Source organism: Algoriphagus oliviformis (assembly GCF_017254915.1).
GTDB classification, from domain to species: domain Bacteria; phylum Bacteroidota; class Bacteroidia; order Cytophagales; family Cyclobacteriaceae; genus Algoriphagus; species Algoriphagus oliviformis.
This window is the reverse complement of record NZ_JAFKCT010000003.1, coordinates 339,409-453,969: the sequence shown is the minus strand read 5'-3', so window position 1 is coordinate 453,969 and position 114,561 is coordinate 339,409. Positions and strand designations below refer to the sequence as shown.

Below are 114,561 nucleotides of genomic sequence, written 5' to 3'. Positions count from 1 at the left end.
GTAAAAAAGAGCTTTCGAAGCACTTAGAATAAAAATGCCAAGGCGATCAGAGCAAAAAGGGAGCAAAACACCTGGAAATAGGGCTTCCGATACTTGAGGCTTGCGGTGAGCAAAAGGAAGGCAAACAGGCTGGGTAAAAGAATCTGCACAGGCTGCGTCTGCTCAGGAGCATCCATCGACCACCGATCCAGCGCATAGACCAAAAAGATCCCGAAGAAGGAAAGAAATGCCAAGTTGAGGGGCAGGAGGTAGTGTTCCGTCGCTTTCTTAGCCGTTTTCATGGAGGAGTTGTTTGGGGGATTTTTCCCTCCTCCAGTAGCGGAAGAGCTGATAGGAAAGATAGACCAGCAGGAAAAGGTACACCGCTGGAGTCATCAGCATGGTGGCGTAGGCATATCCCACCAGTACCACGATCAGACCTAGCAGGATAATAAAAAGAACCGTGGAGATGCAATAGACGAAAATGGTCTGTTTGACTCGGCTTTTTTCTTCCGCCGTTTTTTTGGTGCGGATGAGGTAGATGAAAAAGCCGGTGATGGAAAGCACGCCCGTGGTGAGTCCCAGCAGGGCATAGGCGGTCTTGAGCAGAATGCCTCCAAAGCGGCCAAAGTGGAGTCCTTCCTGGAGATAATAGAATTTGTCGGCCAATGCCTGCTTACGGATGTCATAGCGGTCGAGTACTTCCAGCGAAGTCTTGTCCAGCACTACCTTGGAGATGTGGGGTTCGAAGGGAAGATGTCCCGCGTCGCCTTTGATCTCCAGTGTATTGCTTCCATCCTTGGACGGAATGACCTGGGTGGGGGTGAAGCCCGGGATCTGGTCTTTGGCGACAGCCACAGCCTGCCAATAGTCATAGGGCTGCGAGACATCCTCCGCTGGATTCGAGATTTTGTCGGCCCTTTTGTAGGCATTCGGGGCTTTGATGTCGAGCCACTTTATCAGTACCGGCTGTAGCCCCAGCCATGCTCCGGTGATCCCGATCATCAGGTTGAAAAGCAAGGCCGCCACACCGACCATCTTGTGCCAGTCTGCCATGAGGATGCGGAGGTTCTTTTTTCGGATGGCTCCGAAAACCTGGTTTTTCATAAACTGCCCGTAGATCAGCAATCCGGTCACGCAGAGTACGACAAGGCCGATCCCGGCCAGGCCTACGATCTGTCGGCCCCACCAGGCGTCCATCAGGCGCACGTGGACCTGGCGGAGGTAGTTGCTGAGGCTGTTGAGGTGGTCTTTGGTGCCGAGGATTTCGGCGGTGTAGGGATTGACAAAAACCTGGTATCGCTCCGAGTCGTAGGGAGCGTCTTCCTTGTAGATGTCCACGATCAGCGGATGAAGTTCCGAAAGTGGCGGCTGCACGCCCAAAATCTGGAATTTTGGATAGCTGCTCTGGATCTCCGACACGATGCCGCTCACGGGCTGAAGTGTTTCACCGGAATCTGCGAGCAGGTACTTACGCTCCAGCAGTGCGTCGATCTCGGGGATAAAAACCGCCACAGCGCCAGTCAAACTGAGCGCTGCGATGACGATCCCCACGTAGAGGCCGATCCACTGATGGACTTTCCAAAGAAGATTTTTGGGTTTTTGTGTTGCCACTTTGAGAGATTAGAAAGAGAAGGTGACCGTGCCGAGGATGTTTCTAGGCGCGCCGGGGAAAAGCCTCAGGTAGTCATAGCCACCCACCCAGTGGGTTTTGTCGGTCAGGTTGTTCACATTGAGCTGGAGGCGGATATTACCCGTGGTGTAGTAGAATGCTGCATTCATCACGGTGTATCCGGGAATGGTCTGCGTGGCGCTCAGCGACAGATTGCGCTCGGTCACGAAGTTGGCTCCAAAGCCTACGCCCAGTCCGGTCAAGGCCCCTTGGTCAAACTCATACTTTGTCCAGAGATTTCCCTGATGCTTGGGGGCATTTGGCTTCTGTCTGTCCAGGTCGCTTTCGTTGGGGCTTTCGGTGATTTCGGCTACGTTGTAGGCGTAGGAGGCCATCACGCTCCAGTTCATCAGGATTCGTCCGGTCAGGTCCAGCTCCACACCTTTGGCATCCTCTTCACCGATCTGTTCCAAAAGGTCTGTTTCTCCAGCCACCGGGTAGAGGGTGTTTTTCTGGTTGATATGATATACCCCAGTGGTCAGCTCGAGGCGCTTGTTGAACCAGTCGGACTTCATCCCAAACTCCACCATAGCGCTTTCCAGCGGGTCAAACGGGCCTCCCGCATTGGGGTTGGCGATGACGGATGCAGTCTGCGGATTGTAGCCTTGGACATAGGTGCCGTAGAAGTTGACGTGGTCGTTGGCTTTGTACACGAGGCCGAGTCGAGGGAGAAGGGCCGTCTGGTTCACCTTTTGCTCCCCTTCTTTCTTGTAGTTTTCGAAGTCAGAATAGATCTCATAGCGCAAGCCCACCATGGCTTCCAGCCTGCCCAGGGTGATTTGGTCTTGGGCATAAAACCCGTTGAGGTAGTACAGCGTGGGGTCGTAGCCGACCTTCGCATAGAAGTACTTGCTCATGTCCTGCATCGCTTGGGATGGGATAGGGTTTTCCAGATCAAAGTGGGGCACGTTTGGCACGGGGTTTCCTGCCGCGTCGAGCAGGTAGTTTTGGGGCTTCGAGGGATCAAAGCGGGCGATGGACCCCGTATTGGCGGCGTTTCGGTAGCCGTTTGCGGTCAGCTGCGAGCCGCCGGCCGCCAAAGTTTCGCGGGCGTAGTCATAGCCCACCACCAACTTGTGGGACAGGGCCCCGGTGGTGGTGTTGATGTTGAGGTAAGAGGACAGGTTGTCCACAAAGCGCTGTCTTTTTCGGATAAATACCTGGCGTCCTACCAGTGTACCGATGGTGTTGCCTTGGCCGTCTACCGCATAGCTGTTGGAAGAGCGGTGCTCCTGGAGGTCCTCGCTGTAGCCGGTTTTCATGTAGGAGGCGTTCAGGCTGATCGACTTGCCGATCTGATGGTTGAGGGAGGTAGTGATCGTATAGGTCTGCTCCTTCAGGTGGTCATTGGCGGTATTGAGGGATCGGGAGATCGGGGTGGAGTAGAGGTCGTTTTCAAAAGTGGACTGTCCCCGGTCCAGTCGGCTGCTGGAATTGTTGAATACCAGATCCAGGTTGACCCTCGTCTTTTCAGAAGCGATGAAGGATAGGGAGGGGGCTACGACGATGTTTTTGTCAAACTGCAAGTCGCGAAAGTTTTGGGCGTCCTCGTATCCGAGGTTGAGGCGGTAGAGCAGGGTTTTCGATTCGTTGGCAGGACCGGTGAAGTCTGCCAGCGCGCGGAAGTTGTTGAAGCTGCCAAGCGAGAAGTTTAGGCTGTTTCGGTTGATGTCCAGGGGTTTTTTGGTGACCCTGTTTACCACGCCACCGGGGCTGGCATTGCCAAAAAGCGCAGAGGATGGGCCTTTGAGCACTTCTACTCGCTCCAGGTAGTTGATCAGTGGCTGCTTCCAAAATCCCGACGTGGTGCGCATGCCGTTGACCAGCTGGGTGTTGCTGCCTCCGTTGATCCGAAAGCCCCGGATGGTAATATCATCGTAAAAGGTGAATTGGCTGACGCCGGAAAAGTTCTTTACCGTCTCCCCCACACGCATCAGGCCCTGGTCAAGGATCAATTCTTTGGTGGCATAGGATACAGACTGGGGGAGGTCTTTGATGTTGGTTTGGGTCTTGCTGCCGATGAAGGTGGAGGTGTTTTTATAGCCTTCCTCTTTTCTGCCTACGATCTCTACTTCCTGGAGTCCGGAGATCTCTTCCTCCAGTTGGAAATTTCTGGTGAGGGATGTCTTGGAGATCGAGATTTTTTCGGTGACGGATACAAAGCCGATGAAAGAAAGCTTCAGGTTGTAGTCCCCAGGCTTGTCAAAGGCCAGGGTGTACCTGCCGTTTACGTCAGTGACTGTGCCAAAAGAAGTCCCGCTTACCTGTATACTGGCCCCGATCAGGGGCTGTCCGCCGATGTCGGAGATTGAGCCCCGGAGTTCGTAGTTGGATTGGCCGAATGCCACTGCGGCAGACAAGATTAAAATACAAAAGGTAAAAATTCCCTTCATGCTTATTTAGATTGATTATAGACGGCGCAAAAGTAGGGAAGGGCATCAAAAAACCATGAGATTATTTAGATTTGTTTTAAATAAATTTAACATAGTCAGTCCGGATTCGCCGGATACCTGTGACATAGGCGATTTTCCGTTCGGAAAGCCAAGGATTGTGGGTTTGTACTCCGATTGCTATATTCCGTCAACCATTGCGAGGCTTTACCGTTAAGCCTTTGTCCGTCCCAAGACTCCCATATCCCCTATGACAATTTTATCAGTAGCAAACCTGAGCAAGGTGTACCAAAGCGGCAGCAGGAAACTGACCGTTTTGGACGAAGTCAACTTTGACATACAGTCCGGAGAGATCATCTCCATCGTCGGGCCCTCGGGCAGCGGCAAAACTACCCTCCTCGGCCTATGTGCAGGACTCGACTCCGGCTCTTCTGGCAGTGTAATCCTCAACGGGCAGGCTTTGGAAAAACTCAACGAAGACCAGCGCGCTGCCGTCCGTAACAAGGACGTGGGATTTATTTTTCAGAATTTCCAGCTTCTTCCCACGCTTACCGCCTTGGAGAATGTCATGGTGCCTTTGGAGTTGAAAAAGCGGAAAGATGCCAGGGAAAAAGCCTTGGAGCTTTTGACGAAAGTAGGACTTGGGGATCGGGCGACGCACTATCCGACCCAGCTTTCCGGCGGGGAGCAGCAGCGGGTATCCATCGCAAGGGCTTTTGCCAATGAGCCTAAGATCCTTTTCGCAGACGAACCAACCGGTAATTTGGATACCGAAACCGGAGAGATGATCGAGAAATTGATTTTTGACTTGAATACCGAAAAAGGAACCACCTTGGTTTTGGTCACCCATGACTTGGATCTGGCGGCCAAAACCCAGCGAATCATTCATATCAAAGGAGGAAAAATCCAGGAGGACTCCCATGCCTGATTTCAACTGGATTTTCAAAATGGCGCTCCGGGATTTCCGGAAAAACCTCTCGCGCCTTCTTCTCTTCGTTTCCTCCATCGTGGTCGGCATTGCAGCGTTGGTGGCCATCAGCAGCTTTGGGGAAAACCTGGTGAAAGACATCGACAACCAGGCCAAGGAGCTTTTGGGGGCTGATTTGGTCTTGGAAAACAACAAGCCACTGGGTGAGCAAAAGGTAGATTCCACGGCAATCCAAATCGCTTCGGAGGTCAATTTTGCCTCTATGGTCGCTTTTCCCCAAACCGGAGCCAGCCGACTGACCCAGGTCAGGGCGCTGGAGGGTGATTTTCCTTTCTATGGAAAACTGGAAACCATCCCGGCTTCAGGAGACTCGGACTTCAGAAGTGGAGGGCAAAAGGCCTTGGTCGAAAAGACCCTGATGGCGCAGTTCAATGCCGAGGTGGGTGATTCCATCAAAGTTGGAGCTTTGAGCTTTGTGATTGCAGGAGAGCTGCAAAAAGTGCCCGGACAAACTGGGATTACCGCAACCGTGGCCCCAGCGGTTTACATCCCCTTGGCCTATCTGGAGGAAACCGGCTTGGTACAATACGGAAGCCGGGTGGAGTACAATCGGTATCTGCAGTTTGCACCGGAAACGGATGTAGAAGCACTGATCAAACCCTACGAGGATCAGTGGGAAATTGACCGCGTGGATGCCGACACGGTGGAGGATCGAAAGCGATCCACGGGCCGATCTTTCGGCAATCTTTCCAACTTCCTAAGCTTGGTGGCTTTTATTGCCTTGCTCTTGGGCTGTGTGGGTGTGGCTTCAGCGGTGAATGTTTTTGTGAAGGAAAAACTGGCCTCTGTCGCGGTATTGCGCTGCCTGGGTGTTGGCTCCAGAGATGTGCTTTTGATTTATTTGACCGAGATCATGGTCATGGGTTTGGTGGGTGCGATGTTGGGTTCTTTTCTTGGAACTGTCCTACAATTCATCCTTCCGGCCGTCTTTTCGGATTTCTTACCGGTGGAAGTGACTGTAGGGATTTCCTGGAAGTCGGTTGGCTTTGGAATAGTCACGGGGCTTTTTGTCTCGGTGCTTTTCGCATTGCTGCCACTTTTGAAAGTGAGAAATGTATCCCCCATGGCCACCTTGCGGCCGGAGACCGCAGATTCGACTTTGATCAAAGATCCCGTTCGCTGGTTGGTGATCTTGGGGATTTTGCTTTTTATTTTCGGATTCAGTTGGTACTTGCTCAAGCAAGTCACTTGGGCGCTTGGGTTTACGGGTTTTGTCTTGGTGGCATTTGGAGCACTTTGGGGAGTGGGAAACCTGATCATGTGGGCCGTTCGGAAGTTTTTGCCGATTTCCCTCAGCTACCCTTGGCGTCAGGCATTGGCCAATTTGTACCGTCCCAACAACCAGACGATTTCTTTGATCGCGACCATTGGTTTGGGTACGGCGATGATCAGCACCTTGTTTTTTCTCCAAAACCAACTCCTCGAAGAAGCGAGATTTGCGGATAAGGAAGACCAGCCCAATATGCTGATGTTTGATATCCAGAGTCCTCAATTGGATGATGTAAAAGGAAGAGTGACCGGACGAAATATGCGGATTATACAGGAGGTGCCGATCGTGACTATGAACCTGAATGAGATCAATGGGATCGACAAGCAGGAAAATGAGGAATTGCCAGATGAGGAGAACTACAGCCGATGGCTGTACAATCGCGAATTTCGGGTGACCTATCGAGATACGTTGATTTCTTCAGAGACTTTGACCTCCGGGGAATTGATCCCGGTGGGAGCCAGAGGAGACAGTATTTTTGTCTCTTTGGAAAAAGGATTTGGGGAAGGCAATGGGCTGAAGATCGGCGACGAATTGGAATTCAATGTCCAAGGCCGTCCGATCAAAACCTATATCGGCAGCTTTCGGGATGTGAAGTTCAACCAAGTCTCTACCAACTTCCTGGTGCTTTTCCCGAATGGCGTGCTGGAGCAAGCTCCCAAATTCCATGTGATCATCACCAAGACCAAAAACGACCGGGAAGCTGCCGATGTGCAGTCAGAGATCGTGCGGGAGTTTCCTAATATTTCCATCATCAATCTGGGTACCATAGTGGAGACCCTGGAAGATATCTTGGGCAAAATCAGCTTTGTGATCCAGTTTATGGCCTTTTTCTCCATAGCTACCGGACTTTTGGTGCTGATCAGTTCACTGATCATCAGTAAGTACCAAAGGATGCGGGAAAGTATCCTGCTTCGGACGCTTGGGGCAAGTTCAGGGATCGTCCGTTTGATCAATACGCTTGAATATTTCTTCTTAGGCTCTCTTGCCTCGCTTTCCGGGATTCTGTTGTCCTTCATGGCTACCTTCCTTTTAGGGGAGTTTGTCTTCAACATGGACTTTAGCTTGGCCTGGAAAGAAGGTTTGGTGATCTATCTGGCATTGACAGGGCTTACGATCGTGTTGGGTTGGCTCAATGGCCGTAGAATCATCAACCAACCTCCCATGGAGATTTTGAGGGGGAATGCTTGATTTGAGATTTGCGGTTTGAGATTTGAAATTCGAGGGCCAGGCCAATAACATGAGGCCTAGCCCTCTCTTTTGATGATCCTATCCCGGAAGATCGGGTTTTCGGCGATGGCCTGGATAAACTCCGGCTCAAAGCTCTCGACGGTCAGAAACTCAAAGTTGGTCCAGAAGAAGTGCTTGAGGCCGTTGCTTTGGAGGATCTTTTCCCTGGAGCCCTCCGGCAAGTAGTCCAGTACGAGGGTGTCGGGGACTTTTCGAGCAAACTGATAAATCCCCAACTGATAGACCGGCAGCTCCAGAATCTGCTTGATACCCTCGATATCCGTTTGCAGATCGAATTGCATGGAGCGAACCTGGGCATTGCGGAGAAGGAGTCCGCTGCTGGTCTTCACATCCGCGTCAAACCACCGGATCGCAGGACTGGGGTCAAACCTGTGGACGAAAAAATGCGGAACCGTCGGGTCAAAAATACCCAGGATGTCGTTGTTTGATTCGGTTTCGAGGGTGATGGAGTGCATTTTTTTGGGAGTGGAGTTAATTCTTGGCTAAGACCTCAATGGCTTTCTCCAGTGTGCTGACAAAGTTGAGCTGCCGACCCCGGTTGCTTTCCCGGATGAAATCCCGGACGCTCTTGCTGTCGTACTTTTCGAAATCACCGACGATAGCCAGTCGAATCCGGTAGTTGGAAAACTTTTGGAGGATGTCCCCCGCGATGCCGTTTTTCAGGTCAAAGAAGTCCGCGGACAGGTGTTTCTCATGAAGGATTACCCGGTCTAGGCCTTGATAGTAAAGGTTGCCCAGGAGATCGACCGCATCCTGCGCGGAGGCAATCAGCAGAGGCTCTCCGCTGAGTTCCGCGATGGTAATTGGTCCGAGGGAGTGGGTGAGGAGTTGCATGGGGAGAATAGGTCAAGCGGCACTTTCTTCAGCAGGTTTAATGCTTTCCAGCTCCTTTCCTTTTAATGTCTGTTCTTCCTCCAAGTCAAAGTCATTCTGTAGTCCCAACCAAAACTTGGCGCTGTTGCCAAAAAACTTGGCGAACCGCAAAGCGGTGTCGGCGGTGATTCGACGATTGCCCTTGATGATTTCCGAGATCCGGGTTTGGGGGATGAATGTCTCTTTTGCCAGACGATAGGCAGAGATGCCCATTGGGGCCAAAAACTCCTCTTGCAGTATTTCTCCTGGATGGATGTTTCTTAGCGTTTCCATAGTGTGTTTTTAATGGTAATCTACGATTCGGACTTCATGGGCGTCGTTGTTGCTCCATTGGAAAATGATTCTCCACTGGTTGTTGATCCGAATGCTGTAAAATTCTTTCAGGCTCCCTTTCAGTCTTTCGAGGCGGTTGGCCGGAGGTGTCCTCAGATCGTGGATGTCCTGTGAGTTGTGTAGCATTCTCAATTTTCTTCGGGCAATATCCTGAATTTCATTGGGCAGTTTTTTGGATCTGAGGCCATTCCAGATTTTTTCGGTTTCCTTATCTCCAAAACTTTTTATCATTACTGATGAGCCACGATACTAACGTTGAATGTAAGTGTTTGGTTGGTGTATTGCAAATTCCCGATGCGAGCGAAGTTCACCTAAAATCCCTCGAAGGAAACAGCTCTCCCTGGCTGGCTTTGGCCTGTTTTTTTGCCCCTTCTTCCAGCATCTTTTTGGAAACCTTGGGCTGTACCGTGCCCAGGTCTCTCGCCTCGGCCTTGAGGTCCATCAGCGAGGTCAGGTTGCGGCAGGTATGCGCCACCACATGGATGACCTCGCCTTCGATCTGTACCTTGCCAGTGACCATGAAGAGCCGAGACTGGACAATGACCTTGCGGTATTTTTCAAAAGTTTTGGCCCAGATCACCAGGTTCGCGAATCCGGTCTCGTCCTCTATGGTGACAAAGAGCACACCCTTGGCTGTGCCGGGACGCTGGCGCACGGTGATCAGCCCGCAGACTTTGACGGGCATGCCGTTTTTCAGCTCCTTCAGCCTTGCGGCAGGCAGGACGCCGAGCTGCTCGAGCTGGGGACGGACGAAGCTGACCGGATGGGCTTTGAGGGAAAGTGTGGTCGAGGAGTAGTCCCGCATGACGTGCTCCATAGCCGAAATTCCCGGCAAGACGATGGCCGAATCGGAGGGACTTTCCACAGCTTCCTCGCGGAAAATGCCAGGGAAACGGCTTTGCAGGGCTGAGATCTCCCAAAGCGCCTGCCTCCGATCCAGTCCGATGGAGCGAAAGGCATCCGCGTCGGCCAGCCTTTCCAAGGCCGCTTGGGAAACACCCGCGTTGGCAAGGTCGATGATACGGGTGAAAGGCTGGGTGCGCCCGGAGCTCAGGCGCAGGGCTTCTTCCTCGGGAAATCCCTTGATCTGTCGGAAGCCTAGCCGGAGCGCATGCCACTTGCCAGCGGTTTTCTCCAGGGTGTTATCCCAAAAGGAATGGTTGATGTCGATGGGACGGACGTCCACGTCGTGCTTGCGGGCATCGATCACGATCTGGGCGGGTTGGTAGAAGCCCATAGGCTGGCTGTTGAGCAGGGAGGCGGCGAAGATGTCGGGGTAGTAGCACTTGATCCAGGAGGAAATGTACACCAGTAGGGCAAAGCTGGCGGCGTGGCTTTCCGGAAAGCCGTAACTGCCAAAGCCTTCCAGCTGTCGAAACACCCGCTTGGCAAATTCCTCCGTGTAGCCCTTGGCCACCATGCCGTCGACCAGTTTTTCCTCCCATTGACTCACGAGTCCTTTGGCTTTGAACGTAGCCATGCTGCGGCGAAGGCCGTCGGCTTCCGCTGGCGTGAATCCCGCCGCCACGATGGCGATTTCCATGGCCTGTTCTTGGAAAAGGGGCACGCCCAGCGTCCTGCCTAGGATTTCCTCCAGCTCTTTCGAAGGGTATTCGATTGGTTCTTCTCCATTTCTCCTTTTAAGGTAAGGATGAACCATGTCGCCTTGGATAGGGCCGGGACGAACGATAGCCACTTCAATGACAAGATCATAGAAGTTGTCTGGGCGGAGCCGTGGCAGCATGGACATCTGCGCCCGGCTCTCGATCTGGAATACGCCCAGCGTATCCGCATGGCAGATCATCTCATATACCTGTTTGTCGTCTTGGGGGATGTTGGCTAGAGTCCATTCCAGGCCGTAGTGCTGTCGGGCGAGGTCAAATCCCTTGCGGATGCAGGTGAGCATGCCGAGAGCCAAGACGTCCACTTTCAGGAAGCCCAGCGCGTCCACGTCGTCCTTGTTCCACTCGATGCAGGTACGGTTTTCCATCCGGGCATTGAGGATGGGACAGAGATCCGAGAGCTTATTTTGGGTGATGACAAAGCCTCCGGTATGCTGCCCCAGCTGTCGGGGAAAGCCGATATATTGCCCTGTCAGTTCCAGTACCTTTAGCAAGTGCATGTCCCGAGGGTCAAAGCCTTCGAGCGAAGGAACCTCATTTTGGTACCAGCCATCGGTCAGCTCGTGGCTGGACTTGGAGAGTCGGTCGATCATGTCCACGGAGAGCCCCATGGCTTTGCCCACATCCCGAATCGCGCCTTTCCAGTGTACCTGCGTCACGGTGGCGACGATGCCTGCGCGGTCACGGCCGTATTTTGCATAGATATACTGCATCACTTCCTCCCGGCGCTCGTGCTCGAAGTCCACGTCTATATCCGGCGGCTCGTCCCGGGCATCGGACATGAAGCGTGCAAAGAGCAGCTTAAACTTGGACGGATCGACGGAAGTGATGCCAAGGCAAAAGCAAACTACCGAGTTGGCGGCGGAGCCTCGGCCCTGGCAGAGGATCTCCCTTTCCCTCGCAAAACGCACGAAATCATGCACGGTGAGAAAGTAGGAGGCGTAGTTTTTACGCTCCATGAAGTCCAGCTCGTAGCGGATCGTTTCGTTGATTTTCTCCGGGATATTTTCTCCGAAATGGGCTTTGGCTGCCTCCCAAGTCAGGCGAACCAGCTCCTCTTGCGGGGTTTTTCCCTCGGGGACGATTTCCTGCGGATAGACGTATTTCAGTTGGTCTAGGGAAAACCGGCAGGCCTCGGCAATCTCCTGGGTGCGGGCGATGGCATCGGGATAGTCTCGGAAGAGACGCAGCATCTCCTCCTTGGGCTTGAGGTAGCGCTCGGCGTTGGAGTGGAGACGAAAGCCCGCCGAGTGGATGGTGCATTTCTCCCGAATGCAGGTGAGCACGTCCTGCAGCTCCCGTCGCTCGGGAGCATGGTAGTGCACGTCGTTGGTGGCGACCAGGGGCGTGTGGAGTCTTTTGGAGAGCTGCGAAAGCTGAAACAGCCGCTTGTGGTCGTCCCCCGAGTAGGAAAAGCTGGCTCCGAGGTAGAGGTTTTCTCCCAAGGCTTCGCAGTATTCCTCGAGGCTTGCGATGAAGTTTTTGGGAAAAGAGAAATCCTCTTGGAGAAGGCCTGGAGCCAGGGCGATGAATTTTATCCCTTCGGCAAGCTCGTACAGGTCCTTTCTGTAGAGATGGCATTCGCCCTTTTCGGCGCGGAGGTTTCCGGTGGTGAGCAAGCTGGAAAGACGGCTGTAGGCGGCTTGGTCAGTTGGGTAGGCGAGGAGGCTGGGGCCGTCCAAGAGATCCAGGCGGCAGGCGGGGATAAATCGGATAGTTTTGCCCCGCGCGGCCGCATGCGCGCGAACGATTCCTGCCAAAGTATTCCGGTCGGTAATGGCGAGGCTTTGGTAGCCGAGCTCAAGGGCCTGGTCGACCAGCTCCTCGGGATGGGATCCGCCCCGGAGAAAGGTGAAGTTGGAGGTGACTTGTAGCTCGGTGTAGTCCATGTTGCTTTTTACTGCTATTTTTTTTACCACAGAGGGCGGGAGAAAAGGGAGGGCGTTTCCGCTGTTATTTCGGTTGTCCTGCTTCTCCGGCGGCTGGACTTTCCTCTTTTGTTTTTAAAATCTCCCGCAGACCTGCCGGCCGCAGGCAGGTTTTCACAGATAAAGTCACAGATTACCACAGCATGGAGATCGTGTTTTTCGATGCCTTTCCGCTGTCCTGCTTCTCCAGAAGCTGGACACTTTTCTGATTCTTTGCATCTTCCTGTCTCTCGAGGGCTTTTTTCTCGCGGAGGCACTAAGACGCGAAGCTTTTCTCCCATTTCTCGGTGCACTCTGTGGTGAAAGGATTCTCCGTCAAGCCAAGCCAAAACCACTTGGGGCGGCTGTTTTTTGCACTTCGCGCATGATTCACCGCTAAGACGCTGAGCACGCAAAGGTTTCGCAGAGTGGTTCTTCTCCTTTTCGCTGTCCTTCTTCTCCAGAAGCTGGACGTTTTTTTATTCTTTGCGACTTTCCGTCTTTGCGAGAAAATAATTCTAGCGGAGGCGCTAAGACGCGAAGCTTTTCTCCCATTTCTCGGTGCACTCTGTGGTGAAAGCTTTTTCCGTCAAGCCAAGCCAAAACCACTTGGGGCGGCTGTTTTTTGCGCTTCGCGCATGATTCACCGCAAAGACGCTGAGCACGCAAAGGTTTCGCAGAGTGTTTTTTTTCTCTCCAATTCCTCCGGCTCTCTGTGGTAAATTTTTCACTAAGCAAAGAAGCCATGGATAAACCACTTGGGATCTTCTTTGCCGTAAATTCCCAGCCGAAAGAGCCAGTAGCGCTTGCCGTTTTCATCCTCGATCACATAGTAGTCCCGGGGCGGACCGGATTGCAACCACCACTCCTGCTCGATGCGCTCGGGGCCGTCGGCTTTGGCCACGCGCAGGATTTCCCCGCGGTAGCGAAAGTGCAAAGGCGGATAATCCGGCAAAGGCACCATCACGTCGATCCGCTCCGGGGAAGCAAGGAGGTGGAGCGGCCGGGGGCGCTGGCTGTCCCAGTCCGTGCTTGGTTTATCCTCCAGGGAGACTGCTTCCCGGATCGAATGCTCCGGCCAGTGCTGCTCTTGCGGCAGGTAGCGGTGGATGGTCTGGGCTCCCATCTTGCCGGCCATTTTGTCCAAGAGCTCAGCCAAGGCCGTGACATCGTCCCCGGCGCTGTGCCAGAGCGACTCCTGCGTTTCGCTGATTTTTTCCACCAGCAAGGCTTCCAACTCAAAGAGCTCGATGCCCAGATCCGGTTCGATCAAGGGGATTTTGAGCTCAAAAAGCCGAAGCAAGTGCTCGGGATGATGCGAGGGCATGTGTGTGCCGATGGAGACCTCCTCGACTTTGCCGTCCAGGCGATGTCCCCGGAAGATGCCTTTTCGCATGCCTTTCTTCTCCTTGGTAAGCCTTTGGCAAATGGTTTTCAGTAGCTCTTCCAGCGCGATTTTGATCCCCGGAGCCGTACGAACAGGCTCCAGACAGGGCAGTCGCTCCAGATAGGGCTCCTTGGGAAGGATGGGGTCAAGCGTTTCGTGTGCGCTGCCCAGAGCCTGTCCCAGCCTCTGGAGGGTAGCTTCGCCAAAGCGCCTGCGGAGCGTAGGGGTGGGAATGTCGATAAATTGCCCGATCTGGGTAAAGCCCAATTTCTCCATCCGGTCCAGCGTCTGCGATTCCAGACGGAGCGAAGCAGGGGGTAGGGAAAGGAGGGCTTCCCGCTGCTGCGCGGGAGGAATGATGCTTTGTCCTCCATAGCGCGCCATCGCCCAGGCCGAGGCGATGGTGTCGGCTATCGCGGCCTTGCCCTGATATCCCTTGGCTTGAAGGGTGGAAATGAGGCTTTCGAGGTAGGGTTTTTCCCCTCCCCAAAGATGGGGACAGCCCGAGATCTCCAGCACGAGCCCATCGGGAGCGTCGATTACCACGACTGGGGTGTAGCAAAGACACCAGTCTGCGAGGCCTTGGAGGAGTTTTTCTTCCCGTCCGGGTTTGTAGGGCAAGACCAAAAGCTCCGGCTGCAAAGCCCTCGCGTCGGCCACGGCCATCCCCGGACGTATGTCAAGAGACACCGCGGGAATGCTCGCGGCAGAGATGGTCATCCTACCTCGCTGCTTGTCGGCAAAGACAAAGGCCCGATCCCGAAGCTCGGGCTGTCGGATGACCTGCCGATCCGTGAGCAGGTAGGGGAGCCAAAGGGAAAGAAAACGCCTAGGCATAGTGTTGCTCTCGGGATAAGTGAACTTGCTTGCGGGATTCTCGAGGGGCAAAAGGCTGGAAGCGGCCTTCTTTCCATTCCATTTTCCATTCCCCAGGCCGGCCGTTTCTGACTTTTAGCAGGGAGACTTGCCAAGTGGGAAAGCCCACCCCCGGCATTCCCTCCGGCAAGTGGCTGCCCAGGGAGACGATCTTCCAGCGCGTGGTACAGGCCAGGGCATGCTGGTATTTGGGATGATGGCGGTGGAGGAGTCCGGTGACCTTGCTTTGCTCCACAGCCAGCTGTAGACGTTGGGACTCGGTGAAGCTGAGTTCCTGCAGTTCGCCGACCACAGCGGAGAGACTGCTGCACTTTAGGCCCAGTTCCATGGCCCAGAGCACGTCTTTTTCCTTTTTGAGATCGATGAAGATGACCCGCTCGGGGGCTATGCCGAAGCGCTTCAAGCCAGGGGGGAAAATGCTGCGCCGATTGCTGACCCAGAGGCAAAAACCGCCTTGGCGTACCAAGGAGGCCAAGAGGCCGGAGATAAATCCGTTGGTGGAGGCGGCATCGGCCGGATGGAGGCTGATAAACTCGTGCACCGTGCCCAGAGGAAAGCTGCCGCCGGGGAAGGCCGATTCAAAAGCGCCTAAGCCAAGGGAGTCCGCAGGAAGCTTGGGAGAAGAGCTGAAGCCTTCCAGTTCCATGATTTTTGCCTTGAGCTGGCGGATTGCCTCATTTTTGTCCGCTAATGTTTTCATACTATCCCTCCTTCCTTTATATTTGACACTAATCATGTCAAATTATTGACTCTAATAATATCAATAACACATGGCAAAGTCAACCATTTTCTTTGCGGAGAACCTGAGGTTTCTCCGGGAGCGACGCAAGCTGACACAGCAGGACTTGGCCGAGAGGCTGGGTGCGACCCGCTCCAAAGTCAACGCGCTGGAGTCAGGACAGACCAAGTCGCCGGTGATGGACGACCTCATTGGGGTGTCGGAGCTGTTTGGGATCAGTCTGGACAGCCTGGTCCGAGTGGAACTATCCAAGCTGGGCGAGCTGAAACTGCGGGAGCTGGAGGCGGGGAACGACGTCTATATCCGTGGCGGCAACCTGCGCGTGCTGGCTATCAGCGTGGATCGAAATAACAACGAGAATGTGGAGTACGTACCCGTCAAGGCTAAGGCCGGCTACCGCACGGGTTATAACGATCCGGAGTTTATCGCAGCCCTGCCGAAGTATTCATTGCCCAATCTGCCGGCTGGCGGGACGTTTCGGATTTTTCCCACCACGGGCGATTCCATGGAGCCTATCCCCGAGGGGAGCGACGTGGTGGCGCAGTTTGTCGCGGACTGGGCCTCGCTCAAGCCGGACACGCCCTGCATCGTGATCTTGAGGGAAAGCCAGGATTTTGTCTTCAAGCTGGTGACTTTGGGACAGGATGGGAAGGTGCTGCTCAAGTCGCTCAATCCACTTTTTGAACCCTACTTAGTACCGGTGGAGGAAGTGCTGGAGATTTGGGCTTTTTATGCCTACACCAGCCGGGAGATACCCGAGCAGGAAGGCGATATGCGGCAGCTCATGCGGATGATGGCCAAGATGCAGGCGGAGATTTCGACCTTACGAACGCAGTGAAATAATCTTAATGTGAAGGGGTGGGCTTTGGTCTGGAGGTTTTTTTTTGTCCCTGAGCGCAGCCGAAGAGTCCTCGACTCCGCTCGGACTGACACATGTTCCGTGTTTTTTGTGGAACTACGGAGAAAAGAAGGGCGGGTGAAGCAAAAACTCAGTAATGGTGCCTGCACTGGGCGATCTCCAGCGCACCGTCCTTCACCCGGTACACGAGTCGATGCTCCCGGTCTATCCTTCGCGACCACCAGCCTGACAGTTCGTTTTTCAACGGTTCAGGTTTTCCCGTTCCATGAAAAGGAGTCCGTTGGCATTCTTTGATGAGCTTGTTGATTTTTTTGAGAAACTTCACGTCTGTCTCAATCCAATACTGGTAATCCTCCCATCCTGTAGATAAAAAAATAATGTACATGGCAGGAGGCTCAGAGTTCGATAAGGTCTCTTTTCACGCCAAGACCTCTGTTTGCTTCGTCAATTGCCCGAAGTAGCCTCTCCGCATTTTTTGGGCTGCTCATCAGGTAGTAGGTCTCCTGCAGGCCTTCGTAGTCGGACTTGGATAGGACGACCACGTCTTCGCCATTGGCTCGGGTGACGTAGAGCGGGCGCTGGTCGTTGACGACATTGTCCAGGTAGGACTTCATGTTTTCGCGGAATTTGGAGTAGGTCGTGACTTCCATGATTTTCAGGGTTTTTACAAATGTAGCAACTTGTACGAAATGCTGTACAAGTTGTTTCTGCTTTTAGGAAAGCATTTTCATGAAATCAGCCAAGTTTTTTCAGTCCTGCTTTTTATGTAATCAGAAAGTCGTCGCCGTTTTACAGGTGAAAAACCATAGGCTATTTTGTGTTTCACTCTCCGATAGCTTGTTTGTGTTTCAATGGCTTGCAGATAAGCGCTTTTTGTTTCTATATTCCCCTTCGATCAATAAACCCATGAAATCTAGCAGGATGTAAACACCGCAACGTGATGTTTACAATCCATGCGAGATTCCATATGGCCATAAAAACAACGCATGATCATATGAAAACCAAGCTCCCTCAATCTGAAATCGCTCCCCTCCAATCCATCGAGGACTGGGAGGACGACCTGCTCACCCGATATCCCGAGCCCAAAGACAAGCAAGCCAAGGCCAAGGACGACTATCGCAACTACCACGACTCCGAGCGGGTGGATACGGTGCGCGAATTCTACAAGCTCAACCATACCTACCAGACCTACGATTTTGTGGTAGAAAAGGAAAGGGAGTTTTTGAAGTTTGAAAAGAAGGAAATGCCCTTTTGGGATGCGGTCAGCTTCCTCAATACCCTGGTGGATGATTCCGATCCCGATACCAACCTTGACCAGCTGCAGCACTTGCTCCAGACTTCCGAGGCGATCCGTGCGGATGGACATCCGGATTGGTTTGTGCTGACGGGCTTTATCCATGACTTGGGAAAAGTGCTGTGTCTCTTTGGAGAGCCGCAGTGGGCGGTGGTGGGAGACACCTTTCCTGTGGGATGTGCACACTCGGACAGGATCGTGTATCCGGAGTTTTTTGACAGAAATCCGGACTCTACCGACGGGCGCTACAATACCAAGTACGGGGTTTACAGCCACCACTGCGGGCTGGACCAAGTGAAGATGTCCTGGGGACACGACGAGTACCTGTATCAAATGGTCAAGGATTATATGCCTGAACCGGCGCTTTATATGATCCGCTACCATTCTTTCTATGCCCAGCATCGGGAAAATGCCTACGATCATCTGCTCAGCGACCATGACCGGGAAATGTTTATATGGGTGGACAAGTTCAACCCCTACGATCTCTACTCCAAAGTGCCTGTGCCGCCGGATGCCAAGGCGCTGAAGCCCTACTATGAGGATTTGGTAGCCAAGTACCTGCCGGCGACATTGAGGTTTTAAGAGCCACCGACCCGAAGAGGCTGTCTCATATCTGATGTTTGTCACATTGAGCGAAGTCGAAATGCGATTCACTGAAAATGGCCTTCGACTCCGCTCAGGCTGACACAATCAGGCCTGTTGAGAAGCCTCTTTTTCTTTTTTTATCGAGTACTAACCCAAAATACAATTCATGCTTACCCTTATTTCCTTCGTGGGATTCACGCTTTTTGTGGCTTTGTTTTCCTGGTACAAGTTGAGAAAAGAAAACCTCCGGTCCCGCGACGGGTACTTTCTCGGAGGAAGAAGCCTGACCGGCGGAGTGATCGCCGGATCCATGCTGCTGACCAATATCTCCACGGAGCATCTGATCGGCATGAACGGATCGGCCTACAAAAACGGCATGATCATCATCGCCTGGGAGGTGACCTCGGCGATTGCCCTGGTGATTGCGGCGCTGTATTTTTTGCCCATCTACCTCCGGCTGGGGCTGGCCACGATCCCCCAGTACCTGGCCATCCGCTACGATGAGACGACCAAAACCATCGTCTCCCTGCTCCTGATGCTTTCCTTTGTCTTCACGCTGCTGCCCATCGTGCTCTACACCGGCGCGATCAACTTGGAGAGCATCTTTGATGTTTCAGCGGTTTTTCAGATCACGAAGACCGAGGGGATCTGGCTGACGGTGATCACGATCGGTGTCATTGGCTCGGTCTATGCGATCTTGGGAGGGCTGAAAGCCGTTGCCTATTCGGACATGATCAATGCCGTCGGGCTGATGATCGGCGGCTTGCTGGTTCCGGTTTTTGCGCTTTGGGATATAGGTGCGGGAAGCGTCGCGGATGGCTTGGGCAAAGTCTATGAGGCCATACCGGAGAAGTTTGACGTGATCGGAGCGGAGGATTCGGTCTTGCCTTTCAGCACGCTTTTCACCGGATTGATGATCAACCAGCTGTACTTCTGGGGCATGAACCAGACCATCGTCCAGCGGGCTTTGGGAGCCAAAAACATGGCCGAGGCGCAGAAAGGCCTGCTCTACACGGGGATTTTCAAAATCCTCATTCCCCTCATCATCGTGCTGCCAGGCGTGATTGCTTACTATTACTACGGGGATCAATACTATGCGGACCAGGATTTTATCTATCCGGTTTTGGTCAAAAAAGTCCTGCCCCTGAGCCTCATCGGCTTTTTTGCAGCCGTGGTTTTGGGAGCGGTATTGAGTACCTTCAATTCGGTGCTCAATTCCGCCTCGACGATTTTCAGCCTCGATATTTACAAAAAGTTGATCCAGCCCAGCGCCTCGGACAGCAAGCTGGTGAAAGTCGGAAAGCTAAGTTCGCTGATCCTGGCCGTGGTGTCCATCCTGATCGCCCCGATGGTGGCCAATGCGCCCGAGGGCCTTTATCAGCTCATGCAGCAGCTCAACGGGATCTTTTTCATCCCAATCGCTTCGGTGTTGCTGGCGGGGTTTTTCATTCCCAAAGTGTCTGCGGCGGGAGCCAAGGCGGGCTTGCTTGTAGGCTTTGCGTTTTATCTGGTGACTACTTTTTGGATTGCGGTAGACATCCATTTTATCCATATCTGGGGGGTAGAGTTTCTGCTCAACCTGGCCGTGATGTACCTCGTGAGCCTGAGGTATCCGTCCACAGCTCCGGCCATGGCTTCCCGGAGCCCGCTCAACCTACAGGAGTGGAAGTATGCCAAGCCCCTGTCTTTGGCGCTTTGCCTGGTGACGGTGCTGATCTATTGGTGGCTGGGGAGGTAGGGATTTCTTTTGGTAGAAGCAAGACGTTGAGGTGGGCTAAGTCCTCTGCTTCGGGGCGGCCTGCATGAGAGGGATCGCTTTCAATTGCCGGATGGTCATCTGCTTCAGCTTTAGGGTAGGTTTCTCTACCAGGTACCAGCTCGCTATCGCAAAAATCAATACCAGCGGCAGGACGATCACAAAGAAAGTAAGTGGGGTCAGGTACTGTCCCCAATAAAGCATGGTCAGCTGTTGCAAGGGCCAGCCATAGAGATAAATCCCGTAGGAGAAGTCTCCGTACTTGGCAAAATTGGGAAAGAGCGCTTTTGGATGATAAGCGAAATAAAACAACAGGTAGGTGCCTGCGATAGGCCAGGCCAAGTCCATCAGTTGGAGCTTTAGCGCCAGTACAAAAACGGCCAGAGACAGTGCCAGGAAGAATGGGTGCCTCGGAATATGGTGTCTGTAGGCATAGACGAGGCTGCCGGCGAAGAAATAGGTGAAAAACCGGGGGTAAAAATAGGGATTGGCGAGAATGTATCCGTTCAGACTTGCGTCATGCTGAAATACGAAGCCGAAATTCTGCAAGGATAGCAGTGCATAGCAGCCAGTAAGCGCAATTGCCAAACCCGCTTTGTGTCTGAGACATCCCAGCCACACCAGTATCGGAACCGACAAGTAGCAGATAAATTCGTACTGGATGGTCCACATCGAGTTGTTGAGGCCGGTTTGCGGCAGATGGTTGAAGTAGTAGCCTTCCACGGGGGATTGCAGGCTGAGCATGTTTGCCAATTCCAGTTTTAGCGGGACATAGTCTAGAAACTCTCCATAGGACTTGATCCAGCTATGGCTGATGTGGCCGATAGGGCCAAATACCAGAAGGCAGAGGACAAAAGCGGCAATGAACCCGGGATAGATCCGGAGTACCCGCTTCTTCAGAAAATCCCAGAAATTGGAAGACCGCTCGAAGCTGCGCAGGATCAAAAAGCCGCTGATGACAAAGAAAAAATTCACGGCGGCGCTGCCGATACTTATTTTTCCACCACTCCACTTCATGAATGGCTCGTTTGCCGCAAAGAGCTCCCAGCCGTAAAAGATCGCGTAGCAATGGCAAAAGATGACGGCTGAGGCCAAAAGAAAGCGCAGCAAATCGAAATTGTTCAGGTTGAGCGTTTCCGGAATCAGGAGCTGTTTCTTCATGGGAAATGTCTTGGCGGCCGTGTGAAAAAACTAATATAAACTTTTGGAAGCGCTAAACCAGTCCGTGGTTCCAATGCTTCCCTACGCCATCCTGAATTCCTTATGATTGGGCCACGTGGAGATTTTCCCGGCTATCGGGGTGATTTGGAAAGCTAAAGTCGGAAAGCTTCTGTAGTGATTAGAAATTCGGAAAAAGTGCTTTGAGACGTATTTCAGGATCAAGGTGAAATTTGGCTTATAAACTCGATGCCTTTTATTTTTCCGTTTTTGAGAACGTCCAAAACAATCGTGCCTTCCTCTTCATGCTCCAAGACGATGGATTCTTCAATTTTGACCTCAGAACCTGCTAAGGTGTCATTGGATGCCAGATGGAGGTAGCTACGCCGTAAGAATTTTTGCCGCTCGGAATTCCTTAATTGCTCCACTAAGGTCTGTCCGCTCGGGCTCGTGCTGTAGGAGTAAGTCGATTATGATATTGATGTCGAAGTAAGGATTTTTCATTTTTTCACCTACTGCCACTATGCCTTCCTCCTCAGCTCCAGCACCGTAATCTCCGGCCAGATGCCTACCCGGCCCGGAAAGGCCAAAAATCCAAAGCCCCGGTTCACATGCAGGTAGCGGCCCAGCTCCTCATACAGTCCGGCCCATTTGGGATAGCGGAGGGAGGCCGGGCTCCACTTGATCCACCCGGGGATCTCTATCCCAAACTGCATCCCGTGGGTGTGTCCGCTCAGCGTGAGGTGGATAAACTGGCTGAATTTTTTCACTTCCTCGTCAAAATGCGAGGGGTCGTGGCTCATCAGGATCTTAAAGCCTTTCTCGCTTAGGTTTCGGGTTGCTTTCGCGAGATCCCCATGCTGGGCAAAACCCTTTCCCCAGTTTTCCACCCCGATCAGGTCGATGCTGGCTTCGCTCCCTCCGGCTCCGCTGAGGGCAGGCTTTCGGAGCTGGACGTTTTCGTTGCGCAGGAGCTTGAATCCCAGCTCCTCCTGGATTTGGTACAGGCGCTGCATATTGGCGGCTTTGGCCTCTTGGCTAGGCCAGGACATGTAGTCGCCATAGTCATGGTTGCCGAGGATGGAGTATTTGCCCATCGGGGCTTTCAGCTTTTTGAAGGTCTCCACCCAGGGTTCCATTTCCCCCGCATGGTTGTTGACCAAGTCGCCGGTGAAAAGGATGACATCCGAGCCTTGCTGGTTGATCAGGTCCACGCCGTACTCCAGCTTTTCCTTGTTGTCAAAGCTTCCCGAGTGGATGTCCGAGATTTGGGTGATGGTAAAGCCGTCAAACTCCTGTGGCAGGTCGTCAAACTCCAGCGTATGGCGGACGACGCGGTAGCGGTACTTGCCGATCAGTACCCCGTGCAGGATGCCCAAGAATGGGATAGCGGCGAGCGCCAAGGCCGTCTGGCTGACGAATTTCCTCCGATCTGGGAGGAAATCCCCCTCTCGACTTCCGGACACGGACTGGAAAATCCCAGTGAAAAAGCGGATGATATCTTCTCCAAACAGGAAGGCCAGGACAATCAGCTTGGGAATCAGCGACAGCACTAGGAGGGAGGCCATTCTCCCGAAATTGGGGCTGATCGCTCCTCGGTCGAAGGTCATAAAGCTGTAAGCGACGAATAGGTAAATGGCAATGGAAAAGGCCCAGAAACCGGCTCGGATCCAAACCTGCGAGGGAAATAGGGTTTTGAATGCTTGATAGGCGTACCAGTCGATCAGGCCGACAAATATCAGGAAGAGGAGAATTCGAATCACTTTCTTGGGGGTGTTGGTAGGGAGGGGGTTGGGGGAATCTGTGTTTTAAAATACCTGAACGGGAAGGAGAAAAGCAAGTTTGGATCAGGGCTGAAATCTGAAGTAGGAAAGCTGAAGTCAGAAATCTGAAAGCCTAAGGGCCAAGAGTGGAACTTGGGTTTGATCCTATGGGCGATATCCGAAATTGGGGCAGGACGCAGGTTTGCCTTTCTCAATAGGACAAAATGGACATGCCTGTCGCGGTCGTCCGCCAAGTTGAAGGCTAAGAGGAATAGCGTTGCATTCTGGTGCATTGATGGGTGTTTCGTCCGAAACGTTCTTTCATTTTTCGAGGGAAGTAGGTCGCTTTCCTTTTGCTTTTTCCTTTCTTTGCAGCGGAATTTTTTCCAAACCTATTGACCTATGAGACAGCTACTCCTTAGACCCGGTGCTGAAGAACTGAACTATGAAATCCGCGGGATTGTAAAAAAAGCCCGGCAAATCGAAGCCCTGGGCTATGCCATGACCTGGGAAAACATCGGTGATCCCATCCAGAAAAGCAACCAAGTGCCCGAATGGATGAAGGCCATCATCGCCGACCTGCTCAAGGAAGACAAAACCTACGGCTACGCGGACTCCAAGGGCGTGCTGGAAACCCGGAAGTTTCTCGCCCAGCTCAACAACGACAAGGGCGGAACGCAGATCACGGCCGAGGATATCCTCTTTTTCAACGGGCTGGGTGATGCCATTGCCAAGCTGTACCAATTTCTGATTCCCACAGCCCGCATCATCGGGCCGTCGCCGGCCTATTCTACCCACTCCTCCGCGGAGGCGGCCCACGCGAATACCGCCCCGATCACTTACAAGCTCGATCCGGACAACCAATGGCTGCCCGATATGGAAGACTTATACCTGAAGGTCAAGTACAATCCCTCCATCGTCGGCATCCTGATCATCAACCCGGACAACCCGACGGGGATGGTGTACCCCAAGGAGGTTTTGGAGGATTTTGTCAGGATCGCCGAGGAGTTTAATCTGCTGCTGATCACGGACGAGATCTACCAAAACATCACCTACAACGGCATTCAGGCCGTGGCCCTTTCCGAGGTGATCGGAGATAGGCCTGCGATTTCATTGAAGGGTATTTCCAAAGAATTTCCCTGGCCGGGTGCCCGCTGCGGCTGGATGGAGTTTTACAACCGGGAAGCTTCCAAAGAATTTTCCAAGCTCTGCCAAACGCTGGAAAATGCCAAAATGATCGAGGTTTGCTCTACGATATTGCCCCAGCTGGCCATCCCAAAGATCATGAGCCATCCCGAGTACCATGCCTACCGCGAGCTGGCAAACGAACAGATCGGCAAGCGCTCCGACTGGATGCGCGAGATACTCGGGGACATTCCCGGCATCAAGTTCAATCCCACCCAAGGGGCTTTTTACAACACCATCGTGTTTGACGAAAGTCTCCTGACTCCAACCCAATCCTTGCCTGTCGACGATCCCAAGCTGCAGGCGCTATTGGACTCTTGGCTTTCCGACGCGGAGATGCCTCTGGACAAGCGATTTGTGTATTATTTGTTGGTAGCCGAACGTATCTGCGTGGTGCCGATTTCTTCTTTCTGCTCTGACCTGAGAGGCTTCCGCGTCACTCTCCTGGAGGAAAATGAGGAGGTGTTCAAGGATACTTTCAGAAGGCTGGGGCGGGCGATAGGACAGTATTTGAAGTCAGAAAGCTAAAATGAGAAAGTTGAAGTTCGAATTCTAAAAAGCTGAAATAAGAAGGCTGAAATTTATATCCAGAAGGTTGATGTCTGGGTAATAAATGAGGGGGGTGAAAGAAGCTCTCTAGGAGTTTTTTTTCGCGTTGATGACCATGGTGGTAAAGATGGCCGTCAATTCATCGGCTTCTTCTTGAACAACTGATAGTTTCGAGATAAACTCAGCTCTAGAGCGTCCTCTTTGGGATGAGCGATAGTTAGCTCCGATTGAGGTTCCGGATCTCAATACCTGTTTGCCAAGTTCAAATCCAACGGTAGTTTTCGGGAGTGCCGATACAAATTTGATGATTGCCAAGGCAAATGTTTTGGTTCTTCCTTTCAGATCTCTATCCATGAGTATGGTTTATTGATTTGATATTCATACTTCAGCTTTCATACTTCAGCCTTCTGACTTTCAGTGTTCTCTCACCTTGAGCTCGGGATTTGCTTTTTGCTCTGGTTCTTCTTCCGGGATTCCTGCCAGCTGGCTTAGGTCCGGCTGTCCGGCATTGATCCACGCGGTGTACCAGAAGTCGGCGATCATCTTGATGGACTTGCGCATCTGCCGCTCGATCTGCCGGTCAATGGCAATGGAAAATGCCTCGGTAAATTCCCTGGAGTACACCCGCACGGTCAGCCCGTTTCGCTCTTCGTAGCTGTATTTTTGGTCATCCGGAAATTCCCCGCTGAGTCGCTTTTCGAAACGGAGTACGCTGTCCACTTGCGCGTGCGCGCTTTGCACCGCATCCCAGATAGCCAGCTGTGGCTTCTCCACATATTCGGCTTTCCCAACCCACAGCGCGTAGTCCTTGGCAAGCAGCTCAGGAGCTCTGCTTTCCCAAAACCCATGAATCCCTTCCTGTCCGGTAAGCTGCCCGTTGTAGTTTTTGGTGGTGTGGAGCGGGACATTCAGGTCACCGAGGTAGTGGCCCAAGTCCGCCGACAGCCGGAGGATCGCCGCGGCATTCTTCTGCTCCAGCGCCTTGGTAAGGCTGAGCAGGGTCAGGTAGGCGCTCCAGGGGCCGATTCCGTGTTTGCGGAGGCTGTCCTCCGGAAACTTTTCGATGGCTTCGGGCCAGTACTTGGGCAATATGGCCAAGGCGCTGTCTCCATACACGTCTAGGTCGATGTAGTGCTTTTCGGCTTCGCCGACTACCGCGTAGCGTCTTTTGTCAGGGTTGACGGCGTTTTCGGCGAGGAAGTCTATATGTGCTTTGTAAAAGCCCATCATTTCCGGGGGAAGTGAAAAAACCGCCTGCCGATTGATCATGGAGTGGGCAAAAAATCCCCAGTCTTCCAGGCTCTTGGGTAAAAAAAGAAGGAGCGAAGCCCATATTATAAAAATCAGCATTCCTGAAAATAGTCAAAACAAATGTCTTTTTGACCTGGGAAAAGCCTATATTTGCAGCCTGTTTCGGGTCTTTGGCCAAATATCCTGATTTGGAAAAAGGCGGAACGGAAAGGAATGTTTTAAATTCCTTTGGCAGAATTAATTATTTACAATAACTTTGCACTCCAATTCGGAATAGGGGAACGTAAAGAATTTAAGTTAAAAACGAGATATGGCAAATCACAAATCAGCTCTTAAGAGAATTCGTGCCAACGAAGCGAAGCGTTTGAGAAACAGATATCAAGCCAAAACCACTAGAACTTTCATCAAGAAGTTGAAGGCTGCTACGGACAAAGTAGAGGCTATGGAGCTTTACAAGAAAGTATCTTCTATGCTGGACAAATTGGCGAAGAAGAATGTCATCCACAAAAACAACGCTAGTAACAAGAAATCAAGATTGGCCAAGTTCGTCAGCGCACTGGCTTAATTTCGACAAGACTTTGTTAAATGGACCCCGCAGGATTTGCGGGGTTTTTTTATTCTTGTTTTATAGGTAGTTTTAGTTGGACTTTTTTTTAAAAACTGCCTATGAATCCGGTCACTTCGATCAAGATCTCCGAGCTGGCGGAGGAGGATCGCCCCAGGGAAAAACTTTTGCTCAAAGGGAAAACCGTCCTCTCCGACGCGGAGCTGATCGCTATCCTGATCGGCTCGGGAACTCCGACCATGAGCGCAGTAGACCTTTCCCGGCTGATTTTGCGTGAGGTGGGGCATGACCTGGCCCGGCTGGCCAAGATGTCGGTCAAAGATCTCATGCGGTTCAAGGGGATCGGCGAAGCCAAGGCGATTTCCATCGTGGCGGCACTGGAGCTCGGGCGCAGGAGAAAAGAGCAGGAGCCTCAGGCGCGGTTTCGGATTCGCAGCTCCCTGGACATCTACGAGCTGATGAAGCCGGAGCTCTATGACGAGATCGTGGAGCATTTTTACCTGATTCTGCTCACCCGATCCAACTATGTGCTCAAAAAACAACTCGTCAGTCTTGGAGGTACGAGTACTACCGTGGTCGATGCCAAAATTGTCTTCAAGATCGCCATAGAGCATCTCGCCCAGTCTATCATCCTGGTGCACAACCATCCCAGTGGCGACACCACTCCCTCGGACCAGGACCGGAAACTGACCAAATCCCTGGTGAAAATCGGCCTGGAGCTGGATTTGCCGGTGCTGGATCATGTGATTTTTTCGGATCATAGCTATTTTAGCTTCGCCGATGAAGGCATACTCTAGTACATGAAGGCAAACCAAATCATTTTAATCGTCGTCGGGCTCGTGGTGCTGGCAGCGGTAGGCTACATGTTTACCGCCGGCGAGACTCCGGAAGACTACATCGAAAAGATCGAAAAGGAGCGCGAGCGCCAGTTTAAGTTTATCCGGTTCAACATCGATTCCCCGCTTACCGAAGAGCAAAAAGCCAAGTTTACCTCGTTGACATTTTATGACATTGATCCTGCCTATAGGGTGAAGGCGAGGCTGTTGCCCATCGAGGAAAAGAAGGTTCGCGAGGTGCCGCTGACCGACGGCTCGGTGCAGCGCTACATCGAGCATTCCTACGCCGAGTTTGAGTTGGGTGGCAAGACCAACCGGCTCCTGTTGCTCCAGGCCATGGACGAGGTGGACAAGCGCAATTTCTTTCTGGCCTTTGCGGACGAGACCAGCGCCCGGGAGACCTACGGCGGCGGTCGCTACCTCAATGTGCGTCAGGATGGTAAAAACAGCATCACGCTCGACTTTAACCTGGCCTACAATCCCTACTGCGCCTACAACCCCGACTACGCCTGCCCCATTCCCCCGAAGGAAAACCTGCTGGAAATCGCCCTGCCTGTGGGAGAGAAAAATTACAAGTAATAGACTAGGCCTCCTGCAATTCTTTTAAATTTGCCAGACTGATTTTGAAAAGGTGCCGACGCACCTTTTTTGTTAAAAGCCGGGCTCAAATGCCCGATAAAACCAACCTGATGAAAATCTCGATCAATAGACTCAAAAATTATATTCCGCTCACCGAAAGTCCCGACGAAATCGCCGCTTTGCTCACCCGCTCCGGCCTCGAGGTCGAGGGCGTGGAGGAATTCGTGTCGATCGCGGGCGGCTTGGAAGGGATCGTCATCGGCGAAGTCCTGACTTGCGAAAAGCATCCCGGCGCGGACAAGCTCAGTCTGACCACGGTGGATATCGGCACTGGGGTCGTGCCCATCGTCTGCGGCGCGCCCAATGTAGCCCAAGGCCAAAAAGTCGTGGTGGCGACCGTGGGAGCAAAACTTTACCCTTCCGAAGGTGAGCCTTTTGAAATCAAAAAGGCCAAGATCCGAGGCCAAGTCTCCGAAGGGATGATCTGTGCCGAGGACGAGATCGGGCTGGGTGCCTCCCATGCCGGGATCATGGTCTTGGATACCGATCTGCCAAACGGGACTCCTGCGTCAGAATACTTTGAGGTCTCCCGCGACCATATCCTGGAGATCGGCTTGACGCCCAACCGTGCCGATGCGGCTTCGCATCTGGGGGTAGCGCGTGACTTGCAGGCCTTGTTGGGGAAAAAGATAGAACTGGCCGGCGAGACAGCTTTGCCGGTGGAAAAAGCGGGGCCTACAATCAGTGTAGAGGTGCAAAACGCCGCTGACTGCCCGAGGTATGCCGGAGTGGTGCTGACCGACCTCAAGGTAGCTCCCTCTCCCCAGTGGCTGCAAAACTTCCTCCGGTCCCTGGATCTCGAACCGATCAACAATGTAGTCGACCTTACCAACTTTATCCTTCACGACCTTGGCCAACCGCTTCACGCGTTCGATGCGGACAAGATTGCCGATGGAAAAGTCATCGTAGGCAAGCTTCCGAAAGGAACGTCCTTTGTGACTTTGGACGGCAAGGAGCGCAAGCTTACCGGCGATGAACTGATGATCAACGATGCCCAAGGCGGCATGTGCATCGCTGGGGTATTCGGAGGCGAGCATTCGGGCGTGAGTGATGCGACGACTTCCATCTTCCTGGAGTCGGCGTACTTTTCTCCAGACGTGATCCGAAAAGGCTCCCAAGTGCATGGCTTGAAGACTGATGCCTCTTTCCGGTTCGAGCGCGGTACAGATCCCAATATGCCAGTCTATGCCCTGAAGAAAGCCGTGGCCTTGCTTCAAGAGATCGCTGGCGCGAAAGTCGCTTCCGAGATCGTGGATCTTTACCCAGAGCCGGTTCAGGATTTTGTGGTGGAGGTGGCCTATGGCCATGTCAACCGCCTTATCGGAAAGAAAATCCAGGCTTCTGAGGTGAAGTCTATTTTGGAAAGCTTGGATATCCAGGTCGTCAATGAGACAGAAGCCGGTTTTACGGCCATAGTGAAGCCTTACCGCGTCGATGTGACGCGCGAGGCGGATATTATCGAAGAGGTTTTGAGAATCCATGGGTTTCATCAGGTCGAGCTGTCCGAAAATCTCCGCACCGACTACCTCGCCGAGCATCCCGGCAAGGATCTGAACAAGCTTCAGTACCGCATGACCGAGATGCTTGCTGGACAGGGCTACTTTGAGCTCATCACCAACAGCCTCACCAAGCCTTCCTATGCCGAGAAATCCGGCTACCTCGATCCCACAGCCAATGTGGAAATCTACAACAAGCTCAGCGAAGACCTCGGCGTGATGCGGCAGACCCTGCTCTTCAGCGGGCTGGAAGTCTTGGCCCACAACATCAACCGCCGCCAGACTGACCTCAAATGTTTTGAGTTTGGCACGGTCTACCAAAAAACCGCAGAAGGCTACAAAGAGGGCAGACGACTGGCAATTTTCCACTCGGGCAACCGTTCTTCTGAGAGCTGGATTGAGCCGGAGCGCGCTTTTGGCTTTGCGGACATCTATGCCACGGTCGAGCGGATCCTGGAGCGGCTCAATATCGAAGTGGGACAGGTGGCCATGAAGGAGTCGGCTCCCTTTACCTACGGCTTGACATTGAAGCTGGGGGAAAAAGAGCTTGGCTCGATTGGTCTGGTGGACGAAAAGATCCTAAAGCTGGCCGAGGTGCGCCAGGAGGTATGGTTTGCGGAGCTGGATTGGGACCTGTTGACGAAGAAAGCTTCCGGCCTGAAAAAGTACGGGGAGATCTCCAAGTTTCCGGAGGTGCGTCGCGACCTCTCGCTGGTGATCGACAAGGCCGTGACCTATGACCAGGTAAAGTCCGTGGCCGAAAAAGCCGGAGGAAAGCTGGTAAAGCGGATTGGGGTCTTTGACGTGTATCAAGGGGACAAGATCGATGCAGGCAAAAAAGCCTACGCCCTGAGCTTCCACTTGCAGGATCAGGAAAATACTCTTACCGACAAGGTAATTGACAAAACAATGGGTAAATTGATTCAGGCCTTCCAGGATCAGGTGGGCGCTATCATCAGAAGCTGAAAATGATTCACGAGGAACTGCAAAAATTGGAGAAGCTTGCCGTGCAGGCGGGCAAAAAAATCGAGTCCATCAGTGCTGAAAATGAGCAGTTAAAGGCTCGATTGGCGCAGCTTGAGCAAGAAATCCAGGGAAAAGAGCAGGAAATCTATCATTTTAAAAATAAGATTAAAATTAGTAACATTGTGGACAACCGACCGGTGAATCCAGAGGATGCCACCGAAATGAGTGACTTAATCAATAATTATATACAAGAAATCGATCATTTGATCACTTACCTTTCCGAATGATATGGAGACGCTGGCTATCAGAGTGAAGATCGGAGAAAGGGAATACCCCATGCGCGTGAGGCCCGAAGACGAGGGCAAAATCCGCCATGCGGGGAAACTGATTAATGAAAAATTGAGGAAGTATAAAGCCGAATTTGGTCTGGACGACGTGCAGGACTTGCTGGCCATGGTCGCTTTTGACTGTATGGTGGAGTCCCTGGAGACCAACGAGGTCAATGCCGAAGATAGCGAACATATCCGCAAGAGCATTTCCCATATCTCAGCCCTGCTCACCAAGGCTGTGTGATTATTGATATCCACTTGTTTCTGGGATTTTCGGAGCCGGTAGGTCTATAACTATATACATACCTATGGCAGACGTACTATTTATCATCCTTGCAGCCCTGGCGGGGCTTGGCGGGGGTGCCGCTTTGGCGGGATTTTTCATCAAAAATAAACATGCAAAGCTGGAAGAGGAGACCAAGGAAAAGGTCAAATCCATGCTGAGAGAGGCGGAGCTCAACGCCGAGTCCATCAAGAAAGACCGAATCTTGGAAGCCAAAGAGAAGTTTCTCAAGATGAAGAGCGAGTTTGATGAGGAGATGGGCAACAAGAAAAACATCATCATCACCAACGAAAACAAGGTCAAGCAGCTCCAGCAGCAGGTAGCCAAAGAGCAGGAAGTACTCAAGCGCAAAGAGGCCGAACTGGACAGCAAAAAGGAAAACCTCAACGCGCAGCTCCACTCCGTACAGGTGAAGAAAGAAGAGCTCGACCGGGTCACCAACCAGCGAATCGCCGACCTTGAGAAAGTAGCCGGGCTGACCCGCGAGGAGGCCAGAGACCAGATCGTGACCATGCTCACCGAGGAGGCGCAGACCAAGGCTTCTTCCCAAATCAAGGACATCCTCGACGAGGCCAAGCTGACCGCGACCAAGCAGGCAAAAAAGATCGTCTTGGACACCATCCAGCGCACCGCGACAGAGCATGCCGTGGAAAACTGCGTGTCGGTATTCAACATCGAAAGCGACGACATCAAAGGCAAGATCATCGGCCGTGAAGGGCGAAACATCCGTGCTCTCGAGGCTGCCACCGGCGTGGAGATCGTAGTGGACGATACGCCTGAAGCGATCATCATCTCCGGCTTTGATCCCGTGAGAAGGGAGATCGCCCGCCTGTCTCTTCACCGACTGGTGCAGGATGGCAGAATCCACCCCGCCCGTATCGAGGAGGTCGTGGCCAAGACAGAGAAAAACATCGAAGAGGAAATCGTGGAGATCGGGGAAAGAACCTGTATCGACCTCGGTATCCATGGCCTGCACCCCGAGCTGATCAAGATGGTCGGCCGGATGAGATTCCGTTCTTCCTACGGACAAAACCTGCTCCAGCACTCCCGTGAAGTGGCTAAGCTGGCTTCTACCATGGCGGCGGAGATGGGCTTGAACGCCAAGCTTGCCAAGCGCGCGGGCCTCCTGCACGATATCGGAAAGGTTTGGCCGGAAGAGCAGGAGTTGCCACACGCGATCCTGGGTATGGAGCTGGCTAAGCGCTACAAAGAGCATCCGGAAATCTGCAACGCCATCGGTGCGCACCATGACGAGATCGAGATGACGTCGATGATTTCACCGATCGTCCAGGCGTCGGATGCCATTTCCGGTTCCAGACCTGGGGCCCGCCGCGAGATCATGGACAGCTATGTGAAGCGGTTGAAAGAGCTGGAGGAACTCGCGCTTGGGTTTGACGGGGTAAACAAATGCTTTGCCATGCAGGCGGGTCGTGAGCTCCGCATCTTGGTGGACTCCGACAATGTAGACGACCAAAAGGCGAGCAAGCTTTCCTTCGACATCTCACAGAAGATCGAAAAGGAAATGCAGTATCCCGGACAGATCAAGATCACGGTCATTCGAGAGATGCGCGCAGTGAACTATGCGAGATAAAAACTTGGACTGATCCCCAAAAGAAAATGGCAACCTCCTGTTGGGGTTGCCATTTTTGTTTTCCAGAGGCTCTAGACTTATTTGGAAGAGTCCCGGATGATCAGTTCAGGTTTGAGAATGGTCTTTTTGGAGATAGGCTCGGTCTCCTTGCTGTTGAGGATTTCAAAGAAGGTCTCAGCGGTGATCTTGCCCATTGCGATGCTTTTTTGATCCACTGTGGTGATGGTAGGATCGGTGAAGGAAGTGAAGGGTTCGTTGCCGAACCCGACTAGCTTGACTTTGCCGGGTACGTCAATACCGTGGCTCTTGAGCACCTGTAGCGCCCCCATGACCGCATAGTCCGCGGAGGAAAAGATGCCATCAAAATCCACCCCCTTTTCGATCAGCTCTTCGGTCAGTCTTCTTCCATCTTCCAGCTGCATGCTGCCATAGACGATGAGCTCGGGATCCACCTCGATGCCGTTGGCTTTCAGCGCATCCTCGTAGCCGCGCTTTCGCTCGGTGTAGATGTTGATCCGCTGGATGTTGGTGAAGTGGACGATCCGGCGGCATCCGCTTTTGATCAGGTGCTCCACCGCCTGATAGGCTCCCAGGTAGTCGTCGAGGATCACGTGGCTGACGTTGAGTACGTCTGCGGTCCGGTCAAAGAGCACCAGCGGGATGCCTTTTTCTATCACCTTGAGAAAGTGGTCAAAGTTGTCGGTCATCTTGCCAAAGGAGGCGATGATCCCATCCACCCGCGCGTTGAGCAGTGCCTCGATGTTTTGTACCTCCTTGTCGTACTCGTCGTAGGACTGGGAGATGATGATCTTGTAGTTGAGGTTGTTGGCCAGGTCCTCTATGCCCCGGATCACCGAGGAGAAAAAGTTTCGGTTGGCAGTGGGGACGATGACTCCGATGAGGCGGCTTTTGCCGCTGCGGAGCGCCGAGGCGATGTGGTTGGGCTGGTAGTTGATCTGCTTGGCTACCTTGAGTACTTTCTTTTTGGTTTCTTCCGAAATCCTGGGATTGTTGTTCAGTGCCCTGGAGACCGTGCTCGCCGTGATGTTCAGCTTTGCGGCGATCTCATGGATGGTGGCCTTGGTGTTTTTCATTAGGATAGATATGGGCAATTGTTGATGGAGCGTGCAGTGCGGCTACTGTTCCCCTGCGGGTTTTCCTATGGTAGCCAGTATGCCTCCGTCCACGTAGAGGATCTGTCCGTTGACAAAGTCGCTGGCAGAGCTTGCGAGAAATACGGCGGCGCCTCCCAGGTCCTCGGGGTTTCCCCATCGGGCTGCGGGAGTGCGGTTGATGATGAATTCATTGAAGGGGTGTCCGTCCACACGGATGGGGGCCGTCTGCTCGGTGGCAAAGTAGCCCGGCCCGATTCCGTTGACCTGAATATTGTACTTTGCCCATTCCGTTGCAAGGTTTCTGGTCAACATTTTCAGACCTCCCTTGGCTGCGGCATAAGCGCTGACCGTATTTCTTCCCAATTCGCTCATCATGGAGCAGATGTTGATGATTTTTCCGCCAGTTTGGCGATTGATCATCGACTGTGCAACCCGCTGTGACACGATGAAGGGTGAGACCAGGTCTACGTCCAATATCTTGCGAAAGTCTCCCGGGTCCATTTCCAGCGCCGGCGTACGTTGGATCATTCCGGCGTTGTTGACCAGGATGTCTACCGGCCCCACTTCCTGCTCGATTTTGCTGATGGCCTGGTTTACGGTCAGCGCGTCGGTGACGTTGAAAAGGTAGGGGTGGGCTGAGATGCCTGCCTTTTGGTATTCTGCCAAGGCCACTTCCATTTTGGACGGGGTGTGGCCGTTTATCACCAAGGTGGCTCCGTGGCTGGCCAACGCTTTGGCCATGGCCATTCCAAGTCCGTGCGTCGCGCCTGTTACCAGGGCGACTTTTCCGCTGAGGTCAAAATTAGGCTTCATGTTTATCTTAGTTCAGTTGGCTTCACGGCATCCATGTCTCCGTAGTCCATGTTTTCCCCGGCCATTCCCCAGATGAAGGTATAGTTGGAGGTGCCTGCCCCGCTGTGGATAGACCAGGGAGGGGAGATAATGGCCTGGTGGTTTTTCATCCATACCACGCGAGTTTCATCCGGCTGTCCCATGAAGTGTGCCACGGCGTTGTTTTCGCTGATGTCGAAGTAGAAATAGGCTTCCATTCGGCGGTCATGGGTATGGCTTGGCATGGTGTTCCAGACGGAGCCGGGCTTGAGTTCGGTCATGCCCATCTGCAGCTGGCAGGTCTCCAGGACAGAGGCGACGAGAAGCTTGTTGATGGTGCGGTGGTTGGAGTTTTCCAATGAACCCAAAGTGACGACTTCCGCTTCTGCGGTCGTGATTTTTTTGGTTGGGCAGCTTTTGTGCGCCGGTGCCGAATTATAGTAAAGATAGGTCGCCCCGGAGCTGCTCGGATGGAAGACCACCTCCTTGTTTCCTTTGCCTATGTATAGGGCTTCCTTGTGCCCCAAGTCAAAAATCTCCCCCTCCACACTTATCTGGGTGGGAGCGCCTACGTTGATGATGCCTATTTCCCGTCTTTCCAGGAAGTACTCTGCCTTGTTTTGTTCCACGGCAACTAAGGTGACAGGATGGTCCACCGGATGGATTCCTCCCACGATCAGACGGTCTTCCATGGTGTACACCCCGGTCAGCTCGTTGGCTTTGAAAAGATCCTCGATAAGGAATTTCTCTCTGATTTCGGGGGTGGTGTAGCGTTTGAAGTCCTCCGGGTGGGAGGAGTATCGGGTAGAAACAGGGTTTGTCATCTTGAGTTTGATGTAATCGTTTGCGCAATATAGTATTTTATTGGAAAACACCTCTATTTGAAATATTTCATTTTCAGTGCAATGGGCAATACGATATTGTATGGAAGTCTGAAATTCAATAGGAATCAGCGATCTTAAAAAGTATTGCCTTGGGATTGTTTTTTTATTGGCTAATAATCTCTAATATGCAATCGATTGCCTAAAATGTTCAAAAATCAGGGAAAAGCCAGTTGGGCTATCCCCGTTTTTGGATTGTAATAGCCTAAAATTAAGTGATTTAATGAGATCCTTGCCCAAAATTGCCCGAAACCTTGCTCCCGTGCTAGTTTGTTGCACAGTACTTTTTGCACAGGCTGCCAGCGGAGCCTTCGCCCAAAAAGCCCCCAAACCGAAGGCTCTTTCCCTTGCCGTAGAAAACACGCTTTCGCAGCCTCGCGCCAATTCCCTGGTGCATCTTTCCGTGGAGGAGCTGTCCCGGCATTTTTCCGTTGAGCAGCGAGCGTCCCTGGTCGTTACGGCCGGGAAAAAGGAAATCCCTTCCCAGTGGAATGCCAAAGGACCCGACCAGGGTTTGGTCTTTGTCCTGCCCGAAATCGGCGCGGATGAGACGCTTTCCCTTCAGGTCTTTCCTGCCAAAGGCAAGAAAAAAGCCTATCCCAAACTCACCCAAGCGGAAATCTCGCACAAGGTGGACGGTCACTTCGAAGACCGCGAGTATATAGGCGGACGCTTCGTGAATGTGGATTCCCTGCACGTGCCTGCTGAGCATACGGACCATTCTTGGTTTATACGCTACGAGGGGCCAGGCTGGGAGTCTGACTTGGTGGGCTACCGTTTTTACTTGGACTGGAGAAATGGCATCGATGTTTTTGGCAAAAAAGTCCACACGCCCGTGCTGCAGGATGTCGGACAGGACGGTTTTGACTCCTATCACGAGCCTGCCGACTGGGGTATGGACGTGCTGAAAGTGGGCAAAACGCTTGGCTTGGGCAGCATTGCGACTTGGGAAAAAGGCGCTGCACGCCGAGTCGACGTTACCGACCATCTCTTTGCGGAGATCACTTCCAATGGGCCGGTGTATTCCTCTGTATTTACCAAATACTCCGGCTGGGATCTGGCCGGCGGCAAGACCGATATCCTGGCCTCCATCTCCATCCACTCCGGTACTCGGATGTCTCGGATGGATCTTGTTTCCAGTAATGCGATTGACAATTTCGCCACTGGCCTGATCAAAGATCCCAAGGCGGAATTGATCCAAAGCGGAAAAGACCAGGCTTTTGCCTACCTCGCGACCTATGGCAAGCAAAGTCTCAATGATGATAATCTCGGAATCGCGGTCATCTATCCCACTGCTCAGCTGAGGGAGGTCACTCAGGACGAGCTTTCCCATGTGGTCGTATTTGACGGTGGGGAGAAAAAACTGAGCTACTATTTCCTGGCGGCCTGGGAGCTGGAGCCGGGCGGGATCACCACCAAGCAGGAATTTGTAAAGTCCTTGGACAAGGCGATCCTTGAGCTTTCCAACCCGCTAAAAGTCACGTTTAAATGAAAAGATTGGACACAAGCGACTTCGCCGGTAACAACCTAAGACTAGTATTTGGAGCGAGAAACCATGTCGAAAACGCTACATCGGTCTTCGCCTGCCCGACGGGTCGGGGTCATCGGTCTTCCAGCCTGCCTGAGCAGACAGGCCCAATTGTCAATGAAAATTCGGTGACTGGCAGAAAAGCGCCTATCCAAAATATAAAATCCACCATACAATTTACCCAACAGTAAACCCCATGTTGAAGCTGATCAAACCCAGTCTAGCCGCCCTGATGCTAGCTGCGAGCCTGGCAGGATGCACAGGCAAATCTACCGAACAGGCCGAATCCGCCGATGCGGCGGTCGAAGCCAAGCCTTATTCCATCCGCATGGCCGACTCTGAGATTGCCCGCAATCCCGAAGGCTGGACCATAGATTTTAATCCAAAGCCCAAGTGGGAATACACCCACGGACTGATCATGAGCTCGATGCAGGCTGTGAGCAAGCAGTACGGCGAGGCGCGCTTTTTCGACTACACCAAAAAGTTTGCGGACTTCATGGTCGACTCGGCGGGAAATATCCTGACCTATAAGAAGACCGATTACAACATCGACCGCGTCAACGGCGGGAAATTCCTGATCAACCTCTACAACGAGACCAAGGAAGAAAAATACAAACTAGCGGTCGACGAGCTCCGCGACCAGATGCGGGAGCATCCGCGGAACTCAGAGGGGGGCTTTTGGCACAAGAAAGTCTATCCCCACCAGATGTGGCTCGACGGGCTCTACATGGGTTCGCCCTTTCTGGCGCAATACGGAGCGACCTTCGACGAGCCAGCGCTCTTCGACGATGTGGCCAATCAAATCCTGACCATGGACAAGTATGGCTACAGCGAGGAGACTGGGCTCTACCACCATGCCTACGACGAGAGCAAAACCCAAAAATGGGCTGATCCCGCTACGGGTCTTTCGACCAATTACTGGGGTAGAAGCATAGGCTGGTATGCGATGGCGCTGGTGGACGTGCTGGACTTCCTGCCTGCCGACCATCCCAAGCGTGCCGACATCATCGCCGTGGCGCAGAAGCTCGCCAAAGGCATCGCCCGCTACCAGACTCCCGAGGGCGTGTGGTATCAGGTTGTCGACCAGGGCACCCGCGAGGGCAATTACCTGGAGGCTTCGGCTTCGTCCATGTTTACCTACTTTCTGCTGAAAGGCCACGCCAAAGGCTACCTGGATGCGGAAGACCTGAAAAACGGCCAAAAAGCCTACGAAGGATTGCTTAAGGAATTCATCGTGGAAGATCCTGACGGCAGCATCACCATCACCAAAGTCTGTGGTGTCGCTGGTCTGGGTGGCACTCCCTACCGTGACGGCAGCTATGAGTACTATGTGGGCGAGGTGATCCGCGAAAATGACCCCAAGGGCGTAGGCCCCTTCATCCTGGCTTCCTTGCAATACGAGGCATTAAGCAAATAAACCCATAGGGAAATTTCGCCAGTTGCGTTTAGGCTGGGGTCAATGGCTGAGGTTCGAATAGCGTGATTCCCCCTTTTCCAAAGGGGGCAAGGGGGATTTTTCAAAGCAGGAATCGGGTCTTTTTCTGGTTCTTGCGGAAAGTAACACTGAATAAAAATAAATGAGAAGGTTAGCAATTACCCTTGTCTTGTGCCTGTCTTCTTGGCTGGCACAAAGTCAGGATTTTGATTTTACGGTGGCGGCGGATGGATCGGGAGATTTCGTGACCATCCAAGAGGCCTTTGACGCGGTGCCGGACTTTCGCAAAAACGAAACCCGAATCCAGCTCAAGCCGGGCGTTTATAAGGAAAAGCTCGTCTTGGCCAATTCCAAAACCAACGTCGTTCTGATCGGGGAAGACCCGAAGACGACGCTGGTGACCTTCGATGACTTTGCGCAGCGCAAAAACAAGTTTGGCGAGGAGATGGGTACCACGGGCTCTTCCAGCTTCTTTGTCTTTGGAGATGGTTTTTTTGCAAAAAACATCACCTTCGAAAACTCCGCCGGGCCAGTGGGCCAGGCCGTCGCCGTCCGTGTGACTGGGGACAAGGTGGTCTTCGAAAACTGCCGCTTCCTGGGCTTTCAGGATACGCTCTATCCACAAGGCGACCGTAGCCGACAGTATTACAAAGACTGCTACATCGAGGGTACGGTGGACTTCATCTTCGGCTGGTCTACCGCCGTTTTTGAAAATTGCGAGATCTTTTCCAAAGCGCCCAGCGGCTATGTCACTGCCGCCTCGACCAACCAGGGCACCGCCTTCGGTTTTGTCTTTTTGGACTGCAAGCTGACGGGTGACTCACCGGAAAACAGCGTCTACCTCGGCCGCCCTTGGCGAGACTATGCGCAGACGGTCTTCATCCGCACCGAGATGGGCAAGCACATCAAGCCCGAGGGCTGGCACAACTGGAACAAGGCTAATGCGGAAAAAACGGCCTTCTACGCCGAGTTTGAGTCTAGAGGGTCGGGCGCTTCTCCAGCTACCCGGGTAGCCTGGTCGCATCAGCTTTCTGCGGAGGAAGCGGAAAAATACACGGTAAAGAATGTTTTGGCCGGTGAGGATCTCTGGGATCCCATGGCAATCGTCGAAAAATACAAGAAGTAAACAGTGAAGTTCAGTACCCTCAAACCTATCGCGCTGCTCGCTTTGGCGGTGGCTTTCGCCCCCCAGGCTTTTGCGCAGCAAAACCAAAACCTATCACAGGTCTGGGTCGCCGACCAAGGCGACGGCACTTACATTAATCCCATCCTCCATGCCGACTACTCCGATCCGGACGTGGTGCGCGTAGGGGAGGATTTCTACATGTCGGCTTCCAGCTTCAATGCCACGCCCGGCCTGCCCATCCTGCATTCCAAGGATCTGGTCAACTGGACGCTGGTGAACTATGCCCTGCCGAGGCAGGTGCCGCTGGATCACTTCGCCAAGCCTCAGCACGGCAATGGCGTGTGGGCGCCGGCCATCCGCTATCACGCCGGTGAATACTACATCTATTGGGGCGATCCGGACTTTGGGATTTATATGGTGAAAACCAAAGATCCGCTGGGTGCATGGGACGAACCTGTACTCGTGGAGGCTGGCAAAGGCCTGATCGATCCCTGCCCGCTTTGGGACGAGGATGGCAAGGCCTACCTGTCCCATGCCTTTGCAGGCAGTCGTGCAGGCATCAAAAGCGTGCTCGTGGTGAAGCCCATGAACTGGGAAGGCACGAAGACGACGGGCGCGGGCAAACTAGTCTTTGACGGCCATGACGCGCATCCAACGGTGGAGGGGACGAAGTTTTATAAACGCAATGGCTACTACTACATTTTTGCGCCGGCGGGTGGAGTCGCTACCGGCTGGCAGCTGATCTTGCGGTCAAAAAATCCCTATGGCCCCTACGAGGAGCACATTTCTCTAGCCCAGGGCGACACGCCGATCAATGGTCCGCACCAAGGTGCCTGGATCGATACCGACCAAGGAGAGGATTGGTTTGTGCACTTCCAGGACGTGGAGGCCTATGGGCGGATCACGCACTTGCAGCCTATGGCTTGGAAAAACGACTGGCCGACCATGGGCGAGGATCCCGACGGGGACGGCACGGGTCAACCGGTATTGAAGTACAAAAAGCCGAAAGTGGGAGCGAAAACTGAAATAGCTACGCCAGCGGAATCGGATGAGTTTAGCGGGGCTGATATCGGATTGCAGTGGCAGTGGCAGGCCAACCCCGAGGCGACTTGGGCGTTTGCCAATCCTGCGGACGGAAAGCTGAGGCTTTTCACCGCGAAGCTTCCTGATGATGCCAAAAATCTCTGGGATGCTCCAAATCTTCTCCTGCAGAAGTTTCCGGCGGCGGAGTTTGTGACGACCACTTCTTTGAAGTTTACCCCCAACCCGAAGCTGAAGGGCGAGCAGGTTGGCCTGGTCGTGATGGGCATGAGTTATGCTTATTTGGCTTTGGAGAGCGGGGAGGAAGGGATTTATCTCAACTACGTCTCCTGTCTGGATGCCGAGCATGGCAAGCCTGAGTCCAAAAAGCAGCTCGCGAAACTGGGCGGCAATGAAGTCCAGTTGCGCGTAAAGGTGGAAAAGGGCGGCATTTGCAGCTTTTCCTATTCCGAAAATGGAAAGGAATTTACTGAAGCAGGCGAGACCTTCACAGCCGTTCCGGGCAAGTGGATTGGAGCCAAGGTTGGCCTTTTCGCCACGCGTACCACACATACCAACGACAGTGGCTTCGCCGATGTGGATTGGTTTAGGGTGGGGAAGGAGTAGGACTTGAAGTATCAAGTATCTAGTATCAAGACGCTAGAGCCAAGAGGATTTTGCCATGCAAACAAAAAGTAAGTGGTGAGAAGTAAGTGGTGAGGTTCGATGTTCGAGTTTCATTATTCAATACCGAACACAGAACGATGAATAACGAATGAAGAAGCGTGCGGCCGATACGACTTCGGTCTTCCGTCTCCGGTCTTCCATCCCACCCTTAAACGTGAACTTTACAAATCATAGGGCAGAGGAAAATTAGATTGAAACAACACAATTAAGCATCCCCAAAATATGAGACTACACAATTTGAAAATGGTTTTTGCGCTGCTGCTGGCGGTGATGACCGTACCGGCTTTTGCGCAGCTGAGCCTGGAGCAGGTGTATGAAGGCATCGAGTTTGACATGCCCAAGGTCAAGGAGACCAGCTTTCCCGATTTCTCCAAAAGCATCGCCGACTACGGCGCTGTCGGGGACGGACTGACCAAAAGCACCGCGGCTTTCAAGGCCGCTATCGAGGAGGTCAACCAAAAAGGTGGAGGAAAAGTCATCGTGCCGCGAGGTATTTGGCTCACCGGACCCATCACTTTGCTCAGCAACGTCAACCTGCACCTGGAGGACGGCTCGCTGATCATTTTTTCCCGGGACAAAGACGAATACCCGCTAGTCGAGACCAGCTTCGAGGGCTTGAATACCATTCGTTGCCAGTCTCCCATCAATGCCTACCAAGTCGAAAACATCGCCATCACCGGCAAGGGCACCATCGACGGCAGCGGCGACGCCTGGCGTTCGGTGAAAAAAGGCAAGATGACCGAAGATCAGTGGAAAAAGCTCGTCAAGTCCGGCGGCATCGTCGAGGGTTCCAACTGGTACCCGTCCCAGTCTTTCCTGGACGGCTACAAGGCCAGCTCCTCCTTCAATGTGCCCGATACCAAAGACCGCGCACAGCTGGAAAAGATGAAAGACTTCCTTCGTCCCGTGATGGTGAGCATCCGCGAGAGCAAAAGAGTCCTGCTCGATGGGCCGACTTTCCAAAATTCCCCCGCCTGGAACATCCACCCGCTGATGTCCGAGGACGTGATCATCCGCAACCTGAATGTGAGAAACCCATGGTATTCCCAAAACGGCGACGGCCTCGACCTGGAGTCCTGCAAAAACGCGCTGATCTACAACAATACTTTTGACGTGGGCGACGACGCGATCTGCATCAAGTCCGGCAAGGACAAAGACGGACGCGACCGCGCCATCCCGACCGAAAACGTGATCATCAAAAACAACGTGGTCTATCATGGCCACGGCGGCGTGACTGTCGGTAGCGAGATGTCCAGCGGCGTGCGCAACATGCACGTGTCGGCCTGTACCTTCATCGGTACCGACATCGGCCTGCGCTTCAAAAGCACCCGCGGTCGCGGCGGCATCGTCGAAAACATCTGGATCTCCGACATCGACATGATCAACATCCCGACCGAAGCTATCGGATTCAACATGTTCTACACCGGCAACAGCCCCGTGATCGAGGAAGACCAAAGCGCAGAAGACGAAGCCCGCCAGGAAAACCTGGTGCCGGTGACGGAGGAGACCCCGATTTTCCGCAACATCTGGATGAAAAACATCACCGTGACCGATTCCGAGATTTCCGCTTCCTTTATGGGCTTGCCGGAGATGAAGCTGGAAAATGTGGTGCTGGAAAATGCCGTCCTCCAAGCCAAAAAAGGCATCACCGCCATCGATGCGGACGGTTTGAAGCTGATCAACGTGACCGTCATTTCCGAAGATACCCCGCTCACGATCTACAACAGCCAGAATGTGAGCGTGGAGAAATTTGCTTTTGGGGAAAATGAAAATCCTGCGGTGAAAGTACTCGGCAAGTCCGCCAATGTGCAGCTGGACAAGAAGGACTATGCCGATCCGGCGAAGGTTTCCATCGCAAAAGGTCTCGACAGCGAGGTAAAACTGAAATAAAATGAAGGTCTTTTTGCTGAGTTTGCTGGCATCTGCGATGCTGCTGTTTTGGAAGTCTACGGGCGAGGAGATTACCGTTTTCCTTGTTGGCGACTCCACCATGGCCGACAAGCCCTACACGGGCAGCAATCCCGAGAAAGGCTGGGGGCAGGTGTTTCCGCTCTATTTCTCGGAAGGTATCCGCTTCGAAAACCACGCGATGAACGGGCGCAGCACCAAGAGTTTCCGCGCCGAAGGTCGCTGGGACACAGTGATGGATCGCCTGAAGGCCGGTGACTACGTCATCATTGAGTTTGGGCACAATGACCAAAAGATCAACTCCGAAGACCGCTATGCCTTTGCCGACTCCACTTATCGGGACAACCTCACGCGCTTTGTGCAAGAGGTGCGCGCCAAGGGTGGCAAGCCCGTCTTGGCCACGCCGATTTCCCGGAGGAGTTTTGACGAAAACGGAGTCTTGACCGACACGCATGGGCGCTACTCCGAGGTCGTGCGGGAAGTGGCCGCACAGCTGGAGGTGCCGCTTTTTGACCTTCATGCCAAGACCGTGGAAGTGATCGAGCAGTTTGGGGTGGAAAAGTCCAAGGAGCTCTTTCTCCACTTCAAGCCGGGAGACTACGACAAGTTTCCCAAAGGTGTCGAGGACAACACGCACCTGAGCCCGACTGGCGCTTTCAAAGTCGCCGACTTGGCCGTGGAGGAGCTCCGCCGCGAGCTGCCGGAGCTGATTCCTTTTCTCAAACCCTAGTGTCAGGTCGAGCACTGGAGCTACGAGAGTAGCGCATATCGAGACCCTTTTCATACGACAAATAACACTAAACATAACACTAGTTACCAGGGCCATGAAACTATCCCGAAATACCTTTCTTTCACTTTTGGTTTTCGCCCTGCTCAGCGCGGGGCTGATGTCTTTTGCCCTGCGGGAAAAAGTCACGAAAATCTACCTCGTCGGCGACTCGACGATGGCGGACTACTCCAAGTACGAAGGCGAGGACTATATGAACAAGCGCTATCCGGTGATGGGTTGGGGGCAGGTGTTTCAGGAGCTTTTTGACGAAAAATCCATTGCCTCGCTGGGGCATCTCATCCAGACCGACTCGGTTTTCGTGGATGATCGGGCGAGGGGTGGACGCAGCACGCGGACGTTTTTCGAAGAAGGGAGATGGTCTGCCGTCTACCGCGAGCTTCAGCCGGGTGATCTGGTGTTGATGCAGTTTGGTCACAACGATGCCGCCAAGGAGAAGACCGAGCGCTATGTGGCGACCGAGGGATACAAGGAATACATCCGGCTTTTTGTGACCCAAACCCGCGAGAAGGGCGGCATTCCCATCGTGCTCACACCGGTGAACCGCAACTATCCCTGGAAGGACGGCAAGCTGGAAAATGTGCATGGGGAATATTATACGGCGGCGGTGGAAGTGGCGGCGGAGCTGGACGTGCAGCTGATCGACCTCACCCAGCGCTCCATGGATGCCTTCACGGCGAAGGGCCAAGACTACGTCACGGCGCACTATTTCATGAATTTCGAGCCGGGAGTCTATCCCAACTATCCCGAAGGGAGCAAGGACAACACTCATTTCCTGCCCGAGGGAGCCAAGGCCGTGGCAGAGCTGGTGCTGGAGGGGATGATGGAGTTGGAATAGCCTAGTCGACAGTCAACAGTCAACAGTCCGCAGCAGTGACGTGGATGTATTGTAATTTGTTGTAGCGAAATTGATGGTGTTAGTTGTGGGCCGGATGCTTCGGCTTGGTTCGACAGGCTCACCGGCCGACGCTCAGTCCGAGAGTTTTGTCGAAGCTGAAATCCAGCTCGCTTGCGAACTTTCTATAAATTGATAGCGATGAAAATTACCCTGAAAAACCTCCTGACTTTTGCTGCCGTGTTGCTGCTGGCGACAGGGCTGATGTCTTTTGCCCTGCGGGAAAATGTCACCAAAATCTACCTCATCGGCGACTCTACGATGATGGACTATGACAAGTACCGGGAGGATTACCTGACCTCCATGTACCCGCTTTCGGGCTGGGGACAGTTTTTTCAGGAGCTGTTTGATACCGAGACCATCGCTTCGCTCGGGAGGTTGATCCACACGGATTCCGTCTTGGTGGACAACCGCGCCATAGGCGGTAGGAGCACGCGATCCTTTTTCGAGGAAGGAAGATGGGCCAAAGTGTACCAAGACCTGCGGCCTGGGGATCTGGTGATGATCCAGTTTGGGCACAACGATGCCACGCTGGAGCGCCCCCTGCGCTATGTGACACCGGCCGCGTACAAGGAGTTCATCCGGCTCTATGTGAGCCAAAGCCGGGAAAAAGGCGCGATTCCCATCGTGGTCACGCCGGTATCCCGAAATTTCCCCTGGAAAGACGGCAAGCTGGAAAATGCCCATGGGGACTACTACACGGCTGCGGTGGAGGTTTCCGAGGAGCTTGAAGTCCGCATGATAGACCTCACCATGAGCTCGATGGCGCTCTTTCAGGAGAAAGGAGAGGAGTTTTCCGCCAAAAACTACTTTATGAACTTGGAGCCTGGGCAGTATCCCAACTATCCCGAGGGCAAGGAGGACAACACGCACTTTGTCACCGAGGGGGCCAGGGAAGTCGCCAAGCTGGTGCTGGAGGGAATGAGGGGGCTGGAATAGTCAACAGTCCACAGTCGACAGTCCGCAGCTGTGCGGTAAAAATCTTGTGATTCGTTTAGTTGAGTTTGATTGGGCGCACGTGCGCTGGAAGGTGGGAGAACGCTAAAGCGGATGTTGGGGCCGACTCCCCCTTTTTCAAAAGGGGGCAGGGGGATTTGTTCCAAAAAGTGTTCTGACCCTTTTACTCGCTGTCTTAATTTCATTTTGATAAAACCTATGAAATCCATTTTCCTCCATTTGCTGATTCTTTTGGCTTTTTCTACTTCGGTCTCTTTTGCGCAACAAAAGCCCATCGAGGCATTGGATGCCGAAAAACTGAAAGGGAAAGTCGAGCACGACTTGGTCGTCGCCCAGGATGGCAGCGGGCATTTTCGCACGATCTCCGAGGCGGTCAAGGCCATCCGAGTTTACCTTCCCAAGCCGATTACCGTCCATATTAGGGCGGGAGTCTATCAGGAGAAAATTAGGATAGACGGTACGTTGACCCAGGTGACTTTCCTCGGGGAGAGTCCCGAGACCACGGTGATCAGCTACGGGGACTACGCCGCCAAAGACAACATGGGCACCTTTGAGACCTACACGGTGCAAGTGCTGGGAAGCGACCTGACCTTCAAAAACCTCACCATCCAAAACACCGCCGGGCCGGTAGGGCAGGCCGTGGCACTCCATGCCGAAGGGGATCGCTTGGTCTTCGAAAACTGCCGATTTTTGGGCAATCAGGATACCATGTTTGCCTCGGGCGAAGGATCACGGCAGCTTTATAAAAGCTGCTACATCGAGGGCACGACGGATTTTATCTTCGGTTCGGCGACGGCCTTCTTCGAAAACTGCCGCATCCATTCCAAGGCCGATTCCTACATCACCGCGGCCTCGACTCCCGCCTGGGCGGAGCATGGCTACGTCTTCATGAACTGCAAGCTTACCGCGGACGAAGGAGTCTCGAAAGTGTACCTCGGCCGTCCTTGGAGGGACTTTGCGCGGACAGTGTTTGTCAATACGGAGATGGGCGCGCACATCCTTCCTGTAGGCTGGCATGACTGGGGGAGAGCGGCGGCGAGGGAGACGGTCTTCTATGCGGAGCTGCAAAGCCGGGGTGCCGGAGCGGGGGACGCGAGCCGGGCGGACTGGGCTCATGTCCTCGACCCAAAAGACTTGGAGCGGTATCAAAAGCCAGCCGTCCTCTCCGGGCACGGCCGCGATGCGGACTTCTACGGCAACCGCTGGTTTGGCGACGAAAGGGACTCTTCCTTCAATCTGGAAGCTTCTTTCCAGAAGGACAAGAAGAGCTTTCCCCAGATCAAACCCGTGCTGCTGAGTGCTGGGCCAGAGCTGGAAGTGTTTGAAAACCAGGTGTACAAAAGCCTCGGAAGCCGAAGCTTGCAGCTGGACGTGTTCAAGCCAAAAGTTTCTGAAAATCCGCTGCCCGTTGTCCTGTTGGTACATGGGGGCGGATGGAGGTCAGGGGACAAAATCCTCCAGCGCTCGCTGGCGATCCGCTTGGCGGAGCTGGGATATGTTGCGGTACCGGTGGAGTACAGGCTTTCGCCGGAGGCGCAATATCCCGCGGCCGTGCAGGACGTGAAGGAGGCGATCCGCTGGATCAAAACCCATGCGGCCGACTTCGGCGTGGACAGCAGCCGGGTGGCGATCTCCGGGAGTTCTGCCGGAGCACAGCTGGCTTCGCTGGTGGGACTGTCCGATCTTCCAGTCCATGAGGGGAAAAGTGATTTGGTCGCCAGTTCCCAAGTGCAGGCCATCATCAATATGGATGGGGTTTTGGCTTTTCACCATCCCGAGTCTGCCGAGGGTAAAGTCGCTGCCGAGTGGCTGGGCGGGTCCTACGAGCAAGTCCCCGAGATCTGGGACGAAGCGTCGCCTTCTTATCTGAAGAATCCGACTTTGGTACCGATGCTTTTCATCAACAGCCAGTATCCCCGCTTCCATGCAGGACGGGATGAGCTGCTGGAAAAGCTGGAGAAGGCAGGGGTGTTTTCCCAAGTACATACCTTTCCAGATAGCCCCCATCCCTTCTGGCTATACGATCCGTGGATGGAGCCGACAGAACAATTGATTGCACATTTTTTGGACGCAATTTTTTGAGATTTAAACCGGCTTGGTGTAATCGATTGTGCAACAGTTTTTTGATAAGCGGCGGAAAGACCTCTTGATATTGTGGTGTTTGTAGGTTTTCAAAACGCGTCATCCCTGAATTGACCGTGCGGAGTGATTTTTTTGCAAATAATCGAAAGATTTCTTGACCGTTTGGCAAGTTGTAACTATTATGCAATCGATTGCCTAAATCAATGTCCATTTTGCAAGAAATGGATACTCATTAAACCCAAAATCAAATGCCTATTTCCCTCCTCTGCCTATACGGTTGTGTGAATCCACCGTGACTCCAACAGGCCACTGTCCCCCTGCGGACTTTCTTCGGAAACCAATTTCAATAAACAATTATAACCCCTAAGTATTTGCAATGAATTTTACCAAACTCATGTTGAGCCTCCTGCTCCTGATGGGGATTTCGGTAGGCTGGGTGCAGGCCCAGCAGCTGAAAGTCTCTGGGGTAGTGAGTAGCGAAGAGGGCGAAGTATTGCCGGGTGCATACGTTTTGCTCAAAGGAACCACGGTCGGCACCGTGACCGACATCGACGGTTCCTACACGCTCACCATCAGCGACGCCAATGGCACGCTGGTTTTTTCCATGATAGGCATGGTCACCCAGGAGATCCCTGTGGAAGGAAAGACCAAGATCGACGTGGAACTGAAGCTGGACATCTCCCAGCTGGAGACGGTCGAGGTAGTGGACTTTGGCTACGGCACCGTGAAGCGCACCGACATGACTGGCTCGGTGGCATCCATGTCAGGCCGTGAGCTGGCAAAGATTCCCGTAGCCAGCGCCGCGCAGGCGATCACCGGCCGACTCCCCGGCGTCAACGTCTTGACCACGGACGGCTCTCCTGACGCGGAAGTCGTGATCCGCGTGCGTGGTGGGGGCTCCATCACCCAAGACAACGCCCCGCTGTATGTAGTGGACGGCTTCATCGTGAGCAGCATCCGGGATATCCCGCCAAGTGATATCGAGAGCATTTCGGTATTGAAAGATGCCGCAGCCACCGCGATCTACGGTGCGCAGGCTTCCAACGGCGTCATCGTCGTGACCACCAAAGCACCGGTCAGCGGTCGCGTCTCGGTATCCTACAACAATTTCTTCCAGTATAAGAGCCTTCCCAAAAACAGAAAGTACGAGGTCCTCGACTCCTATGAATACGTGATGGCCAACTACGAGTACGCCAAGCTGCGCTCCCAGTCTGATGTGGATCGTTTCGAAAAATACTTCGGTGTGTACGACGACCTGGAGCTGTACAAGCAAAAGCCGACCACAGACTGGCAGGACGAGCTTTTTGGAGATCCCAAGCTTTCGCAGTACCACAACCTCTCCGTATCTGGCGGCACCGACAAGACCAAGATCATGCTCAGCCTCACCAACAACACCGATGAGGGCCTGATGCTCAACTCCGGCTACCAGCGAAATGTGATCAACTTCAAGCTCAACCAGGAGCTGTCCAAAAAACTGAGCCTGGACGCAGGCGCGCGGATCACCAAGACGGTCGTGGACGGTGCCGGTACCTCAGGCAACGCCCAGATCAATATCAAAGACGCCGTGCAGACCCGTCCTACCAATGGTATCGCGGATGAACTCGATATCGACCTGACCCAGGTAAACTCGGAGGACGACTACCAGTCTTTCCTCCTGAGCATGGTGAGCCCGGTGGAGCTGGCCGAGCAGGACTGGAGAAAAAGATCGGACAACGACTATGTCTTCAACGTGGGACTAAACTGGAAAATCACCAAAGGCGTGGATTTCAAATCTACCTTCAACTCTTCCAAGACTTTCCGCGAGGACCTCAGATTCTACGGTCCGCTCACCGGCGAGTCCTTCAACAACGGGGGCAGCATGCCGCTGGGGGTGAAAACCAACCGCAATTCCGACTCCTATCGCTGGCTGAACAGTGTCAACTGGAAGGTAAACGGCCTGGGCAAAGACCATAGCCTGGATGTACTGGCAGGACAGGAAGTGTACTCAACTGGCGGCAACTACCAGATGGTCCGAGTAGAAGACTTTAGGCTTTCCATCACGCCGGAGGAGCTTTTTGCCAACATGACTTTTGGACGCGTGGATCGTTTTGAAACTTCGGACGACACCGATGTCAATCGATTCTCTTTGTTTGGCAGAGCCAACTACCAGTTCAAAGACCGATACCTGGTCACTGCGACGGTGCGATCGGATGCTTCTTCCCGTTTTTCCGAGGAAAACAGAGTCGGTATTTTCCCTGCCGTGGCAGTAGGATGGAAGATTTCCGAGGAGAATTTCATGAAAGGCTCCCGCGTGTTTGACGAGCTGAAGCTACGTGCGAGTATCGGTGAGACGGGCAACGACCGCATCGATGCCTCCGCTACCCAGTTCCTCTTCCAAGGCTCTACCAACCGTGGCCCTGGTTTTGGCAACGTGGACAACGCCTACTATACCCCAAGCAGCTCCGTGCTGTACAATCCTGACTTGGTGTGGGAGACTACCATCAACCGAAACATCGGTTTGGACTTTACACTGTGGAAGGCGAAAATCGCCGGTACCTTTGATGCTTACTACAATACCACCCGTGACCTGCTTTTGCAGTCTGCCATCCCGGCAAACACCGGCTTTAGCACCCAGTGGGACAACATCGGCAGTACCTCCAACAAAGGGGTGGAACTCGGTGTCCAGGCTTATCTGGTCGACAAGGGCGACTTCTCCCTCTCCATCAACTTCAACACCGGTATCAACATGGCCAAGATCGAGGAGCTGGACGGCACCAACGAGCGCTTCTTCCAGTCCAACTGGGCCAGCACCGACCTGAACAACATCAACGACTACTACCTGCGGGTAGGAGGCAAGTTGGGTGACATCTACGGCTACGTCTCTGATGGATTCTATACCGCGGATGATTTCCAGGGCTACAATGCCGCCACAGGACAATACCTGCTGAAGGAAGGCGTGCCAAATTCCGGTGCGGCCGTAGGCAATACCAATATCCGTCCAGGCTACTGGAAGCTGAAGGATATCAACGGTGACGGTGTCATCAATGCGGATGACAGAAAGGTGATCGGTAACGCATTGCCTAAAAACCAGGGTGGTTTTGGCCTGAATGCAAGATTCAAAGGCATCGATGCACAGGTCTTCTTCAACTACCAGTTTGGCAATGATGTGTACAACACCGGGAAAATCCAGTACAACCAGTTTAGAAGGGTGACCTATGGCAACCTGCTGACCATGATGGACTCTGACAGCCGCTACACCTACATCGACGTGGACGGATCCTACACCGGTACCCCAGGAGAGGTAGTCACCGACCTGCAGCAGCTGGACGAGATGAACGCAGGCAAGACCATGTGGTCGCACAACAGCTTTGGCATCGCCGGAGCGGTGATCTCCGACTGGGCCGTAGAGGACGGGTCTTTCATCCGATTGAACGTCCTGACTTTGGGATATTCCTTCCCTACCGACCTGATCTCCAAGATCGGCCTCTCCCAGCTGAGAATCTACGGCACGGGCAACAACCTGGCGATCTGGACCGACTACACCGGCTATGACCCAGAGGTAAGTACTTCCCGAAGCAGCTCCTATGCGTCCTTGACTCCTGGAGTGGATTACTCTTCTTTCCCAAGAAGCCGCTCTTATACCGTAGGATTAAACGTCACATTCTAAGGAACAAGAATCATGAAATCAAGCTCATATAAATCAATCATATTGGCTGCGGCTTCCTTCTTGGCAGTGTCCTGCAGCGACTTTCTGGAGCCGGAGTCTCTTTCTACTTTCGACGCGGCCTACATCTACTCCAATGTGGACGATGCCAGAAAGGGCGTCAACGCCGTGTACAGCCACTTCGGGCAGGATGCTTTTCGAAGCCGCCTTTCCAACAACTTTGCCGGAAATACCGACATCGAGCACCAGAGCGGATGGACCAGTACCGGTGACCGCTACCAGATCTGGGACCTGAATGCCCTGGAGAGCAACCGCGACCTGGAGATCGTCTGGACCTACGCCTACCGCGCCATCCGTGATGCGAACATTTCCATCGAGGGACTCCGCGCCAGCGGCAAGCTCAATTCGGAAGATCCGGTGGAAGCCCGTACCATGAACCATCTCTTGGGCGAAGCCGTCACCCTCAAGGCCTATTGGTTTAGCATCCTCACCTTCTACTGGGGCGATGTGCCTTTCGTGGACTTTGCGCCGGTAGCAGGCGGAGACTTTCTCCTGCCCAAGGCCGACCGTAACGTGATCCTCACCGAGGTCATCAACGACATGATCGAGGTGGAGGAAAACATGATGTGGGCGGACGAAACTCCGTTTGGCATCGAGCAGGTGACCAGGGAATATACCTTGGGTATGATCGCCCGCCTGGCGCTGCAGCGTGGAGGCTACTACCTCAAGGAAGACCTGAGCATGGAGCGGGCCTCCGACTACTTGGACTACTATAAAATAGCCCGGGACTATACCGCCAAGCTGATCGCACTGAAAGACCGTGAACTGCCAAGAGACTACCGTCAGGTATTCTTGAACCAGTCCAAGTTCATCTCTCCGGTCAACGCGGATGTCCTGTTTGAAGTGCCTTTTGCACTGGGCAACGGAGACGTGGCCTGGAACATCGGCATCACCGTGGAAGGTGGCCCTACCTCTTCACACGCTTTTGGGTCTGGCAACAACTACATGGCGATTCCGCCGACGTACTACTTCTCCTTCGATACCTTGGACGTGCGTCGCGACGTCACTTGCGCGCTGTATAAGATCAACACGAGCTTTACCAAGGAATTTGTAAACAACCGGACCAACATCGCCCAGGGCAAGTGGAGCCGCCACTTCCTGGAGAATCCCCAGGGTTCTTCCTCTGCCAAAGGCACCGGCATCAACTGGCCAATGCTCCGCTATGCGGACGTGTTGCTGATGTTTGCCGAAGCGGAAAACGAGCTGAACGGTCCCACGGCGGCAGCGCAGGAGCAGCTGAAGCGCGTGAGAAGGAGAGCCTTTGCCGAGGCGCAGTGGTCGCAAAAAGTGGACGCCTACGTGACTTCTGTGTCGGGTAGCAAGGACGCCTTTTTCGAGGCCATCGTGGATGAGCGCGCATGGGAATTTGGCGGTGAAATGATCCGCAAGTACGAGCTGATTCGCTGGGGCAACTATTCCCAGAAAATGGAAGAGACCGTGGAAGGGCTCAAGAAAATGGCAGACGATGCCTACAACGGAACCGGCAACCTCCCCGACTACATGTATTGGAAGGTGGATGCCCGGGGTGAGTTCGTCATCCTGAACCCCAACACTAAAGTGGTCGCTCCACCGGATGACAGTTGGAACCAGGTGCCTTTCCTGCTCAGCATGCACGACGAGACCTACACCTATTCGCAGTGGATCACCAAGGACTGGGCTAACTACATCGAAGGCCCCAAGCCTGGTGTGGTACGGTACATTTTCCCGATCCCAGCCAGCGCCGTGGCCAACAGCCAGGGTACGCTTGACAACTCCGGATATGGATTCTAACCCAAAAGCCAAAAAGCAACAAAGATGAACTTATCAAAAATCAATATTTCCAGACTCCTTATGCTGGTGGTGTTCGGGCTACTCGGCATCACCGCCTGCAAGGAGGACGAGACGATCTATGAGCAGACTCGGCTTTTCCGCCCGGTGCTCAACGAGGAGCTTTACTCCGAGGCCAATACCATCATCGTCAACATGGGCAACCTCAAGCAGGCCGTGTCCTACACGCTGGAGGTCAGCCGGGATACCTTCAAGACCGTCGACTACCTGATCGAGACAGACACCGCCTATGTGGTGGTGAATAAAGACCTCGTGGGCGAAGAGTTGTTTTGGAACACCCTGTACCAGGTGCGGGCGACCGCCCGAGCTTCCAACGCACAGTACGACAGCAAAATCTCCGATCTGGGCAACGTGCGTACGCAGCGCTTTCCATCCATCATCAATGAACCCGCTTCCTATGATGTGATCGACGTCGCTGCCCGTGTCAGCTGGGTCAAAGCCGGCGCTGCCGTGACCGGGACCAAGGTCTTTGCGGGAGATGACCTCAAGCTCACCAAGCCGCTGCTCCCTGAGCAGCCGGTAGAGGGCGATGTCAGCGAGACCATCGTCACCGGTCTCGAGCCTGCGACCAAATACCAGATTGCCATCTACAGCGGTGAGACGCTGAGAGGCTGGGTGCCCTACACGACCCTTCCGGCTGACATCGATCCGAATGCTCCGGGGGTGATTGACATCCGCGACAACACCAGCCTTTCGGCAGTGGAAGATGCCGTGGCAGGCGCTCCGGATGGAGCGACTATCCTGGTGAAAAGAGGCATGACCTACGATCTTCCTGCCAAGGACCTGAACAAATCCATCACTATCCGCGCAGCCTACGGGTTTGGGCCGGACAAGGCCAAGCTCTATACCACGGGCAACTGGAACATCGCTGCTGGCTCTAAGATCGACCACATCCGATTTGTGGACTTGGAGCTCCGAGGGGCGGACTATTCTGGAGACTATGTGTTCAACCCGAACGCAAGCGGGATCCGCGTTGGCGAACTCCTCTTCGAAAACTGCGAAATCGGCACCTTCCGAGGCATCATCAGGATTCGTGGCACCGTGGAGATCGACCAGTACATCATCCGCAATTCGGTGGTGGACAGCTTGGGTGGCTATGGCATCTTGACCACAGATACCGACCCCAAGCCAAGCGATCCTACCGCACGCGTGAACCACATGCTGTTCGAAAACTCGACTTTCAACAAGATCCAAGCTGGCATCACCTCCCGAAACAACTCTAGCTCCATCACCATCGAGTCCTGTACCTTCTCCAATTTCCCCAGCACAGGAGGTCTTCTCCTGCGCTACAGAGGGGGAAGCGGCAACAACAACGTGACCGGCGGAATCAAGATCCACAACAGCATCTTTGGTCCGGGATGGGATGAGGCTGCCTCCGGCAATACCTCCATCCGTGGCATGGAAGGCTTGGGAGAGACCGTGTTTGACATCGTGAATGTGTACAGCACGGCTGAGTTCTCCTTCGCGTCTGGACCTATACCGGGATTTCCGGTGGGCAACTACAGCAAAGGCCAAAATGACCTGTGGGTCAATCCTAACGTCAACAATTTCAACTTCAAAGACAGCGGCTTCTCCGGCAAGTACTCCACCGGGGATCCGAGATGGAGAGCTAAACTTTGATTCTTAAGCATGGGTTATTATTTGGAAAAAGGGTGGGGCTAGTGCCTCACCTTTTTTCTGAATGCCCATTCCGGTTGATTTATGAAAAAGACACTGTTATCCCTGCTTTGGGCAATTTTTCTGCTCTCCTGTTCCGAAGGAGATGCGGTGCAGACGCCTGATGTGCAGGAGGAAGAGAAGGAGGAAGTCGTTCCTCCCTACACTGGCCCAGTCTATGCCTTTCCCGGAGCGGAGGGTTTTGGCAGGGAGACCACTGGCGGACGTGGAGGCAAGGTCATCTATGTCTCCAGCCTGGAGGACGACGGCAGTGCAGGCACACTCCGCCATGCCCTCAGCCAGTCCGGCAAGCGCACGGTAGTTTTTGCCGTAGGCGGCACCATCCGGCTCAAGTCCCGGCTCAACATCATCCAAGGTGACCTCACCATCGCGGGCCAAAGTGCCCCGGGCGGAGGTATCACCATCCGCGACTATCCCGTAGTCATCAGTGCCAGCAACGTCATCATCCGCTACCTGCGTTTTCGCATGGGGGATGTGGGTGGACAGCAGGCCGATGCTTTGGAAGCCCGCTTTCAGAAAAACATCATCATCGACCACTGCTCCCTGAGCTGGTCTACCGACGAGACGGCGACCTTTTACGCCAACGAGAACTTCACCCTCCAGTGGAGCATCATCTCCGAGAGCCTCAAGACATCCGTCCACGAAAAGGGCTCCCATGGCTATGGGGGCATCTGGGGTGGGAAAAACGCCTCTTTCCACCACAACCTCCTCGCCCATCATGACAGCCGAAACCCCAGGCTCGGGGAGGAGGCCGGGAAGGCTTTTGCCCTCACCGACCTGGTCGATGTGCGAAACAACGTGATCTACAACTGGGCGAGCAACAGCACCTACGGCGGCGAGGCGATGAACGTGAACATCGTCAACAACTACTACAAGCCCGGACCGGCCACGCCCAGCGGAAGCAAGCGCAACCGTATCGTGTCCATCGACAAAAACAAGAATGTGGGCACCGAAGTCTACGATATCTGGGGCAAATTCTTCATCGACGGCAATGCCGTCGAGGGCAATCCCCAAGTCTTGGCCGACAACTGGGGCCAAGGCGTGCTCAATCAGTTTCACGGCAGCTACGGGCAGATTCCGCAGGCGGAGCTCAATGCCATGCGGCTCAGTGGGCCCCATGACATCAAGCAAAACGTCACCACGCACAGCGCTGCGGAGGCTTTGGATCTAGTATTGGCACATGCAGGACAGTCCATGCGACGGGATGCGGTGGATCTCCGTATCTTGGCCAATGTGAAGTCCAATACCTTTGACTTTCCCGGTTCGCTGGGCAGCAAAAACGGGATCATCGATTCCCAAGCCGACGTCGGCGGCTGGCCTGAGCTGGAGCGGGGCCAAAGTCCCGTGGATACCGACAAAGACGGGATGCCGGATGCCTGGGAGACCGAAAACAAACTCGACCCAAAAGACGCCAGTGACGGAGCCAAGGTCAAGCCCGGCACGCCCTACACCTATCTGGAAATCTATCTAAACAGTCTGCCAGTGGGCTTTCCGCTGAACTGACAAACCAATACTTACGATGAAATTTGAACATTTTGCGCTCAACGTGCCCAATCCCAAGGCCATGTCCCACTGGTATGAAAAGCATTTGGGGCTCCGGGTGAAAAAGAAAATGGCGGAGGCTCCCTACATGACTTTCTTGGCTGACGACAGTGGCACGGTCATGCTGGAGCTTTATTCCAATCCCAAGGGCGAGACGCTGGAGTTTTCCAAACTGCATCCACTGGCCGTGCACTTGGCATTGGTCTCCGGAGATCCGACTGCCGACAAGCTTCGCCTGATCAAGGCCGGAGCGGAGGAGCTCAGCGATGATATCCTGCCGGATGGCTCCCATCTGGTCATGCTGCGCGATCCTTGGGGTGTTTGCCTGCAGCTTTGCAAAAGGGCGGTTTCGATGTTGGAAACTGTGGGTTAAGGGGCGATGAGACTTTTTGCCTACTGCATTTTCCTGGTTTGTTTTCTCTTTTCGCCTGCGGCAAAAGCCCAAGAAAGTCCCGAAGCCTTGGCCTTTCCGGGGGCAGAGGGATTTGGGAAGTTTACCTCCGGGGGACGGGGAGGCAAAGTTTACGTGGTCACCAGCCTGGCCGACAAAGGGCCTGGGACTTTGCGCGAAGCGATACAGAAGAAGGAACCGCGCATCATCACCTTCGCCGTGTCCGGCACCATAGCGCTGGAGTCCTCCCTGGATATCAAGTATGGCGACCTGACCATCGCGGGGCAGTCCGCTCCGGGGGAGGGGATTACGCTAAAGAACTTTCCCCTGAAGATCAAAGCCGACAATGTCATCATCCGCTACATCCGCAGCCGCATGGGTGACGAGCGCCAGGTACAGGATGATGCGATGAGTGCGATTCGGGTCAAAGATGTGATCATCGACCACTGCTCCCTGAGCTGGGCGACCGACGAATGCGGCTCTTTCTATGACAATGAAAACTTTACCCTGCAGCACAGCATACTTTCCGAAAGCCTCAACCAATCCGTCCACGAAAAGGGAGCCCATGGCTACGGAGGCATCTGGGGCGGAATGAAAGCTTCTTTTCTCTACAATCTCCTCTCGGACCACAACAGCCGCAATCCCCGATTCAACGGCTCGCGCTACCACAAAATGCCCGAAAAAGAACTGGCGGACTTCCGCAACAATGTCATCTACAACTGGATGGGCAACAGCTCCTACGCCGGAGAGCAGGGCAACTACAACATGGTAGCGAACTACTACAAGCCTGGCCCAGCGACACCGGTGAAGAATGTCCGCATTCTGGAGCCTTATCAGCCTTACGGCAATTTCTTCCTGAGCGGAAATGTGGTCGAGGGCTTTCCCGAAATCACACAGGACAATTCCCTCGGCGTGTTCAAGGCCAAGGAAAACTGGAAGCTGCTGGAAGGCGAATTGGATTTTGCCGGATCAAAGACCTATTCGGCGGATGAAGCCTACGCGAGGGTGCTGGCAGGAGCTGGCGCGAGTCACGCAAGAGATGCGGTGGACAAGCGCGTCGTGGAGGAGGTGCGTTCTGGCCGGGATGCTTTCGGGCAAAACGGCATCATCGATTCCCAATCCCAAGTGGGAGGCTGGCCAGTCCTCGCCACGGCAGCAGCACCCTTGGACAGCGATCAGGATGGCATGCCCGACGATTGGGAAAAATCCAGAGGCCTCGATCCGAAGTCGGCGCTTGACGCTGGCCTCTTTACCCTTGACAGGCAGTATTGTAATGTGGAATTGTATCTGAATGCCCTCGTCGCCACTGATCCGAAATAGAATTGGGGATTTGACGGGAGCTGGGTATCTTGTTTCCCACAGCCCTTAGCCCATGAAAGACCTACTTATCCCTTTTCCCGAACTGCTGGACACGCTCCGGCAAATCTTGGTCAGGGAAGGCTTTGCCGGGGATGAGGCCCATCGCTGTGCGGAGCTTTTTGCGAAAACGGACCTGGACGGCGTGCGATCCCATGGCGTGGAGCGCTTTGGGAGGTTTCTTTCCTACATTCGTCAGGGGGTGGTTTTGATGGATAAAAAGCCCGTTCTGCTTTCCAAATCCGGTTTTTTTGAGCGCTGGGACGGGCAGCTCGGCTCAGGCAATCTCAATGCCCAAGCCGCAATGGCGCGAGCGATGGCCCTTGCCTCGGAGCATGGGATGGGCTGCGTCGCCCTCGCACACACCAACCACTGGATGCGGGGCGGGAGCTACGGCTGGCAGGCCGTGGAGCAGGGCAAAATCGGCCTCTGCTTCACCAACACCATGCCCAATATGCCTGCCTGGGACGCCAAGGAAGCCAGGCTCGGCAACAATCCCCTGGTCATCGCCATTCCCCGTAAGAACGGCCCCGCCGTGCTGGATATGGCCATGTCCCAGTTTGCCTATGGAAAGCTAAGCCGCTTGGCGGCCACGGGACAAACCACGGATTTCCCGGCTGGTTTTAATGAAAAAGGCGACTTGACCCACGATCCCCAGGTGGTTTTGGAAAACCAATCGGCATTGCCGATGGGAATGTGGAAGGGGGCGGGGCTTTCGCTGATGATAGACCTTTTGGCGGCTTTGCTTTCTGGCGGAGATAGTGTAAGCGGGATTGGGAAAAAGCCGCTGGAGTCTAGCCTTTCGCAGGTTTTTATCTCCCTCGACCCGAAAGTCTTGGGTTTGGAGGCTTGGTTTGCCGACAAGGCGGAGGCGATCATCACGGACTATCTCGGGGCGGAGGCTTTCGAAGGAAAGTCGGTCTTTTACCCCGGTCAGCAGACTTTGCGCACGCGAAAAAGAAATCTTGAAAATGGCGTCCCCGTCGCAGAAGCAACTTGGGCGCAAATCATAAACGAACTGAAATGAGCAAGATGAAAGGAATCGGGATCGTGGGGACGGGCGCCATCGCGATCAAGCACGCCCAGGCCATAGCAGAGCTGGAAGGAGCCAAATTGGTCGGACTTTTCAATCCCAATCCCACAAGCGCCGAAGCGGCAAGGGAGAAGTTTTCCGCGCCGGTGTTTTCGGACACCGCGGAGTTTTTGGCAGTGGAAGGCCTGGATATCGTCTGCATCTGCACGCCCAGCGGCATGCACTTGGAGCCGGGCTTGGCGGCGATTGCCGCGGGCAAACACCTCGTGGTGGAGAAGCCCATCGAGATCAATCCCTCCAGAGCTGACGAGCTGATCGCCGCGGCGGAAAAGAAGGGAGTGAAGCTGGCGGTGATCTTCCAAAACCGCTTTTCCCCCGACTACCAAAAGCTCAAACAAGCTGTGGATGCCGGAGTCTTTGGCCGCCTGCTCATGGGCAATGCCTATGTGAACTGGTTTAGAAACGATGCCTACTACTCCACCAGCAAGTGGAAGGGCACGCTCAAAGCTGACGGCGGTGGCGCGCTGATCAACCAAGGCATCCATACCATCGACCTGCTTCTGGACCTGATGGGTGAGGTGAAAAACGTCTATGGCCAGGTGCAGACCACGCTTTACCCCATCGAGGGCGAGGACTTGGGTGCCGCTTTGGTGAATTTCAAAAATGGAGCCTTGGGGAATATCACCTCGGCGACGGCACTCTATCCCGGCTATCCCGAGCGCATCGAGGTGTTTGGCACCGAGGGAAGCGCGATTCTCGAAGGCGGGAAGCTGACGGCTTGGAATGTGAAGGGACAGTCTCCTTTGGAGCTTTCACATGATGCTGGCGGAGGAAGCGGCTCCTCAGATCCCAACGCAATTGGAATCCAGCTGCACCTCGATCAGTGGCGGCTGTTTTTGGAATCCTTGGACTCAGGAAGTGAAGTCATAGTGGATGGGAAGACGGCCAAAAAGTCCGTGGCCCTGATCTGTGCGATCTATGAATCGTCCCGGCAGGGCAAGGCCTTGGAGCTTTGACTTGATTCTTTTTTTGGTCTTTTTGGAAAAATAAAATTGGCCCAAATCGCTTCTAAATCGATTCCGTAGATTCTCAGCACGGTAAAAAGGGAAAGGCTAATATTGTTATCCCCTAAGTCAGTAAAACAAAACCCAATGAAAAAAAACACCCTATTGTTTTTCGTTTTGATCTCCAGCCTGCTCTGGTCCTGCTCGGATCAGCTGGGCGTGAAGGTCATCAAGCTAGGCCATGCCCAGGTGGTAAGCCACCCTGTCCACGAGGCCATGCTATTCATGGGGCAAAAGATCGAGGAAAAATCCGGGGGCAAAATCAAGGTCAAAGTCTATCCCAACCAGCAGCTGGGTTCCGAGCGGGAGCTGGTCGAGCTGCTTCAGGTCGGCAGCCTGGCGATGACCAAGGTCTCCGCCGCGGCGCTGGAGGGTTTTGCGCCGATGATGCAGGTCTATGGCATGCCTTATCTTTTTCGCGACGATGCCCATCAAAAGAAAGTATTGAACGGCCCCATCGGCAAGCAGCTTCTGCTCAACGGGGAGAAGTTTTGGCTGCGTGGACTGTGCTACTACGATGCGGGCAAGCGCAGCTTTTACACCAAAGACAAACCCGTGAACACGCCCGAGGACCTGAAGGGACTCAAAGTGCGGGTGATGGAAAGCCCTACCGCCTCCAACATGGTGAAGGCCATGGGCAGTTCGCCCACGCCGGTGTCCTACGGGGAGCTCTACACGGCGCTACAGCAGGGGATCGTGGATGCAGCCGAAAACAACGCGCCCAGCCTCTACACTTCCAAGCACTATGAAGTCTGCAAGTATTACAGCCTAGACGAGCATACTTCCATCCCCGATGTGGTCATCATGAGCACCAAGGTCTGGAACCAGCTTTCACCCGAGGAGCAAGCTTGGGTGCAGGAGGCGGCGGATGAGTCTGCGGCCTATGAGGCGGAGCTTTGGGCGAAGTCCGATGCCGAGTCCATGGCGGGACTGGAAGCTGCCGGAGTGACCATCGTGCGTCCGGACAAGGAGCCTTTCCGCAAGGCAGTGGAAGGTGTCTACGAGCAGCTGAAAGTCGCCCAGCCCGAGATCTATGCCGTCGTGCAAGCCATCCGCGAAGTACAATAATCCCTCAAACCCAAAAAAGATCCCTTGATGTTTTCGATACAAACCAAGTCCAAAATGGACAACGTCATCGCCCATCTGCTGGTCCTCCTCATGGGCCTGATGGTGCTCAACGTGACCTGGCAGGTCACCTCCCGGTATGTCTTCAAGAGCCCGAGCTCCTTCACCGACGAGCTGTCCCGGTACATGCTCATCTGGGTGGGAATGCTCGGTGCGGCCTATGTGGCGGGAAAAAACGAACACCTGGCCATCGATATCCTCCTGACCAAGCTGAAGGGCAAGGCCCAAGAGAAGCTCATGATCTTGATCCACGTCTGCATTTTGGTCTTCGCAGTGACGGCCATGATGATCGGCGGAGCCAATCTGGTGTACATCACCTTCATCCTCGGACAAAAGTCCGCCACCCTCCAGATCCCGCTGGCCTATGTCTATGGGATCATCCCCTTTAGCGGAATCCTGGTCGCCTACTACCAGGTCTATTCCATCGTCCATCTCGCCCAAACCCTCAAAACCGCCGAATAATGGAAGTATTAAGTGTATTGATTCTCGTTATTTCATTTTTGTTTTTCTTGGGCATAGGCGTGCCGGTGGCTTGGAGTTTGGGTCTTTCCAGCATGCTCACCCTGATGGTGACGGTGGCTACCATGCCGGCAATCACTACCGTGGCGCAGCGTATGGGGGCTGGTTTGGACAGCTTTTCGCTTTTGGCGATCCCGTTTTTCATCGTGGCAGGTGAGCTGATGAACCGGGGCGGTATTGCCAATCGTCTGATCGAGTTTGCCAAGTCGCTGACGGGGCGACTCCCTGGCGGTCTGCTGCACGTGAACGTGGTGGCGGCGATGCTGATGGGAGCGATCGCCGGCTCTGCGGTTGCGGCAGCTTCTTCTATGGGGGGGATTTTGGGAAAAAGAATGGAAAAGGAAGGCTACCCCAAAGCGCTTGGCGCGGCGGTGAACATCACCTCTTCCACCACCGGTCTGATCATTCCTCCTTCCAACGTGCTGATCGTCTACTCCCTTGCTTCCGGTGGGGTGTCTGTGGCAGCGCTCTTTGTGGCGGGCTATCTTCCCGGTATGCTGATCGGCCTATTGCTGATGATCACGGCTGCGGTTTTGGTGAAAAAGAGAAAACTCCCCGCAGGCGAGCCTTCTTCCCTGAAGCTGGTCACCAAGACGTTTATCGATGCCCTTCCCAGTTTGTTTTTGCTGGTTTTGGTGATCGGCGGAATAGTCGGGGGCGTGTTTACGGCGACGGAAGCATCCGCAATCGCGGTGGTATATAGCCTGGTGCTCTCCTTGATCTATCGGGAGATCGGGTGGAAAGACCTCCCTGCGGTACTGCTGAAGTCCGCCGAGACTACTGCGGTGGTGATGCTCCTCATCGCGACGTCCATGGCGATGTCTTGGGTGATGTCCAGCGAGGACATCCCACAAAACATCTCCTCCGCCCTCCTTTCCCTGAGTGACAATAAGATCGTCATTCTCATCCTGATCAACTTGCTCCTGCTTTTCGTTGGCATCTTCATGGACATGACGCCGGCGGTATTGATCTTCACGCCGATCTTCCTGCCTGTGGTGACCAAGCTGGGCGTGGATCCGGTTCACTTCGGGATCATGATGGTGACCAACCTGTGTATTGGACTTTGTACACCTCCGGTAGGCTCGGTTCTCTTTATCGGGGTAGGGATCGCCAAGATTTCCATCCAGCAGGTACTGAAACCGCTCTTGCCGCTATTCTTCGCGATGATTGTAGGCTTGGCGCTGATCATGATTTTCCCTGAAATCACGCTTTGGCTACCGAGGATGTTTGGCTTGTAAATTAGACGCTAGACCTAAGTATCAAGACGCTAGAGTTTTCACCCTCCAAGGGCTTTAAGTCCCTTGGAGGGTTTTTCTTTGGGGATAAGTCTGGCGGCTGATAGTCCATAGTCCATGGCTAGATTCTCGAATGGCTTTGAGCTTTTTGAGGTTTCTTTTTTGCAAAAAAATCCGAAGCCAGCGGCTTCGGATTACAATGCTTTGATGGATTTTCAAGAAGATCGTTTTACTACTTACGACTTACGACTTACGACTTACAACTCAAACCTTCGAGATAGCGCCGTCCCCCTTTTTTTCGCCAGGATTCTATCCGTTAAAAATCAGCTTGAAGGTCGTGCCCTCACCGAGCTGGGAGCGGACTTGGATGTTGCCCTTGTGGCGGCGCATGATCTGCTTGGAGAGGCTGAGACCGATGCCTGAGCCTTTCTTTTTGGTGGTGAAGAAGGGGATGAAGATTTTGCCGAGGGCTTCCTCCTCTATACCCTTGCCGGTGTCGCAGACTTCCAGGATGATCTTGCCCGCCTCGTCGATGAAGGCCTTGAGGACAATGGTCTTTTCCTCCGAGTCCTCGAGGGCCTGGATGGCATTTTGAAGGAGGTTGATCAGCACCTGCTCGATGAGGTTTTGGTCTCCAAAGAGGATCAGTTCCTTGGGGTTTAGCTCCATTTTCAGAGTGATTCCTCCTGACTCCAACTGATGCTGCAGGAGTATTTCCAAATGCTCGAAAAGCTTGGCGATGCCGATGCTGGTGAATTTGGGCGTAGGGATATGTGCCAGACTTCTGAAGTCGGATACGAAGTTGATCAAGCCCTCGCTGCGCTTCTCGATGGTACTCATACCCATGAGGAAATCTTCGAGTTCCTCCTCGGTGGCGCGCTCGTTGTTTTCGATCTTGTGCTCGATGTCGGCCTTGAGCGTGCCGGCGAGGGAGGAGATCGGGGCTATGGAGTTCATGATCTCGTGGGTAAGGATCTTGACCAGGTTTTGCCAGGCTTCCATTTCCTTTTCCTCCAGCTCGGATTGGATGTTTTGGAGGGAGACAAGCTTGAATTTTTCCCCTCGCATGAGCAGCTCGATCACGTACACCGAGAGCTGCATGATGCCGTCTGGATGGGCGATCTTGATGAGCTCAGAGCCACCGGTTCGGAGGTTTTGGACGGCAAGGTGAAGCTCCTTGTTGATGCTTTCGATGTCCGAGATGTTTTTGAGATCCTCGATGTTGAGGATTCGTTTCGCAGCGACGTTGAGGATCTGGATCTCCCCGCCTTCGCCAAAGGTGATCAGCCCTATGCTCAGGTGCTTGAAGACGGAGCGAAAGTACTGGTAGTTGGCCTCCTTTTCCGCTTGGTCTTCCTTGAGTTTGGCCAGGATGGCGTTAAACTCGATGTGCAGGTCATCCGTCTCCGTGCCGTCAAACTTCACCGGATAGAGCTGGGAGTACTTGTCCTGCTTGATATTGTCCAGAAAGAGCCGGACTTTTTTGAAAGAACTCTCCGAATACCTGACCAGAAAGATGATCTGGAACACCACCAAAATCAAAAACAGGGAAATCATAAAGACTCCCCAGTCATCGATGATGCCGTAGGCCAGGAGAAACAGCGAGGCCGCCACCAGGGCGATGCGGCCCAGCAAACCGACTCTATAATCCATATTTTTCCAGTCTTCGGTAGAGGGAAGCGCGGGTCAGGCCGAGCTCCTTGGCGGCTTTGGAGATGTTGCCCCCGTTTTTGTCAATCGCCCGCTGGATGGTGCTGCGTTCCATGTCGTCCAGGTTGAGGGTGACGGATGTCGGCGCTTTCTCCGAAGCTGGCTTGGCTGAGAGGAAAAAGAAATCCCGGCTGTCCAGCTCATCGCCCTCGGCCATGATGATGGCCCGCTCGATGGCGTGCTGCAGCTCGCGGATGTTGCCCGGCCACCGGTAGCGCTGGAGCAGTTCCATGGCGGCAGGTCGGAAGCCGACGAAGTTTTTGCGGTATTTCTGGGAGTAGTTTTTCAGGAAATAGTTGGCTAGGGTAGGGATGTCGTCCTGTCTTTCGCGCAGCGGAGGCAGAAAGATCTCCACGGTATTGATCCGGTAGAGCAAATCCTGACGGAAGGTGTTTTCCATCACCATTTCATGCACGTGCATGTTGGTCGCGCAGATCAGGCGGATGTCCACCGGGATGGCCTTGTTGGTACCGATCCGAGTGACTTCGCGACGCTGGAGCACGGTCAGCAGCTTGGACTGCAGGGGCATGGAGAGGTTGCCGATCTCGTCAAGGAAGAGAGTTCCTTTGTCGGCAATCTCGAAACGGCCCGCGCGGTCGTCTTTCGCATCGGTAAATGCGCCGCGCTTGTGTCCGAAGAGTTCGGACTCGAAGAGGGTCTCGGTGATGGCGCCCATGTCCACGCCCACGAAGATCTCGTCCTTGCGCAGCGAGCGCTCGTGGATCGCCCGGGCGATGAGCTCCTTACCGGTACCGTTTTCACCGAGAATCAGCACGTTTGCGTCCGTTTGCGCGACTTTGTCTATGATGGAGAAGATGTTCTTCATCGAAGCCGAAGCGCCGATGATATCGGTGTAGGGCTTTTTCAGGTCGGTCTGAAGCTGTTTTTGTTTCTTTTGGAGCTTGTCCACCTCGTTGTAGCTTTCCTTCAGCTTGATGGCTGCGGAGAGCGTGGCGATGAGCTTTTCGTTTTGCCAAGGCTTCAGGATGAAGTCCGTCGCGCCTTCCTTCAGCGCCTGCACGGCCATCTCCACATCGCCAAAGGCCGTGATCAGGATCACGACGGCCTTGGGGTCAATCTCCTTGATTTGGCTCAGCCAGTAGAATCCCTCCTTGCCCGAGGTGGTGTCCTCGCGGAAATTCATGTCCAGCAGGATCACGTCAAAGCTGTTGTTGTTGATCAAAAAAGGGATACGGCGGGGATCTTTTTCTATGACTACTTCTTTGGCGTGTTTTTTCAAAAGCATTTTGGCAGCAAAGAGCAAGTCTTCGTTGTCGTCGATGATGAGGATTTTGCCTAAGTTTTGAGCTTCCATGGTCGATTGTTTCGCTTGGTATTGGGAAAATGGTGCCAAGTACCAATAGAGGGGCTAAGCGCTGATTTTGTCCGAAAAGTGTACGGATTTGTACAAAAATATACTGTTTTCGGACATTTTTGTCCGATTGGCTAGGCAAGTAATAATCCCTACCTTTGCACTTCACTAAATGAACAATCATGCAAGCAAAGAAAGGAGATGCCGTCAAGGTGCATTACACCGGAAGACTGGATGATGGGAGTGTTTTTGACAGTTCACAATCCCGCGAGCCGCTTGGTTTCACGCTGGGCGATGGCAATATGATCAAAGGTTTTGATGCGGCAGTCTATGGAATGGTCATCGGAGACAAAAAGACGGTAACTATCCCTGCGGCCGAGGCATACGGAGAGCGCAGAGACGATATGATGATCGAGGTGCCTAGAAGCCAGGTGCCACCAAACATCCAGCCCGAGATCGGTCTGCAGCTCGTACTGCAGGGCGGGGGTGGACAGCCGATGCAGGTGACGGTGGTCGATCTCGACGAAGAGAAAATCGTCCTGGACGCCAACCATCAGCTTGCCGGCAAGGACCTGATCTTTGATATCGAGCTGGTCGCGATCAGCTAATACTTGGCTGTCCAAGCGATGCTCAAAAAAGCCGATGGAAGAAACTCCGTCGGTTTTTTTTTGTACGGTAATGTGGTCAAAGGTCTGATTGGGCTCCGCGGTTTTTTTTGCCTGCCTGCTCGGATGAGCCTATCTAAGTTGGCGTAGTCCCTCGGGGATGGGATACACGAGCATGAGGTTTTTTTTGACGAAAACCATGTTTTCTTGGCCGATTTGCAGGTACTGGATATCCTTGGCTGGAAGCGTACCCATGTCAAAGATTGCCTGCGACCGCAGGGAGTACATTTTGAGATGGTGGCCTTCCACCCAAAAAAGGGCTTCCCGATAAAAACAGATCCGCTGGTCGATGTTGAGGTTTACCTTCTTGAGAAAGTTTCCCTGGTTGTCAAAAATGTAGATCCCGCTTTCGGGGACGTTCATGAAGAGCCGGTTTTTGAACTCCCGGATCTCGCTCACCCTAAGGTCTTCCGAGTCGAGGATCAGGTTGAGCGGCTGCGATTGGAGGACGACGTTTCTCAGGTAGTCCAGGCTTTTGAGGGATAGGTCGGACTCGTCCCAGACCCAGACCACGTTGTTGTTGCCCAGTGTTGCGGCTTTGGGTAGGGTGATGTCGTTGAGCTGGAAGCTGTTTTCGGCGATGGGATTCAGAAACCTGTCCAGCACCCGGTACTCCTGTACATCGGCCGAAAAGCCAAAAATGTTAACCGTCCAGGAGGCTTCCAGCTGCTGGAGGCGGGCCTGCCGAGTCGGTGAAAAGACGTTTACCCGCTTCCCTTTTTGGTCAAAAAGGTAGATGTCTCCGGAGGTGTTGCTGGCGAAGAGCTGATCCTTGGTGTCCAGGGAGACCAGGTCGAGGTACTCCATCGGGATTTCCGCCAGCGGCGCGTCAAATTCCAGCACCTCCTGCGAAAAAAGGGCTTTGGACAGAAATCCAAAAAAAAGGATCAGCGAAAGTTTCATGATTCAAATTTCAGAAGCTTGGCTTCTGTTCCATCGTATTCCAGGTAGGTGCATTGGGTGACCCATTCTCCTAGGTTAAAGTACGTGGAATCTTTGGAAACCTCAAGCTGCAGCGGAAGATGCCGGTGGCCAAAGATGTAGTAATCGTGGTGGTACTTGGCCTCCACTTCCTTGCAATATTGCCAAAGCCACTCGGCTTCGCCCAAAAAGTGGTTTTCGTCTTTTTCGATGTTGGATATGCGGCTGTGGCCCGACCAGGCCTTGGCGAGCTTGATCCCCAGGTCTGGATGGACCCAGCGGAAAAGCCACTGCGCAAAGGGGTTGGTGAAGACCTTTTTGAGCAGCTTGTAAAACCGGTCGCCAGGCCCCAGGCCATCTCCATGGCCGACCAGGAGGTTTTTGCCCTCGATCCTGAGCTCAATCGGGTGGTGGTAGACGGGGATGCCCAGCTCTTGGGTGAAGTAGTCTTTCATCCACAGGTCATGGTTGCCGGTGAAAAAAAGGATGGGGATGCCCCTTTCCCGCAGCTGGGCGATTTTGGATATGAAGGGGATAAATCCTTTGGGGATCACCTGGCCATACTCAAACCAAAAGTCGAAAATGTCCCCTACCAGGAAGATGGCTGCGGCATCGTCTGCCACACTGTCCAGCCAACGGATGATCTTTTTTTCCCTGAGTTTGCTTGTGGCCGAGTCTGGCGCGCCGAGGTGAAAGTCAGAAGCGAAATAGAGTTTTTTGCCATTCAGGGGAAAATCCGGCGTATTAGCTAGCATGTGCCAAAGATAGGGTCGAGGGACAAAAATAAGAAAGCCCCGATTGGCTCGGGGCTTTCTGGTTTATTTTTCTGGATTGGACTCCGGCACTTCCAGCTTGGCTGGATCGGTCACCGTGTGGCCATCTTCGGCCTTGGTGTCGAGCGGAGGAGTCGATTTCTTTTCCTTTTTGTTGGTGAAGGCCTGGTAGGTAGTCTCCTTGGCAAAAGGGCGCTTGCCGATCAGGTTTTCCAGGTCTGCCTGGAAGAGGATTTCTTTTTCCAGCAATTCCTGGGCAAGGATCTCCAGGTGCTCCCGGTGCTCATTGAGCAGTGCAAGCGTGCGGTCGTAGGCTACCTGGATCAGGTTGCTGACCTCCTGGTCGATCATCTCGGCGGTGGCTTCGGAATAAGGCTTGGTCATCTTGTAGCCATCGCTCTTGCTGTCAAAGAAGGAGACGTTGCCGAGCTTTTCATTCATGCCATACACCGATACGATGGAGTAGGCCAGCTTGGTGATTCGCTCCAGGTCGCTCAGCGCGCCGGTGGAGATCTTTCCAAAGATGATCTGCTCCGCTGCGCGTCCACCCAGTGTCATGCACATCTCGTCCATGAGCTGCTCAGTCTGGTAGAGAAACTGTTCCTTGGGAAGGTATTGGGCGTAGCCCAATGCAGCCACACCGCGCGGAACGATGCTCACTTTGACCAAAGGATCGGCATGCTCCAAGAACCAGCCAGCCACTGCGTGGCCCGCCTCGTGGTAGGCGACAATTCGCTTTTCCTCCGGAGAGATGATCTTGTTCTTCTTCTCAAGACCGCCGATGACACGGTCCACCGCGTCCTGGAAGTCCTGCATATCCACTGCTGTTTTGTTTCTACGGGCGGCGATCAGGGCTGCTTCGTTGCAGACGTTGGCAATCTCCGCACCGGCAAAGCCAGGAGTTTGGGCGGCCAATTTCTTGGGGTCAATGTCGTTGGAAACCTTGATCGGAGCGAGGTGTACTTTGAAAATCGCCTCTCTACCCACGATGTCCGGCTTGTCGATGGAGATCTGCCGGTCAAATCGACCCGGTCTCAGCAAAGCGCTGTCGAGTACATCAGGCCTGTTGGTCGCAGCCAAAACGATTACCCCGGTATCGGTACCAAAGCCGTCCATTTCGACCAAAAGGGAGTTGAGCGTGTTTTCCCTTTCATCGTTGGAGCCGGGCATTTGGCCCTTGCCCCGAGATCGGCCGATGGCGTCAATCTCGTCAATGAAGATGATACACGGTGCCTTTTCCTTGGCTTGCTTAAACAAATCCCGCACGCGGGCAGCTCCTACACCGACGAACATTTCGACGAAGTCGGAACCCGAAAGCGTGAAGAAAGGAACGCCTGCCTCACCGGCCACGGCTTTGGCAAGCAAGGTTTTACCGGTGCCTGGAGGGCCTACCAGCAAAGCGCCTTTTGGAATCTTGCCGCCGAGTTTGGTGAATTTTCCTGGATTCTTGAGGAATTCGACGATTTCTTGGATCTCCTCCTTTGCTTCGTCCAGGCCTGCCACATTGTCAAACGTGATCTTTACCTTGTTTTCGGCATCGAAGAGCTGGGCCTTCGACTTGCCGACATTGAATATCTGTCCGCCCGGACCGGATGGGCCTGCCATTCTCCGCATCATAAACCAGAAGAACACAAACAGGAGGATCAGGAAACCGAAGCTTCCAAAATAGCTGCTCCAGTTTTCCTCGTTGGTCACGGAAGCTCCGATGCGGTCTTCCTCCGGTACTTTTTCCTCAAGGGCTTGAAAGTCAGTTTGGAATTTGTCAGAGGTGGTGACCTGTAGTGCGTAGTGTGGGCCGGAAGGATTGAAAAAGGAAGAATTGGACTCCAGTTCGGTTTTGTACTTGGCGTTTTGCAGGGCAGAGGGCTTCAGCGTGACGTCCACCCGGTTCATGTTTCTGACGATTACCACTTTGGATACATCGCCAGCGAGGTACATGTCTTCGAAGCGTTTTTGGGTGATGTCGATCACGGCCCCGCGCTGCTGTATCCAGGTGAGCCCCAAGAGCACGAGCACCGCCGCAATGATCAGCCAAAGCTGGAAATTGGGTTTCTGGGGTGCCTTTGGGACAAAGTTTTTATTCTTATTTTTTTCGCTCATCGCTTTTAAGGTAATTCTGTAAACTTAAGGTAAAACGGCTTAAACTGGTGAAAGTTTATCCGGGATTAATTGATCAGGGTGGTCTGCGCATCGCCCCAGAGGTCTTCCAGTCCGAAGAATTCGCGCTTGTCCTTGAGGAAGATGTGGACGACCACATTGACGAAGTCCATCAGTACCCATTCGCCGTTGGTTTTTCCTTCTACCCTCCATGCAGGGCTTTCACCGGCTTTGTGGACTTCTTCTTCGATTGATTTGGAGATGGCTTCGAGCTGGGTGTCGGAGTTGCCGGAGCAGATCACAAAAAAGTCGGTCACTGCATTTTTGATTTTTCTGAGATCTAAGACTAGGATTTCAGAAGCCTTTTTTTCTTCCATTCCCCTGACGATAACCTTGCTCAACGCCTCTGCTGTCATATATTGATTTAATTTTACACGGCAATTAAATTACCCAAATCAGCCGAACAGAAAAATTATGTATAAAATTCTTGCCAACACGATTTTTCTGGGGAAACAGGTGCTTTTTCTGCCAGAGTGTCACTCTACCAATGACAGGGCGCTGGAAATGATCCGAAGTGGGCATGCAGGAGACGGGACCATTGTCATCTGCGGCCATCAGAGCGCAGGGAAGGGGCAGCGCGGCAACACCTGGGAGGCGGAGCCGGGTATGAACTTGACCTTTTCGCTGGTGCTAAAGACCGGTTTTTTGGACGTTTCCGAGCAGTTTTATCTCAACATGATGGTGTCCAACAGCATCAGGAAGGTGCTGCAGGACTACCTTCCCGATCTTCAGGTCAAGTGGCCAAACGATCTGGTGGTGCCCGGCAAGGGGAAGATAGGCGGCATCCTGATCGAAAATATCCTCAGCTCCAGCTCTTGGGAGTATGCGGTAGTAGGTATAGGTCTGAACATCAACCAGCGACGGTTTGGAACGTCCAAAGCCACCTCGCTGGCCCTGATCACTGGGGGAAGCTATGGGTTGGAGGAGCTTTTTAAGCTACTGGTGTCGGAGATCGAGCAGGGAGTGATCGCACTGAAGAAGGGAAAGCTTCAGATGGTAAGGGAAAGCTACCTCGGGCACTTGTACCTCAGGGGAAAGTGGGCTGTTTTCAGGGCTGGGGAAAATGAGTTGGAAGGAAAGATTTTGGGAGTCACGGCCGAAGGGATGCTGCAGATGGAACTCAGGGGCGGTGTCGTGCGTACCTTTGGGCTGAAGGAGATTTCCTTTCCGGAGATTTGACGGGGTTTTCAATTCACGGATTTATGCGGTAACTTTGCCGCCGTTCCACGATAATAATTATTTAACTATCAATAACATGTCAGAAATCAAATCTGAAAAATTCATCCAGTTCAAGGTGAAAGACATCTCGCTAGCCGAGTGGGGAAGAAAGGAAATCCGATTGGCCGAGGCGGAAATGCCAGGTCTGATGGCTTTGAGAGCGGAGTTTGGCCCGTCTCAGCCTTTGAAAGGAGCTAGAATCGCGGGTTGCCTTCACATGACCATCCAGACCGCCGTGCTGATCGAGACGCTGGTGGCCCTGGGAGCGGAAGTGACCTGGTCATCTTGCAATATTTTTTCAACCCAAGACCATGCCGCCGCAGCTATCGCCGCAGCAGGTATCCAAGTGTACGCCTGGAAAGGCCAGACCGCAGAGGAATTTGACTGGTGCATCGAGCAAACCCTCTTTTTTGGCGAAGGCAAGCAGCCTTTGAACATGATCCTGGACGATGGTGGAGATCTGACCAACATGGTGTTGGATCAATATCCTGAATTGGTCGCTGGCATCAGAGGCCTGTCCGAGGAGACGACTACCGGTGTTCACCGCCTGTATGAGCGTATGAAAAATGGCACGCTTCCTATGCCGGCAATCAACGTGAACGACTCCGTGACCAAGTCGAAATTTGACAATAAGTATGGTTGCAAGGAGTCATTGGTGGATGCGATCCGTCGCGCTACCGATGTGATGATGGCGGGCAAAGTTGCCGTGGTCGCAGGATACGGAGACGTAGGAAAAGGTTCCGCAGCGTCTCTGAGAGGTGCTGGCGCGAGAGTGATCGTCACTGAGATCGACCCCATCTGTGCGCTGCAGGCTGCCATGGACGGCTACGCGGTGAAGAAAATGGTGGACGCCGTGAAGGAAGCCGACATCGTGGTGACCGCTACCGGCAACAAGGACATCATCACCGGTGAGCACTTCAAGGCGATGAAGGACAAGGCCATTGTCTGCAACATCGGCCACTTTGACAATGAGATCGACATGGCTTGGCTGAACAAAAACTATGGCCAGACCAAAAATGTGATCAAGCCTCAAGTGGACCTTTACGAGCTGGATGGCAAAGAGATCATCGTGCTGGCTGAGGGACGTCTGGTGAACTTGGGTTGCGCTACTGGGCACCCTTCTTTCGTGATGTCCAACTCCTTCACCAACCAGACTTTGGCACAACTGGAGCTTTGGGAAAACCATGGCGACTATCAGCCAGGCGTATATGTGCTTCCAAAGCACCTCGATGAGAAGGTGGCATCCCTTCACCTGACTAAGTTGGGTGTCGAGCTGGATACGCTGTCTGAAGACCAAGCCCAATACATTGGGGTGGAAGTGCAGGGGCCGTTCAAGCCTGAGTACTACAGATATTGATTTTGAGTCGCTGTTTGGGAGATTCGCTCTAGATCGATCAAACAGTCAAAGCAATAAGTTGCGAGAGAGGCCGAAGTGTATTCGGCCTCTTTTTTTATGTCCTTCAGGCTTAGTCGAGAAAAGCGTGTTTGGAATCTATAGACAAAAAAAAGACCGACTCGCTAGGAATCGGTCTTTTTTGAAAGCGGCTAATGCACTACTTGATCATGATATCCTGTGGCATTCTCACCTGGACTCCCTGGAAGCGCTGCAGGGATTTTACTTTTTCCACCAGCTGGAAGTTGTCCCCCAGCTGTGCCTGGAGTATCCGGGTTTGCACTTTGTCTCCAAAATCCGAGAAAAGCTCCTCAAACCAGGTCTTTTGCTCGGGATAATACACCACTCGGTAGTCGTCGCCGGCGTCCAGCTTGGCGGCTGCGATCTCCACGGCGGTATTGAGGCCTCCCAATACGTCTACCAGTCCACGTTCCTTGGCTTGAGAGCCAGTCCATACGCGTCCGGAGGCCACCTTTTTCACGGAGTCGGGATGCATGCCGCGTCCCTCGGCCACTCGGGAGATGAAGGTCTCGTAGCCTTCCTCGATGCTGGATTGGATGATGGTGCGCTCTACTTCGGTCAGGTCTCGGGTTGGGTTCATGAAGTCGGATAGCTCGCCGGTGTTCACGACGTCGGTGGTGATTCCCAGCTTGTCGTTCAGCAGCTCCTGGGCGTTGAACCATAGGCCGAAGATGCCGATGGAGCCTGTGATCGTGTTGGGCTGCGCGACGATGGTGTCTGCGGGTGCAGAAATGTAGTAGCCTCCCGAGGCGGCCACTTCGCCCATGGAGACGATGAGCGGCTTGGCTTTTTTGGCTTCGGTCATCTCCCTCCAAATCACGTCAGAGGCAATGATGGAGCCCCCCGGTGAATTCACCCGAAGGACGATGGCTTTGATGTTTTCGTCTTTTCTGGCTTTTCGGATCTCCTTCGCAAATTTATCCGAGCTCAGCGCGCCGTCCACGTCCCCACTCACGATGTCTCCTTCCGCCACGATGACCGCAATGCGGTTTTTGGAAGTCAGGTTTTTGGACTTGGCCAGGGAGCCCAAGTCCGTGGCGTTGATGGTGGGGATGTCGTCGTCCTCACCCAAGCCGAGTTTTTCCCGAAGCTTGGCATGGATTTCATCTTCGTAGGCCAGCCCGGTAGCCAGTCCATAAGTCACCGCATCTTGGGCCTTTCGTACCAGCATCTGGGAGTTGGTTTTCTTCAGGCTATCGAGGGCGATGCCTCGGGTTTCTGCTATTTTCGCCAGGGCGAAATCGTTGATGTCGTTGAGGAAATACTCGGTCTGAAGGCGGTTTTCAGGACTCATTTTTTCCAAAATGAAAGGCTCTACGGCGCTTTTGAACTCACCTACGCGGAACACTTCTGGCTTTATGCCGACTTTTTCGAAGAGCCCTTTCAGGAATATCCCCTCTGAGGAAAAGCCGTTGAAATCAATCGCTCCCAGGGGATTGAGGTAGATTTCGTCTGCGGCGGAGGCCAGGAAATAACCGCCTTCGGAATAGGCCTCGTCGTAGCTGAGGATGAACTTGCCGGACTCTTTGAAGTCGATCAGGGCCTCGCGAAGCTCAAGGAGGCCCGCTTGTCCCGCCATGATCAGTCCGGTGTTGAGGTAGATGCCCTTGATATTGTCGTTGGTTTTGGCTTCTTGGAGGGCCTTTTTGAGATTGACCAGGCCGGCGTTGAGGTCGCCTCCAAAGGGATTGCCGAAGGCGCCCAAGTCCAGCTCGTCGTCCGAGGTGCGCTCCACCAGCATGCGGCCGTTGAGGTTCAGGTGCAGCACGCTGTTTTCTTTCACGGAAACTTCCTTTTCGGCCGACGCAGCCATCATGCCGATGAAGCCGAAAAAGAGGAGGAAGCTAAGAATCGAGAATATGAACAAGCCGACAATCACGGCCAATACATTGCCTAGGAATTTCATGCGATTTTAATTTGGGTTCTAAATTAGCCTTTTTTTGTATGACCTTTACAACCGGAGGATTAAGTGATGTTTAACGAGGTAGTTTTGTGTTTGGGCGGCAATAGAGGAGATCGGGAGGCCTTGCTGAGCCGCGCCCGAGTCGAGCTGGATTCGCATTTTGAGGTGCTGCGGTTTTCCTCCATCTACGAGACTTCGGCCTGGGGTGGAGTGGCAAAAGGTGATTTTCTCAACCAAGTTGCGGTGGTCATGACGGAAAGAAGTCCTGAGGAGGTCTTGCACTTGATCCAAGGCATCGAGCGGGATCTGGGCCGAAAGCGCGACGAGCACTGGGGGAATCGCACGATGGACATCGATATCCTGTATTTTGGTGATCAGGTGATAGACAGTGGGCGGCTAAAGATTCCCCATCCTTTTATTGCCGAGCGGAGATTTGTGCTGGCTCCCCTCGCGGAAGTGTGCCCTGACAAGGAGCATCCGCTGATGGAAAAGACTTCGCTGGAGCTGCTCTCCGAATGCGGGGACGCCAGCGAGGTGAAGCGTTGGCGGTGAATGGGGGGATTACCAATTCTATTTTCCGGTTAACAGGAAAGTATCGCTATTTGCTTTTTCGGAACAAAAGCAAAGACAACTCATCTGTCGTGATGGCTTTTTTCCAGTTTTTTTTCCGTAATCCCATGATCAGTTTTTTGTCCCCGCTCCAGAGTTTGGCTTTGGCGTGGTCTGTCAGTGCCACGAATTCAGTGTCGTCGATGTCTATATCCCGAGTCAAATTCTCTGCGTTCAAAAAAACAGGCAGAGGAATCAATCTTGGGTCTATAAACCTGATCCGACCAGTGACCAGTGAGATGATTCTGGAGAGTTCTTTTTCAGAGTATCCGGAAATGGATTTCAGCTTTTCGAAGTGTTCGTAGATTTCCTCCAGAAGGTGTCGGGTAGAGTAAAGATTCAGTCTGGATTTGGGGTGTAGAAGGATTCGGGAGATTTTTCCGTTGGTGTTCAAGATTGCGCTGAAAACAATATTTGAATCGACAACGATTCTCATAGCCCGATTTTTTCCTTAGTCTTTTCCCAGCGTCCTTTTTTTATGGAAGCTACTAGGCTGTCTACCTCGCTTTGTGTAGCCTTCGATTGCTTGGAAAGTTCCTTGAATTCCAAAAGGTCCGCTAAATCCTGCAAGTCGTCCAGCTTTGCGTCTCCGGAGACCGTGAAGATTACCTCTTTGTCGGTACGTTCGATTTTCATGGCTTTTTGCTTAAATGTACGGAAAAGTCAGGCCGTTGATGTTCTCTGGTTCTGGGAATTAGGTGTGCTATAGCCTATCGGTTTTCAGGCCTTCGCCAGATACAGCTGGAATTCCAGCGCACCGCAGGGCTGAAACTCGTCCACCTCCAGATCCTCGAAAATCTCCTCGTCAAACTCCATCTCGGTCTTTTCGATCCGACCATCGGGATGGACGATGAGCTCTACGCCTGTGAAGTCGGCTGGGTTGACCATCACCAATACCTGATAGTCGTCAAAGATCCGCTTGAAATACTGGGAGATTGCCTTGGCCATGATTTTTTTGCCCAAAGCTAAAGCTTATCTGCCAAAAGTCGACCCATACAGGTAAATGACGTCGGCTGGAGGCTCTTGGGTGGCTCGGATGCGGTCAAACACAAAGAAAGTCTGCGTGAGAAATTCCGCTTGGCTGAGCGTGGACACCGGGCTTATCCCTTGGTTTTCCACTTTGAAAATCGAACCGTGAGGGCCGATAACTTGGTAGCCGTTGGGATTTTTTTCCTTTTTGAGATTGACTACCGTGCCGTCGGCAAATACCATTTTGGCCCCGCCAAAGAAGAAGCCGCCTTTTCCCCTGGCGATCAGCTCGCTGCTTTCGTTGTCGACGATGCGCGCCTGGCGGAAGTTGGTGTTGTTGCGGTTGAAAAAGAAACGGATTTTGTCCCCGTTTTTTTCCAGGTCGGCATAGTCGAATCCCGGATCCACCTTCAGCTTAGCCTTTTCGCCTTGTTCGTCCAGGAATTCTATCTCGTGGAGCGGTAGCGTCCAGTCGGCTTTGGTCTGTGCGGAAAGTGCCGGTGCGAGGCCCAGCAGGATGAGGGAGAGAAGCGCGAGTTTTTTCATGGTCAAGATGGGTCAAAGTTTGGTGTACTATACGTGATGTCGATTTTGATAGTTGTCTGACCGATAGGGTGATGTTATTGAGAAAATGGCAACGGGGAATATTTTTTTTGAAAAAACGGTATCCATGCTTTGTGATTTCCAATCCCTTTTTAAATTTGCCGAAGTCTTATGAAAACAATCGCAAACAAATACTGGTGGTGGCATTCTATCTCTTCCCAAGGGAAAGCTCAGAAGGCCGTTGCCTAAATAATTTGCGCAACACATAGTATAAAAGGCTTACTGGAGTTCCCGGTAAGCCTTTTTTCATGCAAAAACACATTCCCGAATGAGCCACGTAAAATTTCCGATCCTGACCACTTATCGCAAGAGACTCGCCGACACCATCACGCCGGTGAGCATCTATCTGCAGATCCGGGATCGCTTTGCCAACCCCATCCTTCTGGAAAGCTCCGACTACCACGGTCAGGAAAACAGCTATTCGTTCATCTGCTTCAACCCCCTCGCCACCTTCAGCTTCAATGCCGGTACGGTGCGTGAAAAGCTCCCGGTAGGGGAGGTTTTGGAATACCAGGTTTCAGCCAAAAAGCGCTTGATGGATTGCCTGAGGGCCTTTGGGAATAAGTTTGACCCCACGCCGGACAAGTTTAAGTTTAGCACCAACGGGCTTTTTGGCTATATCCAATACGACACGCTGGCCTATTTTGAGGACATCAAGCTCCAAAATACCAAGCCAAACGAAACTCCGATGATGCAGTACTCCATGTATCAAAACATCATCGTGGTGGATCACTACAAAAATGAGCTACACCTCTTCGAGCACCGTGTGGCTGGTGCGGACAATCCCGAGTACATGGAGGAGATCGAGACCCTGCTCAACAACAAGAACATCCCGGCCTATTCCTTTAAGAAAGTTGGGGAGGAAGTGTCCAACTATACCGATGAGCAGTTTCTGAAGATCCTCAACCAAGGCCGTGAGCATTGTTTCCGTGGAGACGTGTTCCAGATTGTGCTTTCGCGACGCTTCACCACGGAGTTTAAGGGCGACGAGTTCAACGTTTACCGTGCGCTGCGTTCGGTGAATCCTTCGCCCTATCTCTTTTATTTCGACTACGGCTCTTTCAAGGTTTTCGGCAGCTCACCGGAGGCGCAGATCGTGGTGCACAACCGCAAGGCGACCATCTATCCCATTGCCGGAACCTTCCGCCGCACGGGAAATGATGCGGAGGACGCCGAGCTGGCGCGAAAGCTTTACGACGATCCCAAGGAAAACTCCGAGCACGTGATGCTGGTCGATTTGGCGAGAAACGACCTTTCCCGCTCTTCAGACGTGGTCAACGTGGACGTGTTTAAGGAAATCCAATACTACTCCCACGTCATCCACCTGGTGTCCAAAGTCACCGGTCAGCTGCCCGAGGGAGCCAATCCACTACAGCTCGTGGCGGACACTTTTCCAGCGGGCACACTCACAGGCGCGCCCAAGTACCGCGCGATGGAGCTCATCGATGAGCTGGAAAACACCAGCCGCCAGTTTTACGGCGGGGCCATCGGCTACCTGGGCTTCAACGGGGACTTCAACCACGCCATATTGATCCGGTCCTTTGTCTCCGAAAACAACCAGCTCCGATTTCAAGCCGGAGCTGGCGTAGTAGCCAAAAGCTCCATTCCCTCAGAACTTCAGGAAGTCGCCAACAAGCTCGAAGCGCTGCGGGTGGCGCTAAGGGCGGCGGAAGGGATTTGAGTTGGAAGGTTGGAAAGTGGCAAAGTTGTAAGGTGGAAAAGTTGTAAAGTAGGGCTGCAGGAATAGACGTAGATCATGAAAGCAAACAGTTTCGAAGAGTTGGTGATTTGGCAGAAGGCCATCGAAATTGGCGTTCAGATCTATCGTTTGGCGGATATGAGTCCCCTGAAAAACGACTATAAGTCGAGAGATCAACTAATAGGAAGCGCAGTTTCGATTTCCAACAACATTGCCGAGGGCTTTGAATACAACAACCGGGTACAATTCATCAAATTTCTTGGCTATGCAAAAGGCTCAGCTGGGGAATTGAGAAGTCAGCGGGCGCTTTTGGTGGAAGTCAATCGAGTTCCGAAGGAAGAGTATTTGAAATTAAAAGATGATTTGATTGGGCTTTCGAGGCAGATTATGGCTTTGATCACCTATTTAAAAAACAAGAAAGATTAGGAAAGCGATGGAGTTGGATAGCCTTTGCCACCTTCCAACTTTACCACTTTACAACCCTAAGAAAGTAACTGCAAAACAAAATAAGATGCGCATTCTGGTACTAGACAACTACGACTCCTTCACCTACAATCTGGTCTACATCGTCCGGCAGCTGGGCTATGGAGCGATGATGGATGTCTATCGAAACGACAAAATATCCCTGGAGGAAGTCGCCAAGTACGACAAAATTCTCCTTTCTCCGGGGCCGGGCATTCCGTCCGAAGCGGGAATCATGCCCGAGCTGATCAAGCGATATTCCGCCACCAAGTCCATTCTTGGCGTTTGCCTGGGACATCAGGCGATCGGGGAGGCTTTTGGCGGGAGCCTGATCAACCTATCCGAAGTGCTGCATGGCGTGGCTTCCAAGGTTTCGGTGCAAAAGGATTTGCTTTTCGACGGAATCCCCGATACATTTAGTATAGGAAGATATCACTCTTGGGTCATCGACGAATCCACCCTTTCGCCTGAGCTCGAAGTGATTGCGCGCACGCCTGACCAGCAGATCATGGCGGTAAAACACAAAAAGCTAAACGTGAGAGGGGTGCAATTCCACCCCGAAAGCATACTCACCGAAAACGGCATCAAAATCATGCAGAACTGGCTGGAGTCCTGAATTCGCTCTAGTCCCAATTCCACCCCCACCCACTAGCAATGAAAGACATTCTCAACCAATTGATCGAACATAAGACGCTCTCCCAAGCGCAAGCCCGGGAAGTGCTCAAAAATCTGGCAACTGGAGCCTACAACCAAAGCCAAATCGCCGCTTTCATGACCGTGTACCTCATGCGCTCCATCACCGTGAAGGAGCTTCGCGGATTCCGCGAGGCCATGCTAGAGCTCTGCATTCCGGTGGAGATCGCCGAGTACGACGCCATGGACCTCTGCGGCACAGGCGGTGATGGCAAGGATACCTTCAATATTTCGACTTTGGCTTCCTTCATCGTAGCGGGTGCTGGGCAGAATGTCGCCAAACACGGCAATACGGGCGTGTCCTCGATCTGCGGTTCGTCCAATTTGCTCGCCTATTTCGGCTACGAGTTTACCAATGACCTCTCGGAAATCCGACGCTCTCTGGACGAGGCGGGCCTGTGTTTTCTCCATGCGCCGCTTTTCCACCCGGCCATGAAAAACGTCGCCCCCATCCGAAAGGAACTCGGCGTGAAGACCTTTTTCAACATGCTCGGCCCGATGGTGAATCCGAGTTTTCCGAGAAAGCAGCTAGTCGGCGTCTTCAGCCTGGAGCTGGCGAGGCTCTACGGCTATCTCTATCAGGAGATGGAGGGCAGATTCTCCATCCTCCATTCCCTCGACGGCTACGACGAGATTTCCCTGACCGGACCTTTCAAGATGATCTCCAACCAAGGCGAAAAGCTCCTCCATCCGGAGACTGTCGGGCTGGCGAAAATTTCCGCCGACAGCATAGCCGGTGGCAGCACGATACAGGAGTCGGCCAAGATCTTTGAAAATGTGCTGCGCGGCAAAGGGACACAGAGCCAAAACTCCGTCGTGATCGCCAATGCGGCCGCTGCGCTGGTGACGGCGCGGGAGGGCCTGTCCTTCGTAGACGCGGTAGGTCTGGCCGAGGAAGTGCTGCTTAGCGGCAAGGCCCTCGGCGTGTTTGACGGCCTCGTCAACCCAAAAACCTCAGTTTCCTTAGCTTAAAAAAACATGAATATTCTGGATAAAATCATCGCTTCCAAATACAGGGAAGTGGAGGAGAGAAAGAGCCTCGTGCCGGTCAAGTTGCTGGAGAGCAGCGTCTTTTTTGACGGGCAGGTGGTCTCGATGAAAAAGTACGTGACCCACCCCGAGAAGTCGGGCATCATCGCGGAGTTTAAGCGCAAGTCTCCGTCCAAGGGCGTGATCAACGGCTCGGCATCCGTCGAGAAGGTCAGCATTGGCTACATGCAGGCGGGAGCTTCGGCCCTGTCTGTCCTGACGGACAAAGAATACTTCGGAGGAAGCAGCGAGGACTTGAAGATCGCGCGAAAGTTCAATTTCTGCCCCATCATCCGAAAGGATTTCATCGTGGACGAGTACCAGATCCTCGAAGCCAAGTCCATGGGAGCGGACTGCATCCTGCTGATCGCCGCTGCTTTGGAGCCTGCGAAGCTGAAGGCTTTGGCCGCTTTTGCAAAAAGCCTCGGACTGGAGATCCTCATGGAAGTGCACGACGTTGAGGAGCTGGAGCGCAGCCTCTGCCCGGACCTGGATCTGGTCGGGGTGAACAATCGGAACCTGAAGACTTTTGAGGTCTCCGTGGACACCTCTTTGGCCTTGGTGGAGCAGATCCCTGGCGAGTTTGTGAAAGTCTCCGAAAGCGGGATTTCCGATCCCCGCACGATGGTGCAGCTCAAGAAGGCCGGATTTGACGGCTTTCTGATCGGGGAAAACTTCATGAAGTCCAGCCGTCCCGAGCAGGCCGCCTACAATTTCATCAAGGAGTTCAAAAAGCTTTCGGCCCAAGAGCCCGAGCTGAGCAAAGCCTGATGGAGATCAAGGTCTGCGGCATGCGCGATCCCGAAAACGTCGGGAAACTGATCCGGGAAATCCGGCCGGACTGGATGGGCTTGATCTTTTACCCCAAGTCTCCGCGCTTCGTTTCGGACGGTTTCGCAGCGCAGCTGGCGGACGTGGAGGTGAAAAAAGTCGGCGTCTTTGTCAACGAAACTACAGATGAAATCCTTCGAAAAGTCGCTTTGTTTGGCCTTTCGGCAATCCAGCTTCACGGCAAGGAATCGGTGGAGCTAGTCGAAGAATTAAGGGGGAAATCCGATGTGGAGCTCTGGAAGGTCATCTCGGTGAAGTCCGAGATAGACTGGGAGAGCCTGAGGGGGTACTTGCCTTTTGTGGACAAGTTTCTCTTTGACACGGCGACCGTGGCCCATGGAGGTTCGGGCAGAAAGTTTGACTGGACCGTGCTGGAGAGTTATCCTTTTGACAAAGGTTTTCTTCTCAGCGGAGGCTTGGACGAAGACAGTGCGGCTGAGGTTTTGGCTTTGGCAGCAAAAATCCCACAGCTTCAGGGCGTGGATCTCAACTCCAAGTTTGAAGACGAGCCGGGGCTGAAGAATATCGGGAAGCTGAAAATCTTTAAGGAAAAAATTAGACCATAGCTGATAGACCATAGTCCATGGACTATCAACTATCAACCATACTACATATGATCAAAGTTGATGAAAGGGGCTTTTACGGCAAGTTTGGCGGGGCATACATCCCCGAGATGCTGTATCCCAACGTGGAAGAACTGCGGGAAAACTACGAGTCGATCTTGGCTTCTCCTGATTTTCAGGGGCAGTTTCAGGGCTTGCTCCGCGACTACGTAGGCCGTCCGACGCCCCTGTATTTTGCAGCTAGGCTTTCGGAGAAATATGGCGCGAAAATCTACCTGAAGCGGGAAGACCTCTGCCACACCGGCGCCCATAAGGTGAACAATACCATCGGACAGATCCTCTTGGCAAGGAAGCTGGGCAAAAAGCGGATCATCGCCGAGACTGGCGCGGGCCAGCACGGAGTAGCTACGGCGACCGTCTGTGCGCTGATGGGCATGGAGTGCACCGTGTACATGGGGGAGATCGACATCGCGCGCCAGCGTCCCAACGTCGAGCGAATGAAAATTCTCGGCGCGCAGGTCGTGCCGGCCACGTCTGGGTCAAAAACCCTGAAAGATGCCACCAACGAAGCCATGCGCGCCTGGATCAACAATCCCGTGGACACGCACTACATCATCGGCTCAGTGGTGGGCCCGCATCCCTATCCGGAGATGGTGGCCCGCTTCCAGTCGGTGATCTCGGAGGAGATCAAGTGGCAGCTGAAGGAAAAGGAAGGACGTGAAAACCCGGACGTCGTGATCGCCTGCGTCGGTGGCGGATCCAATGCCGCTGGGGCTTTTTACCACTACTACAATACGCCTGAGGTGCGCTTGGTCGCCGCTGAGGCCGCAGGTCTGGGCATCAACTCCGGCAAAACCGCGGCAACGACGGCCAAAGGAACGCCGGGGATCTTGCACGGCTCGAAGACCATTCTGATGCAGACCGAAGACGGTCAGGTGGTGGAGCCGCACTCCATCTCCGCAGGCTTGGACTATCCGGGTATAGGGCCGGTGCATGCGCATCTCTTTGATGTAGGAAGAGGGGAGTTTGTGGCCGTGGAGGACAAGGATGCCATGGCTGCCGGGGTGGAGCTGAGCAAACTGGAAGGGATCATTCCCGCCATCGAGTCGGCCCACGCCCTGTATGCGCTCAACATGATCGAATATGGAAAAGACGACGTGATCGTGGTCAACCTTTCCGGAAGGGGAGATAAGGATCTGGAGACCTATATCAAGTGGGGAGGATATTAAAGTTGGATGTCAGATGTCGGATGTCGCAAATGAAATTTTTGAATTTTGATTTACGATTTACGTCGACCTGCTGAACTTCAATCCTAAAATTCTGAAGCGTAAGTTTTAGGAAATGAGTTTAGAGTTCTCTATCGCCTCGTAAATCGTACTTCGTAAATCGTACTTTACAATGAATCGCATACATACACTATTTCAAACCAAAAAGGAAAACGTCCTCTCCATCTACTTCACCGCGGGTTTTCCAAAGCTGGACGATACCCTGGCGATCATGGAGGCTATCCAGGCCGGGGGAGCGGATATCATCGAGATCGGGGTGCCCTACTCCGACCCGGTAGCCGATGGCCCGACGATCCAGGACAGCAACAAGATCGCCCTCGACAATGGCATGTCCATGAAGTTGCTCTTTGAGCAGCTCAAGGGCTTTCGCAGCAAAATCCAGCTGCCAGTAGTACTCATGGGCTATCTGAACCCGATCCTGCAGTTTGGCATGGAGGAGTTTTGCAAAAAATGCCAGGAAGTGGGCGTGGATGGTCTGATCGTGCCCGACTTGCCCATGCAGCAGTACCTGGATGACTACAAGGCGATGTTTGATCAGTACGGCATCGTGAATACCTTTCTGATTTCTCCGCAGACCTCCGAGAAACGCATCCGGGAGATCGATGAAAACAGCGACGGGTTTATCTACATGGTTTCCTCCCATGCGATCACCGGAGCCAAAGCCGACATCAGCCCCGAGCAGGTCGCCTATTTCGAACGCGTGGCGGCGATGGAGCTGAAAAATCCTAGACTGATTGGTTTTGGGATTTCCGATGCCAAAACCTTCGCCCAAGCCGCACAGTATAGCAATGGAGCCATTATCGGTTCGGCTTTTATCAAAGTGCTGAAAAACGCGGCCGACTTGAGTGGGGATATTCAGGGATATTTGAAAGGATTGAAAAATTGAAAAATTTGAAAATTGTAAAATTATAGCCCTTGAGGCTTCTGTTAAGGACTACTGTTTCTGTGGAAGGCTTTGAAAGTCAAGGGGAATCGAGAAAAAATGAAAAATAGAATATTACTCTTTTTCGTAAGTGCATTGGTAGTTTCTCTTACGAATTTTTGTTACGCGCAGAAGGGGCCGGAAGAAATAGTCAATCAGTTTTTTGATAGCTATAAAGTATCTCCTAGTGGTGCTGTTGATGAACTGCTAAATTCTAACACTTGGATGGCAGAGAATCAGGGAGCTTTGAACCAAGTGAAAACTCAGTTGAATAATGCAGTCCAATTGATTGGTGACTATAAGGGCTTTGAGAAAATTTCCGAAGTGAAAAAAGGCGAAAGCTTAGTCCAATTGATCTACTTCGTGCGGTATGATAGGCAGCCGTTGAGGTTTGTATTTCTTTTTTATAAACCGGATGACCAATGGCGAATCCAGAATTTTCTGTTCGATGAGAAATTTCTTGAGGATTAAGATTCTTGGAATTTTGCAATTGCCGCTAGAGAGTTTTTGCTCAATGACAAGCCTCGTAAATCAAAAATCGTAATTCATAAATCAAATGATAATTCAACTACAAGCCGACATCAGCGATTCCCAGAAGGAAAAGCTCCTCGCCAAGGTCAACGAGATCGGCTATAAAACCACCGAGGTCAAAACCCAACTCGGCGACTACATCATCGGCATCGGAAAAAATGAGTTTGACATCCGCAAGGTCGGCCAGATGGACGGCATCAAGGACATCCACATCGTCTCGGATGAGTACAAGCTCGTGTCCAAAAAGTGGAAGGCCAAACCTACCTCCGTGGATCTCGGCGACGGGGTCTTCATCAAGGACGGAGAGATGGCCATCATCACCGGCCCCTGCTCCATCGAGTCCGAGGAGCAGATCCGCAAGGTGGTAGCCCACTGCGTGGAAAACGGCATGACGATGATGCGCGGCGGCGTGTTCAAGCCCCGGACGTCGCCCTACGCCTTTCGCGGGATGGGGATCGAGGGACTGGAACTTTGGCACTCCATCGCTGCCCCAGCGGGCATCAAGATCGTGACCGAGGTGATGCAGCCCTCCCAGATCGAGGCCATGTATCCCTATGTGGACATCTATCAGGTGGGCGCGAGAAACTCCCAAAACTTTAACCTCCTGGACGAGCTAGGCAAAGTCGACAAGGCGGTGATGATCAAGCGGGGCATTTCCGGGACGATAGAGGAGCTGTTGCAGTCCGCGGAGTATGTCTTTGCCGGAGGAAATGAAAAGCTCATCCTCTGCGAAAGAGGTATCCGAACCTATGAGCGGGCTTCCAGAAATACTTTGGACCTGAATGCGATCCCAATCCTCAAAGCCAAGTCCCACCTTCCCGTGATCGTCGACCCTTCACACGGAATCGGCATACGGGCCTACGTGCCGCAGATGGCTTTGGCCGGCGTGATGTCCGGTGCGGATGGGATCATCTACGAGTCCCATGAGGTGCCGGAAAAGGCCTATTCCGATGGACAGCAAACCTTGGATTTTGCACAGAGTGCGAGGCTTGCATCCTGGATACGGGAGAGCTTCGCGATGCGAAAGGGATTTGAGTTGTTGTGAAAGAAAGAAACTGACTTGATCGGCTGCTTCTCCAGAAGCAGCCTTTTTTTGTCCAAATAGGGGAAAGTCAGGGCATTTGAGACAAATCCTGTCTTCCGATAATTGCCATGATTTCTGCCGAATCATGGTTCATTTTGAAATAGATGCTGTCGGCTCCACAAACGCAACGCCGATAACCCTATTTGATATAGTCTACGGACTCAAAGGAATAGGGCCTTTCGGCAATCATTTCAAGGCACTTGAAAAAGTCATCAAAGTATTTGTCGGCTTGGATCGTTCCGAATCTTCGAACCCCAAAATGATAGATTCGAACCAAATCAGCCTTTGCTTCCTCGCTCAGCCGGTAGCTAGCCATTTATCGATGCCTTAGCTTCAGCCAAAATTTGCTCTTTGGTCAGGGAGGTAAAGCCGCTCTTTTCGGCTTTTTCGAGCTTCGTCCTAACCCAGTCGATTTCTGCCTGTTGCTTTCTTGCTTGTCGGATCAGGTCATTGACGAGTTCACTTTTGCTGGCGTATTCTTGGCTGTCCACTTGGGCTTTGAGCCATTCGTCATTAGGTTCGGTGAGGGAGATGCTTTGCCTTGCCATCTTTATATAGTTTGATGTAATAATACACCTAAAGCGAATCATATCAAAATTTGGTTCGGACTCGAATCGGGGAGGCTGTCTTAGAAATGGAATTGAATTGTTGGGGAAAATTGCTTTAGCGAAAACTCTCTGTAAATTAGGGCTGTGAATCCGACTCCAAGAACCTACGTGCACCATTCTTACCATCATTTTAGATGAGGGAATAGGAATGCTATGGTTTTTTGGCAAAAAAATAGACAGGCCTATTCCCTCCCGGAGTAGGCTTTTTTGTTTTGCGTCATTGCGAGCGGAGCGAAGCAATCCCAAAAAAGAAGATTGCTTCCTCGTGCCTCGTCGCAATGACGTCCAGTCGAATTAGTTGGTGAGTCTGGCGAGGCGGCTGGTGAGCTAGATGATACTATAAACCCAAATAGAATATAAATGGAAACGAAACCGAAAAACTGGGTCTTTTCTGACCCTCGATTGCAAAAGCTGAGGCAGGAATACGGGCAGTATACTGCCGAAGACTTCAAGGTATGGAAGATTCTCTTTGAGCGGCAGATGCCCAATCTCCCCAAGGCGGCTTCCAAGGCTTACTTGAAGGGTGTGGAGGCCGTGAAGTTCAGCGCCGACCGCATCGCCAACTTTGACGAACTCAACCAGATCCTGGCCAAGACCACCGGCTGGGCCGTGCAGGTCGTGCCCGGGCTGATCGATGATGACCTGTTTTTTGGCTTGCTAAACAACAGGCGTTTTCCATCATCCACCTGGCTGCGCAAGATGGAGCAGCTGGACTACCTCGAGGAGCCGGATATGTTTCACGATGCTTTTGCGCACATGCCGTTGCTGACGAACCAGCCCTACGTGGACTTTCTGGAAAACCTGTCGGGTATCGCCCTAAAGCACATCGACAACCCTTGGGCGATCCAACTGCTGAGCCGAATCTATTGGTTTACCATCGAGTTTGGACTGATCCGGGAGGATGGGGAGCTGAAGATTTACGGGGCAGGTATCCTAAGTTCGTCCGGAGAGACTAAATTCAGCCTTTCAAACGAGCCCGCCCACATTCCCTACGACGTGCGGAGGATTTTGAACCAGGAATACTGGAAGGATCGCTTCCAGGACAAGTATTTTGTGATCGAAAGCTACGAGCAGCTCTATGAGTCGCTTCCGGAGATAGAGGCGGTGCTGGAGGAGATGCTGAGCAAAAAATAAATGTCGGGTGTCCGATGACCGATGTCGGATGAGTACATCGGTCACCGGACATTTGATCGGGAAGTCTTGGGTTTTGCGTATAGGATATTTGTTGAACTTAATGTGAATTAGGAAATGAATGAGTACGAGTCGGAGAGGAGAGAGAAATTGATAAGAGATCTAGTAAGCAATTCGAGAAGGATCTTAAGCAATGAAATAGGTTTCCCATTAGGAATTCACATTATGGCAAAAATTTTCAGATGGATAAATGATATAGAACCCTTGGATTTTCATGCCGAGGATTTTTTTGAGTATGAAAATCAGCTGGATGACTATCCTCTTGGGACAGATAGGTTAAAGTATAATATCGATGTATTAATCCATTATGAGGATAGAATATCTGAATTGAATGAAGTGTATCGATCAAAACTGATGAGATTGAGCAAAGATGTAATTGATAAATATGGCGCATAAGTTAGAGTCTAACCCTTGGGGCATAATGTCTTGAATCTTGTGTCTAGTGTCTTGATACTTAGAAATGAAAACAGCAGTAATCAAATACAATTCGGGCAATGTGCAGTCGGTACTTTATGCGCTGGAGCGCTTGGGTGCCGAGGCTGTTTTGACAGACGATCCGGAGGAAATCCGTGGCGCAGACCGGGTGATCTTTCCCGGTCAGGGAGAGGCCAGCACGGCGATGAGCTACCTGAAAGCACGAAAACTCGATCAACTGATCCGGGAGATCAAACAGCCTTTTTTGGGTGTTTGTCTGGGATTGCAGTTGCTATGCGAGCATTCGGAGGAAAACGACACGGAGTGCCTGGGTATTTTTCCGGTGAAGGTGAAGCGCTTCGTGCCCGAAAACTCACGGGAGTTTAAAGTCCCTCATGTCGGATGGAATGAGCTGGAAAATTTGGCGGATAATCCTTTGTTGAAGGATCTGCCGGATTCCCGCTTTGTCTACTACGTGCACAGCTATTATGCTGAGCTTAGCGAAGCGACGATTGCCAGCACGCACTACATCCATGACTTCACGGCCATCCTCCATCGGGACAACTATTGGGCGATCCAGGCCCACCCGGAGAAGAGCAGCACGGTGGGGGAGAAGCTGTTGAGTAATTTCCTAAGTATTTGATTTACGATCTACGAAGTACGATTTACGAGGTCCTCCTTAGCGTTTAGCCTGATGAGTCAACTTTACCACCTTACAACTTTTGTACTTTACAACCCTTATTTCCGAACCTCAAACCTATAAACCAGCAAGTCTTGATACTTAAGTCTTGCGTCTAAAGTCTTTTAACATGCAAATCATTCCCGCCATCGACCTTATCGGAGGCAAGTGCGTTCGCCTCAGCCAAGGCGACTACAGCAGCAAAAAAGAGTACCACGACGACCCGCTCGAGATGGCCAAGCGCTTCGAAGGAGCCGGAATCCAGCGTCTGCACCTGGTGGACTTGGATGGAGCCAAAGCCAAGAAAATCGTCAACGGGGCGGTGCTGGAGCGAATCAGCCAGGGGACTTCTTTGCAGGTGGATTTCGGTGGTGGTATCCAAGCCGATGAGGAGATCGAAAAAGCGTTCGAACTCGGAGCAAAGCAGGTGACCGGAGGCAGCATCGCGGTGAAAAATCCCGAGCTGTTCAAGTCTTGGATCAAAAGCTACGGGCCGGAGAAGATCATTCTTGGCGCAGATGCCAAGGACAGAAAGATTGCCGTGGGAGGTTGGGAAGAGACCACTACGGTGGATCTGATTCCCTTTATCCAATCCTACGTCGGGCTGGGAATCCAGTATGTGATTTGCACGGACGTGGCCAAAGATGGCTTGTTGCAAGGCCCTTCAGTGGAATTGTATCAGGAGATTCTTCAGGAAATCCCCAATCTTAAACTGATTGCCAGCGGGGGAGTTTCTTCGGTCAAGGACTTGGAGGAACTGGAGAAAATTGGGGTGTACGGCACGATAGTCGGCAAGGCCTACTATGAGGGAAGGGTGACGCTGGAGGAATTGGCGGTCTTCGTTTGATTTCGAGTGTGAGTCTTGGGTTTCTGAACAAGAGAGAAAATGAGAATTGAGCATCTTGCGATCTGGGTGAATGATTTGGAGAAAATGAGGGCTTTTTACCTTGATTTCTTTCATTTGACCTCAAATGAAAAGTATTACAATCCCAAAAAGGAGTTTTCGTCCTACTTCTTGACCTTCCCCTCAGGAGCACGGATCGAACTGATGCACAGGCCGGAGGTCACCGGTTTCCTTAACCAAGACAAAGCTAATTTTGGTTTGGCTCATTTCGCAGTGTCAGTCGGCTCAAAGGAACAGGTGGACGAATTGACGGATAGGCTGCGAAATAGCGGCTATAGAATCGTCGGTGAGCCGAGAACCACCGGGGACGGCTATTACGAAAGTGTAATTTCAGATCCGGAAGGCAATCTGGTAGAAATTACAATTTAGAATCAGGTTCTGCAGAGGCTTTCCGCCGATGCAGTACAAGTACTACTGTCATTAAAATTTTCCAATAGTAAAATGTTGACCAAACGAATTATCCCCTGCCTGGATATCAAAGATGGCCGCACGGTCAAGGGAGTCAATTTTGTCGAGCTTCGGGATGCCGGTGATCCCGTAGAACTGGCCAAGGTCTATTCCGATGAAGGAGCCGACGAGCTGGTTTTCCTCGATATCACGGCCACGGTAGACAAGCGGAAGACGCTGGCGGACTTGGTGACCAAAGTGGCCAAGGCGATCACGATCCCCTTCACCGTTGGTGGTGGGATCTCAACCGTCGAGGACGTCAAGTTCCTCCTCAACGCCGGTGCTGACAAGATCTCGATCAACTCGGCCGCCGTGAACAATCCGGGCGTGATAGACCAGATGGCCCGGGAGTTTGGCTCCCAGTGCATCGTGGTGGCGATCGATACACGGGACGTGGACGGGATTGATTTCGTCCATACCCATGGCGGGAGAAAGCCGACGCTGCTGAAGACCCAGGCTTGGGCCAAGGAAGTGGCGGATCGCGGAGCAGGGGAGATCTTGCTGACCTCCATGGATCATGACGGTACCAAGGCCGGCTTTGCCAATGAGCTGACTGCGGAGATTTCGGCCGAGCTTTCCATTCCGGTGATCGCCTCCGGGGGGGCCGGGACGATGGCGCATTTCAAGGATGTGTTTACCTTTGGACAGGCTGACGCGGCCTTGGCGGCGAGTATCTTTCACTTTAAGGAAATTGGGATTCCCGAGCTGAAAGGATATTTGGCGGAGGAAGGGATCAGTGTGAGAAGGTAGTATCTAGTATCAAGATGCAAGTATCAAGACGTTAGACATTAGATGCTAGAGGCAAGAGCCAAGAAGCGAGTGTCAGGCGAAGCGCCTGCCTTACCGGTAGGCAGGGAGTCGAGACCGATTTGTTGAAAATAAAAGCAAGACCTGTCCGGTTTTTGAAAACCTGACAGGTCTGAACATACAGACATGAACATAGATTTTGAAAAAATGGACGGTTTGGTGCCTGCCATAGTACAAGATGCCTTGAGTGGCAAGGTTCTGATGCAGGGCTATATGAACGAGGCCGCTTTGGCAAAAACCCAAGAAACAGGCATGGTTACCTTTTTCAGCAGAAGCAAAAACCGTCTGTGGACCAAGGGCGAGACTTCCGGCAATTTCATGGAGCTGGTGTCCTTCGCCGCGGACTGTGATGGGGATTCCATTTTGATCAAGGCTAATCCCCGTGGGCCAGTTTGCCATACGGGTGCCGATACCTGCTGGGACGAGCCCAATTCCTCCAAGACGGGCTTTATCGACCAGCTGCGCGCCATCATCAAAGACCGCAAAAACAATCCTTCAGACCAGTCCTACACCGCATCGCTTTTTGCCAAAGGCATCAACAAGGTGGCCCAGAAAGTAGGGGAGGAAGCTGTGGAGATCGTGATCGAAGCCAAGGACGACAACAAGGAGCTCTTTATGGGAGAAGCAGCGGATCTGCTTTATCACTACTTGGTCTTGCTCGAAGCCAAAGGATACGAGCTGGACGAGGTGATGGAAGTGCTGATCGAGCGGCACAGGAAAAAGTAGCCGGCGAATGCCGCAATTCTGTTGACGTTTTTCGACGTTCCAGCCAAAATCCATAGTTTTCCAAACTGTGAATGGATAATCCCGTTTTTTCAATGAATATGCTATTTTAGAAAGATGAAGTCGGATCTAAATCACAGGATTACGGTGAGCTCGGAGGTTTGTCATGGCAAGCCATGCGTCAGAGGAATGCGCTGGCCTGTGGAGGTCATTATTGATTTGTTGGGTTCGGGAATGACGATCGAGGAAATCCTTGAAGACCATCCGGAGCTGGAGAGGGAAGATATATATGCTTGCTTGCAATTTGCCAAGCTTGCTATATCTGGACATCCTTTGATTGACCTGGCTTCGTGAAATTTCTCTGCGATGTCCATATTTCCTTCAAAGTAGTCTCATTTTTTAAAGGCTTGGGGCACGAGTGCATCCACGTAAACGAGATTTTGGAGGGCTGCTTTACAAAGGATGCCGAGATTTCCAGATTTGCAGATCAAGGAGGGTACATTCTGGTTTCAAAAGACTCGGATTTTAAGAACAGTTTTTTGCTGGATCGTACGCCGAAGAAATTGGTCAAAATCAACTTGGGAAATGTCTCCAACAAAAATCTGATCGAAATCCTCGGCCATAGAGAGGAGTTGTTGAGAGAGCTCGACTTGAAAGAGTCCTTTATGCTGGAAATCGGCGGAGACAGGGAAAGTTACATGGATTGATCTAGTATACAGGAAATTCCTGCCCCAATCCTTTGAAACCATCGATCATTTCCCATTTTGGCCTGAAGAAGGTGTCCAGCATCCTGCCGCTCACCGTGCCGTTTTGCAGGTAGCTTAGCGCCGCAGCCAGGCGTAGGTCCCGCTCGTCTCCCCAAGGAAACTGTGGGGAATCTCCAACCGAAAAATCCGCTGGGAAGCCATCAAAGTACTCCGCCTTGCCGGCTGAGTTGGCGATGGCAAAGGTAATGGGGACGAGCTCCACGTTGTTGTTTTTGAGTGTGGTGTTGTAGGCGGAAAGGGGGAAGGAGCCCACCGGCTTTCCGTAGGTATTGTCACCGATCAGGACTACATCGAGGTAAGGGTCAAGGTTGTTGATCACCAGCTCGGAGGCTGACGCGGAACCCCGGGAAGTGATGAACACGATGCGGCTGAGCTGCAGGGAGCCCAGTTTGGAAAAATTTCTGGACGAGTTGAGGTTGGATTTCAGGGCGTTCAGCTTGTTGGTGTACATGAGCTTGCCCGAGTTGGAGGCTTGGATCAGGTAGTTGCAGATCTGCTCTGCCACGGCGACAGATCCGCCTCCGTTGTAGCGCAGGTCGACGATCAGCTCCTGGATTCCCCCAGTTTTGAAAAACTCCATGGAGTCATCCACTTCCGTACTTTTGGTGGGGCTCACCCCGGCAGTGGCTTTGAAGCTCTGATAGGCCCAGTAGCCCACTTTTTTACCCGCCACTTCAAAGATTTTCTTTTCCAGCACCGAGTTGGACTGGTACTCCGCCTTGACGTTGGTACGTGTCGTGCTGCTGCCGTCCGGGAGCTTGAAGGTAAAGGTGTTGGAGATTCCGGGATCCGGATTGCCCAGTTTGAAGTCGTAGCCACCGGAGGAAGTTTTGTATTCGGAAATCACTTTGCCGTTGATCTGGGTGATCTCCCAGCCTCGCTTCCAGCCATCTTTTCCCGCAGGGGACTCGTCATACACGAAGGAGAGGTAGAGCTTTCCGTCCGCACCAAAGGCATAGCCGAAGCCATGTCCGGCATTTCGGCCCACGAAGGCATTGTTGAAGGCCTCTTGGGTAGTTAGGTAGGAAAATCTATCCAGAGGCTTGAAGATGATTGCGTCCAACAATGCCTCGTTGGAGGCGTAGGCGGCATAGTCCACCGTGGCTGGAAGCTCCTCGTTCCAGAAATACCATTCGCCCATGGATTCGAAGATCGCCTCCTTGATCGCCAAGCCCTGGTCGGAGGGCATGGGATCCTCCTTTGGATCACAGGCAAGCGATCCGAATAGGACAATACCGATGATCCAATGGGGAATTTTCATGTTGTCTGGATTTTAGTGGGAGCTATGGAGGGCAAGGAAGCCCTAGATGGCGATGTCGTAGACCTTCACGGTCTTCCACATGTGGGAATATTTCTCGATGAACTCCAGGTGAAGAGGCTCTTTTTGATACGCGAGCTGATCCTCCAGGCTGTCAAAGAAAGCCGTGCAGCAGACCTGCCAAGAGTGGTCGACTACGTCCCGCTTTTCGGTATCGGCAGGCGTTCCAGCGATGAATTTGCCTACGGTCGGGCACTTGCCGAGCATGGGCACGGCCTCGGTCAGAAACTCTTGCGTATTTCCCGTGTCGTGCAGCCAGAAGTACACCTGGTGAATCATTTTTTGCTTTGCCATATTTTTAGCGATGGTGGGGATAGGTAAGGCCGCGGCAGCAGCTGCCAGGCCCAAGGTTTGAATTGCTTTTCTTCGTGAGGTCATGGTCTGAGACTGTTGGAGGTCACATGGCGGGAGGCCAGGTTTCCATCAGGCTACTAAAGATAGAAATATAACATGTATCTCCGCAATTGTGCCAGTAATCGAATTCACTTCTTCACTCGGGAGCGAAGAGCGAAGTAAGAGCAAAGCTGGAGTTTAGCCTTTGTTGGCATCGACCCGTGCAGCAACTGGCAAAGAAGCACCTGCCCAATGACTACAAAACGTTTTTTGCCTTCTGAGGTCGAAGAATGAAAGCGAAAAAGGCCGGGTAAGCGGCCTTTTCTGGTTTAGAGCACGACTCTGTTAGCCATGTTTTTGAAGTATTGGTTTTCCGTCGAGATCAGGTAGTAGTTGGTGATGGTTTTGTCGTTTCGCTCCATCAAAATCACGACTTCCGAGTCCGCCCGGATGACTTTCAGTTCCTTTGTTTTGCTGGGGACATGGGAGGAGGTCACATAGATTCCGTCTTCCTTTTCCATGATTTTGTCAAACTCAAACATCAGAGGCTTTCGGTTTTCGTCATAGGCTGTGGAAATCTCCCGGGTCGCGTTCCAGTCGTTCCTGTTGAGCCTATGGGTCTGGTAGTGGTGGTATTTTTGCCCGGTGACAATGGCTCGGACTTCCTCCGCTTCCAGTGCTTCGGTGGAGTACCCGGTGCCGCTAAATGTCGTCTGTGTCGAGTTTCCGGGCTGGTTTTCACCTCCGTACTGGTTGCCCCGCTGATAGATGTTTCCTACAAAGACGACATTTGCGCCGAGCATCGAGGCTTCCGCTTTCAGCTTGTCCAAGGCTCTGTTCTTCACGTTGTTGATCGAGGAAAGAACCGTCACGCCGGTAGCTTTGCTGAAAAGTTCACCCTTTGGATTCAGGCCGGCGATGTCTTCCGGATTGTAAGTGATGTAGACCAGCTCGGCATCGTCCAATCCCTTGACTGGCTTGAAGGGGCTTTCGAATGTTTCTTCCCGTCCGCTGGCGTATTCGATCTTGGTTACTTGATGCTTGCTGACGCTGTAGAGCGTGTTTTCGTTGGGATAGCTGTATTTGATGATGTTGAATCCCACTTCCTTTACCTGTACTTCCTTAGGTCCATCCAGGAGGTAGAGGACGTCGTTTTTTGTCTGTGAAAAAGCCAAAGTTGAAAGTGCAAAAGTGGCAGACAGAGTTAGCAAAGCTTTGCGCATAGCGGATAATTTGGATTTAGTTTTACTGACGGAAGATTAGTGATAAAGTTTTTATTTCAAAGCAAGATCTTGGGATCGGGGCAAAAAAAGAATCCCACAGCTTGCGCCGTGGGATTCCGATATTGAAGGACTGTTTGTTATGCTTCTTTTTTGGCCATTCTGGCTCTTTCGTTTTCATCCAGGTAGATTTTTCTCATTCGGATGTTTTTCGGCGTGATCTCCAGGTATTCGTCTTTTTGGATGTATTCCATAGACTCTTCCAGGGAGAAGCGCTTCGGAGGGGCGATTCGGACGTTGTCATCGGAGCCGGAAGCACGCATGTTGGTGAGCTTCTTGCCTTTTTGTACGTTGACCACGATGTCGTTGTCTCTGGAGTGCTCGCCAATCACCTGGCCGGTGTACAGGTCGTCGCCCGGCTCGATGAAGAATACACCTCTATCCTGAAGCTTGTCGATGGCGTAGGCAGTACATGGACCGCCCTCCATAGAGATCAGAGAGCCGTTGATTCTGCCTGGGATTGGGCCTTTGAAAGGCTCGTAGGCAGTGAATCGGTGGTTCATGATCGCTTCACCTTGGGTTGCGGTCAGGACGTTGTTTCTCAGTCCGATCAGTCCTCTGGAAGGAATGCTGAACTCCAAGTGCTGCAAGTCGCCCTTTGGCTCCATGATCAGAAGTTCGCCTTTTCTTTGGGTAGCGAGTTCGATCACTTTACCGGCAGTCTCCTGCGGTACGTCCACCACGAGGGTTTCGATAGGCTCGCATTTTACCCCGTCGATTTCCTTGAAAATCACCTGGGGCTGGCCCACTTGGAGCTCGTAGCCTTCTCTTCTCATGGTCTCGATCAGTACGGACAAGTGGAGGATGCCACGTCCGAATACCAAGAATTTATCTTCGGAGTCGGTTGATTCTACTCTGAGCGCCAAGTTTTTCTCGGTCTCCTTCATCAATCGGTCACGCAGGTGACGGGAGGTCACAAATTTGCCCTCTTTGCCGAAGAACGGAGAGTTATTTATGGTGAAGAGCATGTTCATCGTAGGCTCGTCGATGGAGATACGAGGAAGTGGCTCCGGCTTTTCCGCATCGGCGATGGTGTCACCGATTTCGAAGTCTTCGATACCAGTCACGGCGCAGATGTCGCCTGCGGAGACGGTCTGAACTTTGTTTTTGCCTAGGCCTTCGAAGGTGTGGAGTTCCTTCACGCGCATCTTTTTGATGCTGCCGTCAGCCTTGCAAAGGGCGATTTGCTGGTTTTCGGAGATGGTGCCACGTGCTACTCGGCCGATGGCGATACGTCCCACGAAGTTGGAAAAGTCCAGGGAAGTGATCTGCATCTGCAGGGAGCCTTCGGCGATTTTCGGGGCAGGGATGTACTCCAGGATCGCGTCCAAAAGTGGCAGGATGGAGTCGGTCGGGTTTTTCCAGTCCGGGCCCATCCAGTTTTGCTTCGCAGAACCGTAGAGGGTGTGGAATTCCAGCTGCTCTTCGGTAGCGTCCAAGTTGAACATCAGTTCAAACACGGACTCGTGCACCTCGTCAGGGCGGCAGTTTTCCTTGTCCACTTTGTTGACCACCACGATAGGGGTCAAGCCAAGGCCAAGAGCCTTGCCCAGTACGAATCGGGTCTGTGGCATGGGGCCTTCAAAGGCATCCACGAGGAGGATTACCCCGTCGGCCATCTTCAAGACGCGCTCCACTTCACCGCCAAAGTCGGCGTGACCCGGGGTGTCGATGATGTTGATTTTGGTGTCTTTGTAGCGTACGGACACGTTTTTGGAAAGAATGGTGATCCCTCTTTCGCGTTCCAGGTCGTTGTTGTCCAGGATCAGGTCGTCAAACTGTTGGTTTTCCCTGAAGATCTTGGATGCGTGGATGATTTTGTCCACTAGGGTGGTCTTGCCGTGGTCAACGTGCGCGATGATCGCGATATTCCGAATATTCTGCATGGTTTGCCTTATTGAAGCCGCAAAAGTACGAATAAAATTTTGGAGTAAGGTTATCCGTCCGTGAAGTTTCCCCCCTATTGGCATCGCTGTAAGGCCGTAAGGCTCAAAAGCTAGCGTCCTTCAGCAAGTCTCTATCCCTCAAATCCCCGCATTAGTGAATTTGACTAATTTTACATATTGACATGTGTGTCTCTTATATGTACCTTAATTGGGGTTTTTTCAGTATGAAAAGTTTGAGATATGCCAAATGTTCCAAACAAAATGTTTTTCATCAAGGCGACGGACTCTTCGGGTTCGGAAGATTGCGCGCTTTGGGAAAGCGTGAAAAAGGGAAATGAACTTGCCTTCTCTTCCTTGTTCAAAAAGTTTGTGAACCCCCTGTACAACTACGGGATGCATTTTTTCCCAGACCCGGATTTGGCCAAAGATTGCGTCCAGGAGCTTTTTACCTCGGTTTGGCAAAAAAGGGAGTCGCTCTCTGAGGTGAGTCTGGTGAAGGGCTATCTTTTTCGGTCCTATCGCAATTTGTTTTTTGCCAAGATCGCCGAGCGAAAAAAAGATGTACACCCCGATTTTTGGGAGGAAGAGGTGCTGGAGGCGGAGGATTCCAAGGAGTCCGAGTGGATAGAAGAGGAGGAGGCGATCCGAAATTGCAAACTGGTGCAGCACGCCGTCCGCGAACTCACCCGGCGGCAGCGCGAGGCGGTGGTGCTGCGGTTTTACAATGGCATGGAGAGCAGGCAGATCGCCGAGGTCATGGGGATTTCGGTCGAGGCGGTCCACAATCTGATTTCCAAGGCGATCCGACTGCTGAGGGAAAAGCTCCGAAGGCAGACTTTTTAAAAAAAGTCGGGAAAAATTGATGAGTTCCCAGCTGGAGTCGGCTCTTGGAGGTATAAAGCCAAATTCCAGTGAACAGATTTTCAGATCCAGAGTCCTCCTACCCCCTTCAGAGATTTCTGGAGGATCCCGTTTTTCAAGATTGGGTTTTGCGCCCAGACCAGTCGCTAGAGGACTATTGGCACGACTGGATGTCCCAAAATCCCGAACTCCAGCCCCAAGTGCTGGAGGCTCGGAAGATCCTCCAAGAGATCAATACGCCTCCCTTCCAGCTGAGGGAGTCCGATATCCAGGGGGTCTGGAAAAAAATCCAGCAGGATATCCGGCCCAAGCCGCTCTTTGTCGCCAAGCAATCTGCCTTTAGGCGCTTCCGTCCCGCTTGGATTGCTGCGTCTTTCGCGCTGCTTGCCTGCTTGGCGCTTTACTTTTTGATGAACCTCGGCTCCAGCCAGGTGATCTATCGGACGGGTTTCGGGGAAACCCTTGCCCTCACCCTGCCAGACAGCTCCAAGGTAATCCTGAACGCCAACTCGCTGTTGACCTACTCCTCGGACTGGCATTCCAGCCAAGTACGGGAGGTGTGGGTCGAGGGCGAGGCTTTTTTTGACGTGCAGCATCTGGAGAGCCACCAGCCATTCAAGGTCTATCCCACCTCGGGTGTGGAAGTGGAGGTGCTGGGCACGCAGTTTAACGTGTATCACCGAAACCGGCAGACCAAGGTCCTGCTCAGCGAGGGAAATGTGACCATGAGCTTCACCGACAGTCCCAAGCCCTCCAAAATCCTGATGACACCGGGCGACCTGGTGGAGTATGACAGCCAAAAAATACAGAAGAAGCGCGTGAATCCGGAAGCCTATGTCTCTTGGACCAAAAACGTGCTCCAGTTGGAAAGTACCAAGCTGGCCGAGATGGTCAGGATGGCGGAGGAAAACTACGGGATAGCCGTGGAGGTGGGGCCTGGGGTGGACCTAGACCAAAGTGCGTCCGGGTCGATGCCGCTTTCGGATGCGCAGTCTTTTATGCGGCTTACTGCCAAGATCTTCAATGTCCGGGTCGTCTACCGCGACTCGGTGTACCAAATCGAATAAGCGTAGCGAGTACGAGTGCCAGTCAATTAATAATAACCCAACATATCCTATGAAAAAGCTTTTACTAATTCTCTGTTTGTACGGAGCGGGAGGCCAATGGGCGCTCGCCCAGTACAAAGAAGCACTGGCGTCCTCAGACAGGTTTCAGTCTGAGGGGGGAGCGGTGACCAGTTTTGCACTCAGGGACGGCCTGACTTCCTTGGAAAGCCAGTTTGACGTCTCGATTGCCTTCAAGGACGACCTCGTGGCCCAGAAGACCGTGCGGGTGTCCAAAAAGAAATACCGCTCGGTGGAGGAAGGTCTCGACGAGCTCCTCAAAAATTCCGGCCTGACCTATGAGAAGGCGGGAGCCAGGTTTTTTGTCATCTATCCCAAAAAAGGGGAAAAGACCAAGCCGGACGGAAATCTCAATTCCCCTTTGACGGCGTCACTCACCAGTTTTCCGCTCACCCCTTCAGCCCCGGTTTTGACGGTTTCCGACCGCTCGGACCGAGCGAGACGCTTTGACGTCACCGTCACCGGCAAGGTGCTGGACGAAAACGGAAACGGTTTTCCGGGGGTAAACATCCTGGTGAAAGGCACAAGCACCGGTGCGGTGACCAATACTGCGGGAGACTTTTCGATCAATGTTCCCGATGGCAATGCCGTGCTGGTCTTTTCGTTCGTGGGCTACATTTCCCAGGAAGTGTCGGTCCAAAACCGCTCTGTGGTCAACATCACCATGAAGGTGGATGAAAGCGACCTGGAGGAAGTGGTCGTCACGGCCTTGGGTATTGAGAAGTCGGCCAAGAGTTTGGGCTTTGCCACATCCAAGGTGAAATCCGATGAGCTGACCATCAACCGGACTCCCAATCTGATGAACGCCCTGCAGGGCAAAGTGGCCGGGGTCAACATCTCCTCCCTCGGCACCGGACCAGGCGGTACGTCCAAGATCCGTATCCGTGGGCAGTCTTCTATTTCGGGCCAAAACAACCCGCTCATCGTCATCAACGGCGTGCCGATCGACAATACCAACTTTGGCACCAACCCAGGCAACAATGCCTCGGACAACTCGATTGGCGTAAGGGGAGGGGGAAATACCTCCGATGGCGGGGATGGTCTCTCCAGTATCAACCCCGACGACGTCGAAACCATGACCATCCTCAAGGGGGCAGCTGCTGCCGCGCTCTACGGTTCGAGGGCCAAGGATGGCGTCATCATGATCACGACCAAGACCAAAGGGGATACCCAGGGAATCGGAGTGACCTACAACCTCAACTACACCAACGAGACTCCCCTGGACTTCACCGACTACCAGTACGAGTACGGGCAGGGCGAGCAGGGCGTACGACCCACTGCGCCAAACCCCACCTCGGGACAGTGGTCTTTTGGGGAAAAATTCCAGCCTGGAATGACGCACATCCTGTATGATGGGTTGGAAGTGCCCTATGTACCCCAGAAAGGGATCATCGGCGATTTCTTCCGCAACGGGCAAAACGTGACCAATTCCATCACGCTGACTTCCACGGGAGACAAAGGCGGCCTCAGCCTTTCCTTTGCCAATCTGGACAGCAAGGGCATCGTGCCAAACAACACCTACAACAGGAAGACCCTAAACCTCGGCTTTGGCTATGACCTGTCTCCCAAGTTTAGCTTCGGGGGAAATATCAACTATTCCCAAGAGGAAAACGAAAACGCGCCAAACATCGGCCAGCAGGACAATACCATCCCTGTAGCGCTGTACAACATGGCCAACTCCATGCCTCTGGAAATCCTGAAGGAAAACGCCTACAATGCCGTCGGTGACGAGATCGTGTACTCTCGGTTTAGAAACCGAACCAACCCCTATTTCACGCTGGACAAGCAGTTTCAAAACGTGCGCAGGGACAGGGTCTTTGGGAATATCCACGTGAAGTACAAGATCCTCCCTTGGCTTTCTGTACAAGGACGGGTAGGCCAGGACTACTGGTCTAGGGATCAGGACTACAACAACTTTCCTACCGGGCAGGCCTCCAGGGCTCCGGCTCCGGCAGGTTTTGTCAACGGCGTCTATACGCAGGAGTCGCGCAGATTCCGGGAGATCAACACGGACTTTCTCTTTTCGGCCAACAAGACCTTCGGGGATTTCGGTACCAACTTCACCTTTGGCGGCAATCACATGGAGCGGAGATCGGACCTGAACAGTGTGCAAGTCACGGACTTTGTCATCAGGGATCTGTACACCGTGCAAAACGGCCGGGCCAAAGACCCCATCTACGACCTAAACGAGCGGGCCGTGAATTCCCTGTATGGATCGGCTGAGGTGGCTTATAGGAACCGCCTCTTCCTGACCGGTACGCTGAGAAATGACTGGTTTTCCACCCTGTCCAAGGACAACCGGAGCATCCTCTATCCCTCCGTGTCCGCCAGCTGGGTGTTTACCGAATCGGTCAGCAGCGGCCTGATCAATTTTGGAAAGTTGCGGGTGGCTTATGCGGAAGTGGGTAGTGACTCGGACGTGGGGCCTTATTCCAACGTGTTGTTTTACAACGTCAACGCCAACCTGCTCAATGGGCAGCCCGTGGGTGGGCCGTTGGGGGGGACGCTTCCGAATCCGAACCTTCGCCCCATGCGAATCGGTGAGACGGAGGTCGGCTTTGAGCTGAACATGCTCAACAGCCGGGTGACTCTCGATGTCGCTGCGTACCGCAAGCTCACCACCGACCAGATCGTGAGTGCGCAGATTTCCGACGCTTCGGGCTATTTGAACACGTCGATCAACAGCGGCCAAAGCAGCAATAAGGGCATCGAGACGCTCTTGACCCTCGTGCCGGTAGAAAACGAAAGCTTCGTCTGGGAATCGACCTTTAACGCGGCCTACAACGTCACCGAGGTGCTGAGCCTGCTGACCGACACTCCCGGCGAGCGGATCACCGTGGGTACGCACGTCTTCAACGGAGAGCTACGGCAAATAGTGGGAATGGAAATGGCCCAGATCGCCGGGTTTGGCTACAAGCGCGACGAGCAGGGCCGGAAGATTTTTGCGGCAAACGGCCTGCCTATCCGCACTCCGGACTTGGTCAATTTTGGCAGCGCCCTTCCCAAATGGATCGGTGGCTGGAACAACTCCTTCAACTACAAGGGCATTGCTTTCTCTTTCTTGATTGATTTCAAGCTCGGAGGCAAAATGCTCTCCGGTACCAACTTCAACGCGACCCGACACGGCCTGCACAAGATGACCCTGGAAGGCCGGGAAGGCGGTGTAGTGGGAGACGGCGTGAACGAAGCCGGGGAGACCAACACCGCTGTGGCACCGGTCCAGTCCTACTGGGAGGTGGTACGTTCGCAGGCCCTCGTGGAGCCGGTCATCTACGACGCGGGCTACTGGAAGCTGCGCCAGGTCACGCTCAGCTATGACTTTACCAAACACCTGCCGGCGGAGCAGCCTTTCCGCTCGGTCAAGCTCTCCCTCGTGGCGAATAACGTGCTGATGATCAAAAAGTGGGTGGACAACATCGATCCGGAGTCCTTTGGCTATTCCTCGGACAACCTGGTCGGAATGGAATCTACCGGCTTGCCGACGACTCGAGGTTTGGGCTTCAATCTGAATGTTAAATTCTAATGCTACTTTCCATGAAAAAGACATATAACTACCTGGCGATACTGTTCTTTCTGGTGTTGTCCAGTTCCTGCGACGAGGGCTTTGACGAGCTCAATACCAACAAGGTGCGGGCAACTACCCTCGATCCCATAATCCAGCTCAATGCGGCGACGCTGGGGCTGGCTTTCCCGACGGCTACCCTCATCTACGAGGTAGGCGTGGTGCAGCAGGTGATTTCTCCCAACTCAGGCGTGCTCACCGGTGCAAACTACAACCAGGACAACCGCGCCTCTACCCAGGTCAACTGGCAAAACTACTACCAGAATGTCGTCAAAAACACGAGTGACGTCATCTCCCGCACCAAGGATATCCCTGCCCAGTCCAATGTCTACAACATGGCCCGGATCGTGCAGGCCCATGCTTTCATGATCCTGACCGACACGTACGGCAGCGTTCCCTTCACCGAGGCCGGCAGGGGATATTCGGACCAGATCTTCTTCCCAGCTTATGATACCCAAGAAAGCATCTACCCCCAAATCATCCAAGAGCTGGACCAGGCGGGTGCTGCGCTGAGCCTGAGTGGAAAGATCGAGACTGCGGACATCCTCTACAAAGGGAGCATCCCCCAGTGGAAGGCCTATGCAAATTCGCTCCTACTTCGCGCGGGCATGCGGCTGAGCCGGGTGAATCCGACCCTGGCGCAACAGGTGGTGGCTAAGGCCGCGCCTGCGGTGATTCTCGCAAATTCCGGAAATGCCCTCATCGCCCATGACGCCAACTATACCAATCCGATCGGCAACATGCTCAACTCCACGGAGGCGTCCAACTTCTTCTTGGCGGCACCCTTTGTCAACTATCTGAAGGCTACCGGTGATCCCAGGCTACGGGCTATCGCTGTCACCTATGTGGGGGCGAAGTCCGGTCCCGAACAGACTCCAGCCAACGCCAGCTCCGATCCGGCTATCCAAGTCGGCATGCCCATGGGCAATGACAACGCCGGAGCCGTCAAAGCCGCCGCTGCGGCAGGACTGGCAAGCTTCTATGAGTTTGCCCAAGTGGATCGCCGAAGGATCACCAAGCTGCAAGCACCGAACTTTCTGGTCACTGCTTCCCAAAACCTGCTGCTGCTCGCTGAAGCAAGAAATCGGGGATGGATCACCACGGGCACCGTCGAGGAGTATTACCGAAATGCCGTCATCGCGCACATGAACCAAATCAGTTCCATCGATCCGGCTTCGACTATCCCGCAGGCGGCGATTGACCAGTATTTGGCGGCGAATCCCTTTGATCCAGCCAAGGCCCTGGAGCAGATCAATACGCAATACTGGATTTCCTCCTTCCTGAATGGCCCCGAAGCTTTTGCCAATTTTAGGAGGAGCGGGTTTCCGGTGTTGCAGGAAAATCCCTTTCCGGGTCGTGAGGTGCCTTTCATCAACCGTCTGACCTATCCCAATTCGGAGATATCCGTCAACGGTGAAAATGTGGGCGCGGCGATCTCCGCACAGGGGCCGGATGACTTGGCTACGAAAGTTTGGTGGCACAAATGAAAACCGGCGGCCTGGCCAGTCCGGGCCGCTTTTTTCCAGACAAACAGTTTCTCCCATGAAAAAAACTTTGCTTCTAAGCCTGCTGGGGCTGACTTGTACCTTTTTGTCTTTTGCGCAGCAGATCTCCAAGGAAGAGTTGGTGTATCTGACACGCGAGTGGAAAGGGGAACGCTTCGATGACGGGCGCCCCAAAGTCCCCGATGACATCCTCCGCCGTATGCGGCTCGTGACCCACGACGAGGCCTGGGCGGTGATGAAAAACGCCGGATACTTCTACCAATATGCCGACGGCTGGGAGGTGATCAACCCGGACAGCATTCTGATCGGCAGGGCCGTGACGGCGACCTTTCTGCCGGGCAGGCCGGATATCCACAATGCGATAGATGAGCGCGGCAAGGCTGAGGGGAAAAAAGGCCAAAATTCCTGGCCGGTTGATCTCTTGGTGAAAGGAGATGTCTATGTCGCGGATCAGTTTGGAATCCAAGTCAATGGGCCGACGATTGGCGACAATGTCGGCAACGCGATCTTCGCCAAATCCGGCAACGGCATCGTCTATGACGGGGCGCTACGGGATATCGCCGGACTCCAGGAAATCGGCGGATTCACCTCCTACTACAGCAGCTACCATCCTTCCCATCACAACCAGCAGGGCAATCTCAACACCATGCTCGTGGGAATCAACCAGCCTACCAAAATCCGGCAGGCCACCGTGATGGCGGGGGATGTGGTCTTGGGCAGGGACGGTGGCGTGTCTTTCATCCCTGCCCATCTTGCTGAGCAGGTGGTGATCGTCTCGGAGATCGTCCGCCTTCGGGATATGTTTGGCCACCAGCGCCTGAGGGAAGGCAAGTACACCGCCGGACAGATCGATACCCGCTGGTCGGACGAGATCGAGCGGGATTTTTCCCAATGGCTCAACGACCACATCGACGAGCTTCCCGTCTCCCGCGAGCAAATCCAAGAGTACCTGAAAAACCGAACCTGGTAACCCCAAACACAGCATGCAATGAACCCAAAAACCGAAAATAGAAGAGCATTTTTTCAAAAAAGCCTAGGGCTGACGGGCGCAGCCCTGCTGGGCACCTTCGGAACAGGCCTGGAGGCAGCGGTGGAAAGAACCCCACAGCGCTCCCTGCCCTCGGATCTGAAGATCACCGACGTCAAATGCGGCTATGTCCGTGGCGCGGTCTATGTGAAAATCTACACCAACCAGGACGTTTGGGGCTGTGGTGAAGCGGTGGATGCGATCCAAGGCACCTACTACCTGGTCAAGCGTATGGGTGATCAGCTCAAGGGACAAAGTCCCCTGAATCCCAACCGCCTCGCGGAGCAGCTTCGCAAAGGCGCTTTCTTTGGAGGTGCGCAGTCCGGTGTTTACGTGGCCGTGCTCACGGCGATAGAGACGGCGCTTTGGGACCTGACAGGAAAGGTCTATGGACTGCCGGTCTATCAGCTTTTGGGCGGGAAGTTCCGGGACAAAATCCGCGTCTACTGCGACACCGCCCTCTACACCTCGACCAATCCCACGCCGGATGACTATGCCGCAGCCGCCAAAAATGCGGTCAGCAAGGGCTACAATGCGGTGAAGTTTGACGTGGACGACGGGCGCGATCCCAACAAGTACGACCGCTTCAACTGGACGGCCAATCCCATGGAGATCGAGCGCATGTACAACGCCATCGCTGCCGTGAGGGAGGCCGTAGGCCCCAATATTGACATCTGCGTGGACATGCACGGGCGATACGATGCGGTCACGGGACTCAAGATGGCCCAGATGTACGAGCCGCTTAACCTGATGTGGCTGGAGGAGCCGGTTCCCGCCGACAATGTGGACGTGTACAAGAAGATCAGCCAGGAGACTTCCACGCCGATCTGTACGGGGGAAAATATCTATTTGGCCTATGGCTTCACCCGGCTGCTGGCGGACAATGCCGTGGACATCATCATGCCCGACCTGCAAAAGGCCGGAGGGCTGGGCGAGGGGCAGCGCATCGCCAATCTCGCCAACCTCTACTACGTGCCCTTTTCACCCCACATGGTCGCTTCCTTTTTCGGGGCGATGGCTTCCTGCCATGTCTGCGCCTCGGTGCCCAATTTCCAGATCCTCGAATGGCAGATCTACATGGACACCGATCCGCTCTGGCAGGATATCGTGACCTATGACGGGCCGAGGACGGAAAACAGCTTTATCACGCTTTCCGAAAAGCCCGGCATCGGCGTGGAGATCAATGAGGAAGGCATGAAAAAGTATGCCGTGCCGGGGATTCCCTTCTTTGAATAGACGATGGGCAATTATCAATGACCAATAACCAATTGCCAATGGTCAATGTGAAATTTTCAATAACCAATAACTCAATAACCAATAACCATTCGCCATGATTTCCAAAAAACTAACTCGCCTGCTCATCCTGACCTGCCTTACGCTGGGACTGGCACCGCAGGCTTTTTCCCAAAATGTAGGCGCAAGCCCCGAATTCATCAAAGCGCTCACCGCGGAGTGGAAGGGCGAGAGATTCCCGGACGGACGTCCCAAGGTGTCTGATTCCATCCTGGAGCGGCTGAAAAACATCTCCATCGAGGAGACTTGGGGCGTGCTGCGCAACAAGGGCTACAACAACCAATACGAGGGCGACTGGCAGCTCATCTGGCCTGACTCCGCCATGACCGGACGCGTGGTCACGGCCCAATACATGCCCTTGCGGCCCGACTACCAAAACCAGATCAAAACGCAAGGTGTGGACAAGGAGGGCAGATCCGGAAAAGGCGGAACCAACTCCTGGCCCATCGATATCCTGACCAACGGCGACGTCTATGTGGCCGATGGCTACGGAAAGATCGCCGATGGCACGCTCATAGGCGACAACCTGGGCAACTCCATCTATGCCAAGTCCCAGCGGGGTGTGATTTTCTACGGTTCTGTCCGCGACCAAGAGGGACTGTCGGAGATCAAGGGCTTCAATGCTTGGCACAAGGGGCAAGATCCTTCCTTCATCCGCGAGATGATGCTCACTTCCATCAATGCTCCTATCCGAGTTGGCCGCGCGACGGTACTTCCTGGCGACGTGGTTTTGGCGAAGAAATATGGGGTGATTTTTATCCCCGCGCATCTGGTGGAGGACTTGGTGATCACCTCGGAGATCACGGGGCTGAGGGATGAGTTTGGCCATCAGCGCTTGAGGGAAAAAAAATACCTGGCCGGACAGATCGACTCCGAATGGACCGATGAAATCAAAAAGGACTTTCTAAACTGGCTGGAAAACTACCCCGGAAAACTCCCCATGACCAAAGCCGAACTGGATAACTACTTCAAGGAAAGGAACTGGTAGCCGCCAAGTTTCCCGATGGTCTCAAATTTCTTCGGTCTTTTTAAAAAATAGCCCCTCGGCGAAACGGGATTTCTGACGAAAGTAGAATCACCGCTTTTACAAGAAAAACATAATGATTATCCGCTGATATGCCAGCAAGTAGCCGTGACAATCCGAGATAACGCTAAAGTTGGGGCTTTGCCCTACTTCGGTCTTCGGTCATCGGTCTTCCAACCCCTGTGAAGAAGTGAATTCGCTCACTGGCAAGATTGCGGAGATACAGGAAAACATAACCCAAAACAACTGATACATGAAAAACAGACTTCAAGAAATCATCGCCCAGCAGCGGGCGGAGGAGCAGCGCTATGCGGCCCACCGAAAGGCCGAAATGGAAAACCCTTTGACCGGATCCAACCGCAGGGACTTTTTAAAGAAAACTGCCCTGGGCGGATTTAGCCTGGCGGCACTCACCGGACTCACCTTTGAGGATACCATGGCGGAGACCACACGGAACGTGAAGCGCGCTTCCGCTCCCGCAGACCTCAAGATCACGGACCTGCGCTATTGCGTCACCGCGGTGATGGGACGCACGGCGATCATCCGGATCGACACCAACCAGGGCATTTACGGTTTGGGGGAAGTCCGTGACGGTGCCGACCCCCGCTATGCGCTGATGCTGAAGAGCCGCATCATGGGCGAAAATCCCTGCAACGTGGAGCGGGTGTTCAAAATTATCCGTCAGTTTGGAGGGCCAGCGAGGCAAGCCGGCGGTGTCTGCGCCGTGGAGATGGCGCTCTGGGATCTTTGCGGCAAAGCCTACAACGTCCCCGCCTGGCAGCTGCTGGGAGGCAGGTACCGGGACAAGGTGCGCCTCTATGCAGATACGCCCGAGGGAAAAGATCCGGAAGACCAAAAGCAAAAGATCAAATACCGCATGGAAGACCAGGGCTACACCTGGCTGAAGATGGACGTGTCGATCAACGAGATCAAGGACATTCCCGGCTGTCTGGTGAACACCGAGATTTTCGACAACGGCGGTTCCAGCCAGTGGCAAGGAGGATTTATGTCCTACTCCAACACGGCTCACCCTTTCACCGGAATCCAAATCACGGAGAAAGGGCTGGATGAGCTCGAAAAGATCGTTCACAACGTCCGGGAGATGGTCGGATACGAGGTTCCTATTTCCACCGACCACTACGGACATATCGATATGAACAACTGCATCCGCCTTGGCAAGGCCTTGGACAAATACCGCTTGGCTTGGTTTGAGGACATGGTGCCTTGGCAGATGTGGCAGCAGCACAAGGTCATCACAGACACGCTGGATACGCCTAACCTGACGGGGGAGGACATCTTCCTGCTCAGCGGCTTCAAAGATCTGATCCACAATCGTGCGGTGGACATCGTCCATCCGGACTTGGCCTCGAGTGGAGGACTGCTGGAGACCAAGCGCATCGGGGACTATGCGGAGGAGTTTGGGATTGCGATGGCGATGCACCAGGCAGGGACTCCGGTGTCCTTTATGGCCAATGTCCATTGCGCCGCTGCTACGCAAAACTTCCTCTCGCTGGAGCACCACTCGGTGGATGTGCCCTGGTGGGAAAGCCTCGTGACCACGACCGGTGGTGACAAGCTCATCGACAAGGGCTACGCGCCGGTGCCGCTTACCGCTCCCGGCTTGGGAATCGAGCTCAACGAGGAGGTGGTCAAAGAGCACCTGCACGCTACGGACAAGACCTACTTCGCACCGACTGACGAGTGGACGGAAAAACGCTCCCACGACCGAACCTATAGTTGATTTATCGCTCTGTCTCCGTCGGAATTCCCCTGTTTTTCGGCGGAGATTTTTATCTTACTATCTACCCAAAATACCGCTGTTTTGAATCAGAAAATCTACACCTATTGTCTGTATGCATCGCTTGTTGTTTTACTCATGGCCGGCCTCGCCTGGCTGGGAGGTTTTTCCACTTGGCCAGGCCCGCTGCTGATCCTGTTTTTTGTCCTCTTGGGAGTCGGAAGCCGGGGCTATGAGTCGCTGAAGGGCCTGACCTATTCCCTGATGATCCTGGCCGCGGTAACAATGGCGATGTTTTATCCGGCGTTTTTCCAGGAGTATAGAGGCTACAAGTTTTCCAACCTCATCACGCCCCTGATCCAGGTCATCATGTTTGGAATGGGCACGTCGATGAGTATCCGCGATTTTGCGGGGGTGGTGAAGACTCCCCAGGCAGTCCTGATTGGAGTGGGGGCGCAATTTCTCATTATGCCACTGCTCGGTTTGACCCTGGCTTGGCTAAGTGGTCTGCCACCAGAGATCGCGGCGGGATTGATTCTCATGGGTAGCTCGCCGAGTGGCTTGGCCAGCAATGTGATGACCTACCTCGCCAAGGCAAACCTGGCTCTCTCTATCACCTTGACCTCGGTGACCACGATGTTGGCTCCGCTGATGACGCCCTTTCTGATGAAGGTCTTGGCGGGCGAGTTTATCGAGATTGACCTGGTGAAGATGATGTGGGACATCTTCAAGATGATCATCATCCCCATCGGCGCGGGGCTGATCTTCAACAAGATTTTTCGCGGCAAGTCGGCCTGGCTGGACAAGGCCATGCCCATCGTGTCCATGATCGGGATAGGCCTGATCATCGTCGTGATCACCGCCGCCGGCCGCGATGCCCTTTTGGATATCGGGATGCTGCTGATCGGATTGGTCTTGATCCACAACTTTTCCGGGTATGCGATCGGGTACTGGTTTGCGAGGATATTTCGGATGGGGGAAAAAGACTGCCGCACCGTTGCCATCGAGGTGGGGATGCAAAATGCGGGCTTGGCCTCAGGCATTGCCAAGGAGATGGGCAAGATCGCCACCGTTGGTTTGGCAGCGGCTGTTTTCGGGCCGGTGATGAATATTTCGGGGTCTATCCTTGCTTCGTACTGGCATAAAAAGGAAATAAAAGAACGATAAATATTTCCTTCAACGATTACAATAAAAGAAGTTCTACATTAGTTTAGAATATGGTTTTTTGACAATCCATGCTATGACTAGACTAGGGTTCTTTTTCGGGATGATGTTTTTGATCTCCACTTCGACGGCCTTTTCCCAAGTCCAAACCAATGCCCTCAAAAAGGCCGAGCGATTCGATCGAAAGGATACATACCGCAAGCTAAGCGACGATGAGGGGCTTTTTTTGCTACCACAATTTGGGATGCGCTATGGCAACAATCCAGATCCCAGCTTCTCTGGTTTGCAGGATCTGAGTCTTTACTATGGTCTCGGATTGGGATACCGAAGAGGGAACTTGTCGCTCGAGTCGGGCTTGGCCGTGTATCACCATACTTCCAGTGCGGTTTATTTTCCGATCTGGGAAAGAGAAGAATATGTCGCAAACTCAGATTTGTCCGCATTGGTCTTGCCCTTTACCTTTCGCTACGATATTCCAACCGGGGAAAAGGAGAATGTCCGCCTGGGTGCCTTTTTTACCAGTAATTGCTCCTTGGTTTTTCTGAAAGACGATGATTCAAGATCCGGGACAATGCAGCATGGAGAGGAGCAAATGGAGTACTCACTTACTTCTGAGGCAAAAAGCCCCTTTTTCTTCAAAACCGGCCTTCACGCCAAAGTCCGTTTTCTGAATTCCGCTTTTCTTAACCTTGAAGTAGGACAGTTTTTCGCCTTAGGTACCAATCGGCTTTATACGCTGACTCTGGACGATGCGCCGCCTAGGGAAGTATCGAGAAAATGGGAGGGCTTGACTTGGTCGGTCGGTGCGGTAGTGCCGATAGCTGTGTTGGAAGGGAAGTTTCGGAAGAAGGATTAAAAGATTAATTATGAGAAGAGCTCTGTAATCGCAAAAATCTCTAAACTTCAAAAAATGAGGGTCAGAGCTAAACATGCTACTCAATTTAGCTCTGATCTTTTTCAGTCACCAAAGTCCAATATTCTTCGATACTGTTTGCTCTTCTAAAAAATGATTTGAGAATGGCAAACCCAAATATTGTTCCTCCAGCGAACATTGCCAGATTCCAATACCAGAGGATTGGCTTATCGTTCAGCTCTATCAAAATTGCATTTTCGTCCAGCCTCAATAAGTCGGTTTCCAAGGTTTCAAAGTCACTACTTTTCAGGTTTTCTAGTCCAGTCTTGACCAACCCATTTACAGAGGCGCTATCCACTGGTAGACAATTTCCGGATGTGAGGCAATCCCTGTTTTGGTTGTTAAGTCGAACCAGTATTTTAACGCTTATCGGTTCAGAATTCGCTAGTCTTTCTGCCTGTTCAAAACTCAACAGAGGATATACAATATCTACAGGAGAGAACTGATTCTCTTCGTAGTAAATGAAATCCTCTTTGTAAGAGATGCCGTTTACGATGTTTATGTTTCTTGATTCGATGATTTTCGATTGTTCAAGTTGCGAAATGTCGAAGGTCTCAGTGTTTCCGTGGAAAGTGTTTATTATAAGACCATCTAAACCTTTCCAAGAAAGGAAGATGAAAAGACCGCCAAAAATTAATTTGTTAAGTATTGTTTTCATTAAGGATAATTAGAGTGGCGGTAAAGCTAGTTTTTGGGGTGAAAAAAGCAAAAGCCGGTTTGTTTGTGCTATAGGCTTCCGCTCTTCGAAATTTGTAATTTCGAAGTCCTATCGTCGGATTTTCAATCCGAGAAATAGAAAATGGGCAGCAAGCTGTTTTTTTCCGGATTGAATAGGAAAGAGACTTGGATGGATCGCAGATCCCTAAATGCCGGTTCGCGATTGCAAATCACGAACAGCCTAAAGTCCAGACTTGAAAATCCTGTCCATCAGCACCCACTTTTCGCCCGGCTTGGACCAGGGAATGGGCTGCTGAAACCCCCACATCAAGTCCTCCCATTTGGCGATAATGGGATTGGCGGCATCCTGCTCGGCCTTTTTCTCAAAAGTAAACTCGTCCACCGTCTCCAAGATCATAAACATCCGGTTGCCGGTGCGGAAGATCTCGATATTCAGGATGCCGCAGTCTATGTCGTGCTGGGTAACCTCCGGCCAAGCGGCTCCGGGAGCGTGGTATTGTTCGTATTCCCGGATGGATTCGGGATCGTCGATGAGGTCAAGGGTGAGGCAGAAGCGTTTCATGGGAACTACGATTTGGGATTTTCGATTTACGGGGTTCTTTTTAGAGTTGGTCTGGATTGGCAGGTAGAGCGCTTTTGAAGATGATGAAGTTGGCGGAATGCGATTGAGGTTCTACTGCACGTCGTAAATCAAACCTCTTAAATCGTAAATGCATTTATCCAAAGTATTTCCGAAATGCCTTGATCGTCTGCTCGGCTGCGGCATCGGGATCGGGATGGGGGAAAGCCTCTGCGGAGACGTAGCCCGAATAGCCAATTTTCCTCAAAGCGTCGGCAATCGGCATCATGTCGGTATGGCCCAATCCCATGGGACTTCTCTGGGAGTCGGCAAAATGCACATGGCCGACGTAGCCGCCAAAGTCCCGGATGCTTGCCGATAGATCCGATTCCTCGATGTTCATGTGGAAAAGGTCGGCCAGCAGCTTGGTGTTTTCCAGGTTGTTTTTCCGCAGAAAATCCACGGCACTTTCCAGCGTATTGAGGAGGTTGGTTTCGTAGCGGTTGAGCGGCTCATAGATCAAAAAGACGCCTTTCTCCTGCTCATGTTTCTCCAGTATCTTCAGCCCATCGGTGAGCCAAGCCATTGTTTCTTCACGGTTTCCATTGGGCAGCACATTGCCCTGCATCGAACCGATGATGGCCGGCGCGCCAAATTTTGCCCCGAAGGAAATCATGTCCGAAATGAAGGAAATGGCTTTTTTCCTGACTGTGGCATCTGGGTCGGTGAGCGTCAAGCCATGAAGGACTTTCCCCGCACCTGTTCCCACGGCGGCGAGTTGAAGCTGGTGTTTCTCCAATAAGGCTCCAAAGTGAATCGGGTCAATGGCGTCGGCTGAAGCGGTGAACAATTCAACCGCGTCGAAGCCGAGGGCTGCCGCCTTTTCCAGACTTTTTTCCAGATCGTTCCAAAAGATCCAAGGCCCCGACTTGATCTGCGGAACCAGCGCGATAGTGACTGCGGATTTGATCATGGCCTATCGTTCAAAGTCTATCATGATCTTGATGATTCCCTGGGGATTTTCCGACCAGGATTTCAGCGTTTCCGGTGCTTCGTCTATGGAGATGACCTTGGAGATGACCTCGTCCACGGGGAATTTTCCCGCTTCCAGATAGTCGATCACCTCGGGAAAGTCCTCCCTTCCCACGCAGTTTCTGGAACCCAGGATCTCGATTTCCTTTTGTACAAAAAGGGAGGTGTTAAACTCCACCGGCGCCTTCGCATAGCCTATGCACACCACCCGGCCCAAGAAGGCGACTTCCTCGACCGCACTACGATAGGTCGTTGGG

The 114,561-nt window shown here is 53.0% G+C and carries 106 protein-coding genes (1 of these 106 only partly in view); 66 read left to right on the top strand and 40 right to left on the bottom strand.

Features of this window, described 5'->3' with window-relative positions:
* Positions 1-23: 23 nt before the first annotated feature.
* The 3 genes from J0A68_RS10230 to J0A68_RS10220 are packed head-to-tail and all read right to left on the bottom strand — an operon-like array spanning position 24 to position 3,999.
* Entirely contained in the window at positions 24-281 is a 258-nt protein-coding gene (locus J0A68_RS10230) for a hypothetical protein (RefSeq protein WP_206578112.1), read from the bottom strand.
* Positions 268-1,593, bottom strand: coding sequence for a PepSY-associated TM helix domain-containing protein (locus J0A68_RS10225; protein ID WP_206578111.1), 1,326 nt, complete (start codon positions 1,591-1,593; stop codon positions 268-270). The genes J0A68_RS10230 and J0A68_RS10225 overlap by 14 nt, the downstream gene beginning before the upstream one ends.
* A 9-nt stretch (positions 1,594-1,602) precedes the next feature.
* On the bottom strand, positions 1,603-3,999 hold the full coding sequence (locus J0A68_RS10220) for a TonB-dependent siderophore receptor (RefSeq protein ID WP_317195100.1): 2,397 nt from the start codon (positions 3,997-3,999) through the stop codon (positions 1,603-1,605).
* A gap of 292 nt (positions 4,000-4,291) precedes the next feature.
* On the opposite strand from J0A68_RS10220, the gene J0A68_RS10215 reads away from it, so the two are divergent.
* Together J0A68_RS10215 and J0A68_RS10210 are read left to right on the top strand one after the other, a co-directional pair.
* Positions 4,292-4,969: an ABC transporter ATP-binding protein gene (locus tag J0A68_RS10215; RefSeq protein ID WP_206578109.1), complete on the top strand. Its 678-nt coding sequence runs from the start codon at positions 4,292-4,294 to the stop codon at positions 4,967-4,969.
* Positions 4,962-7,487, top strand: coding sequence for an ABC transporter permease (locus J0A68_RS10210; protein ID WP_206578108.1), 2,526 nt, complete (start codon positions 4,962-4,964; stop codon positions 7,485-7,487). Before J0A68_RS10215 ends, J0A68_RS10210 begins: the two co-directional genes overlap by 8 nt.
* Positions 7,488-7,543: 56 nt before the next feature.
* On the opposite strand, the gene J0A68_RS10205 is transcribed toward J0A68_RS10210, so the two are convergent.
* The 7 genes from J0A68_RS10205 to J0A68_RS10175 all read right to left on the bottom strand — a co-directional run bounded on the left by J0A68_RS10205 (position 7,544) and on the right by J0A68_RS10175 (position 15,245).
* Entirely contained in the window at positions 7,544-8,002 is a 459-nt protein-coding gene (locus J0A68_RS10205; RefSeq protein ID WP_206578107.1) for a hypothetical protein, read from the bottom strand.
* A gap of 16 nt (positions 8,003-8,018) precedes the next feature.
* On the bottom strand, positions 8,019-8,381 hold the full coding sequence (locus J0A68_RS10200; RefSeq protein WP_206578106.1) for a DUF4180 domain-containing protein: 363 nt from the start codon (positions 8,379-8,381) through the stop codon (positions 8,019-8,021).
* A 12-nt stretch (positions 8,382-8,393) separates the two neighbouring features.
* On the bottom strand, positions 8,394-8,693 hold the full coding sequence (locus tag J0A68_RS10195; protein ID WP_206578105.1) for a HigA family addiction module antitoxin: 300 nt from the start codon (positions 8,691-8,693) through the stop codon (positions 8,394-8,396).
* Positions 8,694-8,702: 9 nt separating this feature from the next.
* A complete protein-coding gene (locus J0A68_RS10190; RefSeq protein ID WP_206578104.1) occupies positions 8,703-8,984 on the bottom strand; it encodes a type II toxin-antitoxin system RelE/ParE family toxin in 282 nt (93 codons plus the stop codon).
* Between the two features lie 76 nt (positions 8,985-9,060).
* Entirely contained in the window at positions 9,061-12,264 is a 3,204-nt protein-coding gene (locus tag J0A68_RS10185) for an error-prone DNA polymerase (RefSeq protein WP_206578103.1), read from the bottom strand.
* A gap of 748 nt (positions 12,265-13,012) precedes the next feature.
* Positions 13,013-14,506, bottom strand: a complete 1,494-nt coding sequence (locus J0A68_RS10180) for a Y-family DNA polymerase (protein WP_206578102.1) — start codon at positions 14,504-14,506, stop codon at positions 13,013-13,015.
* Entirely contained in the window at positions 14,499-15,245 is a 747-nt protein-coding gene (locus J0A68_RS10175; protein ID WP_206578101.1) for an ImuA family protein, read from the bottom strand. The genes J0A68_RS10180 and J0A68_RS10175 overlap by 8 nt, the downstream gene beginning before the upstream one ends.
* A gap of 70 nt (positions 15,246-15,315) precedes the next feature.
* Here J0A68_RS10175 and J0A68_RS10170 point away from each other — a divergent pair, with 70 nt between their 5' ends.
* Positions 15,316-16,122, top strand: coding sequence for an XRE family transcriptional regulator (locus J0A68_RS10170; RefSeq protein WP_206578100.1), 807 nt, complete (start codon positions 15,316-15,318; stop codon positions 16,120-16,122).
* A gap of 151 nt (positions 16,123-16,273) precedes the next feature.
* Here J0A68_RS10170 and J0A68_RS10165 read toward each other — a convergent pair whose 3' ends face one another.
* Both J0A68_RS10165 and J0A68_RS10160 read right to left on the bottom strand, forming a co-directional pair.
* A complete protein-coding gene (locus J0A68_RS10165; RefSeq protein ID WP_206578099.1) occupies positions 16,274-16,528 on the bottom strand; it encodes a Txe/YoeB family addiction module toxin in 255 nt (84 codons plus the stop codon).
* Positions 16,529-16,538: 10 nt separating this feature from the next.
* Entirely contained in the window at positions 16,539-16,793 is a 255-nt protein-coding gene (locus J0A68_RS10160; protein ID WP_206578098.1) for a type II toxin-antitoxin system Phd/YefM family antitoxin, read from the bottom strand.
* Between the two features lie 344 nt (positions 16,794-17,137).
* On the opposite strand from J0A68_RS10160, the gene J0A68_RS10155 reads away from it, so the two are divergent.
* Positions 17,138-18,019 carry an inositol oxygenase family protein gene (locus J0A68_RS10155; RefSeq protein ID WP_206578097.1) on the top strand — a complete coding sequence of 294 codons (882 nt, stop codon included), beginning with the start codon at positions 17,138-17,140 and terminating at the stop codon, positions 18,017-18,019.
* A gap of 169 nt (positions 18,020-18,188) precedes the next feature.
* Positions 18,189-19,760 (top strand): solute:sodium symporter family transporter, encoded by a 1,572-nt coding sequence (locus tag J0A68_RS10150; RefSeq protein WP_206578096.1) that lies wholly within the window; start codon positions 18,189-18,191, stop codon positions 19,758-19,760.
* 36 nt (positions 19,761-19,796) lie between these two features.
* On the opposite strand, the gene J0A68_RS10145 is transcribed toward J0A68_RS10150, so the two are convergent.
* Together J0A68_RS10145 and J0A68_RS10140 are read right to left on the bottom strand one after the other, a co-directional pair.
* Complete coding sequence (locus tag J0A68_RS10145) at positions 19,797-20,939, bottom strand: acyltransferase family protein (RefSeq protein ID WP_206578095.1); 1,143 nt, start codon at positions 20,937-20,939, stop codon at positions 19,797-19,799.
* A 518-nt stretch (positions 20,940-21,457) separates the two neighbouring features.
* Positions 21,458-22,699: a metallophosphoesterase gene (locus J0A68_RS10140; protein WP_206578094.1), complete on the bottom strand. Its 1,242-nt coding sequence runs from the start codon at positions 22,697-22,699 to the stop codon at positions 21,458-21,460.
* 402 nt (positions 22,700-23,101) lie between these two features.
* Here J0A68_RS10140 and J0A68_RS10135 point away from each other — a divergent pair, with 402 nt between their 5' ends.
* Entirely contained in the window at positions 23,102-24,412 is a 1,311-nt protein-coding gene (locus tag J0A68_RS10135) for a pyridoxal phosphate-dependent aminotransferase (RefSeq protein ID WP_206578093.1), read from the top strand.
* A gap of 108 nt (positions 24,413-24,520) precedes the next feature.
* Here J0A68_RS10135 and J0A68_RS10130 read toward each other — a convergent pair whose 3' ends face one another.
* Positions 24,521-24,787: a four helix bundle protein gene (locus J0A68_RS10130; protein ID WP_206578092.1), complete on the bottom strand. Its 267-nt coding sequence runs from the start codon at positions 24,785-24,787 to the stop codon at positions 24,521-24,523.
* Between the two features lie 60 nt (positions 24,788-24,847).
* On the bottom strand, positions 24,848-25,783 hold the full coding sequence (locus J0A68_RS10125) for a zinc dependent phospholipase C family protein (RefSeq protein WP_236021451.1): 936 nt from the start codon (positions 25,781-25,783) through the stop codon (positions 24,848-24,850).
* Between the two features lie 211 nt (positions 25,784-25,994).
* Between J0A68_RS10125 and rpsT the strand changes: the two genes are divergently transcribed.
* The 7 genes from rpsT (at position 25,995) to rny (ending at position 32,389) form a co-directional block, all read left to right on the top strand.
* Positions 25,995-26,249: a 30S ribosomal protein S20 gene (rpsT, locus tag J0A68_RS10120; RefSeq protein ID WP_206578091.1), complete on the top strand. Its 255-nt coding sequence runs from the start codon at positions 25,995-25,997 to the stop codon at positions 26,247-26,249.
* Between the two features lie 101 nt (positions 26,250-26,350).
* Positions 26,351-27,046 carry a RadC family protein gene (gene radC, locus J0A68_RS10115; protein WP_206578090.1) on the top strand — a complete coding sequence of 232 codons (696 nt, stop codon included), beginning with the start codon at positions 26,351-26,353 and terminating at the stop codon, positions 27,044-27,046.
* A 3-nt stretch (positions 27,047-27,049) separates the two neighbouring features.
* Positions 27,050-27,664, top strand: coding sequence for a DUF1684 domain-containing protein (locus J0A68_RS10110; protein WP_206578089.1), 615 nt, complete (start codon positions 27,050-27,052; stop codon positions 27,662-27,664).
* A 110-nt stretch (positions 27,665-27,774) separates the two neighbouring features.
* Complete coding sequence (gene pheT, locus J0A68_RS10105) at positions 27,775-30,186, top strand: phenylalanine--tRNA ligase subunit beta (protein ID WP_206578192.1); 2,412 nt, start codon at positions 27,775-27,777, stop codon at positions 30,184-30,186.
* A 2-nt stretch (positions 30,187-30,188) separates the two neighbouring features.
* On the top strand, positions 30,189-30,473 hold the full coding sequence (locus J0A68_RS10100) for a hypothetical protein (protein ID WP_206578088.1): 285 nt from the start codon (positions 30,189-30,191) through the stop codon (positions 30,471-30,473).
* A 1-nt stretch (position 30,474) separates the two neighbouring features.
* A complete protein-coding gene (locus J0A68_RS10095) occupies positions 30,475-30,759 on the top strand; it encodes a cell division protein ZapA (RefSeq protein ID WP_206578087.1) in 285 nt (94 codons plus the stop codon).
* 64 nt (positions 30,760-30,823) lie between these two features.
* Positions 30,824-32,389, top strand: a complete 1,566-nt coding sequence (gene rny, locus J0A68_RS10090; RefSeq protein WP_206578086.1) for a ribonuclease Y — start codon at positions 30,824-30,826, stop codon at positions 32,387-32,389.
* Positions 32,390-32,466: 77 nt separating this feature from the next.
* Here the strand turns inward: rny and J0A68_RS10085 are convergent, their stop codons facing one another.
* From J0A68_RS10085 to kduI, 3 genes are read right to left on the bottom strand one after another with little or no spacing between them, the layout of a single operon-like run.
* Positions 32,467-33,483, bottom strand: coding sequence for a LacI family DNA-binding transcriptional regulator (locus tag J0A68_RS10085; protein ID WP_206578085.1), 1,017 nt, complete (start codon positions 33,481-33,483; stop codon positions 32,467-32,469).
* Positions 33,484-33,525: 42 nt separating this feature from the next.
* Entirely contained in the window at positions 33,526-34,317 is a 792-nt protein-coding gene (locus J0A68_RS10080; protein WP_206578084.1) for a gluconate 5-dehydrogenase, read from the bottom strand.
* A gap of 2 nt (positions 34,318-34,319) precedes the next feature.
* Positions 34,320-35,159: a 5-dehydro-4-deoxy-D-glucuronate isomerase gene (kduI, locus tag J0A68_RS10075; RefSeq protein WP_206578083.1), complete on the bottom strand. Its 840-nt coding sequence runs from the start codon at positions 35,157-35,159 to the stop codon at positions 34,320-34,322.
* Positions 35,160-35,439: 280 nt separating this feature from the next.
* Here kduI and J0A68_RS10070 point away from each other — a divergent pair, with 280 nt between their 5' ends.
* The 20 genes from J0A68_RS10070 to J0A68_RS09975 all read left to right on the top strand — a co-directional run bounded on the left by J0A68_RS10070 (position 35,440) and on the right by J0A68_RS09975 (position 63,116).
* Positions 35,440-36,708, top strand: coding sequence for a DUF4861 domain-containing protein (locus J0A68_RS10070; RefSeq protein ID WP_206578082.1), 1,269 nt, complete (start codon positions 35,440-35,442; stop codon positions 36,706-36,708).
* Between the two features lie 232 nt (positions 36,709-36,940).
* Complete coding sequence (locus J0A68_RS10065) at positions 36,941-38,161, top strand: glycoside hydrolase family 88/105 protein (protein WP_206578081.1); 1,221 nt, start codon at positions 36,941-36,943, stop codon at positions 38,159-38,161.
* A 160-nt stretch (positions 38,162-38,321) separates the two neighbouring features.
* Complete coding sequence (locus J0A68_RS10060) at positions 38,322-39,305, top strand: pectinesterase family protein (RefSeq protein ID WP_206578080.1); 984 nt, start codon at positions 38,322-38,324, stop codon at positions 39,303-39,305.
* Between the two features lie 3 nt (positions 39,306-39,308).
* Positions 39,309-40,952 (top strand): glycoside hydrolase family 43 protein, encoded by a 1,644-nt coding sequence (locus J0A68_RS10055; RefSeq protein WP_438839569.1) that lies wholly within the window; start codon positions 39,309-39,311, stop codon positions 40,950-40,952.
* Between the two features lie 282 nt (positions 40,953-41,234).
* The gene (locus tag J0A68_RS10050) at positions 41,235-42,902 is read left to right on the top strand and encodes a glycoside hydrolase family 28 protein (RefSeq protein ID WP_206578079.1); all 1,668 of its coding nucleotides are present in this window, start codon (positions 41,235-41,237) and stop codon (positions 42,900-42,902) included.
* A 1-nt stretch (position 42,903) separates the two neighbouring features.
* Positions 42,904-43,650, top strand: a complete 747-nt coding sequence (locus tag J0A68_RS10045; protein ID WP_206578078.1) for a rhamnogalacturonan acetylesterase — start codon at positions 42,904-42,906, stop codon at positions 43,648-43,650.
* Positions 43,651-43,744: 94 nt separating this feature from the next.
* Complete coding sequence (locus tag J0A68_RS10040; protein WP_206578077.1) at positions 43,745-44,545, top strand: rhamnogalacturonan acetylesterase; 801 nt, start codon at positions 43,745-43,747, stop codon at positions 44,543-44,545.
* A gap of 198 nt (positions 44,546-44,743) precedes the next feature.
* Entirely contained in the window at positions 44,744-45,541 is a 798-nt protein-coding gene (locus tag J0A68_RS10035) for a rhamnogalacturonan acetylesterase (protein WP_206578076.1), read from the top strand.
* A 216-nt stretch (positions 45,542-45,757) separates the two neighbouring features.
* On the top strand, positions 45,758-47,641 hold the full coding sequence (locus J0A68_RS10030) for a pectinesterase family protein (RefSeq protein WP_206578075.1): 1,884 nt from the start codon (positions 45,758-45,760) through the stop codon (positions 47,639-47,641).
* A gap of 376 nt (positions 47,642-48,017) precedes the next feature.
* Complete coding sequence (locus J0A68_RS10025; protein WP_206578074.1) at positions 48,018-51,287, top strand: SusC/RagA family TonB-linked outer membrane protein; 3,270 nt, start codon at positions 48,018-48,020, stop codon at positions 51,285-51,287.
* A gap of 12 nt (positions 51,288-51,299) precedes the next feature.
* Positions 51,300-53,114 (top strand): RagB/SusD family nutrient uptake outer membrane protein, encoded by a 1,815-nt coding sequence (locus tag J0A68_RS10020; RefSeq protein ID WP_206578073.1) that lies wholly within the window; start codon positions 51,300-51,302, stop codon positions 53,112-53,114.
* Between the two features lie 24 nt (positions 53,115-53,138).
* Entirely contained in the window at positions 53,139-54,791 is a 1,653-nt protein-coding gene (locus J0A68_RS10015) for a DUF4957 domain-containing protein (protein ID WP_206578072.1), read from the top strand.
* Between the two features lie 81 nt (positions 54,792-54,872).
* On the top strand, positions 54,873-56,351 hold the full coding sequence (locus J0A68_RS10010) for a pectate lyase family protein (protein ID WP_206578071.1): 1,479 nt from the start codon (positions 54,873-54,875) through the stop codon (positions 56,349-56,351).
* A gap of 16 nt (positions 56,352-56,367) precedes the next feature.
* On the top strand, positions 56,368-56,763 hold the full coding sequence (locus J0A68_RS10005; protein ID WP_206578070.1) for a VOC family protein: 396 nt from the start codon (positions 56,368-56,370) through the stop codon (positions 56,761-56,763).
* A gap of 6 nt (positions 56,764-56,769) precedes the next feature.
* A complete protein-coding gene (locus J0A68_RS10000) occupies positions 56,770-58,101 on the top strand; it encodes a pectate lyase family protein (protein ID WP_206578069.1) in 1,332 nt (443 codons plus the stop codon).
* Positions 58,102-58,153: 52 nt separating this feature from the next.
* Entirely contained in the window at positions 58,154-59,164 is a 1,011-nt protein-coding gene (yiaK, locus tag J0A68_RS09995; protein WP_206578068.1) for a 3-dehydro-L-gulonate 2-dehydrogenase, read from the top strand.
* Positions 59,161-60,186, top strand: coding sequence for a Gfo/Idh/MocA family protein (locus J0A68_RS09990; RefSeq protein ID WP_206578067.1), 1,026 nt, complete (start codon positions 59,161-59,163; stop codon positions 60,184-60,186). Before yiaK ends, J0A68_RS09990 begins: the two co-directional genes overlap by 4 nt.
* A gap of 135 nt (positions 60,187-60,321) precedes the next feature.
* The gene (locus tag J0A68_RS09985; RefSeq protein WP_206578066.1) at positions 60,322-61,302 is read left to right on the top strand and encodes a TRAP transporter substrate-binding protein; all 981 of its coding nucleotides are present in this window, start codon (positions 60,322-60,324) and stop codon (positions 61,300-61,302) included.
* A 27-nt stretch (positions 61,303-61,329) separates the two neighbouring features.
* Positions 61,330-61,821 carry a TRAP transporter small permease gene (locus tag J0A68_RS09980; protein ID WP_206578065.1) on the top strand — a complete coding sequence of 164 codons (492 nt, stop codon included), beginning with the start codon at positions 61,330-61,332 and terminating at the stop codon, positions 61,819-61,821.
* Positions 61,821-63,116 carry a TRAP transporter large permease gene (locus J0A68_RS09975; RefSeq protein WP_206578064.1) on the top strand — a complete coding sequence of 432 codons (1,296 nt, stop codon included), beginning with the start codon at positions 61,821-61,823 and terminating at the stop codon, positions 63,114-63,116. Before J0A68_RS09980 ends, J0A68_RS09975 begins: the two co-directional genes overlap by 1 nt.
* Before the next feature lie 306 nt (positions 63,117-63,422).
* Here the strand turns inward: J0A68_RS09975 and J0A68_RS09970 are convergent, their stop codons facing one another.
* Both J0A68_RS09970 and J0A68_RS09965 read right to left on the bottom strand, forming a co-directional pair.
* Positions 63,423-64,766 (bottom strand): sensor histidine kinase, encoded by a 1,344-nt coding sequence (locus tag J0A68_RS09970; protein WP_206578063.1) that lies wholly within the window; start codon positions 64,764-64,766, stop codon positions 63,423-63,425.
* The gene (locus J0A68_RS09965; protein ID WP_206578062.1) at positions 64,756-66,138 is read right to left on the bottom strand and encodes a sigma-54-dependent transcriptional regulator; all 1,383 of its coding nucleotides are present in this window, start codon (positions 66,136-66,138) and stop codon (positions 64,756-64,758) included. The genes J0A68_RS09970 and J0A68_RS09965 overlap by 11 nt, the downstream gene beginning before the upstream one ends.
* A gap of 176 nt (positions 66,139-66,314) precedes the next feature.
* Between J0A68_RS09965 and J0A68_RS09960 the strand changes: the two genes are divergently transcribed.
* Positions 66,315-66,743: an FKBP-type peptidyl-prolyl cis-trans isomerase gene (locus J0A68_RS09960; RefSeq protein ID WP_206578190.1), complete on the top strand. Its 429-nt coding sequence runs from the start codon at positions 66,315-66,317 to the stop codon at positions 66,741-66,743.
* Between the two features lie 129 nt (positions 66,744-66,872).
* Here the strand turns inward: J0A68_RS09960 and J0A68_RS09955 are convergent, their stop codons facing one another.
* The 4 genes from J0A68_RS09955 to rsfS form a co-directional block, all read right to left on the bottom strand.
* Complete coding sequence (locus J0A68_RS09955) at positions 66,873-67,703, bottom strand: hypothetical protein (protein WP_206578061.1); 831 nt, start codon at positions 67,701-67,703, stop codon at positions 66,873-66,875.
* Complete coding sequence (locus tag J0A68_RS09950; RefSeq protein WP_206578060.1) at positions 67,700-68,476, bottom strand: UDP-2,3-diacylglucosamine diphosphatase; 777 nt, start codon at positions 68,474-68,476, stop codon at positions 67,700-67,702. The genes J0A68_RS09955 and J0A68_RS09950 overlap by 4 nt, the downstream gene beginning before the upstream one ends.
* A gap of 63 nt (positions 68,477-68,539) precedes the next feature.
* Positions 68,540-70,594: an ATP-dependent zinc metalloprotease FtsH gene (ftsH, locus tag J0A68_RS09945; protein ID WP_206578059.1), complete on the bottom strand. Its 2,055-nt coding sequence runs from the start codon at positions 70,592-70,594 to the stop codon at positions 68,540-68,542.
* A gap of 65 nt (positions 70,595-70,659) precedes the next feature.
* Entirely contained in the window at positions 70,660-71,007 is a 348-nt protein-coding gene (gene rsfS, locus J0A68_RS09940; protein ID WP_206578058.1) for a ribosome silencing factor, read from the bottom strand.
* A gap of 58 nt (positions 71,008-71,065) precedes the next feature.
* Between rsfS and J0A68_RS09935 the strand changes: the two genes are divergently transcribed.
* Positions 71,066-71,830, top strand: coding sequence for a biotin--[acetyl-CoA-carboxylase] ligase (locus J0A68_RS09935; protein ID WP_206578057.1), 765 nt, complete (start codon positions 71,066-71,068; stop codon positions 71,828-71,830).
* A gap of 76 nt (positions 71,831-71,906) precedes the next feature.
* Positions 71,907-73,226: an adenosylhomocysteinase gene (gene ahcY / locus J0A68_RS09930; protein ID WP_206578056.1), complete on the top strand. Its 1,320-nt coding sequence runs from the start codon at positions 71,907-71,909 to the stop codon at positions 73,224-73,226.
* Between the two features lie 196 nt (positions 73,227-73,422).
* Here ahcY and sppA read toward each other — a convergent pair whose 3' ends face one another.
* A complete protein-coding gene (sppA, locus tag J0A68_RS09925; protein WP_206578055.1) occupies positions 73,423-75,189 on the bottom strand; it encodes a signal peptide peptidase SppA in 1,767 nt (588 codons plus the stop codon).
* Positions 75,190-75,255: 66 nt separating this feature from the next.
* Between sppA and folK the strand changes: the two genes are divergently transcribed.
* A complete protein-coding gene (gene folK, locus J0A68_RS09920; protein ID WP_206578054.1) occupies positions 75,256-75,738 on the top strand; it encodes a 2-amino-4-hydroxy-6-hydroxymethyldihydropteridine diphosphokinase in 483 nt (160 codons plus the stop codon).
* A 46-nt stretch (positions 75,739-75,784) separates the two neighbouring features.
* Here the strand turns inward: folK and J0A68_RS09915 are convergent, their stop codons facing one another.
* From J0A68_RS09915 to J0A68_RS09900, 4 genes are all read right to left on the bottom strand, one after another.
* Positions 75,785-76,231, bottom strand: coding sequence for a PIN domain-containing protein (locus tag J0A68_RS09915; protein ID WP_206578053.1), 447 nt, complete (start codon positions 76,229-76,231; stop codon positions 75,785-75,787).
* Positions 76,228-76,431, bottom strand: coding sequence for a hypothetical protein (locus J0A68_RS09910; RefSeq protein ID WP_206578052.1), 204 nt, complete (start codon positions 76,429-76,431; stop codon positions 76,228-76,230). The genes J0A68_RS09915 and J0A68_RS09910 overlap by 4 nt, the downstream gene beginning before the upstream one ends.
* Before the next feature lie 84 nt (positions 76,432-76,515).
* Entirely contained in the window at positions 76,516-76,743 is a 228-nt protein-coding gene (locus J0A68_RS09905; RefSeq protein ID WP_206578051.1) for a hypothetical protein, read from the bottom strand.
* 24 nt (positions 76,744-76,767) lie between these two features.
* Positions 76,768-77,310, bottom strand: coding sequence for a hypothetical protein (locus J0A68_RS09900; RefSeq protein WP_206578050.1), 543 nt, complete (start codon positions 77,308-77,310; stop codon positions 76,768-76,770).
* Positions 77,311-77,635: 325 nt separating this feature from the next.
* Here J0A68_RS09900 and J0A68_RS09895 point away from each other — a divergent pair, with 325 nt between their 5' ends.
* From J0A68_RS09895 to aroF, 10 genes are all read left to right on the top strand, one after another.
* Complete coding sequence (locus J0A68_RS09895) at positions 77,636-79,048, top strand: anthranilate synthase component I family protein (protein WP_206578049.1); 1,413 nt, start codon at positions 77,636-77,638, stop codon at positions 79,046-79,048.
* Positions 79,049-79,123: 75 nt separating this feature from the next.
* The gene (locus J0A68_RS09890; protein WP_236021447.1) at positions 79,124-79,492 is read left to right on the top strand and encodes a four helix bundle protein; all 369 of its coding nucleotides are present in this window, start codon (positions 79,124-79,126) and stop codon (positions 79,490-79,492) included.
* 85 nt (positions 79,493-79,577) lie between these two features.
* Positions 79,578-80,144 (top strand): anthranilate synthase component II, encoded by a 567-nt coding sequence (locus J0A68_RS09885; protein WP_206578048.1) that lies wholly within the window; start codon positions 79,578-79,580, stop codon positions 80,142-80,144.
* A gap of 38 nt (positions 80,145-80,182) precedes the next feature.
* Positions 80,183-81,193, top strand: a complete 1,011-nt coding sequence (trpD, locus tag J0A68_RS09880; RefSeq protein WP_206578047.1) for an anthranilate phosphoribosyltransferase — start codon at positions 80,183-80,185, stop codon at positions 81,191-81,193.
* Between the two features lie 6 nt (positions 81,194-81,199).
* A complete protein-coding gene (gene trpC, locus J0A68_RS09875; RefSeq protein WP_206578046.1) occupies positions 81,200-82,021 on the top strand; it encodes an indole-3-glycerol phosphate synthase TrpC in 822 nt (273 codons plus the stop codon).
* A complete protein-coding gene (locus J0A68_RS09870; protein WP_206578045.1) occupies positions 82,021-82,647 on the top strand; it encodes a phosphoribosylanthranilate isomerase in 627 nt (208 codons plus the stop codon). The genes trpC and J0A68_RS09870 overlap by 1 nt, the downstream gene beginning before the upstream one ends.
* A 47-nt stretch (positions 82,648-82,694) precedes the next feature.
* The gene (gene trpB, locus J0A68_RS09865) at positions 82,695-83,873 is read left to right on the top strand and encodes a tryptophan synthase subunit beta (protein ID WP_206578044.1); all 1,179 of its coding nucleotides are present in this window, start codon (positions 82,695-82,697) and stop codon (positions 83,871-83,873) included.
* A 169-nt stretch (positions 83,874-84,042) separates the two neighbouring features.
* Positions 84,043-84,816, top strand: coding sequence for a tryptophan synthase subunit alpha (trpA, locus tag J0A68_RS09860; RefSeq protein WP_206578043.1), 774 nt, complete (start codon positions 84,043-84,045; stop codon positions 84,814-84,816).
* A gap of 96 nt (positions 84,817-84,912) precedes the next feature.
* Entirely contained in the window at positions 84,913-85,323 is a 411-nt protein-coding gene (locus tag J0A68_RS09855; protein ID WP_206578042.1) for a hypothetical protein, read from the top strand.
* Between the two features lie 85 nt (positions 85,324-85,408).
* Positions 85,409-86,428, top strand: coding sequence for a 3-deoxy-7-phosphoheptulonate synthase (gene aroF, locus J0A68_RS09850; RefSeq protein WP_206578041.1), 1,020 nt, complete (start codon positions 85,409-85,411; stop codon positions 86,426-86,428).
* 178 nt (positions 86,429-86,606) lie between these two features.
* Here aroF and J0A68_RS23145 read toward each other — a convergent pair whose 3' ends face one another.
* Both J0A68_RS23145 and J0A68_RS09840 read right to left on the bottom strand, forming a co-directional pair.
* Positions 86,607-86,783, bottom strand: a complete 177-nt coding sequence (locus J0A68_RS23145; protein WP_206578040.1) for a type II toxin-antitoxin system RelE/ParE family toxin — start codon at positions 86,781-86,783, stop codon at positions 86,607-86,609.
* Entirely contained in the window at positions 86,776-87,015 is a 240-nt protein-coding gene (locus J0A68_RS09840; protein ID WP_206578039.1) for a ribbon-helix-helix domain-containing protein, read from the bottom strand. The genes J0A68_RS23145 and J0A68_RS09840 overlap by 8 nt, the downstream gene beginning before the upstream one ends.
* Positions 87,016-87,435: 420 nt before the next feature.
* Here J0A68_RS09840 and J0A68_RS09835 point away from each other — a divergent pair, with 420 nt between their 5' ends.
* The 9 genes from J0A68_RS09835 to J0A68_RS09795 all read left to right on the top strand — a co-directional run bounded on the left by J0A68_RS09835 (position 87,436) and on the right by J0A68_RS09795 (position 92,947).
* Positions 87,436-88,209, top strand: coding sequence for a phenylalanine 4-monooxygenase (locus J0A68_RS09835; protein WP_206578038.1), 774 nt, complete (start codon positions 87,436-87,438; stop codon positions 88,207-88,209).
* A gap of 114 nt (positions 88,210-88,323) precedes the next feature.
* A complete protein-coding gene (locus J0A68_RS09830; protein ID WP_206578037.1) occupies positions 88,324-88,662 on the top strand; it encodes a hypothetical protein in 339 nt (112 codons plus the stop codon).
* Positions 88,663-88,726: 64 nt separating this feature from the next.
* Positions 88,727-89,323 carry an imidazole glycerol phosphate synthase subunit HisH gene (gene hisH / locus J0A68_RS09825; RefSeq protein WP_206578036.1) on the top strand — a complete coding sequence of 199 codons (597 nt, stop codon included), beginning with the start codon at positions 88,727-88,729 and terminating at the stop codon, positions 89,321-89,323.
* A 166-nt stretch (positions 89,324-89,489) separates the two neighbouring features.
* Complete coding sequence (gene hisA, locus J0A68_RS09820; protein ID WP_206578035.1) at positions 89,490-90,206, top strand: 1-(5-phosphoribosyl)-5-[(5-phosphoribosylamino)methylideneamino]imidazole-4-carboxamide isomerase; 717 nt, start codon at positions 89,490-89,492, stop codon at positions 90,204-90,206.
* Positions 90,207-90,245: 39 nt separating this feature from the next.
* Positions 90,246-90,632, top strand: a complete 387-nt coding sequence (locus tag J0A68_RS09815; RefSeq protein WP_206578034.1) for a VOC family protein — start codon at positions 90,246-90,248, stop codon at positions 90,630-90,632.
* A gap of 72 nt (positions 90,633-90,704) precedes the next feature.
* Positions 90,705-91,460 carry an imidazole glycerol phosphate synthase subunit HisF gene (gene hisF, locus J0A68_RS09810; protein ID WP_206578033.1) on the top strand — a complete coding sequence of 252 codons (756 nt, stop codon included), beginning with the start codon at positions 90,705-90,707 and terminating at the stop codon, positions 91,458-91,460.
* A gap of 183 nt (positions 91,461-91,643) precedes the next feature.
* Positions 91,644-92,243 carry a bifunctional phosphoribosyl-AMP cyclohydrolase/phosphoribosyl-ATP diphosphatase HisIE gene (gene hisIE / locus J0A68_RS09805; protein WP_206578032.1) on the top strand — a complete coding sequence of 200 codons (600 nt, stop codon included), beginning with the start codon at positions 91,644-91,646 and terminating at the stop codon, positions 92,241-92,243.
* Between the two features lie 114 nt (positions 92,244-92,357).
* A complete protein-coding gene (locus tag J0A68_RS09800; protein WP_206578031.1) occupies positions 92,358-92,594 on the top strand; it encodes a DUF433 domain-containing protein in 237 nt (78 codons plus the stop codon).
* Positions 92,591-92,947, top strand: coding sequence for a DUF5615 family PIN-like protein (locus J0A68_RS09795; RefSeq protein ID WP_206578030.1), 357 nt, complete (start codon positions 92,591-92,593; stop codon positions 92,945-92,947). Before J0A68_RS09800 ends, J0A68_RS09795 begins: the two co-directional genes overlap by 4 nt.
* Position 92,948: 1 nt before the next feature.
* On the opposite strand, the gene J0A68_RS09790 is transcribed toward J0A68_RS09795, so the two are convergent.
* From J0A68_RS09790 to typA, 4 genes are all read right to left on the bottom strand, one after another.
* On the bottom strand, positions 92,949-94,268 hold the full coding sequence (locus J0A68_RS09790) for a S41 family peptidase (RefSeq protein WP_206578029.1): 1,320 nt from the start codon (positions 94,266-94,268) through the stop codon (positions 92,949-92,951).
* 42 nt (positions 94,269-94,310) lie between these two features.
* Entirely contained in the window at positions 94,311-94,619 is a 309-nt protein-coding gene (locus tag J0A68_RS09785; protein ID WP_236021445.1) for a Dabb family protein, read from the bottom strand.
* A gap of 368 nt (positions 94,620-94,987) precedes the next feature.
* Positions 94,988-95,881 (bottom strand): hypothetical protein, encoded by an 894-nt coding sequence (locus tag J0A68_RS09780; protein WP_206578027.1) that lies wholly within the window; start codon positions 95,879-95,881, stop codon positions 94,988-94,990.
* Between the two features lie 137 nt (positions 95,882-96,018).
* On the bottom strand, positions 96,019-97,824 hold the full coding sequence (typA, locus tag J0A68_RS09775; protein WP_206578026.1) for a translational GTPase TypA: 1,806 nt from the start codon (positions 97,822-97,824) through the stop codon (positions 96,019-96,021).
* Between the two features lie 261 nt (positions 97,825-98,085).
* Here typA and J0A68_RS09770 point away from each other — a divergent pair, with 261 nt between their 5' ends.
* The 10 genes from J0A68_RS09770 to J0A68_RS09725 all read left to right on the top strand — a co-directional run bounded on the left by J0A68_RS09770 (position 98,086) and on the right by J0A68_RS09725 (position 111,978).
* Positions 98,086-98,667 carry an RNA polymerase sigma factor gene (locus tag J0A68_RS09770; RefSeq protein ID WP_206578025.1) on the top strand — a complete coding sequence of 194 codons (582 nt, stop codon included), beginning with the start codon at positions 98,086-98,088 and terminating at the stop codon, positions 98,665-98,667.
* A gap of 68 nt (positions 98,668-98,735) precedes the next feature.
* Positions 98,736-99,752, top strand: coding sequence for a FecR family protein (locus J0A68_RS23010; protein ID WP_206578024.1), 1,017 nt, complete (start codon positions 98,736-98,738; stop codon positions 99,750-99,752).
* 49 nt (positions 99,753-99,801) lie between these two features.
* Complete coding sequence (locus tag J0A68_RS09760; protein WP_206578023.1) at positions 99,802-103,332, top strand: SusC/RagA family TonB-linked outer membrane protein; 3,531 nt, start codon at positions 99,802-99,804, stop codon at positions 103,330-103,332.
* Between the two features lie 11 nt (positions 103,333-103,343).
* A complete protein-coding gene (locus tag J0A68_RS09755) occupies positions 103,344-104,858 on the top strand; it encodes a SusD/RagB family nutrient-binding outer membrane lipoprotein (RefSeq protein ID WP_206578022.1) in 1,515 nt (504 codons plus the stop codon).
* Positions 104,859-104,913: 55 nt separating this feature from the next.
* Positions 104,914-105,846, top strand: coding sequence for an RraA family protein (locus J0A68_RS09750; protein ID WP_206578021.1), 933 nt, complete (start codon positions 104,914-104,916; stop codon positions 105,844-105,846).
* Positions 105,847-105,864: 18 nt separating this feature from the next.
* The gene (locus J0A68_RS09745; RefSeq protein ID WP_206578020.1) at positions 105,865-107,139 is read left to right on the top strand and encodes a mandelate racemase/muconate lactonizing enzyme family protein; all 1,275 of its coding nucleotides are present in this window, start codon (positions 105,865-105,867) and stop codon (positions 107,137-107,139) included.
* A 94-nt stretch (positions 107,140-107,233) separates the two neighbouring features.
* Positions 107,234-108,184, top strand: coding sequence for an RraA family protein (locus J0A68_RS09740; protein ID WP_206578019.1), 951 nt, complete (start codon positions 107,234-107,236; stop codon positions 108,182-108,184).
* A gap of 289 nt (positions 108,185-108,473) precedes the next feature.
* Complete coding sequence (locus J0A68_RS09735) at positions 108,474-109,961, top strand: mandelate racemase/muconate lactonizing enzyme family protein (protein ID WP_206578018.1); 1,488 nt, start codon at positions 108,474-108,476, stop codon at positions 109,959-109,961.
* Positions 109,962-110,096: 135 nt separating this feature from the next.
* A complete protein-coding gene (locus J0A68_RS09730) occupies positions 110,097-111,125 on the top strand; it encodes a bile acid:sodium symporter family protein (protein ID WP_206578188.1) in 1,029 nt (342 codons plus the stop codon).
* A 73-nt stretch (positions 111,126-111,198) separates the two neighbouring features.
* A complete protein-coding gene (locus tag J0A68_RS09725) occupies positions 111,199-111,978 on the top strand; it encodes a hypothetical protein (RefSeq protein ID WP_206578017.1) in 780 nt (259 codons plus the stop codon).
* 85 nt (positions 111,979-112,063) lie between these two features.
* On the opposite strand, the gene J0A68_RS09720 is transcribed toward J0A68_RS09725, so the two are convergent.
* The 4 genes from J0A68_RS09720 to J0A68_RS09705 form a co-directional block, all read right to left on the bottom strand.
* Complete coding sequence (locus tag J0A68_RS09720) at positions 112,064-112,693, bottom strand: hypothetical protein (RefSeq protein WP_206578016.1); 630 nt, start codon at positions 112,691-112,693, stop codon at positions 112,064-112,066.
* A 240-nt stretch (positions 112,694-112,933) separates the two neighbouring features.
* Positions 112,934-113,275 (bottom strand): L-rhamnose mutarotase, encoded by a 342-nt coding sequence (locus J0A68_RS09715; RefSeq protein ID WP_206578015.1) that lies wholly within the window; start codon positions 113,273-113,275, stop codon positions 112,934-112,936.
* Positions 113,276-113,429: 154 nt separating this feature from the next.
* A complete protein-coding gene (locus J0A68_RS09710) occupies positions 113,430-114,245 on the bottom strand; it encodes a sugar phosphate isomerase/epimerase family protein (RefSeq protein WP_206578014.1) in 816 nt (271 codons plus the stop codon).
* A gap of 3 nt (positions 114,246-114,248) precedes the next feature.
* On the bottom strand, positions 114,249-114,561 hold the final stretch of the coding sequence (locus J0A68_RS09705) for a zinc-binding alcohol dehydrogenase family protein (protein WP_206578013.1). The gene runs 713 nt beyond the window's last position; the window shows 313 of its 1,026 coding nt (coding positions 714-1,026); the start codon falls outside the window, past its right edge — the gene reads right to left on this strand; the stop codon is at positions 114,249-114,251.

What these genes read in the sequence shown, in the direction of transcription:
- J0A68_RS10230 (WP_206578112.1), bottom strand. Translation starts at nt 281, where the DNA reads ATGAAAACGGCTAAGAAAGCGACGGAACACTACCTCCTGCCCCTCAAC.
- J0A68_RS10215 (WP_206578109.1), top strand. Translation starts at nt 4,292, where the DNA reads ATGACAATTTTATCAGTAGCAAACCTGAGCAAGGTGTACCAAAGCGGC.
- J0A68_RS10210 (WP_206578108.1), top strand. Translation starts at nt 4,962, where the DNA reads ATGCCTGATTTCAACTGGATTTTCAAAATGGCGCTCCGGGATTTCCGG.
- J0A68_RS10205 (WP_206578107.1), bottom strand. Translation starts at nt 8,002, where the DNA reads ATGCACTCCATCACCCTCGAAACCGAATCAAACAACGACATCCTGGGT.
- J0A68_RS10200 (WP_206578106.1), bottom strand. Translation starts at nt 8,381, where the DNA reads ATGCAACTCCTCACCCACTCCCTCGGACCAATTACCATCGCGGAACTC.
- J0A68_RS10195 (WP_206578105.1), bottom strand. Translation starts at nt 8,693, where the DNA reads ATGGAAACGCTAAGAAACATCCATCCAGGAGAAATACTGCAAGAGGAG.
- J0A68_RS10190 (WP_206578104.1), bottom strand. Translation starts at nt 8,984, where the DNA reads ATGATAAAAAGTTTTGGAGATAAGGAAACCGAAAAAATCTGGAATGGC.
- J0A68_RS10185 (WP_206578103.1), bottom strand. Translation starts at nt 12,264, where the DNA reads ATGGACTACACCGAGCTACAAGTCACCTCCAACTTCACCTTTCTCCGG.
- J0A68_RS10180 (WP_206578102.1), bottom strand. Translation starts at nt 14,506, where the DNA reads ATGCCTAGGCGTTTTCTTTCCCTTTGGCTCCCCTACCTGCTCACGGAT.
- J0A68_RS10175 (WP_206578101.1), bottom strand. Translation starts at nt 15,245, where the DNA reads ATGAAAACATTAGCGGACAAAAATGAGGCAATCCGCCAGCTCAAGGCA.
- J0A68_RS10170 (WP_206578100.1), top strand. Translation starts at nt 15,316, where the DNA reads ATGGCAAAGTCAACCATTTTCTTTGCGGAGAACCTGAGGTTTCTCCGG.
- J0A68_RS10165 (WP_206578099.1), bottom strand. Translation starts at nt 16,528, where the DNA reads ATGTACATTATTTTTTTATCTACAGGATGGGAGGATTACCAGTATTGG.
- J0A68_RS10160 (WP_206578098.1), bottom strand. Translation starts at nt 16,793, where the DNA reads ATGGAAGTCACGACCTACTCCAAATTCCGCGAAAACATGAAGTCCTAC.
- J0A68_RS10155 (WP_206578097.1), top strand. Translation starts at nt 17,138, where the DNA reads ATGAAAACCAAGCTCCCTCAATCTGAAATCGCTCCCCTCCAATCCATC.
- J0A68_RS10150 (WP_206578096.1), top strand. Translation starts at nt 18,189, where the DNA reads ATGCTTACCCTTATTTCCTTCGTGGGATTCACGCTTTTTGTGGCTTTG.
- J0A68_RS10145 (WP_206578095.1), bottom strand. Translation starts at nt 20,939, where the DNA reads ATGAAGAAACAGCTCCTGATTCCGGAAACGCTCAACCTGAACAATTTC.
- J0A68_RS10135 (WP_206578093.1), top strand. Translation starts at nt 23,102, where the DNA reads ATGAGACAGCTACTCCTTAGACCCGGTGCTGAAGAACTGAACTATGAA.
- J0A68_RS10130 (WP_206578092.1), bottom strand. Translation starts at nt 24,787, where the DNA reads ATGGATAGAGATCTGAAAGGAAGAACCAAAACATTTGCCTTGGCAATC.
- J0A68_RS10125 (WP_236021451.1), bottom strand. Translation starts at nt 25,783, where the DNA reads ATGCTGATTTTTATAATATGGGCTTCGCTCCTTCTTTTTTTACCCAAG.
- rpsT (WP_206578091.1), top strand. Translation starts at nt 25,995, where the DNA reads ATGGCAAATCACAAATCAGCTCTTAAGAGAATTCGTGCCAACGAAGCG.
- radC (WP_206578090.1), top strand. Translation starts at nt 26,351, where the DNA reads ATGAATCCGGTCACTTCGATCAAGATCTCCGAGCTGGCGGAGGAGGAT.
- J0A68_RS10110 (WP_206578089.1), top strand. Translation starts at nt 27,050, where the DNA reads ATGAAGGCAAACCAAATCATTTTAATCGTCGTCGGGCTCGTGGTGCTG.
- pheT (WP_206578192.1), top strand. Translation starts at nt 27,775, where the DNA reads ATGAAAATCTCGATCAATAGACTCAAAAATTATATTCCGCTCACCGAA.
- J0A68_RS10100 (WP_206578088.1), top strand. Translation starts at nt 30,189, where the DNA reads ATGATTCACGAGGAACTGCAAAAATTGGAGAAGCTTGCCGTGCAGGCG.
- J0A68_RS10095 (WP_206578087.1), top strand. Translation starts at nt 30,475, where the DNA reads ATGGAGACGCTGGCTATCAGAGTGAAGATCGGAGAAAGGGAATACCCC.
- rny (WP_206578086.1), top strand. Translation starts at nt 30,824, where the DNA reads ATGGCAGACGTACTATTTATCATCCTTGCAGCCCTGGCGGGGCTTGGC.
- J0A68_RS10085 (WP_206578085.1), bottom strand. Translation starts at nt 33,483, where the DNA reads ATGAAAAACACCAAGGCCACCATCCATGAGATCGCCGCAAAGCTGAAC.
- J0A68_RS10080 (WP_206578084.1), bottom strand. Translation starts at nt 34,317, where the DNA reads ATGAAGCCTAATTTTGACCTCAGCGGAAAAGTCGCCCTGGTAACAGGC.
- kduI (WP_206578083.1), bottom strand. Translation starts at nt 35,159, where the DNA reads ATGACAAACCCTGTTTCTACCCGATACTCCTCCCACCCGGAGGACTTC.
- J0A68_RS10070 (WP_206578082.1), top strand. Translation starts at nt 35,440, where the DNA reads ATGAGATCCTTGCCCAAAATTGCCCGAAACCTTGCTCCCGTGCTAGTT.
- J0A68_RS10065 (WP_206578081.1), top strand. Translation starts at nt 36,941, where the DNA reads ATGTTGAAGCTGATCAAACCCAGTCTAGCCGCCCTGATGCTAGCTGCG.
- J0A68_RS10060 (WP_206578080.1), top strand. Translation starts at nt 38,322, where the DNA reads ATGAGAAGGTTAGCAATTACCCTTGTCTTGTGCCTGTCTTCTTGGCTG.
- J0A68_RS10050 (WP_206578079.1), top strand. Translation starts at nt 41,235, where the DNA reads ATGAGACTACACAATTTGAAAATGGTTTTTGCGCTGCTGCTGGCGGTG.
- J0A68_RS10045 (WP_206578078.1), top strand. Translation starts at nt 42,904, where the DNA reads ATGAAGGTCTTTTTGCTGAGTTTGCTGGCATCTGCGATGCTGCTGTTT.
- J0A68_RS10040 (WP_206578077.1), top strand. Translation starts at nt 43,745, where the DNA reads ATGAAACTATCCCGAAATACCTTTCTTTCACTTTTGGTTTTCGCCCTG.
- J0A68_RS10035 (WP_206578076.1), top strand. Translation starts at nt 44,744, where the DNA reads ATGAAAATTACCCTGAAAAACCTCCTGACTTTTGCTGCCGTGTTGCTG.
- J0A68_RS10030 (WP_206578075.1), top strand. Translation starts at nt 45,758, where the DNA reads ATGAAATCCATTTTCCTCCATTTGCTGATTCTTTTGGCTTTTTCTACT.
- J0A68_RS10025 (WP_206578074.1), top strand. Translation starts at nt 48,018, where the DNA reads ATGAATTTTACCAAACTCATGTTGAGCCTCCTGCTCCTGATGGGGATT.
- J0A68_RS10020 (WP_206578073.1), top strand. Translation starts at nt 51,300, where the DNA reads ATGAAATCAAGCTCATATAAATCAATCATATTGGCTGCGGCTTCCTTC.
- J0A68_RS10015 (WP_206578072.1), top strand. Translation starts at nt 53,139, where the DNA reads ATGAACTTATCAAAAATCAATATTTCCAGACTCCTTATGCTGGTGGTG.
- J0A68_RS10010 (WP_206578071.1), top strand. Translation starts at nt 54,873, where the DNA reads ATGAAAAAGACACTGTTATCCCTGCTTTGGGCAATTTTTCTGCTCTCC.
- J0A68_RS10005 (WP_206578070.1), top strand. Translation starts at nt 56,368, where the DNA reads ATGAAATTTGAACATTTTGCGCTCAACGTGCCCAATCCCAAGGCCATG.
- J0A68_RS10000 (WP_206578069.1), top strand. Translation starts at nt 56,770, where the DNA reads ATGAGACTTTTTGCCTACTGCATTTTCCTGGTTTGTTTTCTCTTTTCG.
- yiaK (WP_206578068.1), top strand. Translation starts at nt 58,154, where the DNA reads ATGAAAGACCTACTTATCCCTTTTCCCGAACTGCTGGACACGCTCCGG.
- J0A68_RS09990 (WP_206578067.1), top strand. Translation starts at nt 59,161, where the DNA reads ATGAGCAAGATGAAAGGAATCGGGATCGTGGGGACGGGCGCCATCGCG.
- J0A68_RS09985 (WP_206578066.1), top strand. Translation starts at nt 60,322, where the DNA reads ATGAAAAAAAACACCCTATTGTTTTTCGTTTTGATCTCCAGCCTGCTC.
- J0A68_RS09980 (WP_206578065.1), top strand. Translation starts at nt 61,330, where the DNA reads ATGTTTTCGATACAAACCAAGTCCAAAATGGACAACGTCATCGCCCAT.
- J0A68_RS09975 (WP_206578064.1), top strand. Translation starts at nt 61,821, where the DNA reads ATGGAAGTATTAAGTGTATTGATTCTCGTTATTTCATTTTTGTTTTTC.
- J0A68_RS09970 (WP_206578063.1), bottom strand. Translation starts at nt 64,766, where the DNA reads ATGGATTATAGAGTCGGTTTGCTGGGCCGCATCGCCCTGGTGGCGGCC.
- J0A68_RS09965 (WP_206578062.1), bottom strand. Translation starts at nt 66,138, where the DNA reads ATGGAAGCTCAAAACTTAGGCAAAATCCTCATCATCGACGACAACGAA.
- J0A68_RS09955 (WP_206578061.1), bottom strand. Translation starts at nt 67,703, where the DNA reads ATGAAACTTTCGCTGATCCTTTTTTTTGGATTTCTGTCCAAAGCCCTT.
- J0A68_RS09950 (WP_206578060.1), bottom strand. Translation starts at nt 68,476, where the DNA reads ATGCTAGCTAATACGCCGGATTTTCCCCTGAATGGCAAAAAACTCTAT.
- ftsH (WP_206578059.1), bottom strand. Translation starts at nt 70,594, where the DNA reads ATGAGCGAAAAAAATAAGAATAAAAACTTTGTCCCAAAGGCACCCCAG.
- rsfS (WP_206578058.1), bottom strand. Translation starts at nt 71,007, where the DNA reads ATGACAGCAGAGGCGTTGAGCAAGGTTATCGTCAGGGGAATGGAAGAA.
- J0A68_RS09935 (WP_206578057.1), top strand. Translation starts at nt 71,066, where the DNA reads ATGTATAAAATTCTTGCCAACACGATTTTTCTGGGGAAACAGGTGCTT.
- ahcY (WP_206578056.1), top strand. Translation starts at nt 71,907, where the DNA reads ATGTCAGAAATCAAATCTGAAAAATTCATCCAGTTCAAGGTGAAAGAC.
- sppA (WP_206578055.1), bottom strand. Translation starts at nt 75,189, where the DNA reads ATGAAATTCCTAGGCAATGTATTGGCCGTGATTGTCGGCTTGTTCATA.
- folK (WP_206578054.1), top strand. Translation starts at nt 75,256, where the DNA reads ATGTTTAACGAGGTAGTTTTGTGTTTGGGCGGCAATAGAGGAGATCGG.
- J0A68_RS09915 (WP_206578053.1), bottom strand. Translation starts at nt 76,231, where the DNA reads ATGAGAATCGTTGTCGATTCAAATATTGTTTTCAGCGCAATCTTGAAC.
- J0A68_RS09910 (WP_206578052.1), bottom strand. Translation starts at nt 76,431, where the DNA reads ATGAAAATCGAACGTACCGACAAAGAGGTAATCTTCACGGTCTCCGGA.
- J0A68_RS09905 (WP_206578051.1), bottom strand. Translation starts at nt 76,743, where the DNA reads ATGGCCAAGGCAATCTCCCAGTATTTCAAGCGGATCTTTGACGACTAT.
- J0A68_RS09900 (WP_206578050.1), bottom strand. Translation starts at nt 77,310, where the DNA reads ATGAAAAAACTCGCGCTTCTCTCCCTCATCCTGCTGGGCCTCGCACCG.
- J0A68_RS09895 (WP_206578049.1), top strand. Translation starts at nt 77,636, where the DNA reads ATGAGCCACGTAAAATTTCCGATCCTGACCACTTATCGCAAGAGACTC.
- J0A68_RS09890 (WP_236021447.1), top strand. Translation starts at nt 79,124, where the DNA reads ATGAAAGCAAACAGTTTCGAAGAGTTGGTGATTTGGCAGAAGGCCATC.
- J0A68_RS09885 (WP_206578048.1), top strand. Translation starts at nt 79,578, where the DNA reads ATGCGCATTCTGGTACTAGACAACTACGACTCCTTCACCTACAATCTG.
- trpD (WP_206578047.1), top strand. Translation starts at nt 80,183, where the DNA reads ATGAAAGACATTCTCAACCAATTGATCGAACATAAGACGCTCTCCCAA.
- trpC (WP_206578046.1), top strand. Translation starts at nt 81,200, where the DNA reads ATGAATATTCTGGATAAAATCATCGCTTCCAAATACAGGGAAGTGGAG.
- J0A68_RS09870 (WP_206578045.1), top strand. Translation starts at nt 82,021, where the DNA reads ATGGAGATCAAGGTCTGCGGCATGCGCGATCCCGAAAACGTCGGGAAA.
- trpB (WP_206578044.1), top strand. Translation starts at nt 82,695, where the DNA reads ATGATCAAAGTTGATGAAAGGGGCTTTTACGGCAAGTTTGGCGGGGCA.
- trpA (WP_206578043.1), top strand. Translation starts at nt 84,043, where the DNA reads ATGAATCGCATACATACACTATTTCAAACCAAAAAGGAAAACGTCCTC.
- J0A68_RS09855 (WP_206578042.1), top strand. Translation starts at nt 84,913, where the DNA reads ATGAAAAATAGAATATTACTCTTTTTCGTAAGTGCATTGGTAGTTTCT.
- aroF (WP_206578041.1), top strand. Translation starts at nt 85,409, where the DNA reads ATGATAATTCAACTACAAGCCGACATCAGCGATTCCCAGAAGGAAAAG.
- J0A68_RS23145 (WP_206578040.1), bottom strand. Translation starts at nt 86,783, where the DNA reads ATGGCTAGCTACCGGCTGAGCGAGGAAGCAAAGGCTGATTTGGTTCGA.
- J0A68_RS09840 (WP_206578039.1), bottom strand. Translation starts at nt 87,015, where the DNA reads ATGGCAAGGCAAAGCATCTCCCTCACCGAACCTAATGACGAATGGCTC.
- J0A68_RS09835 (WP_206578038.1), top strand. Translation starts at nt 87,436, where the DNA reads ATGGAAACGAAACCGAAAAACTGGGTCTTTTCTGACCCTCGATTGCAA.
- J0A68_RS09830 (WP_206578037.1), top strand. Translation starts at nt 88,324, where the DNA reads ATGAATGAGTACGAGTCGGAGAGGAGAGAGAAATTGATAAGAGATCTA.
- hisH (WP_206578036.1), top strand. Translation starts at nt 88,727, where the DNA reads ATGAAAACAGCAGTAATCAAATACAATTCGGGCAATGTGCAGTCGGTA.
- hisA (WP_206578035.1), top strand. Translation starts at nt 89,490, where the DNA reads ATGCAAATCATTCCCGCCATCGACCTTATCGGAGGCAAGTGCGTTCGC.
- J0A68_RS09815 (WP_206578034.1), top strand. Translation starts at nt 90,246, where the DNA reads ATGAGAATTGAGCATCTTGCGATCTGGGTGAATGATTTGGAGAAAATG.
- hisF (WP_206578033.1), top strand. Translation starts at nt 90,705, where the DNA reads ATGTTGACCAAACGAATTATCCCCTGCCTGGATATCAAAGATGGCCGC.
- hisIE (WP_206578032.1), top strand. Translation starts at nt 91,644, where the DNA reads ATGAACATAGATTTTGAAAAAATGGACGGTTTGGTGCCTGCCATAGTA.
- J0A68_RS09800 (WP_206578031.1), top strand. Translation starts at nt 92,358, where the DNA reads ATGAAGTCGGATCTAAATCACAGGATTACGGTGAGCTCGGAGGTTTGT.
- J0A68_RS09790 (WP_206578029.1), bottom strand. Translation starts at nt 94,268, where the DNA reads ATGAAAATTCCCCATTGGATCATCGGTATTGTCCTATTCGGATCGCTT.
- J0A68_RS09785 (WP_236021445.1), bottom strand. Translation starts at nt 94,619, where the DNA reads ATGGCAAAGCAAAAAATGATTCACCAGGTGTACTTCTGGCTGCACGAC.
- J0A68_RS09780 (WP_206578027.1), bottom strand. Translation starts at nt 95,881, where the DNA reads ATGCGCAAAGCTTTGCTAACTCTGTCTGCCACTTTTGCACTTTCAACT.
- typA (WP_206578026.1), bottom strand. Translation starts at nt 97,824, where the DNA reads ATGCAGAATATTCGGAATATCGCGATCATCGCGCACGTTGACCACGGC.
- J0A68_RS09770 (WP_206578025.1), top strand. Translation starts at nt 98,086, where the DNA reads ATGTTTTTCATCAAGGCGACGGACTCTTCGGGTTCGGAAGATTGCGCG.
- J0A68_RS09760 (WP_206578023.1), top strand. Translation starts at nt 99,802, where the DNA reads ATGAAAAAGCTTTTACTAATTCTCTGTTTGTACGGAGCGGGAGGCCAA.
- J0A68_RS09755 (WP_206578022.1), top strand. Translation starts at nt 103,344, where the DNA reads ATGAAAAAGACATATAACTACCTGGCGATACTGTTCTTTCTGGTGTTG.
- J0A68_RS09750 (WP_206578021.1), top strand. Translation starts at nt 104,914, where the DNA reads ATGAAAAAAACTTTGCTTCTAAGCCTGCTGGGGCTGACTTGTACCTTT.
- J0A68_RS09745 (WP_206578020.1), top strand. Translation starts at nt 105,865, where the DNA reads ATGAACCCAAAAACCGAAAATAGAAGAGCATTTTTTCAAAAAAGCCTA.
- J0A68_RS09740 (WP_206578019.1), top strand. Translation starts at nt 107,234, where the DNA reads ATGATTTCCAAAAAACTAACTCGCCTGCTCATCCTGACCTGCCTTACG.
- J0A68_RS09735 (WP_206578018.1), top strand. Translation starts at nt 108,474, where the DNA reads ATGAAAAACAGACTTCAAGAAATCATCGCCCAGCAGCGGGCGGAGGAG.
- J0A68_RS09730 (WP_206578188.1), top strand. Translation starts at nt 110,097, where the DNA reads ATGGCCGGCCTCGCCTGGCTGGGAGGTTTTTCCACTTGGCCAGGCCCG.
- J0A68_RS09725 (WP_206578017.1), top strand. Translation starts at nt 111,199, where the DNA reads ATGACTAGACTAGGGTTCTTTTTCGGGATGATGTTTTTGATCTCCACT.
- J0A68_RS09720 (WP_206578016.1), bottom strand. Translation starts at nt 112,693, where the DNA reads ATGAAAACAATACTTAACAAATTAATTTTTGGCGGTCTTTTCATCTTC.
- J0A68_RS09715 (WP_206578015.1), bottom strand. Translation starts at nt 113,275, where the DNA reads ATGAAACGCTTCTGCCTCACCCTTGACCTCATCGACGATCCCGAATCC.
- J0A68_RS09710 (WP_206578014.1), bottom strand. Translation starts at nt 114,245, where the DNA reads ATGATCAAATCCGCAGTCACTATCGCGCTGGTTCCGCAGATCAAGTCG.